The following is a 112,424-nucleotide window of genomic DNA, read 5'->3' as shown; positions in this document are numbered from 1 at the left end:
GCCACGCGATCACCTCACGCGCGCGGGCAGATTGTCGGGAGTGGCTAGGGCTGCCGGCGCAAACATCGGAAGCTGCTGAATAGCCAAGTCTCAGAGTCCTAACGCGATTGACGTTTACGTCAACTCGCTGGCCAACCCCGCGTTGCGCGCCTGAGCAACAGCCAATGCCGGCGCAGAGCCGAAAGCCGGGCTGCGCCACCAAGCGGCGAGCGGCCATTGGCCATCTTGCCGAGATAGGCGCTGGTCAGCGCCAGCGGCAGGAACGCCGGACGCAGCGTTTCCGGAAGTGCGGACGCCCCTTGCTCGAAAGCGCGGAGATGCTCCTGCGCCAATGCAATCATCGCAGCCACCGCGCGCTGAGCGCCGGGGCCGCCGTCGCCGCTGACGAACTCCTCCGGCGACGAGCCGGCCGCTGCAAGGATATCCGCCGGCACGAAGCATTGCCCGCGTCGGCGATGCAGCGGCAACAGCAGCAACAGGCCGGTCATCGCCTGGGCGCAGCCGGCCCTGCCCGCCAGTTCGGCAAAGCGCGGCGCCTGATTGGGATCGAGCACCATCGCCGCCAGCTGGATCAGCGCGGCCGCCGTCTCGCCGCAATATCCCTCGAGATCGGTGCGCGACGGCATCGGATCGTCATAGAGGTCGAAGATGCGGGCCTCGAGCATGTTGTCGAAGGCAGTTTTGGGCAGGCCATGGGCAGAAATCGTCGCCTTCAGCGCATCGGCGAGCGGGTTGCCTGTGGCTGCGGCTTCAGCAGCGATGACATCGCGCCACCATTGCAGCCTCACTTCGCCCGGCAATGCCTCGTGGATGCGGTCTCGGACAGACGCAATCTCGGCATTGAAGGCGTAAAGCGAAAACAGCGCCGCGCGCTTGTTGGCCGGTGCATAGAGTGCGCTGACATAGCGGTCATGGTCGCCGGCGCGCACCGTCTCCATGACGATGTCAGCTGTATCGGTCACGTCAGTCGACGGCGATGAGCGCCGCGGCCACGGCGCGGTCTTCGGCAAGCAGAACATTGTAGGTCCGCACCGCTGCCCCCGTAGACATCGGGTCGGAGCCAATGCCAGCCGCTTTCAGCGCCGCCCGAAGTGCTGTCGGCAAGGGCCGCAAATCCTTGCCTGTACCGACCAGCAGGATCTCGACCTTGCCGGCCTCAGCCAGCAGCAGGTCGAAATCCGCCGCCGTCAGGGCCAGCGGATCGGCCGGCTCCCAGCCATGGATGCCGGAGGGCAGGCAAAGAAGCGAGCCGCGATGCGACATGTCGGCGAAGCGGAAGCCGCCATTGCCGTAGGCTTCGATCGGCGCCCGTCCGGGGAAATGCGCCTCGCGGATGACGATGCCTTTTGCCACCAGCGCAGCCGTCAGGTCGCCATGGCCTTGCCGCCACCAACCGGCTTCTCCTCATCGGCGCTCGCTCCCTGCGGCCTGAGCCTGAACAGGATCAGCAAGGGCGCTGCGATGAAGATCGACGAATAGGTGCCGAAGACGACGCCGAACAGCATCGCCATGGTGAACGAGCGGATCACCTCGCCGCCGAACAACACGAGCGCCAGCAGCGCCAGGATGGTCGTCACCGAAGTCAGCGTCGTTCTCGACAGCGTCTCGTTGATGGCGTTGTTCAACAATTGTGGGAGCGGCATTCGTTTGTATTTTCGCAAATCTTCTCGAACACGGTCATAGACGACGATCGTGTCGTTGAGCGAATAGCCGATAATGGTCAGGATCGCCGCCAGCGAAGACTGGTTGAACTCGAGCCCGGTGATGACGAAGAAGCCCAGCGTCATCACCACATCGTGCACCGTCGCCACGATTGCGCCGACCGCGAACTGCCATTCGAAGCGGAACCAGACATAGACCAGGATGCCGATCAGCGCGATGATCATCGCAATCGTGCCTTGCTTGGCCAGTTCGCCCGAAACGGTGGGACCCACCACCTCGACGCGGCGGAAATCGTAATTGTCCTGCAGCTCGCCGCGCACCTTGTCGATGACGGTCTGCTCGGCGTTCTCACCGCCATCCTGGGTGCCAACGCGGATCAGCACGTCATTCGGCGCGCCGAATTGCTGGACCTGCACTTCACCGATATTGAGCTCCGACAGCCGGCTTCTGATATCGCCAATATCGGCGTCGCCTTGCTTGGACTGCACCTCGATGATCGAGCCGCCCTTGAAGTCGATGCCGTAGTTGATGTCGATGGTCAGGAATCCGATAACCGACGCGATCGACAGCAGGCTGGACAGTGCGAACGTCCAGCGGCGGATGCCCATGAACGGGATTTTCGTGCCGGCCGGAACGAAGGTCACCGGCGCACGCGGCAATTCCTTCGGACGCGCACGGCGCAGCCAGATCGACACCAGCAGACGGGTGAAGGTGAAGGCGGTGAACACCGTGGTCAAAATGCCGATGGCATAGGTGATGGCGAAGCCCTTGACCGGTCCGGTGCCGAGATAGAACAGCACGACCGTGGCAATCAGCGACGTCACGTTGGAATCCACGATGGTCGCCAACGCCTTGGTGAAGCCTGTGTCGATCGACTGGATGACCGAACGGCCGGCCCGTCGCTCCTCTCGGATACGCTCATAGATCAGCACGTTGGAATCGACCGCCATGCCGATGGTCAGCACGATACCGGCAATGCCGGGCAAGGTCAGTGTCGCGCCAAGCAGCGACAAGACCCCGACGATCATCGCCACGTGCACGGCGAGCGCAATGTTGGCGAGGAAGCCGAGAAGTCCGTAGGCGACGAACATGAAGGCGACGACGAGAATGGAGCCGATGATGCCGGCGACCTTGCCGGCATGGATCGAATCCTGGCCGAGGCCCGGGCCGACGGTGCGTTCTTCGATCACGGTCAGCTTTGCCGGCAGCGCGCCGGCGCGCAGCAGCACGGCGAGGTCGTTGGCGCTTTCGGCGGTGAAATTGCCTGAGATCTGGCCGCTGCCGCCGAGGATCGGTTCGCGGATCACCGGCGCCGAAATCACCTGATTGTCGAGGATGATGGCGAACGGCTTGCCGACATTCTGCTGCGTCGCCTGGCCGAATCGTGTCGCACCGCGCGAGTTGAAGACGAACGAAACCACCGGCTCGTTGTTTCGGGAATCATAGGTTGCCGTCGCCTTGGCAAGATCTTCACCGGACACGATGACGCGATTTTCCACCAGATACGGAACCGGCGGATCGTCCTGCGAATAAAGCACCGAGGAGCCTGCCGGCGGGCGGCCGTTCAGCGCATCCTGCACCGACATCGAGGTATCGACCATCTGGAAGGTCATCTTGGCGGTCTGGCCGATGATCTCCTTCAGCCTTTGCGGATCCTGCAGGCCCGGCACCTGGACGAGTACACGGTCGTCGCCCTGCCGCTGCACGATCGGCTCGGTGGTGCCGAGTTCGTTGACGCGACGCTCGACGACTTCGATCGACTGCGCCAATGCGGCCGAGGTGCGGTATTTGATGCCGGCGTCGGTGACGGTGAATTTGAGCAGCCCGGCTTCGGAATCATCCAGGGACATCTCCTGGATGGAGCCACCGGTGAACAGGCCGGCGGCGACCGGATCGGTCAGCGGCTTAAGCGCCGCCTTGGCGGCATCGATCTGGGTTGGATCGGTGATGCGCACTTGTACGGTCCTGCCGGTGCCGCCAAGGCCGGTATAGCCCACCTTGGCATCGCGCAGCAGCGTGCGGATCTCGTCGCGCGTCGTTTCCAGCTGCGCCTTGACCAGGTCGTTCTGGTCCATCTGCAAGAGGATGTGCGAACCGCCCTGCAGATCGAGACCAAGCGTCATCTGCCGCTTCGGCACCCAGTTGGGCAATTGCGCCAATGTGCTGGCCGGGAAGAGATTTGGCGCGGCAAGGATGAATGTGACGGCCACGGCGATCCAGATCAGGATCATCTTCAGGCGCGAAAAATACAGCATATGGCGTTGTCCGTCAGGGCGTACTGGCGGATCGTTCCGCCGACAATTCGGTTATTTCTTGGCGTTCTTATTTGCCACCGGCTCGCCCTTAACCCGCACTTCGCCGATTGTCGAGCGCGCTGAGGTCAATTTGGCGCTGCCGCCGGCAGCGGTTTCGGCGTCAATCGCCTCTGTCGGTTCCATTCTAATTCTGATCACCGCCGGGCGCTATCGTGCGCTACTCGACTATTTTCAATTGTGCAGGCATCGGTCCGGAACGCAAAAGCAAGGCCAGATCATCGGCGTTCTCCTTTGTAAGGTTGCCCGATATCTGGCCGCGGCCGTTAAGAATTGGCTCGCGGACGACTGGCACCGAAAGCACTTGGTTGTCGAGGATCATCGCAAATAGCTTGCCGACATTCTGCGAGGTCGCCTGCGCAACGCGTGCCGTTGCCCTGGAATCGAAGGTGAACGAAACCGCCGGCTCATTTGTGACGGAGTTGGGAGTCGCCTGAGCATTGACAATGTCGTCACTGGAAACGATCGTTCGGCTCTCAACCAGATAGGGAACCGGTGGATCGTCCTTCGAATAAACCACCACCGAGCCAGCGGGCGTCCGGCCATTGATCGCATCAGCGACCGGCATCGACTCATCAACCCACTGAAAAGTCAGCATTCCGGTTCGGGTGAGAATTCTCCTCAGCCTTTGCAAATCCGCAACGCCCGAGGTCCGGACCAGCATACCGTCTTCGCCCTCTGGCCGCACTACTGGGTCGGCTACACCTAGATCACGCAGGCGATTCTTAATGACCACGATCGACTGCGCAAGCGCGATCGACATCCGATACTTGATACCTGTGTCTGTTACCGTGAACTTGAGCAACGCTGCTCCGGTATCATCCAGGATCACTTCCTGGACCGGACCAGCGCTGCCAAGGACAGGATCAGTCACCGCCTCCAATGCCATCTTGGCCGCGCCGACCTGAGCGGCGTCGGTGATATGCACCTGAACGGCCCGACCCGACTTAGCAAGACCAGTATAGCCGATCCTTGCATCGCGCAGCAGCGTCCTGATTTCGTCACGCGTCGCCTCCAACCGGCGATCGATCACATCGGTCGCGTCCAATCGAAGCAGCACGTCCGCGCCGGCAGCGTGAAGACTGGGCGCGTCGACGAGCATTGTGGCCATAGCAAGCCAGATCAGGATCATTTTCAGGCGCGAAAAATGGACCATACGCCGTCTTTGTCAGAGCTCTGCCCGCGGATCGCTCCGCTTGGGAAACTGGCTTACTTCTTGGCGTTCTGGTTGGCCACCGGCTCGCCCTTGACCCGAACATCGGCGATCGTCGAGCGCAGCGCCGTCACCTTGGTGCCGCCGCCGAGGTCGATCTCAAGCTCATTGTCGTCGATCACCTTGGTCACCTTGCCGACGAAGCCGCCGCCGGTGATGACCGTGTCGCCACGGCGCACGGCCGAGATCATCTCCTGGCGCTTCTTCAACTGGGCGCGCTGCGGCCGGATGATGAGGAAATACATGATCACGAAGATCAGAACGAACGGGAGTATCATGCCGATATCCCCGAACGGACCAAGCGGAGTTCCGGTAGCTTGGGCGTATGCCGGTGTGACGAACATCAAGAACTCCTGGTTACGAAGAAGGCCGTAGGGCGGCCTCGCCAAATTTGGCCGGAATATAGTGGGTAAAGTTACCAATGCAACTGCGCGGCCGGGCTTTCAGCTGCTTTTCCGGCCGGTTGACCCGTGTTAGAGCATGCTCCCGGAATACGGGCGTGGTTTTCGCAAAAGATCATGCCCAAACAAAAGCTTGGAACCAGTTTCTATCTCGCCCGGATCAAGACGATTTCGGCCCCTACGCACGTTCGTGCGGAAACATAAAAGACGAGACATGACCGACAGCACCATCGAGGCCCTGAACCAAAAGCTCGACCGCCTGATCGAGGCGGTCACCCGCCTCGCCCCGCCGCCGGTGCCGCAAACCGATCTTGCGGTTGCCGATTGCTTCGTCTGGCAGGCCGACCCCGGCTATCTCGAGCCGGTGCGCAAGGTCAACCGCGTCGACATCGGCCTGATCCGCGGCGTCGACCGCGTGCGCGACATTCTGGTCGAAAACACGGAACGCTTCGCCGCCGGCCATGCCGCCAACAATGTGTTGTTGTGGGGTGCGCGCGGCATGGGCAAATCCTCGCTGGTCAAGGCCGTGCATGCGCAGATCAACGCCCAGGCCAAATCCGACCTGCCGCTCAAGCTGATCGAGATCCATCGCGAGGATATCGACACGCTGCCCAGGCTGATGGGCCTGCTGAAGGCGGCGCCGTTTCGCTTCATCCTGTTTTGCGACGACCTCTCCTTCGACCATGACGACACCTCCTACAAGTCGCTGAAGGCAGCCCTTGAAGGCGGCGTCGAGGGCCGCCCGGCCAATGTCATCTTCTACGCCACGTCGAACCGCCGGCACCTGTTGCCGCGCGACATGATCGACAATGAGCGCTCGACCGCCATCAACCCGTCCGAGGCGGTCGAGGAAAAGGTTTCGCTGTCCGACCGTTTCGGCCTGTGGCTCGGCTTCCACAAATGTTCGCAGGACGAATATCTCGACATGGTCAACAGCTATGCCAGCCATCACGGGCTCACTATCGACCCGGAGCAGCTGCGCGCCGAGGCGCTGGAATGGGCAACGACGCGCGGCAGCCGCTCGGGCCGCGTCGCCTGGCAGTTCACCCAGGATCTGGCCGGCCGGCTCGGCAAGCCGCTGAACGACTGATTGATTTCCGTCAGGTCACTGAAAAAGCCCGCCCCTTGCGGAGCGGGCTGAGCCGGCGGGCCGGACTGGAGGTCAGACGGCCTGCAAAACGTTTATTGTTCTATTCGAGATAGCCAGAGGGGTCGACCGGGGCCGAGTTCTTGCGCACTTCGAAGTGCAGTTTCGGCGAGTCGGTGGTCCCGCTCATGCCCGACAGCGCGATTTCCTGGCCGCGCTTGACCTTCTGGCCGCGCTGCACCTCGATCGACCTGGCGTGACCATAGACGGTGACCAGCCCGTTTTCGTGGCGCACCAGAACCGTATTGCCGAATTCCTTGAGGCCGTCGCCGGCATAGATGACCACGCCGTTTTCGGCCGCCTTGACCGGCGTCCCCTCAGGCACGGCGATGTCGACACCATCCTTGCCGCCACCAAAATTGGAGATGACGCGGCCACGCACCGGCCAACGCATCTTGCCGATGCCGGTGGCATCGGGCGCAACAGCATCGTCGTCCTCGGCCTGCTGGATAACCTTGGCGTCCTTCTTCGGCGGCGTGTAGGTGGCGAGTGTCTCCGTCGGCTTTGCCGCCGGTTGGGTGGTCGCGGTCGTCACCGGATCAACTTTGGCCGGCTTGGCGCTGGCGACCGTTGCGGTGCCACCTGCCGGAACCTTCAGCGTCTGGCCGATCTTGAGCAGGCCGTCCTGCATGCCGTTCGCCTGCTTCAGCACCACGACGCCAACGCCGGTCTTCCTGGCGATGGAGGACATGGTGTCGCCTGACTGGACCGTGTAGGTGCCCGCGCCGGCCTTTGGCGCGGCCGAGGCCGTCTGCGCCGGCTTGTCGGTCTTCGGCTTGTTCGCTGCCGAAGCGTCAACCTGCGCGGCGGACTTGCCGTCCTTGAGTTTCGGCTGCTGCGGCAGCACGGCGACCTTTTCCGGCGCCGGCGCCTTGGGGCTGTTTGCCGGCTTGCCGTCGGCAAGTTTCGGCTCTGTCCCCTTGCTTGAATAGGCATAGGCCGGGATGACCAGTTTCTGACCGGTCTTCAGCCCCTTGGTGGCGCTCAAGCCGTTGACCTTCATGATCACGTCGGCGGGCACATGATAGCGATGAGCGATGCCGGAAATGGTCTCGCCGTCGCTGACCACGATCTCGGTCGCATGCGGCGTACCAGCCGCAACTGGTTTCGGATCGGAGTCACCGGCATTCTTGAACGGCCTCGCCGGCTGGACGGTGCCGGTAGTCGTTCTGTCGACATGCGGTGCCGGTGCAAGCGCCGGCGCGGAAGCGGTACGCATCGGAGCAGCTTTGGGCGCGCTCGGCGGCGGCAGCTGCTGGACGGTGACCGGCTCCAGGCTGGAGCGGCTGACCGACTGGTTATGGCTGCCATCGACAGGTGCCGCAGCGATCGGCTCGGCCGCCACATCGCCCGGATAGGGCTGAGCGGTGCTCTGCTTGTCGATGATGGCGCGCTGATTGTTGGTCGAGGAGGTGAAGACGTCGTCGACACCATTGAACCGCGAGACTTGGGAGCTACACCCCGCCGCCACTCCGGCTAGCATGAGGACAGCGCAGCCCCGCGACAGAGTACGCCCGTTTGCCTTCAAAACACTGAATTGCATCGCACTAACCCGCACAGACCCGGTACACACTGGTCATGATTAAAGCGCGTTAATGTTACTGGCGGGTTAACCCCATAGAATCAGACGCAAATTTTCTTAAAACATTTTCGAACGCGCCGAAGGTGCGTTGAGATTCAGGTCAGGCCGAGTCGAAAATGACAGGTTCTGAGAACCGGCCTACGCCGGCCGTAGCCTTCATAGAGCGGAGGCATTTATGACGGCTTCGACCGGCGAAGGCCGGAGCGGAGCGTACTCAAACATGTGAGCACCGGAAGCGCAGGAACCTGCCATTTGCAGGCCGGCCTCACATGAATATCAGCGCACCTAAATAACCGCCGCGACGCTGCGCAGGATCGGCTGCAGGCGCACGGTGCCGATATCCTCGCGCTCGAAGCGGCTGCCGACCTTGGTCAGCTTGGCCAGCACCTGCTCGCCCTCCTCCGGCCCGATCGGGGCAATGACGATGCCGCCGCTCGACAATTGGTCGAGCAGGAAGCGCGGCAGGCTGTCGAAAGCCGCCCAGGCTACGATGCGGTCGAACGGCGCTTCATTGGCAAGCCCGTTGGAACCGTCGGCCTGGCGCACGATGACATTGCCGATGCCGAGCGCCTCGAAGCGTTGCCTGGCCTGCTCGGCCAGCGTTTTGTAGCGGTCGACGCTGACGATGCGCGCCGCGAGCCGCGACATCACCGCTGCCGTGTAGCCCGAGCCGGTGCCGATCTCCAGCACCCGGTTGCCGGGCTCTATTGCCAGGGCCGCAATCACCGCCGCCTGCAGATCGGCGCCCTCGATCGCCTCGCCGCATTCGATCGGCAGCATGCCGTCCGACCAGGCGATGGAATGGAACTGGCCGTTGAGGAAGCCGCGCCGCGGCGTCGCCTCGAAGGCTGCGATCAGCGCCTTCGGCACCGCGCCTTGGCCGCGCAGGCGCAGCAGGAAAGCGGCAAAACCCTCGCGATCGTCGAGCGGCAAGTTCATGCCAGAACCTTCTTCATGCGAACACCTTATTCAGACAGCGCCTTGGTCAGTTGGTCACGGATTTCATGCGCGGTGAGGTCAAGCTGCAGCGGCGTCACAGACACGAGCCGGTTGCGCAGAGCATGGAGATCGGTGCCCTGCTTGCCCTCGACCGGCTCGCGGCCGAAGCGCAGCCAGTAATAAGGCAGGCCGCGCCCGTCGCGGCGCTCGTCGACCCAAAGGCTGTGCACCAGCTTGCCCTGCGACGTCACGACGGTGCCGGCAACCTCGTCAGGGAGGCAGTTGGGAAAGTTGACGTTGAGCAGCACGCCGTCCGGCAGCGGCATGGCGACGAGCTTTTTCAGCAACGCCGGCGCCAGCGCCTCGGTGGTCTCATAGGGAACGACGCGGTCCTCGCCGACATAGGAATAACCCTGGCTGAGTGCGATCGAGCGGATGCCGAGCAGCGCGCCTTCCATGGCGCCGGCGACGGTGCCGGAATAGGTGACGTCGTCGGCGATGTTGGCGCCGGAATTGACACCGGACAGGATCAGGTCCGGCGCGCCAGGCAGGATCTTCTTGACGCCCATGATGACGCAGTCGGTCGGCGTGCCGCGCACGGCGTAGTGTTTCTCGCCGATCTTGCGCAGCCGGAGCGGCTCCGAGATCGACAGCGAGTGCGCGTAGCCGGACTGGTCCTGCTCCGGCGCCACGACCCAGACATCGTCCGACAGCGTGCGGGCGATGCGTTCGAGCGACGCCAGGCCCTCGGCATGGATGCCGTCATCATTGGTCAGAAGGATGCGCATTACTTCGATTCGATCTTCGCCAGACCGCCCATATAAGGCCGCAGCACTTCAGGAATGGTTACGCTGCCATCCTCATTCTGGTAGTTTTCGATGACGGCAATCAGCGCACGGCCGACAGCGGTGCCCGAACCGTTCAGCGTGTGCACAAAGCGGTTGCCCTTGCCATCCCGGTCCTTGTAGCGGGCATCCATGCGCCTGGCCTGGAAGTCGCCGCAGACCGAGCAGGACGAGATTTCGCGATAGGCGTTCTGGCCGGGCAGCCAGACCTCGATGTCGTAGGTCTTGCGCGCGCCAAACCCCATGTCGCCCGTGCACAGGACCATGGTGCGGAACGGCAGCTCCAGTCGCTTCAGCACCTCTTCCGCGCACTGCGTCATCCGCTCGTGCTCGGCGAGCGAAGACTCCTGGTCGGTGACCGAGACCAGCTCGACCTTATAGAACTGGTGCTGGCGCAACATGCCGCGCGTGTCGCGGCCGGCGGAGCCCGCTTCCGAGCGAAAGCACGGCGTCAGCGCCGTATAGCGCAGCGGCAGCTTTTCATGGGCCGTGATTTCTTCGCGCACCAGGTTGGTGAGCGGGACCTCGGCGGTTGGAATCAACCCGAGCCGGCCATCGCCATGCTGCACGAAGAACAGATCGTCCTCGAATTTCGGCAGCTGGTTGGTCCCGAAAAGCACTTCGTCGCGCACCATCAGTGGCGGGATGACTTCTTCATAGCCATGCTCGGTCGTGTGCAGATCGAGCATGAACTGGCCGATGGCGCGCTCCATCCGCGCCAGCCCGCTCTTCAGCACGGTGAAGCGTGATCCCGACAGCTTTGCCGCCCGCTCGAAATCCATCATGCCGAGCGCTTCGCCGATCTCGAAATGCTCCTTCACCCAGTTCGGCCGGGTCGGCACCTCGCCGACGATATGCTTGACGACATTGTCGTGCTCGTCCTTGCCGACCGGCACGTCGTCGAGCGGCACATTCGGCAGCACCGCCAGCGCATCGTTCAGCGTCTTGTCGAGCTCGCGCTCGCGCGCCTCGCCATTCTGGATGAAGGTCTTGATATCGCCGACTTCGGCCTTGAGCTTTTCGGCAAGTGCCGTGTCGCCCGAACGCATGGCGTTGCCGATCTCCTTCGAGGCGGCGTTGCGGCGTTCCTGCTTGGTCTGCAGCTCGGTGACGTGCTCGCGCCGCGCTTCGTCCTTCTTGATTAGCTCATCGACCGTGGACTGCGCCTCGTCAGCCGACCACGAGCGCTTGGCCAGCGCCTCGACAAGGGCCTTCGGGTTGTCGCGAATCCATTTGATATCAAGCATGGTTGGTCGTCCTCGAGCTAAGGCCTGAGGGCGTAAACCGCATCCTTCATCGATGCAAGATGGCGGCTGTCGCGTTTTTCCGCTAACGCGGATACCCGAACGCGACGGCCTATGAAGGAGCCTGCTTTGAGGACGCGTCCGCCGCCTTTTCGGCCACGGCTTCGGCGGCTTCCTGCTTCTCGCGCGCCAGCTTCTGCTTGACCTGATCGCGCTCGATCAGCCGGGCCGCCCAGATCGACACCTCGTAGAGCAGGATGGTCGGGATGGCCAAACCGATCTGGCTCATCGGATCAGGCGGCGTCAGCACCGCCGCGACGACGAAGGCGATGACGATCGCCCATTTGCGCTTCTCGGCCAGCGCCTTCGACGACAGCATGCCGACGCGCGTCATCAGGCTGGTCACCACCGGCAGCTGGAACACCAGGCCGAAGGAGAAGATCAGCGTCATGATCAGGCTGAGATATTCCGACACTTTCGGCAGCAGCGAAATCTGCACCTGGTCGTCGGTGCCGGCCTGCTGCATGGCGAGGAAGAACCACATCACCATCGGCGTGAAGAAGAAATAGACCAGCGACGCTCCCATCAGGAACAGGATCGGCGATGCGATAAGGAACGGCAGGAAGGCGTTGCGTTCGTTCTTGTAGAGGCCTGGCGCGATGAATTTGTAGATCTGCGTGGCGATCAGCGGAAAGGCGATGACCATGCCGCCGAACATGGCGAGCTTGACCTGGGTGAAGAAGAATTCCTGCGGCGCCGTATAGATCAGCTCGACCTTGTGCGGATCGAGCCCGGCCCACTGCGTGGCCCACTTGAACGGAACGACCAAAAGATTGAACAGCTTCTTGGCAAAGAAGAAGCAGACGAGGAAGGCGACGAAGAAACCGCCGATCGACCAGATCAGCCGCCGGCGCAGTTCGATCAGATGCTCCATCAGCGGAGCCGACGACTTCTCGATCTCGTCCTTTTCGCTATCCGTAATGCTCACTTGGCGGCCCCCGCCGTCTTCTTGGACGCGGGCTTCGTGGCCGGCGCAAGCTTCGGCTCAGCCTTTGCGACTGCCTTCGGTGCAGCAGCGGGCTTGGTGGCGGCTTTTCCAGGTGCAGCCTTGGCGGGCGCCGCTGACGGCTTGGCCGCAACCTTCGCCGCAGGCGCCGGCTTTGCCGGTGCTGCCTTGGCTGCCGCTGTTTTGGTTGCCGGGGCCTTTGATATCGCAGCCCCCTTGGCGCGCGCGTTTCGTGGCGCTGCTGTTGCTGCACCCGGTGTCACCACCGCCTGATCGGTCATCGCCGGAAGGATCGGCGCCGCCGGCGCTGTTTCCGGTCCGTTGACACCCGGCATCACCGTCGCGCCGTTCTTGAGCGGCTCGGCCGGCTGTGGTGTTTCTGCCGCGGGCGTTGAGGGGTCGACGGCGGGCTTCGGCTTCATCACCGCATCGACGCCGGAGCGAACCTCGGCTGCCGCCTGTTCGAACGGATTGAGCTGCTTGCGAATCTCGGCCGCCGGATTGAGGCCGCGCAGCGTATCGACAGACTTCTTGACGTCGTCGAGCTCGGCTTCCTTCAACGCCTCGTTGAACTGCTTCTGGAAGTCGGAGGCCATGGCACGCAGCTTCGCCGTCGTGCGGCCGAAGGTGCGCAGCATATTGGGCAAATCCTTGGGTCCGACGACCACGATCATGACGATCGCGATCACCAGCATTTCGGTCCAGCCGACTTCAAACATGGCAATCAGTTCCGACTAGTGCTTGTCGCCCAAAAGTGCGAAGCGGTTTTGGGACAACGACTTGCACAAAAGCAACAACCTTCGGCTCAGCTCTTGCTGGCCTTTTCCTTCACTGCCGAAACGGTCTCGTCCGGGCGGTGCTCGACGGTGCGCTTGTCTTCGGCGGTATCGTCGTCGGCCATGCCCTTCTTGAAGCTCTTGATGCCCTTGGCCATGTCGCCCATCAACTCGGGTATCTTGCCGCGGCCGAACACCAGCAGCACGATCACCAGCACGATCATCCAGTGCCAAATCGAAAATGAACCCATTGTAACTCTCTCTCGAATGTTTTCCCTGGCGATGATCTATGCGTTTTCGCGTTGGGATTCAAACACAACAGCGACAAAGTTTATGAAGGCGCGGCTTATGTCACGCATTTTCGGCAAAGCTGCCCGCTACCAATCGGCGCATCTACCGCAGCAATGCAGCTTTTTGACAGCCGCTTGCGGTCAATCTTCCGTGACGCGCGGCGTCAGCAGGCCGAGTTCCTCGAGATCGATGTCGGTCAACGCATCCTCGTCCTCGGTCAGGGCGTCCGGATCGGCCGGCGGCAACGGGATGGCGAAATTCGACGGCATTCGGCCGGAAAGCAGCCCTGCCCCCTTCAGTTCGTCCATGCCGGGAAGATCGCGGATATCCTCCAGTGCGAAATGGTCGAGGAAAGTGTCTGTCGTGCCGTAGGTGACGGGACGGCCGGGCGTGCGGCGGCGGCCGCGCATGCGCACCCATTCCGTTTCGAGCAGCGTATCCAGCGTGCCCTTCGAGGTCTCGACGCCTCTGATGTCCTCGATCTCGGCGCGCGTCACCGGCTGGTGGTAGGCGATGATCGCCAGCACTTCGAGCGCCGCGCGCGACAGCTTGCGCTGCTGCACCGTGTCGCGGCTCATCAGGAAGGCGAGATCGCCGGCGGTACGGAAAGCCCAGGCATCGCCGACCCGGACCAGATTGACGCCGCGCCGCGCATAGATCTGCTGCAGCTCAGCCATGGCAGCGGCTATGCTGATGCCGTCGGGCAATCTGGCTGCGAGCTGCTTTTCGCTGACCGGCTCGGCGCTGGCGAACACAATCGCCTCGGCCATGCGTATGGCTTCGGCCATATGCAGCCGTTCGCCAGGATTCAGAAGCAGGGTATCAGTCGGGTCCTGGGCGATAATGCCCTCCTCGGTCTCTTCTTCGACCTTGAACGGAATGACCGAAGCGTTGGCGCGTTCGCTCATGATGCCACCTCGACTGCCTTGATTGGCTGCGCGCGGCCGCGCAGATAGAGCGGCGCGAACACCTGGTCCTGCCGCATCTCGATGCTGCCTTCGCGCACCAGTTCCAGCGACGCCGCAAACGAGCTGGCAATCGCGGTACGCCGTTCGTCCGGGCTGGTCAGGTAATTGATCAGATAGCTGTCCAGCGCCGTCCAGTCGCGCAGCGAGCCGATCAGCCGGGTCAGGATATCGCGCGCATCCTTGAGCGACCACACGCCACGCCGGGCAATTGTCACATTGGTGATCGCCTGTTTCTGGCGCTGCTGCGCATAGGCGGTGAGCAAATCGTAGAGCGAGGCCGAATAGGCGTTACGCTTCTCGACGATGACCATTTCAGGCATGCCGCGTGCAAACACGTCGCGGCCGAGCCGGTTGCGGTTGACCAGCCTTGCCGAGGCGTCGCGCATGGCCTCCAGACGCTTCAGCCGGAACTGCAGCACCGCGGCCAGTTCCTCGCCGCTTTCGCCTTCCTCGCCGGGCTGCTTGGGGATGAGGAGCTTCGACTTGAGGAAGGCCAGCCACGCCGCCATCACCAGGTAGTCGGCGGCAAGCTCAAGCCTTAGCGCCCTCGCCGTCTCGACGAAGGTCAGATACTGCTCGACCAGCGCCAAGATGGAAATCCGCGACAGATCGACCTTTTGGTTGCGGGCGAGATGCAGCAAGAGGTCGAGCGGACCTTCGAACCCGGCGACGTCGACGACAAGCGACGGGTCGCCGGTGACCCGTGAATCGTCGTTCTCGGCCCACAGACGGTCCATCGGTGCGGCCTTCGCAGCCTTGCTGTCCAATGTCTCCGCCACTTGTTCCTTTACCTCTGGTTAGAGCATGATGCCGAAAAGTGTGAAGCGGTTTTCGGACGACATCATGCTCTCTCTATCTAATTTAGAGACGGATTCAGATTTCAGGTCGAACAGACCTGAAATCATCCGTCTCTAGGCCACCGCATCGAAATAGGTGGCAAACTCGGCGCGTATCTCGGTTTCGTCGGCCCGGTCGCGATCCCTTATATAGGTCAGCGCCCGCTTGGCGCGCTCCAGCGATGTCCCTTCAAGTCCCGTGGTTCGCGATGCGATGCCCGCCATCTCCTCGAAAACGCCATTGCAGTGAAGGACCAGATCGCAGCCCGCCGCAAGGATCGAGGCCGCCTTTGTCGGGAAATCCCCAGAAAGTGCCTTCATCGAGGTGTCGTCGCTCATCAACAGCCCGTCGAAGCCGATCTCGCGGCGGATGATCTCGTCGATGACCTTACCTGACGTGGTCGCCGGGTTGTTCGGATCGATGGCGCTATAGACGACATGCGCCGTCATCGCCATCGGCAGATGGCTAAGCTCGCGGAAAGGGGCGAAATCATGCCGCTGCAGGTCGCTCAGCGAGGCATCGACCACAGGCAGTTCGAAATGCGTGTCGGCAAAGGCGCGCCCGTGACCCGGAATGTGCTTCATGACCGGCAGCACGCCGCCCGACATCAGCCCTTCCGCCGCCGCGCGGCCGAGTTCGATGACCGGGCGCGGCTCCTTGCCATAGGCGCGCGCGCCGATGACGTCGCTGGCGCCCTCGATCGGCACGTCCAGCACCGGCAGGCAATCGGCAGAGATACCGTAGCGTAACAGGTCGAAGGCGTGCAGCCGCGCCATCAGCCAGGCAGCGCGGGTGCCGGCATCATGGTCCTTGCGCCACAATGCACCGAGCGCGCCGCCGGCGGGATAGTTCGGCGCCAGCGGCGGCCGCAGGCGCTGCACCCGGCCACCTTCCTGGTCGATGAACACCAGCGCATCGGGGCGCCCGATACAGTCGCGCATTTCGGCGACCAGATCGCGGATCTGCTCGGTTTCGCCGATGTTGCGCGCAAACAGGATGAAGCCCCACGGGCATTCATTGCGATAGAAACGGATTTCTTCGCGGGTCAGCGATTTCCCGGCACAGCCGAGGATCATGGATTTTGATTCGGTCATTCCACCAGTTTAGGGCTTCGCGCCGGCAAAGGGAATCTCCCCGGACGGCAAGCGCCTCAACCTCTCGCCCATCCACATGAAAAAGCCGGCGCGACCCTTGGGAACGCACCGGCTCTGATAATTGGATCCGGCCTTACCGAGACACGAAGCAGTTGCCGCCGGCAGCCTTGTAGCTGGTGCACAGATTGATCGCATCGTTGCGCGATTGCGCAGGCACCCGGACACGGTAGAAGGTGCCCTTGCCGGCGATCTCCGCCTTGACGATGTTGGCGGTGCGACCGGCGAGCACATTTCCATAGCGGCGCTGCAGGTCGGCGTAGTTGGCCTGGGCGCTTTCGACCGTCGGCTGCGAAGCGATCTGCATCGACCACGAACCGCCCGATGTCGAAGCCGTCGCCGGGATGGAGGCAACCTGGTCGGGCTTGACCTCGCCGACCACGTCGACCGGCTGGTCGGACGGGCGCTGCGGCGCCACGGCAACCGTCTGCGGCGTGTTGGCGGACTGGGTCTCAGCCTTCGGCGCAGCCGCCGGCTTCACCGGCTTGACCGGCTTGGCGGTCTCGGCACTTGCCTGGTCGCTATTTGCCTGATCGGCAGGCGCCACGGTGCCGGTCTGCTCGGCATCGGCCGAAGGGGCGACGTGCTGCGGCGCCGGGTCAAGCGGCTCAGTCGCCGCAACCTGCGGCGCGGCCGGCGTCGAGTCCTCGCGTGCCACCAACGAGCCGTCGGGCTTGACCACCATGGTCCGCACCTTGCGCGGGGCAACGGCGACCGTATCGGGGTTCTTCTCGGCTTCCTGCAGCACCTGCGCAATGCGGTCCTCGGATTTTGGCGCCGGCGCGACAGCCGCGTCGGGGTTGCCGGCAGCGTCGGGGTTGACGGCAGCTTCGGGGTTGCCGGCAGCGTCGGGGCCTGGGGCAGTATCGTCGGGCGACAGATCGACGACGCGGCTTTCAGGCTCCTGCGCCTTCACATCGACCGGCTCTTCGGTGTTGGTGACCAGCTTCTCCTGAACCGGCTCGGCCGGCTTGGTGCCCTTGGCGACCGCATCATAAACCTTGTTGTCCTGGTTCGGCACCACGGCGCCGCCCGGATTTTCGGGCTTGACCTTGATCGGCCTGTTGTCGGCTTTGACAATGACCGGCGCATCGCTGCCGCCCTTGCCGCCGAACGACAAGGCGAAGGCGCCAAGGCCGCCGGCAATCGCAACCGCAGCAACGACCCCCGCGAACAGCAGCCCGCTCCTGCGCGGCCGTGCGGCTTCCTGCTCGGCGAGGCCCGGCACCGCCATTGCCTCGTCCAGATCCGGATCGTAGTCGAGTTCGTCGACCGCGAAATCGTCGGCCTGCGAAACCGGCTGGCTGCCGGGCAGATCGTCCATGTCGAAGCCGCCGGCGGCATCGGCGTGGTGAGCTTGCGTGGCTGCAAGCACTTCGGCTGGCCGCGCCGCATAGGCGCGCTGGTCGAGCTCGTGGCCCGAACTGAAGCTGGAACTGTAGGAATCGTCATCATAGCCGGCACTGCGTGCGGCAGTGGGCGGCGCCACTTCCACCGCGTTCATGTCGTTGAGCATGCCGGCGAATTCGGCGTCGATGTCGTCATAGGCGGCCGGCTCGTCTTGCTCGAAGCTGAGTTCTGGAATGTCGAGGTCGTCGGCAATCGCCACCACACGCTCCGGCACATCGACCGTCTCGACATCCGGCATCTCGTCATAGGCCTGAGGCGGCGCCTGGCGCGATGGCGTCGGCGCCACATAGGCAGCAGCGGCAACCGGCTGGTCGCGATAGCTTGGCGCTGCCGCCGGCGGCATGGACGGCTTTTCTGCAAAAGAAGCTTGCGGCTGCGCTGCAAAGGAAGGCTGGGCCGGGGTGGGAGTCACGCGGCTCCACGAACGCGCCGGCTCCGGCGGCGTCGAGCGCCAATCGCCAGCGACCGGTGCTGCCGTATCGTCATGACCGAGATCGATGCCCTTGGCCAGCGCCGCGTCGAAGGCGTGATCATCGAACTCGATCTCGGGCACATGGCCTTCAAGTTCGCCGGCAAGCAGATCGTCGAAATCGGCATCGTCCGCCTGGGCCTCCTGAGGAGCAGGCGCGTGTTCGTCTAGGTCCCAGTCGAGATTATCGACCGGAGCGACCGGCGTCGCGACGGACCGCTGCACCGGGGCAACCGGCTCATAAGTCCTGGTGGGCTCGATGGCGGCAGCCCTGGTGGGCTCGGTGACCACCGGAATCGGGGCGACTGGCGCCGGGCGTGGTGTGGTCATGGCGCCAAGCAGCGCGTTGAGTTCATCTTCCAACGTCCGTTCGTCAGCGACCGGAGCGGCCGGGGTCGCCATATTGGTAGGCGCCACATAGGTTGGTGCGACCGGAGTTGGCTGAACCGGAGCGGGTGCGGTCTCGGCCACCGGCTCGTGATCGGCAAGCGCATCATCGATGCTCAGATCGAAATCGTCGAATGCTTCGTGCGCAGTCTCATGAGAGGGGCTGGCCTCCACGGTCCAGGCCGGCGTCTCGTCCACTTCCGGCGCATCCATCTCAACCGGCGCGCTGGCCTGCAGATCGCTGACATCCAGATCGCGCTCTTCCGGATCCTCGGCCTCAACAGGCTGAGCCTCGAAAGCCTGAGGCTCGAAATGCTCGGCCGCAAAATCCTGGGCTGCAAAATCCTGGGCTGCAAAATCCTGGGCCGCAAAGTCCATGTCGACATCGGCCATCGCGCCATCGAAATGACCCGCAAAATCCTCGTCGGCAACAGCGTGGTCGGCGGAGCCGACGGCGTCGAAGGTATGGATCGGCGCCTCGGCTACTGGCGCGGCATACTGGTCCTGCGCCGGCGCAGGACCGTCCAGCGTCAGCTCGTCTTCCAGCGACATCGAGACGGCATTGTCGAAATCATCGTCGAACGCGAGATCGTCGGCAGGCGCAGCAGCAACCTGCGCGACATCTGCGGCATGGGCGACGGTCGCATCGTCATCGAGCAGCAACCCCTGCTCGAGCGAAGCGGCAAGCTCGTCATCCATCGGCAGGTCGTCTTCGAGCGGCGATACGTTTTCCAGTGAACTGGCCACGGCATTGTCGAAATCGTCATCGAATGCAGCTTCGTCGAATGCGGGCTCGGCAAACCAAGGTTCGGCAACCGAGGGTTCAACGGGAGCAGCCGCAGCCTGCGGGGCAGCGCCGAAATCCAGATCGGCGGCATCGTCGAAGACGAAATCATATTCCAGCGAAGCAGCCAGCGCATCGTCCATCGCGGCATCGGTGGTTTCGAAAGCCGGCTCGCGAATCTCGGCAGCAGGTTCGTAGGGCTCAGCGGCAGGCTGGTGAACCTCGGGAGCTGGCTGGCTGGCCTCCATGGAACCGACTTCATCGCCGAATTCGCCCATCAACTCCTTCTCGAGGTCGATGTCGAAATCGCCCTCGTCCGCAGCCGTCTCGACGGCTGGCGCCTGCGGCTTGACCGGCTGGCGCGGATCGAAACCCATGATCCTGGTCAGTTCAGCGAACGGATCATCTTCGGCGATGTCGTTGTTGTCGGCTACTCTCAGCTGGGTTCTGTCTGCCATTATTGTTCCCGAACTCGCACTCATTCGGACGCCATGGACGTCGCGTAGGGTTGGCCCTTACCAGCGCAATGTGGGCAAATGGTGACAGGTGTTTTAGTTAAACCTAACGCATCTCAGTGGGCGCATCAGCCCCAATCAGCGTCAGGCCGGAGGTCAAAACATCCGAAACAGCCTGCACCAGCCCTAGTCTGGCATGAGTCAATTGTCGGTCGTTAACCTTAACAAAACGTAAGTCGGCATTCTCGGTGCCCCGATTCCAGTGTCCATGGAAGCTGGAAGCCAGATCGTAGAGGTAGAATGCCAGCCGGTGCGGCTCCAGCGCAAGGGCCGCAGATTCGACCAGCCGGGGATATTCAGCCAGCTTCCGGATCAGGCCGATCTCGCCCTCATCGGTGAGCGACGCCGAGGCCGCGGCCAGGCTGTTGCGGTCGAAATTGGCCTCGCCCAGTTGCTCGCTCGCCTGCCGGAACACCGAATGACAGCGCGCCGAAGCGTACTGCACGTAGAACACGGGATTGTCCTTGGACTGTTCGGTGACCTTGGCGAAATCGAAGTCGAGCGGCGCGTCGCTCTTGCGGTAGAGCATCATGAAGCGGATCGCATCGCGGCCCACCTCCTCCACCGCTTCGCGCAAGGTCACGAAGTCGCCCGACCGCTTCGACATCCGAACCGGTTCGCCATCGCGAAACAGCTTCACCAGATTGCACAGGAGCACCGTGAGTTGCAGCTTCAGATCATCGCCTGCAATCGCCCGCGCCAGCGCTTCCAGCCGCTTGACGTAGCCGCCATGGTCGGCGCCCAGCACATAGATCAGGCCGACGAAACCGCGGTCGACCTTGTCCTTGAGATAGGCGACGTCGGCGGCGAAATAGGTGAACGAGCCGTCGGACTTGACCAGCGCCCGGTCCATGTCGTCGCCGACCGCCGTCGAGCGGAACAGCGTCTGCTCGCGGTCTTCCCAGTCGTCCGGCTTCTCGCCCTTGGGCGGCGGCAGCTTGCCCTTGTAGATATGGCCCTTCAGCGTCAGATCGTTGATCGCCGAGCGGATCCTCCTGGCATTGTCGGCATGCAGCGTGCGCTCGGAGAAGAAAACGTCGTGATGGACATTGAGCAACGCCAGATCCTCGCGGATCATCACCATCATGGCGTCGATCGTGCGGTCCTTGACGATTACCAGCGACTCATCGTCGGGCATCTGCAAGAGCTTGCGGCCAAATTCGGCAGCCAGCGCCTGACCGACCGGCACAAGGTAATCGCCGGGATAGAGACCGGCCGGTATCTCGCCAATGTCGTCGCCCAGCGCTTCGCGGTAGCGCAGGAAGGCCGAACGCCCGAGCACGTCGATCTGCGCGCCGGCGTCGTTGATGATGTATTCCTTGGTGACGTCATAGCCGGCGAAGGCCATCAGATTTGCAAGCGTGTCGCCGACAACCGCGCCCCGGCAATGGCCGACATGCATCGGCCCGGTCGGATTGGCCGAGACATATTCGACATTGGTCTTCTTGCCGCCACCAATGGTCGAGCGGCCGTAGTTTTGCCCCTCGCCGAGCAGCGCAGTCAGATGTGCCTGCCAGAAAGCGTCCTTGAGCCGGAGATTGACGAAGCCGGGACCGGCGACGTCGGCTTCGGCAACATCGGCGTCGCTGCGCAGCACTTCCACCAGCCGCTCGGCCAGCGCCCGCGGGTTGTGCCCTGTCGGCTTGGCCAGTACCATCGCCGCATTGGTGGCGAGATCGCCATGGCTGGCGTCGCGCGGCGGCTCGACGGCGATGCGCGACAGGTCGAGCGAAACGCCATTACTGTCTTTCAAATCAAGCGCTTCGACGGCTTTTGTGATTCGCGCGCTGAAATCGGCGAAGATGTTCATGGGTCTTGCTCTGGCGGACTGTGCAGGGGAACCGGCTCATTGGCCGGCAAATCGCGCCCGCCCTAGCTTAAATCGGGCGTATGGTCAAACAGACGGCGGTGTTCCTTCAAGGAGTAGGTATCCGTCATCCCCGCGAGGAAATCGGCGACGCTGCGCGCCTTGATGCGGTCCTCCGCCCGGTCGAGCCCCTCCCGCCAGCCGTCCGGCATGGCGCGCGGATCGGCGTAATAGACATCGAACAGGTCGCGCACGATCTGCTCGGCCTGAGTGCGCACGCGCATCACCTCGTCATGCCGGTAGAGATGCTTGTAGAGAAAGGTCTTCAATTCCTTCTCGGTCGCCGCCACGTCAGCGGAAAAGGTCACCATCGTTTCGCCCGCCGCCCGCACCGCTTCGGCGCTGTCAGGCTTGATGCGCTCAAGATTGGCGGTGGTGGAAACAATGACATCCTCGACCATCATCGTGATCTGCCGGCGCATCAGCTCATGGCCGGTGCGCACATCGTCCAGGCCCGGATAGCGCGCGCGCACGCTTGCCAGGATCGATCCCGGCAGCGCCACCGTTTCCAGCATGTCCAAGGTCAGGAAGCCGGAGCGCAGGCCGTCGTCGATGTCATGGGTGTTGTAGGCGATATCGTCGGCGATCGCAGCACATTGCGCCTCGATGCCGGCGAAATGGTCGAGTTCGAGGTCGTGCAACTCGGAATAGTCGCGGATCGCCTGCGGCACCGGGCCTTTGAGCCCTTTTCCCTTGGCGTCGGTCAGCGGGCCATTGTGCTTCACCAGGCCTTCCAGCGTTTCCCAGGTCAGGTTCAGCCCGTCGAACTCGGCATAACGCCGCTCCAGCCGCGTCACCACGCGCAGCGACTGCGCATTGTGGTCGAAGCCGCCCCATTGGGCCATCCGCTCGTTCAGCGCGTCCTCGCCGGTATGGCCGAACGGCGTGTGACCGAAATCGTGCACCAAGGCGACCGCCTCGGCCAGATCCTCGTCGCCGCGCAACGCTCGCGCCAGAGCCCGCGCAATCTGCGCCACCTCGATCGAATGCGTCAGCCGGGTGCGATAGTGGTCGCCTTCATGGGCGACGAACACCTGCGTCTTGTGCTTCAGGCGGCGGAAGGCAGTCGAATGAATGATACGGTCGCGGTCGCGCTGGAATGGCGTGCGAGTCGGGCTCTCGACCTCGTCATAGAGCCGCCCGCGCGACCTGGCTGGGTCGCTGGCATAGGCCGCGCGCGGCCGATAGCCGAACCCAATGTCGCCAAGCTCATTTGTCATGGCTGATGCCGCCGCAGTTGACTTGCCCCTTCCCGCTTCATACCTATCATGTGAAACCGAAAGCAAGGTGACGCCCATGGGCGCTGATGCCAAGACTGCCATGAAAGTCGAGATGACCGAGTCCGCCGCCAGGCGGATCGCGAAAATCGTCTCTGGCGAGGCCGGCAAGACGGCGCTGCGCGTCTCCGTAGAGGGCGGCGGCTGCTCCGGCTTTTCCTACAAGTTCGACCTGGTCGATACGCGCAATGACGATGACGTCGCCATCGAAAAGGACGGCGCCACCGTGCTGATCGACGATTTGTCACTGGTCTATATGGGCGGCTCGGTGATCGACTTCGTCGACGATCTGATGGGCCAGTCGTTCCAGATCCGCAACCCCAATGCAGTCGCCTCCTGCGGCTGCGGCACCAGTTTCTCCATCTAGGCAGATGTCCGGCGTCGGCGCGGTCCGTCAGGTCGCACTGTCGGCCGGGCGCGACCTCGACGTCACGCTAGCCTTCTGGCACGATGTGCTCGGCCTCAGCGTTCATGCCCGCTACGATCCGCCGGGCATCGCCTTCATCATGGCCGGTGATATCAGGTTGCTGTTCACCGATGGCGTTCCGGCCGGCACCGTCTATCTCGATATAGCCGGGCTCGAAGCCTTCCACGCCGAGGCGAAAGCGTCCGGCGTTCCCTTCACCGCACCGCCGGCGCTCGTCCACAACGACACCGAAGGCACGTTCGGAACGGCAGGGGAAAGCGAGTGGATGGCCTTTCTAAAGGACCCGGCAGGCAATACGATCGGGCTTGTCGAACGTCTTTCGCCCGAACATCCCTGAGGCCGCCCATGAAAATCGTTACCTGGAACATAAACGGCATTCGCGCCCGCATAGGCAACCTCACCCACTGGCTGAGCGAAAGCCAGCCCGACATCGTCTGCCTGCAGGAGATCAAGTCGGTCGACGAGCAGTTCCCGCGCGCCGAGATCGAGGCGCTTGGCTACAACGTGGAAACCCATGGCCAGAAGGGCTTTAACGGCGTCGCCCTACTGTCGAAACTTCCGTTCGACGAGGTTATCAGAGGCCTGCCCGGTGATGACGCCGACGAGCAGGCGCGCTTCATCGAGGGCGTGTTCTCGACCGACCAGGGCGCGCTGCGCGTCGCCTCGCTCTATCTGCCCAACGGCAATCCCATCGATGACGAGAAGAAATTTCCTTACAAGCTGGCCTGGATGGAGCGGCTGCATCGCTGGGCCGAGCAGCGGCTGCTTCTGGAGGAGGCGCTGGTGCTGGCCGGCGACTACAATGTCATCCCCGAGCCGGTCGATGCGCGCTTCCCCGAGAACTGGCTTGGCGATGCGCTGTTCCAGCCGCAGACGCGGCAGGCCTTCCGACGGCTGAAGAATCTCGGCTTCACCGAGGCAGTCCGCGCCGTCACCGATGCGGCCGATGTCTATACCTTCTGGGATTACCAGGCCGGTGCCTGGCAGAAGAACAACGGCATCCGCATCGACCATCTGCTGTTGTCGCCCGAAGCCGCCAACCGCTTTTCCTCGGCCTCGATTGAAAAGCACGTGCGCGCCTGGGAAAAGCCTTCCGACCATGTGCCGGTGGCGATCGATCTGGCGCTGCTGCCGGCCTGATATCAGCCGAAACCCTGATGTCGCCACAATCGCGCCATTCAGTCAGAGATCAGCATGGCGGCTGGGGTTCCATGGCACTACGATTCCTCCTTTGCCCGATCGGTCTGGCATTTGCCATGGCCTCTCCTGCAGCGGCACTTGCCGATCAGCAGTGCCTGGCCAATGGCAAGTCCTACCAGGTCGGCCAGGTCACCTGCCTGACGGTTTCAGACAAGAGCCATATGGCCCGCTGCGACCTGGTGCTCAACAACACCTCATGGACCAAGATCGGCGACAGCTGCCCCGACAGCACGATGAAGCCGCATCTGCACGTCACGCCGATCTCGATGCCGGTACACAGAGCGGCGCCGGCGGAACTCACCGAGAACTGATGGATGTGAGCTAATTTCCCCCTTGAGGGGGAGATGGCCGGCAAGCCAGAGGGGGGCGCGAAGAAACGCGACCTTTCGGTCAAACAAGCTCACCCTCTCAGTCCAACCCGGGCAAACTTTAGTCAACTGAAATGCCAGCGGGACAGCGCCCCCCTCTGCCCTGCCGGGCATCTCCCCCTCAAGGGGGGAGATTGGCAATTTCACTGGTCGCCGCCGCCCTTGGTCAGGATGTCGTCGGCAAGCGAAATGGCAGTGCGACGGTCGGCTTCGCCGGCGGCGGCAAATGCCTCTTCCTGCATGCCGCGGATCCACGGCTGGTCGCTCGGCGAGGCGCGTTCGAGCGCGGCGGTCATCATGGCCAGCCCGCGCACGATCTTGCCGCTCTGGAACAGAAGATTGCCAAGAGTCGCCTGGGCGCCGGCATGGCCTTTTTCGGCGGCGAGCTGGAACCAGCGGCCGGCCTGCTTGACGCTGGCCTTGACGCCGCCCTCGCCCTTCAGGAACATCTGGCCCATCTCGAACTGGGCGTTCGGGTTGCGGTAATTGGCGGCCGCACGCATGTAATATTCCTGCGCCGCGACCTCGTTTTCCTCGACCGGGCTGCCGGGGATGCCTGTCCGGAGATAGTCGCCCAGCGCCACCAGCGCGTCGGAGACATAGCTTTCCTCCGGCGAACCCGGCTCGACATCCTGATCGACGATCTCGGAGAAGAATTTGAACGCCGCGTAGTCGTCGCGCGTCACGCCGTCGCCTTCGGCATACATGCGGGCGAGCTTCCAGGTGGCGCCGATCTGGCCGTTTTCGGCGGCGTATTTATAGGCCTCGACCGCCTGTTCCTTGTGGCCGCTCTTGTAGGCGGAGAAGCCGAACTGGAACACGGCCCACGGGCTCGATTGCGGCTTCACGCCGGTCTTGTCGTCGAACACCTTGTCGTCGAAGGCCATGGCCTGGCCCACGGCGCCAAAGATCGCAACAGCGACCAGTGCCGGAAGGACAGACGACCTCAACAACTCAGATATCCGCATAGCAATGTGTTTCTTTGGCACCACCCGGATGGGTGACCGCGCCGTCGCGGGCAGGCCCTACCGTCTGTGCGTATTTCCAGATCGCGCCCGACTGATAGTCGGTCGTGCGCGCCTTCCAGGCCTTCGCCCGCGTTGCCAGTTCGGCCTCGGACAGGTCGACCTCGATCGTGCCTTTGGTTGCATCGATCGAGATCACGTCGCCGTCTTTCAAGAGCCCGATCGGGCCGCCCACGGCAGCTTCGGGCCCGACATGGCCGATGCAGAAACCGCGCGTTGCGCCCGAGAAACGACCGTCGGTGATGAGAGCGACCTTGCCGCCCATGCCCTGGCCGTAGAGCGCCGCCGTCGTCGACAGCATCTCGCGCATGCCCGGGCCGCCGCGCGGACCTTCGTAACGGATGACGAGAACCTCGCCTTCCCGGTAGTTGCGGTGCGTGACCGCCTCGAAACATTCCTCTTCCGAATCGAAACACCGTGCCGGACCTGAGAATTTCAGCTCCGTCATGCCCGCGACCTTCACGATCGCGCCTTCGGGGGCAAGGTTGCCCTTCAAGCCCACGACACCGCCGGTTTGGGTGATTGGTCGGTTGGCGGGACGGACCACATCCTGGCTATCATTCCAGGCAACATGCTCCATGTTTTCGGCCAAAGTACGGCCAGTCACGGTCATGCAGTCGCCATGGAGATAGCCGTGGTCGAGCAGCGTCTTCATCAACAGCGGAATGCCGCCGGCCTCGAACATGTCCTTGGCGACATATTTGCCGCCCGGCTTGAGGTCGGCGATGTAGGGCGTCTTCTCGAAAATCGCGGCAACGTCGAACAGGTCGAACTTGATGCCTGCCTCATGCGCGATCGCCGGCAGGTGCAAAGCCGCATTGGTCGAGCCGCCGGTGGCCGAAACCACGGTCGCCGCATTCTCCAGCGCCTTCAGCGTGACGACGTCGCGCGGCCGGATGTTCTTGGCGATCAGCTCCATGATCTTTTCGCCGGAGGCGAAATTGAAGCGGTCGCGCATCTCGTAAGGCGCCGGCGCGCCGCAGGAGTACGGCAGCGCCAGGCCGATCGCCTCGGCGACGGTGGCCATGGTGTTGGCTGTGAACTGGGCCCCGCAGGAGCCGGCAGACGGACACGCCGCCTGCTCGATCTCGAGCAGTTCGGCATCGCTGACCGTGCCGACCGAATGCTGGCCGACTGCTTCGAACACGTCCTGCACAGTGATCTGGCGGCCGCGATAGGAGCCCGGCAGGATCGAGCCGCCATAGATGAAGATGGACGGCACGTTGAGCCGCACCATGGCCATCATCATGCCGGGCAGCGACTTGTCGCAGCCGGCAAGGCCGACCAGCGCATCGTAGCAATGGCCCCGCATGGTGAGTTCGACCGAATCGGCAATGACATCGCGCGACACCAGCGACGACTTCATGCCCTGGTGCCCCATGGCGATGCCGTCGGTGACGGTGATGGTGCAGAATTCGCGCGGCGTGCCGTTTGCGGCCGCCACACCTTTCTTGACCACCTGCGCCTGGCGCATCAGCGAGATGTTGCAAGGCGCCGCCTCGTTCCAGCAGGAGGCAACGCCGACCAGCGGCTGCGCGATCTCGGCCGCAGACAGGCCCATGGCATAGAGATACGAACGGTGCGGCGCACGCGCCGGACCGACGGTCACATGGCGGCTAGGGAGCTTGGCCTTGGAGATGACTTTGGCGTCCATTCTCTTCCTTGCCGCGGGCGGTGCGGCCTGCCCATTGCCGAGCCTTCTGGCGCGTGTCCCGAGACGAATTCGAGGTGCGCCGGGTTTATGGCGGGAAATGGGCAATTTGGTCGAGCGGGACCGTAGCGCGGGGGTTGGTCCGGAACTGTTGCCAAAACGTCACAATTACGAGAGGCGACATAGGTGCGGCGGATTTGAACGCCGGCGCTTGACGGCACGGCTCGACGCTGTGCCGCAAACTGAAAAAGGCCGGGCACTGCCCGGCCTTTTCTCTTTTAATTTGAAAAGCTTACCACTTCACCTTGAACGAAGTCGAAACGGCTGAAACCAGATCGTTGCCGAAATCGGCGGTGTAGTCCGTACCATATGTGACGCCATCCTTGCCTACGACGGGATGGATCGATCCGCTTGTGAGCACACCCAACGCGCCGCCAAGACGAAGCTCGACGTTCGCGGTCGGGGTGTAGGATACACCACCGCTGACCGTCCATGTATCGGTCTGGGCGCTGAGGCCCGTGCTGGTTCCACGATCCCAGGTCAGACCCGCGGCGCCGCTCCACTGGTCATTGAACTTGTGGCCAATGCCGCCGGAAACCGTCCAGCCATCACGATAGAGCAGATCAAGCGACGTGAGCCTCAAAGCACTGGTCGTCGTGCAAGACGGAACGCCTGTCGGACAGAAAGGAATGCTCTGCAGCACGCTCCAATTGACCCATTTGATGGACCCGAACGCCAGCCAACCGGGAGCTATGCCCGACTGAAGTTTGAGTTCCAGCGACTCCGGAACCTCCGACGAGCCGCTGACATTGGTAACATTGCCCAGGAACGGGTTGGCCGGACCGACGGCGGGAAGCTGCGTCAGGTCGAGCGTTCCGTCCAAATGGTCCAGCTTGACCGCCGAGTTGTAAACGAGGCTGGCGCGCAGCGCGATATCCGGAATCTCATAGGCTACGCCGGCGCGCCATCCCCAACCGTCACCTTCGAGATCAAGACGGCCAATTCCCGACAACCCAAGGGGGCCAACAAAAGGCGAAACCAGCTGTTCCTTGAAACCCGAAACATCCTCGTGAAACACGCCGCCGATAAAGCGCACCTGTCCTTTTCCGAGATCCATCTTATACGAACAGGTCCCGCCTACGGCCTCGCTCTTGACCTTGGTTATGATGTTACCGTTCGCGCCGGCCCAGTTGGCGCCGGGATTGCTGTACGCACCGATCGGCTGGCCGTAGTCGATAAGACAATCGACGGGCCCCATACCAGCCTTGATACCGACACTCGGCACCCAATAGCTTTCGGTATCACGGGCACTGTTGGAGAAGCCCAGAGCGTTAAGATTGCCGCCACCCGTAACCGGGTTGGGATCAATATCCACCACGTTCTTCAGGTCGCGTTGCGGCATTACATAAGTGCCGGTCACCTCGCCTGTGACCTGCGCCGGATCGAAAAGCAGGTCGATGTCGTAGCCACCGCGCTCCAGACCGCCGGCATGCACGGAACCAATCAAAGCCAGCGAAAAACACCCCGCCCCCAGCAGTGTTTTCAAACGCAAATTGTTCATGGATGTCCTCCCCGAAATACAGTGCATCAAGCTAGAACCAATTCGGGTTAACGGTGCAACAATGAATTCACATAGCGTACATGTACACTCTTGCGGACCGCATTTCGAACACAGTGGCGGCTTGGCCGGTAGGTTCGAAAATGACCATTTGGGCGGCAGACTGGGGAACAAATCAGAAAAAACCGCTCAAAACGGCACCAAAACCGGCTATTTTGCCGGCATTCGGCCCCATTGTTACATTATGGCAACAATGGGGTCGAAACTTTCCGTTTACGTCAATATTAACGCAACGGAACGCCTATTTTTCAAGCAAAAGAACCTTCGCTAAGCGCTGCAAGCGTCTCGCGAATCCGGCGCTCAACCGGCGTCGCGCACCCTGGTCAGCGCCACCGAAAGCTTCTCCTGCTGATCACGGTATTCCGCGAGTTTTTCGCGCTCGGCTGCGACGATCTCTTCCGGCGCGCTGGCGACGAATCTCTCGTTGGACAGCTTCTTGTGCAACCGCGCGATCTCCTCGGTCACCTTGGCCAGTTCCTTCTGCAGCCGCGCCGCCTCGGCGGAGAGATCGATCAGGCTGCCGAGCGGCAGGCAGATCGTCGCCTCGTTGAGCACGATCTGGGCCGAGCCCTTGGGTGCGGCGTCCTGCAGCGAGATGTCGCCGGCCCGCGCCAGCCGCTGGATGGCGGAAGAATGGCGTTCCAGCCTCTGGTGGGTCTCGGCGCTGGCGCCGACCACCACCAGCGGCGCGATCGCCGCCGGCGGCACGTTCATTTCCGAGCGCACCGAGCGGATGCCGGAGACCAGATCGACCAGCCAATTGATGTCGGCGGCGGCGTCTGCGTCCTCGAAATCGGGTGATGGCCAGGCGGCGTGGCAAAGCAGCGTACCACGCGTCCTGCCCTCGCCTGCCGTCTGCGCCCACAATTCCTCGGTCATGAACGGCATCATCGGGTGCAGCAGCTTGTAGATCTCGTCGAGCACGAAAGCGACGCAGGCGCGGCTTTCGGCCTTGGCCGCTTCGTCGGAGCCCATGAACACCGGCTTCAAGAGTTCCAGATACCAGTCGCAGAAGAGGTTCCAGACGAAACGGTAGGCAGCGCCCGCCGCTTCGTTGAAGCGGTAAGAGGTGATGCCCTCGGTGATCGCGTGCGACGCCCTGGTCAGCTCGGTCAGGATCCAGCGGTTGACCGGCAGCCTGGCGTCGTTCAGCCAGAAATCATCGTTGCGCGCGACCTCGTTCATCTCGGCAAAGCGTGTCGCGTTCCACAGCTTGGTGCCGAAATTGCGGTAGCCGGCGATGCGCGCCGGATCGAGTTTCACGTCGCGCCCCTGCGCCGCCATCACCGTCAGCGTGAAGCGCAGTGCATCGGCGCCAAACTCGTCGATTAGGTCGAGCGGATCGATGACGTTGCCTTTCGACTTCGACATCTTCTGCCCGTTCTTGTCGCGCACCAGCGCATGCACATAGACGGTGTGGAACGGCTCCTCGTGCATGAAATGCAGGCCCATCATCATCATCCGGGCGACCCAGAAGAAGATGATGTCGAAACCGGTCACCAGCACGTCGGTCTGGTAATAGGTCTTCAGCTCCGGCGTGTGATCCGGCCAGCCCAGTGTCGAGAACGGCCACAGTGCGGACGAGAACCAGGTGTCGAGCACATCCTCGTCGCGGCTCAGGATTTCGCCCGGCTTGAAGGTCTCGAGCTTGTCCTCGACCCAGGCCTTCCACGGGCCTTCCAGCGCCAGATAATATTCAATCGCGGCGCCCAGCGCCTCTTCCTCGGTCTTCTCGACGAAGACGCGGCCGTCCGGCCCGTACCAGGCCGGGATCTGATGACCCCACCACAGCTGGCGTGAAATACACCAGGGCTGGATGTTCTCCATCCAGTCGAAATAGGTCTTTTCCCAGTTCTTCGGCACGAAGTTGGTACGGCCTTCACGCACCGATGCGATCGCCGGCTTGGCGAGCTCGGCGGCGTTTGCATACCACTGCTCGGTCAGAAACGGCTCGATCGGCACGCCGCCGCGGTCGCCATGCGGCACGGCGTGGCGGTGCGGCTCGATCTTGTCGAGGAAGCCGCCGGTCTCCATCAGCTCGACGATTTTCTTGCGCGCGACGAAACGGTCGAGACCGTCGAGCTCGTCCCAGACGGCCTGACGCTCCGGCGTCACGTCGAGCCCGGCGAGAAAATCCTCATTATTCCTGAGCGTTATTGCCGCCTCGATGGTCAGGATGTTGATCGCCGGCAGCTTGTGGCGCTTGCCGACCTCGAAATCGTTGAAGTCGTGCGCCGGCGTGATCTTGACCGCGCCGGAACCCTTTTCCGGGTCGGAATACTCGTCAGCCACAACCGGGATTTTCCGGCCGACGATCGGCAGCACGACATTTTTCCCGACCAGATGCCGGTAGCGCTCGTCGTCCGGGTGCACGGCGACCGCCGTATCGCCAAGCATCGTCTCGGGCCGTGTCGTCGCCACGGTAATGAAGGTCGCCGAATTTTCCGGATCGAAAGTCTCGCCTTCGATTGGATAGCGGAAGTGCCAGAGATTGCCGTTGATCTCCTGGGGCTCGACCTCCAGGTCGGAGATCGCCGTCAACAGCTTCGGGTCCCAGTTCACAAGGCGCTTGTCCTTGTAGATCAGCCCTTCCTTGTAGAGGCTGACGAATACTTCGAGCACGGCCTTGGACAGGCCTTCATCCATGGTAAAACGTTCACGCGACCAGTCGGCCGAGGCGCCGAGCCGCTTCAGCTGGTTGAAGATGGCGCCGCCGGACTCGGCCTTCCACTCCCAGACCTTCTCGATGAACTGCTCGCGGGTGAGATCGCGGCGATGGATCTGTTTCTCCATCAGCTGGCGCTCGACCACCATCTGCGTGGCGATGCCGGCATGGTCCATGCCCGGCTGCCACAGCACGTTCTTGCCGCGCATGCGCTCAAAGCGCACGAGTATGTCCTGCAGCGTGTTGTTGAGTGCGTGGCCCATATGCAGCGAGCCGGTGACGTTGGGCGGCGGGATGACGATGGTAAAGGCCTCGGCCCCCTCTTCCGCACCTGCGCCGGCGCGAAATGCGTCCGCCTCTTCCCATATTTTGGCGATCTTGGGTTCGACGGTCTTGGCGTCGTAGGTCTTTTCAAGCATGGGAAAGTGGTCCGCGCGGTCGGGAGTTTTGCTGACCCGGTGTAAATCGGAAGGTTTTGGCCAAGTCAACCGCGAGGGCTGCCTCAGTCCTTCAACGCAGATAGGCGGGGCCCTGGTCATTTCAACGGGAAGGCCATGCCCGCACCTTCATCGTCAGCGATCCCGACGGTAACCTGATCGTGTTCGCGACATCGGCCGGAAGCTGACCTGCAGCGAAAGCTCCGCCCGAAGGCGGCGCTTTAATCCGGAACGGGCTGTGGTAATGCCTACTGCGCGCCGCGCGCGACGCGCTCGATTTCTTCGCGTACCAGGCGCTCGACCAGCGTCGGAAGGTTGTTGTCCAGCCAGTCCTGCAACATCGGCCGCAGCATCTCCTCGGCCATCTCGTCGAAGGTCTTCTTGCTGCGGCTGGCAAAGGCGTCGGAGAGCTCGCCGAAGGCCGCAGCGACCTGCCGTCCCGTATGTTCCGAAACGATCGCCGGCCGAACCGGAGTTGTATCGGCCGGGCGCGCGTGCTCGCTGCGCGAAGGATGAGGCTCGAAAGCCGGCTCGGCAGCGAGATCGTCTTCGAAAGCCTCGACCTCCGCGATTGCTGCCTGCCGATTTTCAGTCTCTGGCTGCCTGATCTCCGGCTGCCGTACTGTCTCAGCCGGTTTTGTCTGATTGCCAACGGCCGCGATTTCGCGGCGCCAATCGGTGACGATCGAGTCGGTGGTTTCCGCCTTTGCCCGCACTGCAGCTTCTGCCCTGACGGCGGGAGCTGGCTCACTGGCTATCTTGGCGCTTACTTCCGCCAATGTCATCGGAGCATGCGCGGGTGGCGCGGCGGTCGTGGCATTTGCCGCAATGGCAGGCTTCACTGGCGACGGCTCGGAGCGCGGCTCCAGCCGCGCAACCACCGGCTCGGCCAGTTGGGCCTGCACCTCGGCCAGCGTCACCGGCTTCTTGCTTTCGGTCGAGCTGTGCAATTCGCTGCGGAAGGCCTCGACATCCAAAACAGGCCCGGCGGCCGGCACAAGGTCCTGGCGCAACTCATCGGCGTCGCCCGGCAGCTTGCGGCCGGTGTCGCTGTCTTCGATGATCCTCCTGATGGAAGCCAGTATTTCTTCCATGGAAGGTTCGCGCTGTGCGCTGCTTGCCGTCGCCATCGTCACACCCGCCGCCGCCGCGCATGATCCCGAAAATCGATCTTCGATTTTCGAAGAGGATCAGGCGCAAAATCAAAGTTCTACAGCCTCCTTTGCGCATCCATCGGACGCGTGGCGCTGTAGTGACCCGTTCCTGGATTCCTGTCCGGCAAAGCCGGATACGAATCATGGCGACAGCGTAGCCGACGGATCGCCATCCGAGAATCCCCAATCTCGGAAGACGCCGGATTTCAACAATTTAGGCTACAAAAGACAAACGCCGCGCATCCTTGGGAAGCGCGGCGCTACGATACTTTCAACCTTGGCGGGATTTGAACCGCTCGGGGGGTTCAACGGCCGTCCGGCGTACGCAGCCCGATCCATTTGTCCTTGACGGCTCTGTAGTGCTCTTCAGGCTTGTACTTCACCACATTCAACGCCAGGCGATCGGCCGACAGGCGGCCCATTGCCGAAAGGATGGCGTAGCTCGCTACAACCACATCGCGCTCGGAGCTGGCGAGGTCGATCTTTGCCGAGATGACGGCGTTCTGGGCGTTCAACACGTCGAGCGTGGTGCGCTGTCCGACATTGCGCTCCTCGATGACGCCGTTGAGCGCCAACTGTGCGGCCGCGATCACCTGCCGATTAGCGTCGACGCTTTCCCGCGCTGCGATGTATTGCGTCCATGCCGAGGTCACGGCCTGGCGCACCGAGTCACGGCTGACATCCACCTCGATGCGAGCCTGGCTGAGCGATTCCTTCGACTGACGAACGAGTGCGGAGGTACGGCCGCCCGAATAGATCGGAACGGTCAGCGTCGCGCCGACGGTTGCGGCATTGGAATCGCCGTCCGAATTCCCCGCGCCAGGTACAGTATTTTGATAGGCATGGGAAAGGCCGGCACTGGCAGTCAACTGCGGCAGCAACGCACCTTCCTGCGTCTTTACATCAAATCCCGCTGCATCGACGGAATGTAGGGCGGCCAGGATGGCCGGATGCTCGTTCGATGCAATACCGATCGCCGCCTCGAGACTCCTCGGCAACAGCTTCGCCAACGGCGACGCGGCCTTGAGCTTGCCCGGCTCGTCACCGACGATCTGATGATAGGTTGCCGCACTGGCCAGAGCCTGCGCACGGGCGGCACTCAATTGCGCCACCGCGGCCGAACGCGACGCGTCGGCCTGCGCCACATCGGTGCGCGTGCCCTCGCCGACCTCGAAGCGCGAGCGCGCCGCGCGCGCTTGCTCGGTCAGAAACTGCAGGTTCTGTTCGGTCAGCACCGCCACCTGGCGGTCGCGAATCACGTCCATATAGGCGCTCGCCGCGTTGAACAGCGTGTTCTCTTCGGTGTTGCGCAGGCCCTCGACCGAGGCCCTCACCTGTGCAGCGGCCGACGCGACCCTGTTCTTGGTCTGGAAGCCGTCGAACAGCGTCTGATCAATCCGAACGCCGAAGCTGCCGGTGGTCAATGCCAGGCTCGCGTTCCTGCCGTTCAGGTGCCTGGAGGTGTAATCGATATCAGCCGAACCAGTGATCACCGGGCGATAGCCCGACTTGGCGATCGCCACGCCCTCATCGGTGACGCGCACGCCGGCACGGGCCGAATTCAGCGAGGAATTGTTCTGGTAGGCCTTGGAAAGCGCGCCGAGAATGGTTTCCGCCGAGGCGGCTATCGGCGAAAGCGCTGTCGCGGAAATGAGGACAGTAACAAACAAACTCTTGGCTAAGGACGGCACTTTATATCCCTCATTCGTTTTGCACGGGAACCACGCCACGCCAGCCCATCCCTAGGGATCGGCCAGCGCCGCGTCGATGTATCGTTCCCCCGCTGACAGCCTCCCGAAACCCCGGTTAACCAATCAGCAACGATTGTTCAATCGCAAGCCAACATGACAGAGTCTTTGCTGCAAGGCAAAATCACTTAGAACTCGAAGGCATGAATGCGTTCAAATCCGGGTAGTGGCTTAATTGCCGCATTAAATGCCCGTCTTCCGGTTACAACCCCCCCTGCATTGAAAAAGAGCCGGGCTACGCCCGCATTGCCCTGCCCTTCCACAGCCACCAGCCGGCCGCCTTCGGCAAGCTGGTCAAGCAGCGCCGCAGGCACTTTCTCGACGCTGCCGCCGATGAGAATCACATTGTAGGGCGCCTTGGCGGCATGACCTTGCGGCAGTGGGCCGGTGACCACGGTGACGTTATCGCAGCCCTGCGCCGAAAGCGCCGCTTTGGCTGCTTCCGCCAGTGTGGTATCGCTTTCCAGCGCCACGACGGATTTGGCCAGCCTGGACAGCAGCGCCGCGGAATAACCGGTGCCGCAGCCGACATCGAGCACCGAATCGCCGGCGTCGATCTCGGCCAACTGCAAAAGCTTGGCCAGTGGCGACGGCTCCATGAGGTAGCGCGCACCGCTGCCATCGGCGCCGTCGGAGATGCGGATATCCTCGTCAATATAGGCGAGAGCCTGTTGGCCGGCCCCGACAAAGGCCTCGCGCGGCACGGCAAGCATGGCGTCGAGCAATGCTGCGTCGGTCACATCGGTGGTGCGTACCTGGCCGTCGACCATCTTGACGCGAAGTTCGGAGAAATCAGCGCTCATGTCCCAACCAATCCGTCAAAAGCCAATGCGCTGAAATGCGCTTGTCGCGCCGACACTGCGGCGCATTCGACCGGAACTCAAGCCCCCGGCATGCGGGAGTTGAAGCGATTGGAGGCCTCGCCCGGAATCGAACCGGGGTGCAAGGATTTGCAGTCCTCTGCGTAACCACTCCGCCACGAGGCCTCATCGCTCCCGGCGAGCGAACTCAATATGGTGGCAGCGGAAGGTCGTCAAGCGTCCGCGCGGCATTCCGGCGCGCTTTCCTCATCAGTCGCCGCAACGTGGTTCCCGAGCGGTTTCAGCGCTTGGCGCACCGGCATATTGGCCGCTCGTCAAGCGTGCTGCGCGACCGGCGAAAATCGAACCCGCAGCTTTACGCAGCGGGAGCAAGCCGGCTTTCGCCGCATAATCGCGCGGCTGGCACAGCGGCTGCCGTTATCGAGAGATCTTCGAGGGGAAATCTGCGAGAGGCTGGAAGCGAAGCGGCCGCTGAACCGGAACCCCGCACCATCGCTTTCAATTTGGCCGACGACGGCGTTCCCACCAGACGACGAACCGGCGCCGCAGGCGGCGCACCGCGGCAAATTCGTAGGAAAGCACCAAAAGGCCGAGCGGAATCATCCAGAAGCCGAGAATCGGCAGGAAACCGAGAAGGCCGAAAAACACCAGCACGATACCGATGGCGATCCTCAGCCCGCGCGAGCGCGGCATGGTGAACTCGCGCCCGAACACCGAGATTTTCCGCGCCGGTGCCTGGTTTTCGTCTGCTGCAGTCATGTCGAAAGTCGATCCGGTTGCCTTCGATAAAGCCATATGCGCTAAAGGCTGCAATCGCCTTTCAGGTTCCGCCGACCAAGGTCCGACGGCGCCCAAGACGGCTCATATGTGGTGTCATCCGGCGATTGCCAGAAACCATTGGGTGAAAATGCGCTAAAAAATGCGAAATGCTTCTTTGCAAAGCTGAAAAGGGTTTGCTATAGGCTGCGCCACTCACATGAGAGCCTCTATTCCCCGGTAGCTCAGTGGTAGAGCAACCGGCTGTTAACCGGTTGGTCGCTGGTTCGAATCCGGCCCGGGGAGCCAACATTTCCAAACATTTAGCCCGCTTTCCCTTTCCTGACCGTTTGCTTGAGTTCCGGACAGGGCAACATCTGGGGCAACGATGACCTTCGCCCTTGCAAATGGTTACTGCTCGCGTGGCGTTCGTCGGCGCAGACCGTCTATACAGCGGCGTGGACAGCATGAAGTCGTTCGCGGCCACCAAGATGGCCAGGCTGGAAACCGTCGACGGTCACGGCTTCATCACCTATGCTGGCGCCGGCGCGAGATCAGGTAGCAAGCCTTTCGAAGTCAGCGAGTGGATCGAGGGCGTTCTGCGCGGAGCGAACCGGACGCTCGATCAGACCTTGCGGGAAATTGCCGCTGCTGCCGAAGAGCAAGGCTTCGATAAACACGCCCCCGGCCACACGTTCGGGTATGTGGGCTTCATCGACGGGAAGGCCCGAGTTGCGGCTATTACGTCGCTGGACCAGATGCAAATGAGGCTGGAGACGGGTGCCTCGACAATCGATACGAAAGGCCAAACCAAATTTCGGGTGATGGACTTCAAGCTCGGGCCGCGTGCTTATAGCTTTGGCATCGCTCTCGGCTCAGGCGCTCCCCACTTCCTGCCCGTGACGATTATGCAAACAATGACGAGACAGGCCGCTCGTGCCAGAACCAAGGAGCGTGCAGCCGACCGTCTCTGCGCATGGTTCGTGCGAATGAACAGGGAGATCAGCGCGAAGGAGCCGGCGACCGTGGACCGCAAGCACTTTGCGCATGGGCTTACCGCGAAGGCGGCGGGGCGCATTCAGCTTATGATGCCGATGGCCGTCGAATCAACAATACAGGCATGCTGCCATTGATCTCGAAAGGCTTCCCGATGAACCAAGTGCTCGGGCCACTCTGGGAACATGTTCAACGGCAGATGGCGACGGGGTGGAAGACCGGTGAAGCTCCCCCTGTGCCATCGCAGGAAGAACTGAATGCAATTACTCGGTCCATTGACGATCGACCGCAGCGGAAATTCTTAAAAGCAGCCCGCCATAGCAAGACAGGGGGCTGGTTGTTTCGGCACGGAATGATCTAGCGCGCCCAGCCCGGCACCGCGGGGCCGCGGGCCATTTATCGCCAATTGGCGAAAGGTCAGTCGCGAAGGATGCGCGTCACCCCCGGTATGATCTTCAGCAGAGGTAAGTCGCCGATCTCGCCGCTTCGCCAGCGCCCCCAATCGCGCACGACGTCTTCACATAGGCCTGCGTCACATCAGGGCGGCGCTGCGCAAACTCTCGTAGGATTGCCTTCCCGATCGCATAGCCCGTGCCTGAGAAGAGCGCGGGCCCGCCGAGGCCGCTGATGTCGCAGGCATCCTCAAGGCTCCAGGCTTCCAGCCCGACGCCGCTTTGCCCCGTACGGTTGCCCCAGCCAAGGCTCGGCTCGTAGTCCCCTTCGTCCTGCGAATCGTGTCGTCTTGGACGTCGCCACCGTGCTCGTTCTCCTCCTCGCGCTCGCCGTCCTGGGCGTGCAATTCCAATTGGCTGCCATATCCCCATCCGACGCTTTCCTCGAGATCAGGATCCGGGCTCATTGCGTCGAGCAGGTTGCTATCCCCAGGCGGTCGTTTTCCGCCACGGTGAGGAAGATTGCCCCGTCTTCACGGCGCATTTCAGGTTGATGGATGGTCATGATGTAGGCTCTCTGGTTTCGGCTTCTCACGGCCGGTTGCCAGTGGACAGCACTGGCGCCGGGAGGGTGAGAACATGGCCAGAGACCATGCGCGAACGGCCTTTCCCTTTCGGGTCTTGTATAGCCGCCGCTCTCCCGGCATAGTGCTGCCGTTCGCTCCGACGGCTAAGTCGGCTCGTTCTACCCGTTGGCAATATCGATCCTTGGAGGGATCGCCCCGCTAACGCTCTGGGTGCAGATGGCCCGGCAGGGCCATCTGCGGGAGTTCTCACGCTCCGCCGGTGATGATGCGCCGACACCTTTAAAAACTCAAGCACGCCCTTGCGGGGGCGAAGCTTGCGCGCGCAACATAGGCGGAAGAACAACCAACGGGGGAGGCTTCCAGTGGAATGGCGCACAGGCCCGGCACAGCCGTCTGGCTGACATCTATTAGCTCCCGCTCACCTTGACGCCAGCGCCGGCTGCTCCAGAATCTGGGACATGGCTCGGGGCAATATCAAAGTTGGCGATGAGGTCGCCGTCACGGCGGTTGTGCGCGGCCGGGTGACACCCGATCGCATCAGCGTGACGATCCCCTCCTATGACTTCCCGCATTCTGTTGTCGATTCGACTTCGAAGGCTGTGATTGGCCAGCATATGGAGCTCACCGGCAAGGTCACGCGCGTTGACGGCGACACCGGTGACCGTCAGCCTCCGGCCATTGGTGACTGTCGACGTCGAGCATGTTCGCCTGGTCGAGAGCTACGTCGCGCCAAAGCGGAAGAATCCACTTGTCGATAAGGCCTAGCTACTACCCTTGGCTGCTGGCTGCAGGCGTTTCTCTGTGGTATCGGCAAAAGATGGGAGGCAACAACAAAGAGCAACGTTACACCGGTCTGCAGGCTTTACGAGCTATCGCTGCCCTATTGGTTGTGATTCAACATGCGGGCTATTTTTCCGGCCTTGTGACAGGATCTGATACGCTCGGCTTTCGGCATCTCCAGCTTGGCACCACTGGTGTTTTCATCTTCTTCGTCATTTCCGGCGCAGTCATGGCACTGGAGTCCAAGGAAGGGCCGACGGCCTTTGCTCTTGCGCGCCTGACACGAATATACCCTGCCTTCTTCCTCGCCCTCGTCTTCGCCTATGTCGTACTGTGGATCGCAGGGACACGCCCCCACGTCGGACCGGATGCTTCCCTGCTTCTGCTTCCGACCGGTGATCTCAATTCCACGTTCAATATCCCCTATTGGACGCTGATTTACGAGATGCAGTTCTATTTCCTGCTTTGGCTGGCCATGCTTTGCCGGACTTCTCACCAGCAGAGGATGTGGCTGGCTGTCGGTTGGGCTGTAGTCATCTTGGCTGCAGGCGCTGCGAGAGTGGCGGTGCCCGTTGCAAACCCAACTGCCACACAGATACCGCTTGTCGGAGTGAATTTATTTTTCGTCATCGGCTATGTGATGGCGTCGGGCATGATGACAAAGGACTGGCGACCGTTTTTTATCCTGCTGGTGCTGACTTCGATCATGAGTGTGTACGCAAATGCCTGGAGCGGAACTTACCTCGGGCTCGCTGTCCTGAGTGCTTCGGCGGTATTCGTCGCCCTCAAAATCGAAGCCGGCTTAGTGCCGAAATGGTTGGCAAAGGCAGGGGACTATTCCTACGGGCTCTATCTCGCCCATCTGTCGATCATCTCCGCGATCTATACCTTGGCGCCAGGCTGGCCGCTTTGGGCGATGGTGGTCACTATGCTGTGCGCAGGGCTGGGAGGCGGCTTGATGTTTGGCCGCCTGGAGCAATGGCTCTATGTGAGATACTGGCGGCCAATCGCCAAATGGGCATATTTGGTTAGTCCCGTAGCTCAGGCTCAAGCCAGTTAATGGCGGCGCAGCGAAATTACGATCTGGACGCGCTTCGCGGGCTGGCAGCGCTCAGCGTGGCGGTCGGGCATTGCGCTACCGCTATCGGTGGCGTTGGCCCTGCGTTGCGTATGACCATCGAAACAGCACCGGACGCGACGCTGCAGGATGGCGTTTTTCGGCTCCTGCACATCGTCTTTCATGCCGACGCTGCGGTTATCGTGTTCTTTGTTCTGTCGGGTCTGGTGCTTTCCCGGTCGCTTAGGAGCCGAGACGATGGCATTGTGGCCTACATCGTCCAAAGAACTTTCCGCCTTTTCCCGGTGGCGGCCGCCTCAGCACTCATCATTGGCTATCTGACGCCGGCAAGCACCTGGTCGCAGATCCTAGGCGCTTCGATCTTGTACGACACCTCTCTAAACGGGGTGCTGTGGACACTGCAGATCGAGGTCTGGGGAAGCCTTTGGGTCTACGCCGCAGCGACAGGCAGGCGAATACACCCGGCAATCTTCTATGCCTTTGTAGCCGCCACAATCGCAGTTTCCTACTTCGACCATCGCCCGGTTCCGCTGTTCATGAGCGCCTTCGCCCTTGGCGCGATCATCGACGATCTGCCGGCCACCGTGATCACCCGCGTTGCCGCTGTGCTCGGGCTTGTCGCCCTAATGACGGCTGACTTCATGCTCGGCCAGGGCTTTGCAATGCGTTGTTGGCAGATGGCGGGAGCGGTTTGTGTAGTTGCCTACATTTCACGCAATTCGACCTGGCTGACGGCGAATCGCTTCGCCCATTTCCTCGGGCGGATAAGCTACCCGTTTTACCTACTTCACCTTGCGGGCGCGCTGATCGTCGCAAAGCTTGGGGTAAGGTCGCTAGACCTCGACCCCTTTTCGCTCTTTGCAGTCTACAGCGTCACGTCGATCGCCATAGCCATCGCCCTCGCGTGGATCACTCACCTTGCTGTCGAAGTCCCCGGCATGGCCCTAGGCGAGAGGATCCGGCGCCTGCTTGCAGCGCCGAGGCCCGTGCCCACAGTGGCCTAGTCCACTATCTCAACCGTCTGGCCCTGGCAGGTGATATCGCCAGCGCTCGCCACTCCGTTCTGCCCTTGGAACTTGACGACGATCGCTCCTCTGGTGGCCTCGGCACCTGTGCCTCATACGACCTGCGAGATGCTGCTTCCTCCGACTGTCGTGCGCCTGTAGGTCTCTGCCGAAGCGCCAGTCACGAGCAGCTCGGCGCTCACCTCCCACCCGATGGCGTTGAGCCGCCCATGTTGGTCGCGCCGAACCATAGCCGGCCGGTCTTGGTGTTCGCATTGGCGGCAGTCGTGCCCCAGGACCTGATGCGAACGCGCTGACCAACCTTAAGCGCAGCAGCGGGGATGCTGTAGGTCATCAGGTCTTCAGCGGTCGTGACGGCTGTCGTGGAAGCCGGCGTGACGTTAGCCGACACCATGTCCGAGCTAACGCCATTCACCAGGCGCTGGCCGGTTGCATTGACGCCCGCCGTGCCGAGCACGTTCTTACCGAAAAGCCGAACGTCGGCGTAGGGTGACGCGCCAACGTCGACGTCGTAGAACGCGCCCGCCGCCTGATTACTATGAAGCGCACTCGGGTGAGTTCAGCGGCCACGGAAAGCTCGGCCGCGGTCTGGACCTTGGAGAGCGTCACAGGGGTCAGCGTGTCGGCACCGCCGAGCGCTTGGGCGAACATGTCGACAAGCTCCTGCCGGCGGCGCCACTCGCGCGTGCGGCGGTCCAGCATGCCTTGAGCAAGGCCGCCATACTTGCGGGCGATGTCAGGCGCTTGAGCGGGGTTGATGGCTAGCACTTTCGTTGCCCTTGCGTTGCCCCAGATAAATTATCGACGCAGACGATGCGGCAAGAATGGCTGATTTGCAAGGGTTCGACGGGTGAGAACAACCGGTTTGAAGCCGGATGGGCGCTAGTGTGCGCTCTTTTTTGACGCTTAGCAGCGGGTGAGAAAAAGTCGCGTTCCGAGCACGAGCATTGGGCGATTTTCTCAGAACTCAGTTTCAATGCAAACAGGGGCAATGAGGAGCCTCGCGCGCGCGGCGTTTAGCGCTGACAGGAAGACGCGGGGCCTGAGGCCCCACACCCCCACTCGTTCCGCTTCGCGGACATTATGCTGCCGTTGGCGGCGGCGCTCCATGATTGGGCATGGAATGGTCGATAGTGCTGGCAACGGCTGCCGAGTATCGACGGATTTCCATATCGACTTGGCGGCAGGGAATACCGACGGCGCGAAGCTGGGCTCGGAGGCCTTTGACGTGCTCGCTCCAGAACTTGCGGCCGGCGTATAGTCGAGGGTGCAGAGTTCGTGTGCGATGGCGCGGATAAGGACGACGCGGCGATCGGCGGGGAATGCCACTATCTGGCCGGTCTTCCTTGCTCGCTGCTTGAAAAGGTCGAGTTGTGTCATGCGTCACCCGAGCAAGAGATGGCTGTATTAGCGGGACCACTGTGGTCTCGCCTGCGGAGGGGTGCGGGAAAGGTCCATGCGGGACCACTGTGGTCCAGGAGACCAGCGCCGGCATGCGGGACCATTGTGGTCCTCATGGCTCCTCACCTCTCGCTGTAAATTTTGGATTGAAGGGCGTCGGCAGCGCCAACCGAAGCGTCCGCACTTCGTTGATGCCACCACCCGGGATTTTGTGCCGACACCGGCTCACGATGAACAGGCCGAGCCGCTCGTACAGGCCTATCTCGCGGGATATCGTTTTGATTGAGCAGCCTCCTCCCATCTTGGCAAATTCGAAATTCGTGCCGCTGATGGTCCCGGCCTTCATGTTGAGGTGCTGTCGGACGAAGGCCAGCAACCGGAAGCTGATGTTCTCGGCGTGAACGATTTGCAGGGCGCAGTGGTGCCAGTCGGCGAAAGCCTCCTCGCATTCCTTGAACGTGGATCCCCACCTCATGTGGATGGCAGCGCTGCGCTGGATCTTCTTCCGCTTGCCGCTCCACCGCGGATTGCTGGCGTCGGCGCCGGGGATGAATGGGCTGGGCTGGACGGTCACGCATCCCCCCTCGGGGCCGGCAAGGCTGCAGTGATCAACTGCCGCTCGCGTGCCTGTATATCGCGGTCTTCATGGAACTGGTGAACGTCGAACAGGTCGATGATATGTGACCGCAAGATATGAGCGATGTTGTCGGGCGACAGCGCCTCGAGTTGGCATGTCTCACCCTCCCATCGCGCGGTGCGGCTGTCGGTCTTCTTGGGCGGCACGGTAGGCAGCGAATAGCGAAACACCTGGTCGGCGGTCAGGGCGATGCGTTTGAAGTCGACTGTCACCGAACTCCATGGGCGATCGGCGATGACGAAGGCAGAGACGTCCTCGGCGATGACATCGAACATCGATTTGCCGCTCGGGTCATAGTCGCCCAGGTGCAAGATCACCGTCGGCTTTGCGATCTCGCATATTCGATCGGCCAGATCCTTCTTCGCAGTGAGACTGTCGAAGCCGCCTGAGGAATAGGCTTGCACCGAGAATTCTCGGCTGACCTTGAAGAGCTGCGACAGCATGCCGGCGGCGTCGCACCAGACCTCGACGTGCAGGTTTTGATTGGCGAGCATGTTCCGATGGTAGTTTTCGCCGAGCACCCGCACATGGCGCAGGAAATGGTTCTGGTCGTCAAAATGGTCCATGCGGAGCGTGACCACGCCATCGTCGCGGATCGCATTGAACGGGATCACCCGGCCGCGGCGCGCGTTGCCGATATGGTCGATCAGCTTCGAGTAAAACGACTCATCCTTCGGATAACCGTAGGCGCCGACCAGCCGATAAAAGACATGGCGGATCGTGAGCGGCCAGTGTTCCCGGTATTCGGTGAGAACCATGTCGACCGCATCGAGCAGCGTCTTGGTCTGCGGCTGGTAGTTGGCGATGTAGCCCTTCGGTCGGCCAGTTTTACGGCTAGGCGTAATTTCGCTCATGTGGCGCGGGCCCGCCGCAGGTTCGCTTCCCTGATCGCTTCGATCGCTTCAGCAGCGGTCAGGCCGAACGCCTGCTTCAGGTGGGGGATAATTGGCCGGCTGATGCGCTCCCGGCTGTCAGATCGCAGCCAGGCTGCAGCCTCATCGATAGCGGCGCTATGTTCGTGATCAGTGGTCATTAGGCCACCGCGTCTCGCTGGTCGACGCGGGCCTTCACCCAAGCATCTAACTCAGCCTCGACAAAGGCGCGCCGACGGGGCGAAAGGAACACCGGCTTAAACCGGTGCTCCTTGATCATGCGGTCGATGTAATTTCGAGAGTACACGATCCCTTTGAGGGGCGTTCACTGAAGGCGACAAGAGTTTGCATTGGAGTGCCTTACGTTGCTATCGAAGGCCTCATAGCGTAGTCATTTCAGCGTCGGGAAATACACTTCTTTGAAGAAATTTTGTGCGAACAAACCCGCGTGCTGGTTTAGAGCGCAATCAGCACTGGCAAATCAGGATAGCTTGCTTTTCTCTTCATCCCTATAAGCGATGATGCGAGTGACGATCGACTTGCGAGGCGGCGCGGCGCCAAGGAATAGCTTGGCACCGGTCTCAATGAAATTGGCAGTAGGGCTGCCGGCGCTCTCCGATATCTTTATATGAGCAATCGGCACTTTAAACGCCGCGCACCAGAGCCGAGCAAGGCCACGTATGAGCCCATCGATCTCGGGCTGCTCGTTTTTCGTCGGTCGACCTTCAACCATTTTTCCATGCCGTCAGCCATAGCGGTCACGCTCGCAAGCAGGCGGTGAAGCACCCGTTTAGCGATCTCGACGTCACCCTCGGTGAACTCAGCCGGAACGAGGCATGCGTTTAGTTCTTCTTCCGACATGGGGACCGGAGCTGCGTCGTCCCAACTATCAGGCACGCGCACACCCGCCCCAAACTCGGTAGCCGTCGACAACTCGAGCTTTTGGCTATCCGAATACTGCACGGTGGACGACACCGCCTCCTGGAGCCTTTTCCATTCATCGACGGTCCCTTGATGTGTGTCCTTTTTCCGCCGCTCAGCCGACCAATGAAACGTATTTGCAATGTCGTGCAGCTTCGTTCTCAGCCAATCGCCATGAGGCATGGAAAACCCTTGGGATTCCAGCATTGAAAGGATCTCTCGTTCGGCTCGCTCCGAGAAATCGTGCTGATAGTTGAAATTGAGGGTCATTGACCGGCCGCCTTTATCTGGATGACATTGTTGGCCGTCTTGCGGCCTGTCAGCGCCACAAGCGCGCCCTCCCAGCGCGTCAGGGCGTCTCGCTTCACCTTGAGGCGGTCAGACTGGTTGTACGTCCTGACTAGCGCCGTAGGCACATGCCCGATGACAGCCTCGGCAACCTCGTCCATCACGTCGAGCTCGGACAGCCGGGTGCGAACCGTCCGGCGGATGTCATGATTGACCCACGCCGGCAGCTTGGCCTCTTGATCGTCTTTCCGAAGCGCTGCGAGCATGGCGGCGTCAATCCGCAGCTTGACCTTATGGCCGATCGTCACCGGTCCCGCGCCGTCGAGCGAGCAAAGCCAGTTGCATTTCTTTAACCGCGGCAACTTGGCGATGATGCCGAGCGCTTCGTCAGTGAGAGGCACAACGTGATCGCGGCCGGACTTGAAGCGCGCCGCCGGCACAGTCAGCGTCTAGCGGTCAACGTCGACTTCGGTCCATGACGCCTGGGCGATATCGTTGAGGCGCTGGCCGGTCAGCAGCAGCAGCCGATAGACGGCGCTGTAGACGTCGCCAGCGGCCGTGGCAGTCCAGAGCGCCCAATCTCAGCATCGGTCAGGACGCGGTCCCTTGATCCCTTCTCGCCGATGGTGGTGCGCACCTTCTTTGCCCGGAAGGGTGAGGCGGTGATCAGGTCGTCATCGACACACCAGCCGAAGAACGTCCCGATCTTCTGGGCGATGTTGAGCGCCTGCCGCTGCGCGCCGCGCGCATAGATCGGTTCGACCACTTCCATGATGTCGGCATTGGTGAGGGTGGCGACGTCCCTGCCCTTCCACTTCGGCAGGCATTCCCGGTTGAGGTCGCGCTCGTCCTCGTCGGCCTTGCGGATGCCATCGCGGCGCCGGGCTTTGATGAACCGTTCAAGGATGGTTTCGAAAGACCGGTCACGGCTCTCTGTCGCTGCCCTCGCCGCCGCCTGCCGCTCCTCGTCAGCCTGGACCTTCGGGTCAATGCCGCGATCAATGAGCGCTGCCCACTGCCTCGCCTTGGTGCGTGCCGCTTCAAGCGACATGACGTCGTACTCTCCCAGCGCGCGGCGGGCTGGCTGAGTTGCAACACCGAAACGGGCGATGTAGACAAAGCTGACTTGTCCGGCCTTAAGCTTTGAACCGTTGGACGGCTCCTTGTCGGTTACGCGGACGCCCATGCTCGGGACTTGGGCATCCATGATCACGTATCGCTTGCCAGGAGCAGCCGGCTTCAAAGCCTTCAGGCGGTTGTCGGTCAGGTTCTCGCGGGGCATTAGGGCTCTCCGGGGCAACGTCGGGGCAACAGGATGCAACTGCTGCCTATGTTGCCCTGTGTGCTCTAATGTGCAACAGGAAAGCTGAAATCGTTATGAAACAAGGGGTTTTTCAGGAGTGGAACAACCGGTATATGGCGCTGGTGGGCTATCCCGAGAGCGGCTGTTAACCGGTTGGTCTCTGGTTCGAATCCGGCCCCGGGGAGCCACCGCCTTTTCTAAGCCGTGGTGCGATCTTGTACACTACAGCGCCATTGTCCGCGCACTTCGGTCCGCTTAGCTTCTGCCCGAACGGCTGGTAACAGCTACGAAGCCGATCGAGGCAGTTTGGCGGGCATCGCGCCCCTGCCCTCGCCCGAAGGCAGCCTGATAACGCCCGGTATCATCTATGAAAATACCAAATCGGGAGGACGTTGGTGCAAACCAAGAAGATCATCAATGACGGCAATCGCGCCGTCGACGAGATGCTGGAAGGCATCCTGGCTGCGCATCCCCGCCATCTCAAAGCCGTTGACGGAAGCCCGCGCTCGATCATCGCCCGCGATGGACCGCGCCAAGGCAAGGTAGGCCTCGTCATTGGTGGCGGCTCGGGCCACGAGCCGAGTTTTCTCGGCTTCGTCGGCAAGGGGCTGGCCGACGCGGCGGCGATCGGCAATGTCTTCGCCTCTCCGCCGCCCGACCCGATCCTCGAATGCGCCAAGGCGGCGAGCGGCGGCGCCGGTGTGCTGTTCATGTACGGCAACTATGCCGGCGACGTCATGAATTTCGACATGGCGGCCGAGATGGCCGCGATGGACGACATCGAGGTGCGTACGGTGCTGAGCACCGACGACGTCGCTTCCGCGCCCGTTGGCGACAGGCACAAGCGGCGCGGTGTCGCAGGGAACTTCTTCATCTTCAAGGCGACAGGCGCCGCCTGCGACCGCATGTTGTCTTTCGATGAATGCGAACGCATTGCCGGGAAAGCCAACGACCACACCTTTACCATGGGCGTCGCATTGGCGCCCTGTTCGTTGCCGCAAACCCGCCGGCCGAATTTCGAGATCGGACCCGACGAGATGGAGATCGGCATGGGCATCCATGGCGAACCCGGCATCGCACGCGGAAAACTCAAAACAGCCGACGAGATCACCGACGAAATGCTGGACAGGATTCTCTCCGAGATGGCGCCGGCACGCGGCGAGAAAGTCGCCGTGCTGGTCAATTCGCTGGGTTCGACACCGCTGATGGAACTCTACATCATGAACCGGCGGGTGAAGCAGAGGCTTGACGATATCGGTGTATCCATTCACGCAAGCTGGGTCGGCAATTACTGCACCTCGCTCGAAATGGCCGGCGCTTCGATCACGCTGCACCACCTCGACGACGAGTTGCAGACGATGCTCGACCACCCTTGCGACTGCGCCATGTTTCGCGCCGGGTAAACTGGGGACGGCAAGGAGCAAGAGATGACGACAATCGACACCACGCGGCTTGCCGCGATGTTCGCGGCAATCGCCGACGCCATGTCGGCCGACCGGGACCGGTTGTGCGCGCTTGACGGGGTGATCGGCGATGCCGACCACGGCATTGCGATGGAGCTTGGATTTGCCGCGGCACGCGATGCAGTCGGGGCATTGGATACCGGCGCCACCGATCCGACCATCTTGCTGAACACCGCGGCGAAGTCGTTCCTGAACGCAGTCGGCGCATCCTCGGGTCCGCTCTATGCCACCGCGTTCATGCGCGGCGCGGCCGCCGTCAAGGGCAAGGCGACGCTCGACGACGCCCACGCGGTCGCTATGTTCCAAGCGATGGCCAGAGGCATTCAGGATCGCGGCAAGGCCGAGCCTGGCGAAAAGACGATGATCGATGCGTGGGCGCCGGCCGCAACGGCTGCGGGCGAGGCACTGGCCGCCGGCAAGGGGCTGGCCGGAAGCCTTGCGGCCGCAGCCGAGGCGGCAAAGGCCGGCGCGGAGGCGACCAAGACGATGATCGCCACCAAGGGCCGGGCCTCCCGCCTCGGTGAACGCTCGCTTGGCCATATGGATCCAGGCGCGGCGTCCGCCGTAACTGTGATCGAGGCGATGCGGATCGCCTTGACCGGCTAGGTCGGGAGCGGATCCTCAGCGCTTCGCGTCGAGCTTGTCGACAGCCTGCACATTGGCGGCAGAAGGTCCGTTCGGATCGAATTCGGAAGCCAGCCAGGCGTCAGCGATCGATTTCGCCAGTTCGGGGCCGATGACGCGCGCACCCATCGTGATGATCTGGGCGTTGTTGGATTTCGCAGCGCGCTCCGCCGAATAGGTGTCGTGGGTCAACGCGGCGCGGATTCCGGGCACCTTGTTGGCCGAGATGCTGACGCCGATGCCGGTGCCGCAAAACAGGATGGCGCGGTCGTAATTGCCGTCGACAATTTCGTGGCCGACCGCCGCGGCAATATCGGCGTAGAATCCGGCCTGGCTGAGATCGACGACCTGCAGTTCTGGCTTGGTGGCGAGATGCTTGGCGATGACATCGAGCAGCGGCTTGCCGGCGCTGTCGGCTCCGAGTGCGATCTTCATGGCAATCAACTCCTTCGTTTTCGTGGTCAGCGCGCGATGGCGGCCGACGCCTTTTTGAGAATGTCGATATAGCCTTCCGCTTGCCATGCCGAGCGGCCGATGAACAGCCCATCGATATGCGGCTGGCCGATCAGTTCGGCCGCGTTGCCGGGATTGACGCTGCCGCCGTAGAGCACAAGCGGGGCGGTCGGCAACCGGGTTGCTGCGACCTGCTTGATCAGCGCCTGCTGCTTGTCGGCATAGTCGGCGCTGGCCGGAATGCCTTTCTCGCCGATCGCCCACACCGGTTCATAGGCAAAGAGTATCTCTGCCGACAACTCATTGTTTGCGAGACCCTGCAGCGCGCCCAAAACCTGCGCGGTCAGAATTGTGTCGGCGCGGCCGCCCTCGCGCTCGGCCAGCGTCTCGCCGACACAAATCAAGGGTACGAAGCCGTGCTTGACTGCCGCTGCGGTTTTCAGTCCCACGGTCTTGTCCGTTTCGCCAAAATGCTCACGACGCTCGCTATGGCCGAGTTCGATCAGGTCGAGCCCGCAATCCCTCAGCATCACCGGCGAAATCTCGCCCGTCCAGGCACCGGCATCGGCCCAATGCATGTTCTGGGCGCCAACCTTGACGCGGGTGTTGGCGAGCGCCGCCTTGACCTGCCGCACCGCGGTGAAGGGCGGAATGACGAAAGGCTGTATCGCCGGATCGAAGCCCGGCACGAACGCCGCCAATGCCTCGGCGAACTGCAGCGCCTCCGCCAGCGTCTTGTTCATCTTCCAGCTCGTGCCGACCCAATACGGGGCCATTCTTCTCTCCTTCGATCCGAAATTCGGATGATGCGTGTTTCCGGGTCTACGCGCCGGCCTTCGGGCCGACGCTTTCCCTCAAGCGCGAGGCGTGAGACTTTCGCGGCCGCTGTCGATGTAAGGCGCCCAGAAATCCACCGACTCGCGGATCATTGCAATAACCTGATGATCGACCGGCTCCCTCTCCCGGAAGGAAAGTTCGAGGCAAATCTCATTGTCGGTTCCGCCACCCGCCCGCACTGCATCGAGCAGCTTCTGCGGGATGATGCGGCCATCCTTGTTGTATGCGGCCGTGAACGGCCAGTGCCCGCCCTTGTTCATCGACGACTGCTTGATGTGGATGATCGGCGATCGCAACGGGAACGCTTTCGCCCAGGCATAGGGATCGGTGTCGTCAGGATTGGGCGAGGTCACGTCGCCATGGTCGATGTCGACCATCATCTGCATCGGGATCGGCAGCTTGGCCGTATCGATGGCGCCCTGCAATTCGACGCAGCTTTCGATCGTGTGGCCGAACTCCCGCCCCACCGACATCGGTTCCCAGAACAAATAGGTCAGGCCCGCCGCCTTGGCGTGCTCGGCCACTTCGCGCCAGCATTCGAGCGCGATGTCGAGAAGCGCCGCGCGCCGCTGCGGATCGTCAAAATCCTTGTAGGTGAATATGGCGAACTGCGTGCCCATGCCCGACGCGCCAAGCTCGGCGGAAATGTCGGCAAAGGTCTTGAACCAGTCGACATAATAGCGGCGCACATCCGCGTCCGGATGGCCGAAATGGTTGAGCCGGCCATAGGGACCGGTCATGCCGGAGGTGATCCGCACGCCAGTCCGCGCCAGCGCGCTGTTGAACAGGCGAACGAACTTGACGATCGTTGCCGCCGGCCAACCCGGATTGACGAATTCATGCGTCAGCTGCACGTCGCGGATGCCGATGCCATAGGCAATGGCGTCGATCAGATCGTCGGGATCGGCGAAGCGATTGACCAGCGGGTTGGTGTTCAGCGAAAGCGTGAAGGCCATCAGTTCACCGCCGCCATGGTCTTTGTGCACCAGTCTTCGAATGTCTTCCGCTCGGCCGCATTGATATGCAGCCCGTGTTTGGTCCGGCGTTCGAGAACGTCGGCGGCGGTCATCGCCCATTCGGTCTCGAACAGGAAGACAACTTCCCGCTCATAGAAATCCGGGCCGAAACGCCGGCCGAGATCGGCTTCGCCTTTTACCCCTTTCAGCAGAGCGCGCGTGCGCGTGCCGTAGCTTCGAGCATAGTGCTTCACCAGCGACGGGCTAAGCCACGAGAACTCGGCATGCAGATCGCCCAGGAACTGCTCGAAATCCGCGTTGGGCAGGTCGCCTCCCGGCAGGGGAATTTTGGCCGTCCAGGCCTTCTTCATGGTCGGAAAGAAGGGCTGGATCTTTTCCAGCGCATGTTCGGACAGTTTGCGGAAGGTGGTGATCTTGCCGCCGAACACAGAAAGCAGCGGCGCGCCACCGTTCGGGGCGTCGAGTTCGAAGATGTAGTCGCGCGTCACCGCGCTCGGGTTGTCGGCATTGTCGTCATAGAGCGGCCGCACGCCCGAGAAACTGTAGACCACGTCCTGCGCGGTGAGTTGGCGCTTGAAGTAGCGGTTGACCACCTTGATCAGATAATCGATCTCGCTGGCCTCGGCGGCTACTTCCTCGGGCCGTCCCTCGTAGGGAATGTCGGTGGTGCCGATCAGCGCCAGATCGTTCTCATACGGGTTGACGAAGATCACCCGCTTGTCATTGTTCTGGATCAGATAGGCTTGCCGTCCATCCCAGAATTTCGGCACGACGATATGGCTGCCTTTCACCAGGCGAACGTTGCGGGCGGAATTCTGCCCGGCCACGCGGCTGACGATGTCATTCACCCACGGCCCGGCCGCGTTGACCAGCCCGCGTGCGCGGACCCTCGTCACAGCACCGGTGCGGCCGTCCTGCATGTCGATCGACCACAGGCCGCCTTCACGCCTGGCAGCAATACAGGCGGTGCGGGTGAACACCTTTGCGCCGCGCTGTTTGGCATCCAGCGCGTTGAGCAACACCAGCCGTGCATCATCGACCCAGCAGTCCGAATATTCGAAGCCGCGCTTGAATTCGTCCTTGATCGGCGCCCCTTCCGGCGCTGTTCTCAAATTCAGTGTCCTCGTTCCCGGCAACCGCCTGCGGCCGCCAAGATGGTCGTAGAGAAACAGCCCGAGCCGCACCAGCCATGCCGGCCGGTCCTCGGGGCTGTGCGGCAGCACGAAGCGCATTGGCCAGATGATGTGCGGCGCCGCCTCCAGCAGCACCTCGCGTTCGATCAGCGCTTCGCGCACCAACCGGAACTCGTAATATTCGAGGTAGCGCAGGCCGCCATGCACTAGCTTGCCGGAACGCGAACTGGTGCCTTGCGCCAGATCGTCCTTCTCGCACAGGATAACCGACAGCCCGCGACCGGCCGCATCGCGCGCGATGCCGGCGCCGTTGACGCCGCCGCCGATGACGAAGAGATCGACAATATCCGACGTATCACTCAAGGCTTTGCTCCTCTGCGGTGCGCCATGCCCTTCCATACCGGCCGCAGCGCATGGCGCGCCGCGACGAAGGATGGAAACAGCGCATCGTAGGTTTGGGAAAGCGCCTCGTCATAGGCATCGCATTCGCCCAGAAGCGGTGTCACCCATTCGGCGCAGCAATCATCCATCGAGCGATAGACGCCGAGCCCGACCGCGGCCATCATCGCCGCACCCGCGGCGCCGGCCTCCTGGCGGCTGCTGGTCCTGACTTGCGCGCGGGCCGCCGCGGCGATGATGCGGCGCAGCGACGAACTGCGGGCGGCGCCACCCGACAGGCGGATTTCGCCGGGCATACTGCCCATTGCCTGGTAGCAATCGCGGGCCGCGAAGGCCAATCCCTCAAGAACCGCGCGAGCCAGATCGCCAAAACCGTGCTTGACCGAGAGGCCGATAAAGCCTGCACGTGCGTCTGGATCGACAAACGGTCCGCGTTCGCCGGCGAGCGAGATATAGGGCTGATAGACCAGCGATCCCGGCTCCGATCCTTCGACCCAGACATCGAGCGCTTTCAGCAGCTCGTCGCGCGAAGGTTTTGCGCCGCTGGCGGTCAGCACGTCGCGCGCCAGGCCAAGCAGCCAGTCGATGTTGAGCGTCGCCGCCATATTGGATTGCAGTTGCGCATAGGCGCCGGGAACCGGCATGGCGATCGTGTAGCCTGACGCATCGTCGTTGAGGACGACGTCGTCGGCAGTGCGCGCCAAGCGTGTGTGGATGCCGGTCGATCCGATGACCGTGCAGCCGACATTGCCGCTTGGATCATAGAGGCCGGCGCCGAGCGCGGTGCTGACCATGTCGACGTAGCCCAGTACCACCGGCGTGCCCTCAAGCAGGCCGGTCTCGTTTGCTGCCGACGCAGAAAGCGGATGATGGTCGGTCGTGCCTTCGAGCATGGGGGGCAGCAGGCGGCGGTGCGACGTCAGACCCAGAATGTCGAGCACCTCGTCGGAATAGCTGCGCGCGCGGAAATCGCCGAAGGTGAATGTTCCCTCCGAAGGATCGGTGGCGCGCTCGCCGGTCATCTTGAAATAGAGCCAATCCTTGCAGTGAAAGGCAGTGGCGGCGCGCTCCAGGATTTCCGGGTTGTTTTTCTTCAGCCAGCTGAGCTGAGACCCCTGCTGGCAGGCGTTGAGCCCGGTGCCGGTGATCTCGAACCGTGTGCGATCCCGGGGATCGCCGCGCATCTCGTCCACCAGATGTCCGGCGCGCGCATCGAGCCAGAGCCAGGCGCGCCCGACCGGCATGCCGTCGCCATCGATCAGCCAGGTACCGTCGCCCTGCCCGGTGATCGCGACGGCCGCGGTTCGCCGCGCGAGGTCGGGAACTTTCGTCGTCAGCTCGACAACGGTCAGCACCATGTCGCGCCAGGTTTGACCGAGGTCCTGTTCGGCTCCGCCGCCTTCCAGTGTGACGAAGCTGTTGGTCACCGACGCCATTGCAAGCTGCCGCCCCGACAGATCGAAAGCGACCGATTTGATCACGGACGTTCCCGCGTCGATCCCGATCAGCAGGTCTTTCATGCCGCAAGTTCCGGATGTTTATGAAGGCAATTCACAAGGAGCAGTCTTTGTTGTCTCGAACCCATGGAAGAGCCAGGGAGTGTCCGCGAAGGACACCCCCTGAGCAGGTTTTACTCCGACAGCACGAAGGGTGCGGTGTACTTGTCCACATTGTCCTTGGTGATGAGCAGGCAATCGAACAGCTGCTTCTCGCTGGTGGCGCCGGTAGCGCCCGTCTTGATGAACGAGTCGGCCTGCTGCACGGCCTTGGCCGAGAAGATGGCCACCGGCTGAAGCACGGTGTACTGCAGTTCGCCGGACTTGATGGCCGCAACCGCATCCGGGGAACCGTCAAAGCCGCCGACCTTGATGCCGGCGAGCTTGCCAGCTTCCTTCAGCGCCGCAACCGCGCCAAGCGCCATTTCATCGTTGCCGCTAATCACGGCGATGATGTCGGGATTGGCTTGCAGCATGCTCTGCATCTTGTCGTGTCCCTGGGTACGATCCCAGTTGGCGACCTGCGAAGCGGCCTTTTCGAGATCCGGATACTGGCTCAGCACGGTCGCGTAGCCGTTCGAGCGCGTGGCCGCGTTGTTGTCCGACGGGGCGCCGAGCAGTTCGACATACTTGCCCTTTTCACCGACCGCCTGCACCCACTGCTGGGCACCGAGAGCCGCACCCTGGGCGTTGTTGGAGACGAGCTGTCCCTTGGCAAGACCTTCCTGGTTGATCTCGGCATTGACGAGGAAAACCGGGATGTTGGCGGCAATCGCCTTCTTCACCGCGCCGACCGAACCATCGGCATTGGCCGGGTCAAGGATGATCGCCACCGACTTGTTGGTGATGGCGGTGTCGATCAGATTGCTTTCGGTATTGGTGTCGCCCTTGTGGGCGGCGACGTTGGCTGTATAGCCAAGCTTTTCGGCTTCGGCCTTGGCGACGTTGCCTTCGGTCAGCCAGTAGGGGTTGGCCGGATCGTTGACGATGATCGAGATCAGGCCTGCGGCCGATGCGGCTGCGCTAAACCCGACCACCATCGCGGCGGCAAGCAAACTTCTAAGCACGATTTTCATGTACATTCCTCCAATGATTTTACGCGGTCTTGCTGCCAGTCAGCTGGCAGTCTTCCCTTGGGCAGGATTGGCCGGTTCGGCCTTCCCCCGTTTCTGAGAAGTCGGTTGGCCGCCCGGCGAAGCTGGAAGCTTGCTACGGCGGCGATACTGAACGGCATTGAGGAGCACGGCGAGCACGATGACGGCGCCGGTGAACACTGTCTGCCAGTAGGATGAGATGCCGATGATCACCAGACCGTCGGACAGGAAGCCGATGACGAAGGCCCCGAGCAGAGTGCCACGAATATTGCCGCGGCCGCCAGTCAGTGCGGCGCCGCCGATAACGACGGCGGCGATGGCCGTCAATTCGTAGGTGGTGCCCGCGGTCGGCCCGGCCGAGGTCAACTGCGAGGACAGGATCAGGCCGGCAATGGCGGCACAGATGCCTGAAAGCACATAGACCGAAATCTGCACGGTCTTGACCGGAACGCCGGACAGTTCGGCGGCGCGCTCATTGCCGCCCGAGGCGTAGAGCCAGCGCCCGAACGCGGTGCGGTTCAGGACGATGCTGCCGATCAGCGCGATGACCGCCAGCACCACCACGCCGGTCGGCACGCCGAACAGACGGTTAAAGCCGAGCGCGTCGAAACCGGTGTTGCCCAACTCCGGCTTGCCGCCGAGATTGTTGTAGGTCAGGCCGCTGGTCATCAGCAGCGCCAGGCCGCGCGCCATGTACATGACGCCGAGCGTGGCGACGAAGGCCGGAACCTTGAACCGCGCGATCAGCACGCCGTTGATAAGCCCGACGGCCGCACCCAGCATGCAGGCCAGCACCGCGACCACCCAGACCGGCGGGTAGAGAACGACGCCCAGCCAGGTCAGCGTCACGCCCTGCATCAGAAACCCAGCGACGACGCCGGCAAGCCCGAGCGTCGACCCCACCGACAGATCGATGCCGCCATTGAGGATGACGAGCAGCATGCCGACGGCGAGAATCCCGAAGATGGCGACATGCGAGGCCATGGTCAGGAAATTCGCCACCGAAAGGTAGTAGGGCGACAGGATCGAGAAGACGACGATGATGACGATCAGGGCAAAGAAGGCCCGGCCTTCGAGCAGCAGCTTGGCCACGTCGAAGCCCTCGCCGCCCGCATTGGGGCTGGACTGTTTGCTGGCCTGGCTGACATCGCTCATGGGTCGGGGCTCCGAAATTCTATGGTCAGGCGACCACGGCTTCGCCGGAGGCGGCCATGATCTGCTCTTTGGTGGCGTTGGCGCCGAATTCGGCTGAAATCTTGCCGCGCCGCATCACGACGATGCGGTGGGCGATGCTGAGGCACTCATTGACCTCCGAGGTCGAGAAGACGACCGCCAGGCCTTGCGCGGCGCGCTCGCTGAGCAAGCGAAAGACTTCGGCCTTGGCGCCGACATCGATGCCGCGGCTCGGCTCGTCGAGAAGGATGACCTTGGGATCTGTCGTCAGCATCTTGCCGATGACGACCTTCTGCTGGTTGCCGCCCGACAGCGATCCGATCATGGCATTGCCGCCCGCGGTCTTGATGGTCACCTTGCGGATCGAATTGTCGATCAGTGCGCGCTCCCTCGGCCGGGAGAGGAAGAGCCCCTTGGCGAATGCCTCGATACTGGCAAGCGACAGATTGCGGCCGACGGTCATGGTCTGAACCAGGCCATCGCGCTGGCGATCCTCGGGGACCAGAACCAGACCTCGGGCGATGCGCTGGGCAATGGTCAGCCCCGAAACGTCCTCACCCTCCAGCAGCGCCCGCCCGCCCGCCATGGGCACACGGCCGGCGACGGCCTCCAGCAATTCCGTGCGGCCCGCGCCCATCAGCCCATAGATGCAGACGATCTCGCCCGCTTTGACATCCAGCGACAGATGATCGACGACGTAGCCTGAACCCGAAGCGTCGGTGACGCTGACATCCTCGATCGACAGCGCCACCGCGCCGAACTCGTGGCCGGTCGGCGGCGAGCCGAGATCGAAATTCTCGCCCACCATGTTGCGGACGATCCATTCGAGGTCGATGTCCTTGGCCTCGGCCGTCGCCGTGATCGCCCCGTCACGCAGCACGACGGCGTAGTCGGTGATCTGCAGCGCCTCTTCGAGGTGATGCGAGATGTAGACGATGGAGACGCCGCGGCTGGTCAGATCGCGGATCACCTTGAACAGCACTTCGACCTCCGTGGCGCTCAGCGCGGAGGTCGGCTCGTCCATGATCAGGATGCGGGAATCGACTGACAGCGCGCGTGCGATCTCGACGATCTGCTGCTGCCCCAGGCGCAGGTCCTCGACCAGGGTCATCGGATCAATGTCCTCTTCGAGGTCGGCCATCAGCGCCCGCGCCTGGCGCGCCTCCTCGGCGAAGTCGAGGCCGGTTCTGGTGCGCAGTTCGCGGCCCATGAAGATGTTGTCGCGAACGCTCAGATTCGGCGCCAGGCTGAGCTCCTGGTGGATGATCGAAATGCCGCGATCGCGCGCGTCCGAAGACGAGGCAAAGCTGACGAGATTGCCGTCGAGCACGATGTCGCCGGATGTCGGCGTCACCACGCCGGACAGGATCTTCATCAGCGTCGATTTGCCGGCGCCATTCTCTCCGAACAGGGTGGTGACCTTGCCGCGATGGATGTCGAAGTTGACGCCCTTGAGCGCGTGGACGCCGCCATACGACATGACGACATTGCGCGCCGAAAGCACGGCATCGCCAGTCGCGGGTTCTGTGCCGGCAGCCATTGTCATTTGACGTCCAGCCTCACCGGTGTGACCAGCCAGCTCTTCGGATTGACCAGCTTGAAGACGCCGACCACCGCTATTGTCTTGCCGCTCAAGGCACTGGTATCGACTTTCGCCAGCACCTCCTTCTTCATCTCGTTGTTCAGCGCCGAGCCGGCGTCCTGATACTCGATCTGGTTGGTGAACTGACCAAAGGTGATCTTGCCGGTGGCGTCGCGAAGCTCGGTTCCGTTGATCGCCGGCCCAGTCTGCACGCGGACCGTCAAAGTGTCGGGCAAACCGTCGACGGCGACCTTGTAGATGCCCGATTTTCCCTCGCCGACGACGCCGGTGAACTTGACCGAGATGACCGGTCCGACACCCGCCGGCACGCCATATTCCTTTTCGGCCGTCGCCCTGTCCTTGGCGATCGCCGTCGCCACCGTCGCGGCGTCGGCGGCACGCGCTTCGACATCGGCTTGCACCTTGGGGAATTCAGATTTGCCGTAGTCGGCTGCCGAAAACACGGCGTTGCGAACATCGCCGGCAGAGCCGATCTTGATCACCTTGGTGTCGAGCGCCATGGCGCCGAGCAGAACCAGAGCCGCGGCGCCGGCAAGCACCCGGCGCAGGCCGGGCGAAGCTTGCCGGGCGGTGGCCTTCGCGCTCATGATGCAACCACCAGCGGTGCGGATTGTCCGTTGTCACGCATTCGAAGTTCCTCCGTTCACGCGGCGCTTCGCGGCCCCGGCTGCATCGTCGAGCTCGACCAGGGCGCGGGCCGTGCATTCGTCGGTGATCAGGCCGCTGAGATAACGGCTTTCGAGTACTGCCTTGATGGCGCGCACCTTCACCTTGCCGCCGGCAACGGCAACGATCCTGCGGCCCTTCAACTGATCGCGCGGAAGCGCCAGTATTCTTTCCGACAGGGCCGTTTCGACCGGACGCCCCTTGTCGTCGAAGAAATGCGCCAGCAATTCACCGACGCCGCCGTCCCGCTTGACCTCATCGATTTCGGAAGGCTCGATCATGCCGGTGGCGACCAGCGACGCCTCCCGCTCGGCCGTGCCTATTCCGACGAACATCAGGTCGGACCGGCTGGCGAGAGCGAACACATCGCTGATGCCGCGTTGGCCAAGCAGCACTTCACGGTCCTCGGCGGTATTGGCGACAAAAGGCACCGGCATGACAAAGGCCTGCGCGCCTGTCCGCTCTGCCAGGCGATGCATGACGTCGTGCGGGTTGGCGGCGAATTTGCGCGTCACGCCGCCAAGCAGCGAGACGAAACGGATGTGAGCAGCAGTTGCCCGCGTCAGATATTCGACGCTGGCGGCAAGCGTGCGGCCATGGCCGACGCCGATCAGCATGTCTTCGCCGCGATCGATTTCGCGCTTCAGGAACTGGGCGCCTGCAATGCCCAGCCCCTTCAGCGGCAGGTCGTCCTGATCGAGATCGGGAACCACCTCGCAATAGTGGAGCCCATAGGCGGCGATCAGGCGCTGTTCCAGGTCGACGCATTCGGCGACGTCGCCGTCGATGAAGACCCTGACCAGACCTTCCTGGTTGGCCTTGGTGATCAGCCTATGCGCCTTGAGGCTGGTCAGGCCAAGCCGCTTGGCCACCTGGGCCTGGGTCAGACCACCGGCATAGTGCAGCCAGGCCGCGCGCGTGGCGAGGCTGGATTCATGGTCGCGGTTTGCGCTTCCGCCGGAATTCAAGCCATCCCCTCCCCAGGGTGATAATATTATCTTTGTGTGCAAAAATTTTCATACCTTTGCACCGCTGTCAATCCCTCCGCAGATGGGTTGCCTCAGCCGACGTTCGGCAGCCAACGCGAGCCTATTAGAAGGTAAGCATATAATATGACCATACGGTACTGTTAACTTAACGTCAATTTGTGTTACCGATCCAGTGACGGCATGAGCCCGTAGGCGCCGGCAAATCCCAATCCGGGTGCAAAATGGGAAGGTTGATGCACACGGCGGAACAAGGGCAAATCGATCGGATTGCCTCAGGAAAAGCTAGGCGTCGGCGATCAAGCGATCAGTCCAGCCGCATCAGGTTCCTGCCCTCGAGCTCGACAACAGCGGCTTCGACCTCCCGCGTGAGGCGCTCGGTGCTCCACCCCAACGCCCGCCCGGCGATCGCGGCAATCTCCTGCAGGTCGCGGCTCGTCAGCGAGCCGCCTATCGCCAACGTGCTGCGGCGCATGACGACATCGGCCAGATGTTCGACGAACTCGTTGCGCGCGATGTAGTCGATTTCCGCCTTGCCGTAGCCGCCGGAGTCCGGCAGGCAACCCTCATCATCCGACCCGTGCCTGGCGATCTCAACGGCTCTGGTCCCGTAGCGCGACAGCAATTGATCAAGGCGCCCTTCCCCGGCGCCCGTTGCCTGCTGTGCCTCAGCCAGCCAGTCCGCGCGCGCGGCGGCATTGGCCGGAAAATCCCGCCCACCGCCGATCGGCATCGACTGAGTCGACATCTTGCGGCTGCGCTGCAAGCGCTTGAGTACGGTATCAGTGACTTCCTCGGCAAAGCCGCGGAACGTCGTCCATTTGCCGCCGACCAGCGAAATGACTGCAAAGGGCCTGTTGCCGTCCGGCTCGGCAACGGGCGCCGAATGATCGCGGCTGATCAGTCCGGGCGTCGCTGCTTCAGACGTCGGCAGCGGCCGGATGCCGCTATAGGCGTAGACGATCTGGTCGTGCTCGAACGCCATGCCCGGCAAAAGCGTTCCCACGCTGTCGAGCAGATAGTCGACTTCTTCGGGTTCGCAGCGCACCGCGTCGGGATTGTCGGCTTTGATGTCGGTCGAACCGACCAGCGCCAGGCCGAGATAGTCGTAGACCAGGCAGATGCGGCCGTCATCGGCCTCGAAATAGAGCATGCGCCCATTTAGGCTTTTGACCAGTTCGTCATGCTTTAACAGGATATGCGAGCCCTTGGTGCCGCCGATCATCTTCGATGGAGCACCAAGCAACGCATTGACGTCGTCGATCCACGGACCGCCGGCGTTCACCACCAGCTTCGGCCGCACCGAAAAGGCCGCGCCGTTTTCCGGCTGGAAGGTGAGCACGCCATTGGCTGAAGCCGCCAGTGTCGTGTAGTTGGCACCGGCAGACGCCGCGTGAGCCTGCAAGCCGTCGAGGATCAGTTCCAGCACCAGCCTTTCCGGGTGACTTATCTTGGCGTCGTAGTAGGTCCCGGTGGCGACGATCGCCGGATTGAGCGCCGGCATCTCGCCAAGCGCCTGCCGCCGCGCGACCATGCGGTGGCGCGGCATGACCTGGTTTCGCGAACCATAGAAGTCGTAGATCATCAGCCCGATCTTGATCAGTATGGCGCCGCGGCTGCGCGGCGCGCTGGTCGAGCCGAACAGCGTTCGCAACGCCGCCAGCATGCCCTTGCCCCACGAGAAGATCGGGATGACGGTCGGCAGCGGGCTGACATAGTGCGGCGCGTTTTGCAGAAGCAGATTGCGTTCGAGCGTCGACTGCGCCACCAGCCCGAACTCGCCGGTCTCGAGATATTTCAGGCCGCCGTGGATGAGCCGCGACGGCGCGGCACTGGTGCCCGAGCCGAAATCCGCCTTGTCGACGATCAGGCAGTTGACACCTTGCGCGCACAGATCGCGAAACAACCCTGCCCCGTTGATGCCGGCGCCAAGAATGACGACGTCGACCTCGCCGGTCGCAGCCATAGCTGCGAGACGTCCGGCGCGATTGTCCGCCCCTGCTCCGTCTGTTCGGCTCATGGCGCTTTCGTCTTGACGATGCGCAGTTTCACGCCGGCCCGCTCGAGGCTCTGCGCCTGCGCATCGCCGAGGCCCTCGGTCACCAGCACGGCGTCGAAACTGGTCAAATCGTCGAAGACATGCAGCGCGATCCGGTCGAATTTTGCGTGGTCGACCAAAAGGATGCGCTTCACGGAGGCGGTCATCATCGCCTGCTTGACCCGCACGACATTCGGATCCTGGATGAAAGCCGTGGTTCCGGTGACGGCCGAAGCCGAACAGATCAGCACATTGGCGCGCAATTGCGCCACGGCGTTCTCGCAGACGATGCCGATATAGGCATTGTAGGTGCCGTGATACTGGCCGCCGAGACAGATGAAGTCGAGGTCGTCGACATTGATCAGCAACGCAGCCGTCGACACGCTGTTGGTGACAACCGTCAGCGGCTTGACGTCGAGCAGCAGCGTCGCAACCGCGTTTGCCGTCGATGAATCGTCCAGCATCACCACCTGGCCGGCCTCGATATAATCCAGTGCTGCCCGCGCCAGCGCATCCTTCTCGGCTCGGTTGACCGTCACCCGGTAGCGGAAGGCGCTCTCATAGAGACCGGACGGCTGAACCGTCACGGCACCATGCAGCTTGCGCAGCACGCCCTGCTGCGCCAGCCGGTCGATGTGCCGGTGGATGGTCATGCGCGATACGCCGAAATGCTCGACCAGATCGTCGATGCGCACCTGGCCCAGCTTGATCACATAATCGGCGATCTCTTCGCGTCGTTCGTCGGCCTTGATCATGCGTCTCCCCTTGGCCGCGCCAGCCTTTCGATGTCCGGCCAATGCGACTTCAGCTGCTCGGCTATGCGGCAGTAGAGCGAAAACCGCTCATTGAACACAGCACTGGAGGCGGGCACCGGTTGATACGTCCGCTCCGTCATCCCAACCTGCCTTGCCCCCTCTTGCGGCGTCTTGAACAAGCCGACCGCGGCACCCGCGCAAAGCGCGGCACCGAAGGCCGCGGTCTCATCCGTCGAGGTGACGGTGACCGGGGCGTTCAGCACGTCGGCAAACATCTGCACGAAGGCAGGATTACGCGAGCCGCCACCGGTCAGGCGGATCTCGCTGACCGCAAAGCCGTCGCGCAAGGCCTCGACATGGGTGCGGTGATTGAAGGCGATGCCTTCCAGAACCGCCTTCAGCATGTCGCCGCGATTGTGCCAGCCATGCAGGCCGATAAAGCTGCCGCTGGCGATGTCGCCATAGGGCGAGCCGAACAGATAGGGATGAAACAGGATGGTCGAAGGCTTCTTCAACGCCGCGTCGATCTCTCCCGCCAGCAATTCGTGGAGGGAGCCGCCATCCGTCCTGTCTTGCTCCAAGCGACAGAAGGTGTCGAGAAACCAGTCGTAGTTCGCGGTCGAGGCCGGCGAGATCGACATGTTGTTCCAACGGCCCGCATCGATGGCGTTGCGGCAGAACCAACGTCGGTCGACGCGCGGTTGCGAAGAGACGACTTCGTTGATGGAATAGGTGCCGGCGACGATGGCGAGCACGCCCTCCTCATGGCCGCCCATGCCAAGCGCCGAGGCGGCCACGTCGTGCAGGCCGCAGGCGACCGGTGTTCCCTTGCGAAGGCCGGTCCTTTCGGCGGCATCGGCGGTGACTTGACCGGCGATGTCAGCGGAATGCGCCACCGGCGGCAGCGCGTCGAACAGATCCTCCAACCCGAAGATGCGCAGCGCTTCAGGCGCATAGGCTTGCGTGCGAAAATCCATGAATGAAGTGCTGGCCTCCGTGCGGTCGGTCCCGATCGTGCCGGTCAGGCAAAAGCGCAGCCAGTCCTTGCAGGCCAGCACATGGCCGATGCGGCCATAGCGATCAGGATCGTTCTGCTTGAGCCACGCCAGCAGCGCCGACGGCGCCGAAACATGCGGCGTCTGGCCTGTCGTCGCCAGCGCATCGGTGAAAACGGTACCGGCGGACCACCTGTCGACAATGTCGCCGGCGCGGCTGTCGAGCGACAGGATGCCTGGTCCCAAAGGCTGACGATCATGATCGAGCAGATAGAGACCATCGCCATGCGCGGTCGCCGCCACCGCCTGGATGTCTTCCGCCGGCCTGCCGGAGAGCGCGATCGCCTCCTTGATGGCGTCGGCGGTTGCTTGCCACAGGCCTGACATGTCGCGCTCCACCCAGCGCGCGTGGGGCATCGATTGCGGCACCCGGCGGCGCGCCACTGACAATTGCGTGCCGTCGGCATCGAAGATGACCGCCTTGGTGACCGTGAGGCCGTTATCGATTCCGAGCAGGCTGGGCATGATCACCGCCTCTTCAGCAATTGGCGATTGCTACAGGGCGATCCTGTAGTCTGATGCAAGGGCGAAACACATGGCGACAACCCCGATTGAGCAACGGGGACAAACGGCAAAACCACCTTGCCGCAACAAAGAACTCATATCTTTATGTGAATTTAACGTCAACATACGCGACAAAAGGCTTCGGCGCCAGTGGAGGCACGGATGGATCTCGCGGTGCTGGGGCGACGCGTTGTCAGCTGCTAAGGCCGTCGCGGATGGCGCTGAAATAGCGGTCGGTTCCGACCTGCCCGCCCTTGAGCGCAACCTCCAGCCCATCGATCGCCTTGACGCGCGAGTGAGCTACGCAAAGCGGCGAGCCCGGCGATGCCGGCAGCGGCATTCGCACCGTCAGCGCATCGACACCCATCTCGCCGAGCGCGTGGCTCGACGTATCGCCGCCGGCGATGACCACGCGCTGCAACTTCTGCTCGATGGTCAGCGCGCGAAGCAGTTCGCCGAGGCCGCGACCAAGCTTGTGGCGGGCGCCTTCCTCGCGGTCGATTTCGCCCCCCCTGTCGGCCGTGGGTCCAAGGGCCGTGTAGAGAACGACGCTGCGCCCGGCTTCCAGACTGGCGCGACCGGCTGCCGCCGCGCGTGCAATCGCATCTCCGGAAACTTCGGAGACCAGTTCGACGGGATCAACCTCGATGCCGTCGAAGCCGTCGGTCAAAGCGTGCCGGATCTGTCGTTCGGTCGTCGGCGAACAACTGCCCGAGACGACCGCGATCCGGTCGGCGGCACCTGGCGGCGAAAATCCTGGCTCAGCTCTGACTGTCCCATTCGACGCCCATTCCGCCAGCAGCGCATATTCGATCCCGGACGAACCGACGACGAACAAACCGCCCGGTTTACGGACGCGCCATATCTCCTTGCCGGCAAGCGCCTGCGTCTCGCGGCTGTCGACATCTACAAGTACGATGTCGGTGCCCTCGGCGAGCAAGCGATCGAAGGCTTCCGAGCGCGACACCGACTGCAACGTCGCGAGATCGACCAGCCCCGATGTGAGCTCCGTCTGCCGCGACAGATGGATCAGCAGGTCGGATTCATCCATCGGCGTCGTCGGGTGGCGGCTCATTACCGGATGGCGGTCGATGCGGAAATACTTTTCACGATAGGCGGCGAACAGATGGCCGAAGGCAGTGTAACGCTTGAGCTGCGGCGCCCCGACCAGCAGCGGCACGCTGTCCTGCGCGAAGACCGAGCGGCCGATCTCGATCGCCCGGCCGATGCTGCCGATCGCCGGGCTGGAATCGAAGGTCGAGCAGACCTTGTAGTGGCAGATTTGGGCATTCAGCGCCTTCAGCCAGGCGAAAGCGTCGGTGAGATGCGTGTCCATCCATTGCGGGGTTTCGCTGCGGCTGGTGCCGGCCAGGCCAATGGCTCGGCAATGTGCGAACTGCGCAAGCATGGCCGCGTCCGGCTGGCGCATGAACAGCACGGTCGGCACGCCGCCGAGTTCGAGCGCTTCCATGACGTCGGTCGAGCCGGTGAGGTCGTCGCCATAATAGCTGAGAAGCAGGTCTTGCATTGCTTCAGGCCGCTTTGCCGTCGCCGAATTTTTCGATCGACCGCGCCAGCTCCGGATGGCTCAAGGCGAAATTCGCCAGCGGAATGCCGTCGACCGCCGCCTGCCAGGCTTGCTGCACGGCACGCACCCCGGCGCCCGGTCCATCCGGATGGCTGACGATGCCGCCGCCGCACAGATAGAGCAGATCGACCGTGCGGCCGGTCCGTTCATAGGTCTCGGGCGCTTGCCCGCCCCATTGGCCGGAGCCCGCCACAGGCAAGGCGCAATCCTCAGGCGCAAAAATCGGCGTCGTCACCGCCTTGAAGGACTCGACGAAAGACGCGTCCGGCTCCCAGTATTTCGATTGGATGCCGTTGATCTGGAACTGGTCGACGCCGAGCAGCCGCCAGAACTGTTGCCAGACCTTGAAGTCCATGCCGAGGCCGGGATGGCGAGTAAGAATGTCCCAGCCGTTGCGATGGGCATGCAGCACCAGGCTGGAGCGTTTTCTCAAGAAGGCCAGGCCACCGAAACCGACGGAGTTGATGTTGACCACCGCGCAATTTCCGCCGGCCTTGGCCACCAGATCGTGATTGCGCATCATCTCGTCCGGGTCGGCATGCGAGATGCCGAAGGCATACATCACCTTCTTGCCGGTCCTCTGCTCGTGGTCGAGGATCAGCGGCATGATTGCCTTTACCCGCTCCGCCAGCGGCGAATAGGCTGGGCTCATCAGCTTCTCATCGTCCTTGATGAAATCGACACCGGCGGCGATCAGCTCGCCCACCATCGCGGCGGTCTCGGGGGGCCGCAGCCCCAGCGCCGGCTTGACGATGGTGCCGATGATCGGCCGATCCGTGACACCTGTCAGCCTGCGGCTGCCGGCGACGCCGAATTGCGGACCTGGATGCGCGCCGCGGAATTGCTCCGGCAGCTTCATGTCGACAACGCGAATGCCGGTTAGGCCCTTGATCGAATAGGCGCCGCCGATGGCAATGGTCATCAGAGCCGACAGGTCGTGGCCGATGGCATCGAATGGAAAGGCGATGTCGACATCCGCGCGCTTGAACGGCCCGTTACCGGCCTCGGGAATGGAGGGGCGAAGTGCGTCCGGCAGGTGCCGAATGGCCAGGACACGCGCGGCCACCCGGGCTTTCAGTTCCTCGGTCTCGCCGGGCAGCGCGACGAAGGTTCCAGTCGACTGGTCGCTGGCGATCTTGGCTGCCAGCGTCTCGATGCTGCCTGATGTCTCGATGCGGTAGGTGAGCGTGATCATGGTTCGTGTCTGAGGCCGCAGGGGGTTCGAAAAGAGTTCCTTGATCGTTGAAATCTGGTATAATGAGTACATAAGCTTTGCAAGTGATATCCTGTCTGGCGGGGTACGGTCGAGCGGTCAGACAGGCGTTCCGAAAATCGCGGTGGCAGTGCTAGATAGACACAGGTCAAGGGAGTGATTCGCGACGATGAACCGTTCGGAGCCGATCGTCCGGCGCAAACTTTCCGACGAAGTGTTTTTGCGGCTGAAGCGCCTGATCACCAGCGGAGAATTGACGCCGGGCGACGATATGCCGTCGGAGCGCGAGTTGATGGAGCGCTTCGAGGTCGGCCGTCCCGCGATCCGCGAGGCGATGCAGGCGCTGAGCAATATGGGCCTCGTCGCGATCTCGCATGGGGAACGCGCCAAGGTGCTGCAGCTGACCGCCAAGTCGATCATCAAGCAGGTCGATGGCGCAGCCAAGATCATCCTGTCGTCGTCGAAGGACACGTTGGAACACCTGAAAACGGCGCGCATCTTCTTCGAGCGCGGTATGGTCAGGGAAGCCGCCGAAAACGCCACTGCCGAGGACGTTGAGCAGCTGCGGGCCACAATTGCCGAACAGCGTGGCTTTCGCGGCGATTCCGAGGCTTTCATTTCAGCCGACATGAAGTTTCACACCCAGATCGCGGCCATTTCAGGCAACCCGATCTATATCGCCGTCAGCGAGGCGATGCTCGGTTGGCTGAAGGAATATCACACCGAAATGCTGATCTGGACCGGCAAGGAACAGTTCACGCTGACCGAGCATGAAGAGATCATCGGCCGCATTGAGAAGAAGGATGCCGACGGCGCCGAGAAGGCGATGATCAAGCACCTCGAGCGCTCGCGCGCGCTTTATGTGATGAACTCCGGCAACTGATTTCAGCTGATCCGCGTGATCGCGTAAGGGGTCATCACCAGTTGGCCTCGGCCAAACGCTGAGATGTCGACCGTCACGTCGTCCGCCGTCAGGTTCGCCAGCCACGCCACGGTCTTGCCCGAAGCGGAGCGGCCGGCCAGCGCCAGCACCTTGGTCTCGTCGCTCGTTTTCGTCGCCACATACGTAAGGCCGGCCAGTTCGCAAAGCCCCTTGATGGCATCGAAGATCGGCCGAGGCGATCCTTCCGCGACGGGTTCGCCGGATGCTGCAAGCACGCCGAAGGGCCCGGCGAAGCCGGACAGCGTGAGCAGTTCCAGCCCGGCCGGCGCGACACGCGCGGCATAGCCGATCGTCCATGCGGCTGCGAACAGGCCGGCATGGCGAGGGTCGCGATCGGCCATGGCGATGCGCTGTCCCCCGGGATTGCCCTTGGTCGCGCCGCCATAGGGGTTCTGGCGCATGGCGATCGTCGATGGACCGATGCGGTAAGGCTTTTCCCCAAAGATCGCCCGCGCCGACGCGGTTATGGAGGGCAGCGCCTCCAGCGACTGCATGACGCTGAGATCGTCGGCGGCGTGCACGATCGGGCACGTGCAGTGAGTGACGAAATCGAGCGGGCCCCCCGGCACGCGCTTGCGGTTGAGCTCGGTGAAATAGCTGAACATGCCGCCACCAAGCCGGATATCGGGAAAGGCGCGCCGCGCCGCGTCATAGACGTCTTCGAGCGGCGGACAGTCCGGCCACGCACTGCCCGGCGGTGTCGACTGCCGGTCAACCGAAGGCGAGACGGCAATGGCCGAAAGCTTCAACCCGGCTTGATGCACCATGTCGGCAACGCCTGACAGCTCGGCATCGAGGTCGCCCGCGCAGGCAACGACGCATTCCAGCGTCGTCTGCACCGGATAGGCGGCGGTGAGCCTTGCATAAGACTGCAATGCTTCGAGACCGTGGCCGCGCGTCGGATCGTAGTGGAAGACAAGTTGCTGCGGGCCGAGCTCGGTCAATGTCGAAAGATTTGCGAGCGCTGCTTCGACCTCATCCGGGTAGATGATCACGCCGAGATCCGGCAGCCTCTGCCCGGTCTCGCCGAGTTCGACGCTGACCGGTTCGGCGGCAGATGCTGCGGCCGGCATTCCCCCCTCGCCGGTGATGCGCAGGCTGACCGTCTGGCTTACAGTTTGGCCGGCCGGCAGCACATAGGGCCAAGGCAGCGCCAGTGGCCGCACATAGGTCTTGTAGGACGCGTCCGACCAGTTACGCTGGTCCTCCATCTCGAAAGTGTCGCCCTCCATCCGGCATTCGGCAGTGATGCCCGGCCGGACCTCATGGGTGATCGCGCGCAAATCCCTGAAAGGCTGCCAGGGATCGATCAACAGCGGCAGTTTCGTCGCCACCACGCTGCCGTCGGTATGCTCGACCGTGACCGGGCTGCCGGCGAGGCCGGCGATCGGATGCAGGACGCAAAAACCGCAGCGATTGGTCTCGAAATCGCTTTCGGGCAGAGCAGCTACGTCGAAGACAAGACGACCGTCGGCTGAGCCTTTGATCATGGCGTGGAAGCCGAGCCGGCTATCGCCCGGCCCGGTGCACTTTGCCGTGTAGCTGACCGAGAAAGTGTCGGCTCCCTCTTTGATGACAAGGTCGGTCAGCTCAGGCTCGTAAGTGCCCCAGTCGCGGTCGCGCACGATGTAGGCGATGGCGCGCAGCACTTCGATGCCGCCGTAACGGATGGTGCGCAGATTGCCGTTGACAAAGTCGGTGCTGAGCAGGCCCGCACTCAGCCTGACGGGCTCCGCCTCGACAGCATGCGTGCCATAGAGGAGGAAGGCGTCGGCTGTCATGTCAGCAAGGCATCCAGGTGGACAGGTTCGTGGCTCGCGGCGCCCAGATAGGCCGCCTCGACCAGCGCGAAGGTCTTGAGATTGTCGGCGCCCGAGGTCGCGGGCTCGGTTCCCTCTGCCAGGCAGTCGACCCAGTGTTGCTGGATGGCGACGACGCTCTCCTGGATGTTGTGCCAGGGTCGCGATGCCCAGGGCAGCAGCGGCGGCGAGACATCGCTGACCACTGTTCCGCTCTTGCCGGTGACGGTGAGCCGATATCCCTGCGCCAAGCGGATCGTGCCGTCGCTGCCGTCGATCTCGATCAGCGTTTCGGGAAACGGTTCGGTGGCGAGCTTCGTCGCGTAGCTACAGTCGACCACTGACGTCGCCCCGCTCTTGTGGTCCATCAGCATCGTCGCGACATCTTCGCCCGCGATGCCGGGGTTGATGCGCGCGGTTCGCGTCGTGATCGTCGACACGTCGCCCAGTAGAAAACGGGCGATGTCGAGACTGTGGATACCGAGGTCCTCGATGATGAAGCGCTTTCCCTTGGCGAGATAGGGCTGGCCGGAAAACACGTCATAGGCAGAGCGGAAGGAGATGCGCCCGAAGAACGGCGTGCCGATCTCGCCGCTGTCGAGCACGGCACGCACCGCCTGGATCGCCGACTGCCAGCGAAAATTCTCATGCACCATCAGCGGTACGCCGGCTTCCACGCAGGCCCTCACCATCGCCTTGGCGTCGGCCAGCGTCGGCGCGAACGGCTTTTGACAGATCACCGGCACACGGTGCAGCGCCGCCATCTCGACCAGCGGGCGATGGCTGGGCGCGGTGGTGGCGATATCGAGGAAGTCGAGGCTTTCGCTTGCCAACATCTCTGCCGCGTCGGTGTAGCGCTTCGCAATGCCGAACTGCTCGCCGATGATGCGCAGCCGCTCCGGGTCGCGGTCGCAAATGGCGACCATCGCGGCGCCTTCAATGTCGCGCCAGGCATGCATCTGGTTGACGGCAAAGAAGCCGCAGCCGATGAGCCCTCCCCGCAACTCCGCCATGTTCAGCCTGCCTTTGCCATCTGCATCAGCGTCACCCGGCTCTGCAGCCGGCGCTGCGCCTGGTCGACGACGACGGCGACGATGATGACGAGGCCCTTGATCACCATCTGCCAGAACGAACTCACGCCCATCATCACCAACCCGTCCGAAAGAATGCCGATGACGAAGGCGCCGACAATGGTGCCGCCGATCGTGCCGCGCCCACCTGACATCGAGGTGCCGCCGAGCACTGCCGCCGCGATGGCGTTGAGCTCGAAACTTTCGCCCGTTGCCGGGTGCGAGGCCATCAGTTCCGACGAGATGATCAGGCCGACGATCGCCGCGCAAAAGCCGGAGAACATGTAGACGAACATTTTCACCATGTTGACACGAACTCCCGAAATTCGCGACGCCCGTTCATTGCCGCCGACGGCGAAGATGTGGCGGCCGAGCGGCGTGTATTTGGCGAGATATGCCGCAGCCAGCGCAACGACAATCAGGATCCAGATCGCCACCGGCAGGCCGAGCAGCCGCCCGGCGCCGAGGAAACCAAACCCGGTGGTGCCAAGCTCCGGCTTGCCGACCAGGTTGGGGAAGGTGCGGCCGTCCGACGACAGCAACGCCAGGCCGCGCGCGACATAGAGCACGCCGAGCGTGGCGATGAACGGCGCGACGTTCAGCCTGGTGATCAGCAGTCCGTTGACGGCGCCGATCAGGATGCCAACCGCCAGCGTGATCAGCGCGATCTCGACGACGTTGAAATAGACGGTGTAGCCGAATTGCAGGTCGATGCCGTTGAGCACGAGGTAGCCGGCAACCATTCCGCACAGGCCGACGATCGAGCCGACCGACAGGTCGATGCCGCCGGTGATGATGACGAAGGTCATGCCCATGGCGAGGAAGGCGTTCAGCGCCACATGTTTCGACATCAGGATCAGGTTGGCGGTCGACAGGAAATTAGGCGCCGCGATCGAAAAGAAGATCAAGACGGCGATCAGCGCGATGAACGTCCTCGCCTTCATCAGCGTCAGCAGCAGCGAGCCGCTCGAAACGGAGGAGACAGCCGCCTTGGCCGGGATGTCAGTCATGGGTTCTCCGTGTGCGGGGCCGGTCCGTGGCCAAGTGCGGAGGCGGCGACAAGGGCTGCCTCCGTCGCCTCGGCGCGATCGAACATGCCCGTCAGTTTTCCATTGCTCATCACCGCGATGCGGTCGGACAGCGCCATCACCTCATCGAGATCCGAGGTGGCGAACAGAATGCCCAGCCCGTCGCGCGACAGCTTGCGCATGGTGCCGAAGACGTCGGCCTTGGCGCCGACATCGATACCGCGGCTGGGCTCGTCCATCAGCAGCACCTTAGGCCCGGTGAGCAGCGCCTTGCCGATCACCACCTTTTGCTGGTTGCCGCCCGACAGCGATGAGACCTCCTGCGCCGGGTCGGCGACTTTGATCGCCAGTTCCCGCACCATCTGCGTCACCGCATGCTTCTCCTGGCCGCTGCGAATGTGGAACAGGCGGACAAACCGCGACAGGCTGGCCAGCGTCAGATTGCTGGCGACGGACAGGATCGACACCAGCCCTTCGCGTTGGCGGTCTTCGGGGATCAGCGCCAGCCCGCGCCGGATGCGCCGCGTCGTGTCGCGCTCCTTGACCTTTTTGCCGGCGATGAAGATCGCGCCGGTCGCCTGGCCATGGCGGCCCATGATGCAGTCGAACAGCTCGCTTCGCCCGGCGCCCATCAGGCCGTATATGCCGAGTATCTCGCCGGCGCGCAGCGACAGCGAGACGTGATCGACCGCCAGCCCGCCGGTCGCGCGCGGCAGGCAGATGTCCTCGGCGCGGAATATCTCTTCGCCGGGAACATGGCCGTCGGCCTTGGCGAAATCCTTGGCGTCGGAGCCGATCATCTGCCGCACGATCCACCGGGTGTCGACGTTTTTCATCTCTTCCTGGCCGGTGATGTGTCCATCGCGCAGCACGGTGATGTAGTCGCCGATGCGGATCAGCTCTTCCAGCCGGTGCGAGATATAGACGATGGCCACGCCGCGCGCCTTGAGGTCGGCGATCACCTTGAACAGGATCTCGACTTCCGCCGCACTCAGCGCCGAGGTCGGCTCGTCCATGATCAGGATGCGTGCATCGAGCGAAACCGCCTTGGCGATCTCGACCAGCTGCTGCTGGCCGATGCGCAGATCCTCGACCAGCATGTCGGGCCTTATCCCGGCCTGCAGGCGTTCGAGAAATTGGGCCGCACGGCGCTCCTGCTCCTTGCGGTCGATCTTGCGAAACCGGTTGGTGATCTCGCGCGTGGCGAAGATGTTCTCGGCGACGGTCATATTGCCAAACAGGTTCAGCTCTTGGAACACCATGCCGATGCCGCGGTTCACCGCGTCGCCCGATGACGAGAAGGAGACCTCCTCCCCTTCCAGGAGGATCCGGCCGAGCGTCGGCTGTTCGACGCCGGCGATAATCTTCATCAGCGTCGATTTGCCGGCGCCGTTTTCGCCGACCAGCACATTGACGGCGCCCTTGCGCACCTCGAAATTCGCGCGCTTGACCGCGACGGTGCCGGAATAGACCTTGGAGACGTCCTCCAGCTTCAAGACGACATCGTGAGCAACCGCAGCGCTCATGGCTTCGGCCCGATTTCTGCCTCCGCCGGCGTCACCAGCGGCAGGTCCTGGCCGTTTTCGAGCGTATAGGCGCCGAGGACCTTGGCGGTCCGGCCTTCCAGCGCGTCACGCGGCAGTTTGGCAAGCACGGCCTTGACGGCATAGGCGTTGAACGCCTTGCCGAACTGGGCGAAGTCGATCTGGTTGGTAAAGTCGTTGAACTGGATGAAATCGAGACTGTCGCGCAGCGCGGTTCCCCGCATCGCCGGTCCGATTTGCACACGCGCATCGGCCTTGCCGTCGCCGTCGACATCGATATCCATCGTTGCCGCGCGTGACGCCGTGTTGGCTGCGATGATCTTGCCCTCGACGCGAACCGCGAAGGTCCACGGCGAATTCGCCTGCTTGTTCGGATTGCCATATTTGGCGCCAGCGGAAGCAGGATCGGTTTTCGCCAGAGCGTGGACCTCGGCAAACGGCCCGGCCTTCTGCTGGAGGTAAGGCACGACCTTCGCGGCCCAGATCTCCTCGACCATCTTGTCCGGATTGAAGACGGCGGCATTGCCGCTGCCCCCCGAAGGGGTCGGGAGGATCTTGCAGGCGGTCAAGCTGATGCCGAGTATCACGGCAAGGATCGGCCAGGTCGGCTTGTTGTTCAGCATGATGGCTTGTTGAGCATGTGATCAATACCCACGGAAAATGCCGACGAGGGACGACCCTTGGGTCGCCCCTCGCTGTTCATGTCACGCCGGCTCAGTTGGTCAGCGCAAACGTTTCCAGCTTGGCAGCATTGTCACCATTGACCAGAACGCAGTCCATCAGCTGCTTTTCCTTGGCCGGCGACTTCTTGTTCTTGATGAAGTCGTTGGCCTGCTCGACCGCCATCTGCGCCTGCGCATAGGCCGGCTGCAGGACGGTTGCCTTGATGCCGCCCGCGGTGATCGAATCGCGCACGTCGTTGGATCCGTCGAAACCGACGACGATGACGTCCTTGCGGTTCGCCGCAACCAGCGCCGCATACGCGCCCATGGCCATCGTGTCGTTGCCGGAGATGACGCCCTTGATATCCGGGTTGGCCTGCAGGATCGATTCCATCTTGGAATAGGCTTCCGTCTGGCTCCAGTTGGCCGATTGCTGGGCGACCATCTTCAGGTCCGGATAATCGTCGATGACGTCATGATAGCCCTTCGAGCGAATGCCGGCATTGGTATCGGATTCCTTGCCGACCAGCTCGACGAAATTGCCCTTCTCGCCCATCAGCTTGACGAACTCCTGCGCGCCGAGCTGGGCGCCCTGGTAGTTGTTGGAGACGATCTGAGCCACGGCGACGCCGGTGGCGTTGATCTCGCGATCGATCAGGAACGACGGCACGCCTGCGTCCTTGGCCTTCTGCACGGCAGCGACGGTGGCGTCGGCGCCGGCATTGTCGAGGATGATCGCCTTGGCGCCGCGACCGATCGCCGTATCGATCAATTCGGATTGCTTGTTGGCGTCGTCGTCATGGACGAGCACAAGCGCTTCGTAGCCGAGTTCCTTGGCCTTGGCTTCGGCGCCGACGGCTTCCGCCTTGAAGAACGGATTGTCATGCGAGGGCGTGATGATGGCAATGAGGTCGGCCGCATAGGCGGGCGCCGCCGTGCCAAGCGCCAGCATGCCGGCGAACGCCGCAAGTGTCATTCTGCGTGTGAGTTTCATGATGTCCTCCCGTTTGAAAAATTGCCTTGATCAATCAAGGCCCCTGCATTCGAATTCGTCGCGCAGCGCGGGCCGCTGATCGGTTCGGGCTGAAATGCCGTTGCCGGCTTCCCACCTGACGGATCGTTGCGCCCCCGCCGTCCCTCCACTCGTCCAGGCTTCGTACTTCCCGCGAACCCTTGCCCAAGCCATCAACAGCTAAGCCAACTGGTATGATGAGTCAATCACCAATCGAGGTGACATGTGCCCACTGAGCAACACAGTTGGGTGTCATGGCGGGTGTGTCGAGCCACCGAGGCACTCCGGCAAGCGCCCGACTCGGCCTTTCTCAGGTAATGCGCCGAATGCTCGCGGCGATCTCTTCCGGTTCGAACACCCGCTTCCAGTCGTCGCGCATCAGCACCGGCTTGCCGAATTCGATCGCCTTGTTGCAGGCATCCGAGAATACGCCCTTGGTCTCGCCGAAAATCACGGCGCCGAGCACGTTCATGTGGCCGAGCAGGAAGTCGAGCGCCGCCTGTTGGTCGACGCCTCGCGCGACGACCTCGTCGACGGCTTCCTTCATGACGACAAGCAGTGACGCGCACACCGTCTCCGATAGACCGGGCTCCAGCAGCGCCATCTGTTCGACGGTGACACGGTGCGAGCGCATGACCGGCGCCCAGATGATTTTTGCGACCGCCTCGCCCTTGGCGTAGTCCGCTTCCGGCCCCTGCATCAGCGCGCTGACCATATGCTGCTTGGCCTTGACGCCGCCAAAATAATCCTTCTTGGCCGCCATGTCGGTCTCGTCGTTGAAGATCGGCGGATGACAGGGATGGGTGACGAAATAGGTCAGGTCCGGCCGGTTGGGCAGATGGCCGGCGAAGGGTGCGGCCGCATCGAGCACTATCACCATTGTGCCTGGCGCCAGTTTGCTCTCGATATCAGCCGCCACCTTGCCGATATGCGTGTCGGGAACGGCCAGGATGACGATATCCGCCCCGTCGAGCGCCGCATCGGCACTGACCGCGTCTAAGCCCAGTCCGGTCTTCAGCCGCTCGCGGCCGGCCTCGCTGACCTCGACATGGCGTACCGTGTAGGGCGATCCGCGAAAATTGGTCGACAGTCGGTAGCCCATTTTGCCGCCGGCACCGAGCAGCGCAATCGTCGTCATCTATCCCTACTCCCGCTTTAAACGACGGCCGCGCCGATCGTCATGTTATTGACTGGTATAATCACCTTACCACGGATTGAGGAGTTGAACAGGGCTTTGATGCGGCCATGCGGTCGTCTGTTTGGCATTCCGCTCGCACGTGGCGGGCCTGCCTGGGTCCCTGGTCTTCCTTCCCAGCCCGAAAACTATCCCTGCGCCGCGAGTTCTCGTAGCGCCTTCAGGATCCAGTCACGCGCCGGCGTCCTTCTTCAACCAGGTGAAACCGGTAGCGATCGCGTATGAACTCGTTGAAAAATTGCCCTTTCGAGAAGGCGGCGCGGAACGCCGCATAGGTCTCGGGCTCGACCTCTTCATAGTCGTAGCGGGCTCCGCTCGGGACGAACCAGACCGAGAGGATTTTCGTCGACGGGTCGTAGTGGGTGTTGCGAATGGCAGTGGACGGCATGTCGAAAATCCTGCTTCGTCCCCAAATCTTTCGCCCCAAATCCTGCTTCGAACATGCGTAATGCCGCAACGATGCGGAGGTTCCGTCAGGGAGGCGCACCACAACGCCGAAAATCTTGCCCGGGCCGCGAGGCTTCCTATCTCTCCGTCAGATGTCACAGACGAAATCCAGTACAACAGCGTATGCCAGCCAGGGCGATCTCTTCGGCGCGGCCGACACGCTGCCGGAAGGATTTTCTTACCGGCCTAGCCTGATCACAACGGACGAAGAGGCGGAACTGGTCCGTCACCTCAATGAACTGTCCTTCAGGCCGTTCGATTTCCATGGCCATATTGCCAACCGGCTGGTCGCCGGCTTCGGCTGGCGCTACGACTATGACCGGCGACAGGTCGTCGAAGCGCCGCCCATCCCGAAATTCCTGCTGCCGCTTCGCGACAAGGTCGCGGATTTTGCCGGCAGGCAGGCCACGGAATTCGCGCAAGTGCTCATCAACGAGTATCGGCCGGGCGCGGGCATAGGTTGGCATCGCGACAAGCCGCATTTCGATCTCGTCGCCGGCGTCTCGCTGCTGGCGCCCTGCAGCTTTCGGCTGCGCCGCAAAAAAGGCTCGAAATGGGATCGCGAGACGATCGAGGTCGAACCGAGGTCCCTCTATCTCATGGACGGTCCGGCGCGCCACGAGTGGGAGCACAGCATTCCGCCGGTCGCCGGGCACCGCTATTCGATCACGCTGCGCACTCTGAAATAGGCGATACTCCAAGCCACGCAGCAGCCGCTCTGGAAGGCAGCACGCAGTTGTGCTTCGATTGCATATGAGCGTTGATCGCAGCAAAATCCCGGCCATCCGCGTGGCGCTCTTTCTGTGGGCATGCCTGTCCTGCGTTCTGGCTCTGCAGTGGCTCGTCGACCTCGGCATGGTCGGCTTTCCCGACGGATACATAACGCCCTATGCCCGAGCAACGAGCACGCTGTTGCATGTCCTTGTCTGGGCATGCCTGGCTCAAAGTCTCTACTTCGCTTGCCGAGCCTTGCTTGGCAAACGCTTCGAGCCTGCTCCTCTCTTCCTGCAAATCCTGATCGCCGCCGCACTGACTGTCGTGCCGGCATTCATCGTAAAACACTGTCCGCGGTCTCAGGTATGCAGCAACATCTATGAAGCGCTCACGAATACGATGATGGACGACGGCACCGGCGGATGACGTTGTGTCTCCAGTAACTGACGAGAGTTCGAACTTTGGCGTCGCGCCGCGCGGTGGCGGTAAAACCTGGAGGAACCATGCGAAAGATCCTGGCATCGATGCTGCTGTTCGCGGCAGCGCTATCTGCAAACCCCGCTCGGGCGCTGGACAGTACCATCCCGCCGGTTGTCGTCACACCGCTTGCCGATCGCAGCCAGACGGCGTCCGGTCAGCCGATCGTGCTGCCGCAGAAAAATGTCCAGGTCCTGGTTTCAACCTATGACATTGCGGTCGGCGCCACTCTGCCGGTGCACAAGCACCCGTTTGCCCGCTACGCCTATGTCGAGGCCGGGACACTCAAAGTGACGAATGTCGAGACCGGCAACAGCAACACCTACAAGACGGGCGATTTCATCATCGAGATGATCGGCCAATGGCACCAGGCCACCAACATCGGCGACGCCCCGGTCAAGCTGCTGGTCATCGACCAGGTCGAACAAGGCGCCAAGAACACGGTGCTGCAGAAACAATAGATCTCTCGCTACGGACCTAGGCAGGGTTGCCGGGCTGGCCCAAGCAGCGACTGGCTGTTCCGGCTTCCCCACCAACCGAGCCGATGCTAGGGCTGGCCGTCATGCAATCATGAAGGATCGCCCCTTGGCAGGAAATGCTCGCCCCCTGATCGAAATCTGCGTCGAAGGCATCGATGGACTGCTGGCCGCGCAGGCCGCCGGCGCCGACCGGGTCGAGCTCTGCGCCAGCCTGGTCGAAGGCGGCATCACGCCCAGCCTCGGCACGGTGCGCGCCGCACTCGAGAGCGCGACCATTCCCTTCCATGTCATCGTGCGGCCGCGCGGCGGCGATTTCCTCTACAGCGAGGCCGAATACAGCTCGATGCTCGCCGATGTCGCAGCGCTTCGTGACCTCGGCGTCGCCGGTGTCGTCGTCGGTTGCCTCAATGCCGACGGCACCATCGATGAAACCCGCATGGGCGCGCTGGTCCATGCCGCCGGTCCGCTCGCCGTCACCTGCCACCGCGCCTTCGACATGACCCGCGACCCGGCCGAGGCGCTGGAAGCGCTGATCCGCTGCAAGGTCGGCCGCGTGCTGACCAGCGGCCAGAGGGACACCGCGGTGGAAGGCGCCGGCCTGTTGGCGGATCTCGTCCGCCAGGCCGACGGCCGCATCATCATCCTCGGCTGCGGCGCGCTGGACCCCGAAAACATCGCCGGGGTGCTGGCATCAACCGGGCTGACGGAAATGCACTTCGCCGCGCTCAAGGATGTACCGAGCGCCATGGCCTACCGCAACCCGCAAGTCGGCATGGGCGGCGGCGATCTCGACCGCGAATACCGCACCACAGTCACCGATGGGGCGCTGGTTGCCGCGACGATTGCGGCGGCCAGAGCATGATGAGCGAAGCCGTGACTGGGCCGTCGCCGATCAGCCGTGTCTCGCCTCAGGACGAAGCGGCCATCCTCGCACTCAACAATGAGCACGCCGCCGAACTGTCATGGCTCGAGCCCGAACGGCTGTCCTTCCTGCTTGGCGAAGCGTTTTACGTCAGGCGCATCGGCACGCTCGAAGCCTTCATCATGACCTTCGACCAGAATGCGGCCTACGACAGCCCGAATTTCCTCTGGTTCCGCGAGCGCTATCCACGCTTCGTCTATGTCGACCGCGTCGTCGTCGCGGCGCAAGCGCGCGGCCGCGGCCATGCCCGCCGGCTCTACGAGGATCTGTTCGGGGAAGTCGCCCGCGCGGGCCACAGCATCGTCACCTGCGAGGTGAATGCCGAACCTCCCAATCCGGCTTCGGACGCCTTCCATGCCGCGCTTGGCTTCGCCGAGGTCGGCGACGCGGTGATCCATGGCGGCAAGAAGGCGGTGCGCTACTACCTCAAGGAGATCGCCGGCTGATGGGTCGCTGGCTGATGATCGGCAAGCAGATCGTCGCGGCAGCATAAGATTAGGAGTCCGTAGCCCTCACCAATTCCGGTTCAGCCAGGCCCGCGCGGGCTTCTCGACCAGATAGTAGCTGCATAGTGCACAGGCGAAGACAGCCGCCAGCATCGGGATCGGCGCACTGCCCTGCTCGGCGACGAATTTGTAGAAGGGCTGTTGCCAGAGATAGAGCGAGTACGACCATAGCCCGATCATCACCATCGGCCTGGATGAAAGCAGGCCGGTAAGATGCCAGTTGCTGGTGTCCAGCGTATTCACGGCAAGCGCCAGCAACGGCACCGCCAGTAGGTAATGGATCGGCGTCGGCACCGGATCGAGGAACAGCAATATAGCCGCCGCCGCCGACACGAGGCTGACATAGGGGCTCTTCAGGAATGCCGGCAGCCGATCATCGTGCTTGAGCAGGCAGATCGATGCCGACAGCAGGATCGAGGCGATATGCACATCGGTGCGCCAATAGCTGTGCTCGTAATCCATGCCGAGTACCCAGTACGAAATGGCGCCATTGGCCATCGCCAGCAGCGACAGCGTCACCAGCAGCCGAACGACATTACCCCGCCCGGTCACCACCACGCTGATCAGCGCCAGGATGATGTAGGCATGCTCTTCCACGCATAGCGACCAGATGTGGTCGAGCGCGCCGGCGCGGGTGATGAGAATTCCGGCATAGTTGTAGGTGAATGTCAGCGCCGTCAGCGCCGCCTTCCATTTGAAGCCGATAAAGGTGCCGGAGAGCCCGATCATGGCTGATGTCACGAACACCAAAAGCGCGGGATAGATGCGCGAAAAGCGGCGCTTGAAGAATTTTTTCAGCGGAAAGCGTTCGATGAACAGTATCTCGCCCATCAGCCGGCCTGAGAGCACGAAGAAGAACTCGACGCCGAGCACGCCGAGATTGATCCCGGGAACGGGGAAGAAATGGCCGATCAGCACCAGTGCGATCGAAAGCCCGCGCCAACCATCGAGATAGGCCAGTCTTGCTCTGGCTGCTTTGTCGGCTGTGGCCCGCGGCAGGGCAACAGACGCTGCGGAGATGTCGGCCATGCCGATCCTCTACGACGCAAGATCTTGGCGCAGCTCACACCGCCGCGCGCAGAATCCACCCCGTGTTCCGCCAAGCTATACATATTGCAGTGCAATATCAGATTGTGCAAGTGCGAGAATGGGGCTGGGCAGTCCCTTGGGAAGTATGCGCCTGTTCTTGCACGGGAATTACCTGAAACAACGGATTTGCGCGTGGCAGCGAACCCGCAAGGACTGGGCAGTTACAGCCCGCCACAGACGAACAAAGGGGCCGCGATGGCCCCTTTCCTTGTCAGTAGCTTTATGATGTCAGGCGTTGGCTGCCGCCACCGCACGCTTGGCCATCACGGCGATCAAATTGGCACGGTATTCGGCCGAAGCGTGGAGGTCGGTCATCAAATTCTTCGCCGGCACTTTCACGCCGTCGAGCGCCGATGCGGCAAAATTCTTCGCCAGTGCTGCTTCGATCTCCTTCGAGCGGAACACACCGTCATCGCCGGCGCCGGTAACGGCAACGCTGACCCCGTCCTTGCCCTTTGCCACGAACACGCCGACGATCGCATAGCGCGAGGCCGGGTTGCGGAATTTTTCGTAAGCAGCCTTGGCCGGGGCGGTAAAACTCACCGCGGTGATGATCTCGCCTTCTTTCAGCGCCGTTTCGAACAGGCCGGTGAAGAATTTCGCGGCTGAAATCTCGCGCTTGTTGGTGACGATGGTGGCGCCCAGCGCCAAGAGCGCCGCCGGATAATCGGCGGCTGGGTCGTTGTTGGCGACCGAGCCGCCGATCGTGCCCTTGTGGCGCACCGCCGGATCGCCAATCAGCGACGCAAGGTGGGCAAGCGCCGGACAGGCTTTCCGCAGCTTCTCGTCATTGGCGACGTCGTAATGGGTTGTGGCGGCGCCGATGGTGACGGTCTTGCCCGACACCTTGACGCCTTGCAGCTCCTTGATCCGCGACAGGTCGATCAGGTCGGACGGTGCGGCGAGCCGCGTCTTCATCGCCGGGATCAGCGTCATGCCGCCTGACAAAAGCCTGGCGTCGCCGCTCTTCACCAGCTTGGCGGCGTCGGCGACCGAGGCGGCGCGGTGGTAGTTGACTGCGTACATGGGATCCTCCCCTGAAGTGGTTAGGCAGTAGTGAGTAGTGAGTAGGGAATAGGGACGCTGTCATCTCCGGTAATGCCCATTCCCTACTCACTACTCCCTACTCACTCATTTCTTCGCCCTAATCGCCGCCCACACCGTCGACGGCGAGGCCGGCATGGCGATGTCCACAATCCCCAAAGCGTCGGTGATGGCGTTGATGACCGCCGGCGGCGAGCCGATGGCGCCGGCCTCGCCACAGCCCTTGATGCCGAGCGGATTGCTCGGACACGGCGTGTTCGAGGTCGACACCTTGAATGACGGCAGGTCGTCCGCGCGCGGCATGGTGTAGTCCATGTAGCTCGCCGTCAGCAGCTGCCCGCTATCGTCATAGTGCGCGCCTTCCAGCAGCGCCTGGCCGATGCCCTGGGCGATGCCGCCATGCACCTGACCCTCGACGATCATCGGGTTGATGATGTTGCCGAAATCGTCCGCCGCGACGAACTGGACGATCTCGGTCGTGCCGGTTTCCGGATCGATCTCGACCTCGCAGATGTAGCAGCCCGCCGGGAAAGTGAAGTTCGCCGGATCGTAGAAGGCTGTTTCCTTCAGTCCCGGCTCCATGCCTGCCGGCAGATTGTGAGCGGTGTAGGCGGCAAGCGCCACCTGGAACCAGGGCAGGCTCTTGTCGGTGCCGGCAACCTTGACCTCGCCATTCTCGATGACGATGTCGCCCTCGTCGGCCTCGAGCAGATGGGCGGCGATTTTCTTGGCCTTGGCCTCGACCTTGTCGAGCGCCTTGGCAATTGCCGACATGCCGACCGCGCCCGAGCGCGAGCCGTAGGTGCCCATGCCCATCTGCACCTTGTCGGTGTCGCCATGGACGATCGACACCGAGTCGAGCGGCACGCCGAAGCGCTGGGTGACCAGTTGCGCGAAGGTCGTCTCATGGCCCTGGCCGTGGCTGTGCGAGCCGGTCAGCACCTCGATCGTGCCGACGGCATTGACCCGCACCTCGGCCGATTCCCACAGACCGACGCCGGCGCCGAGCGAACCGACCGCCGCCGACGGCGCGATGCCGCAGGCCTCGATATAGCAGCTCATGCCGATGCCGCGCAGCCTGCCCTGGCTGGCGGCCGCCGCTTTGCGCTTGGCAAAGCCGGCATAGTCGGACGCCTGTGTCGCCGCATCGAGTGAAGCTCCATAGTCGCCGGCGTCATAGTTCATGATGACCGGCGTCTGATGCGGAAACTCGGTGATGAAATTGGCGCGCCGAAGCTCCGCCGGAGACACGCCGAGTTCGCGTGCGGCGGTCTCCATTGTGCGTTCGAGCAAATAGGTCGCTTCCGGCCGCCCTGCCCCACGATAGGCATCGACGGGTGCCGTGTTGGTGTAGACGGTGCGCACATTGGCGTGGATCGTCGGGATGTTGTACTGGCCCGACAGCAGCGTCGCGTAGAGATAGGTCGGCACGCAAGACGAGAACAGCGACATGTAGGCGCCGAGATTGGCGATGGTGTCGACTTTGAAGCCGGTGATCTTGTTGTTCTTGTCGAACGCCATTTCGACCGTCGAGACATGGTCGCGGCCATGTGCGTCGGTGAGGAAGCTTTCGGTGCGGTCGGCGACCCATTTGACCGGGACGCCGGTTTTCTTGGACGCCCACAGGCAGACGATCTCTTCGGGATAGATGTAGATCTTCGAGCCGAAGCCGCCGCCGACATCGGGCGCAATGACGCGCAGCTTGTTTTCCGGCGCGACATTGTAGAAGGCGCTCATCACTAGCCGCGCGACATGCGGGTTCTGCGACGTCGTCCAGCAGGTAAAATGGTCCTCGGCCTTGTCGTAATGGCCAAGCGCAGCGCGCGGCTCCATGGCGTTGGGAACCAGCCGGTTGTTGACGATCTTCATGCGGGTGACATGGGCCGCCGCCTGGATCGCCGCGTCGGTCGCCTTGGCATCGCCGATCTCCCAGTCGAAGATAAGATTGTCCTCGGCTTCGGCATGGACCTGCGGCGCACCTTTTTGCAGCGCCTTAGTGGCATCGACCACCGCCTTCAATTCCTTGTAGGTGATCTCGACCGCTTCGGCCGCGTCGCGGGCCTGGCCCTTGGTTTCCGCCACCACGATGACGACCGCGTCGCCGACATAGCGCACCTTGTCGACGGCCAGCGGCGACCACGCGCCCATCTTCATCGGCGAGCCGTCCTTGGAATGGATCATCCAGCCGCAGATCAGGTTGCCGATGCCGTCGGCCTTGAGCTCCTTGCCGGTCAAGACGCCGATGACGCCGGGCATCGCCTGCGCTCGTCTGACGTCGATCTTCTTGATCTGAGCATGCGCGTGCGGGCTGCGCACGAAAGCGGCATGCTTCATGCCGGGAACCACCATGTCGTCGACATAGCGGCCGGCGCCGGTGATGAACCGTTTGTCTTCCTTGCGCACGACCCGAGCGCCGATGCCTTCAATGCCCATAGGAATTCCTCCGGAATAGCGAATAGTGAGTAGCGAATAGTGAACAGTGAGTAGGGAATTGTGCTCGGAGCGGTTCGGCTAAACCGACTACTCGCTATTCACTATTCACTACTCGCTTCTTTCTTACGCTGCCTGTTTCGCCCTGCCCTTCGGCACCTTCGCCATCGTCTGCGATGCGGCGAGGATCGCCTTGACGATGTTGTGGTAGCCGGTGCAGCGGCAGATGTTGCCTTCGAGCTCGGCGCGCACCGTCGCCTCGTCAAGGCCTTCGGGATGGCGCGCGATCATGTCGGTCGCCGTCATGATCATGCCCGGCGTGCAGAAGCCGCATTGCAGCCCATGATGTTCCTTGAACGCGGCCTGCATCGGATGCAGGTCGCCGCCATTGGCAAGCCCTTCGATCGTCACCACGGTCGACCCGGAGGCCTGCACGGCCAGCATCGAACAGGACTTCACCGCCTTGCCGTCGACATGCACGACGCAGGCGCCGCATTGAGAGGTGTCACAACCGACATGCGTTCCGGTGAGACCAAGATTTTCGCGCAGGAAATGAACCAGAAGCGTTCGGTCCTCGGCAGCGCCGCTGATCCGTTTTCCGTTCACGACAAACGAAACGTCCGACATGCATCCTCCCTGGGTATCGACCTTGGTAGTCATGCTGCCGATGCGGCTTTGGCGCTCGGCCATGCGCTATTGGTACACTGCAAAAAGCGCAAAAAACACACGGCGCTCATTGTACTTTCGGTCATGGAGAAAACGAAAATCATGGGCCTGTCCGCCCCATTGCCAAAGAGCGAATAGGGGGCAACAATGCCCTCGACGCCAACGCGCCGAGAGACATAAAACGGGCGCGCGCAGGAAGCGTCGGAGGATATCGGGAGGAAGCCTCTGGCCAGTTCACGGACGAGCTATGCATCCGGTCTGTCGGCGCTCACCACCGACGAGCCCGACGCCGATGCATTCGCCCTGGCGGTCGCCGTCGAGGCCGCAGCCATCGATGCCGGCTTTGCCCTGCTGTTCTTTTCCCAGAGCCTGCTTGATGCGAGCGTCCTTTCGCAAGCGCTGAAGACCCACGCGCCGACGCTGGCCTACGCCGCCTGCTCGACCGCCGGCGAGATTACCCCCCAGGGCCTGGAGGAAGGCCATGTGCTGGCGCTGCTCTTTCCCTCCGCGTCGTTTTCGGCGGTCAGCACCATGGTCGACAATCTCTCCTCGTCGGGCATGGACAGGATCACTGATGAAGTCGAGGCCCTGCGGCGCCTACTGCGCGGACGCACCGGCAGTTGCCATGCCAAAAGCACCTTCGCGCTCTGCTTCATCGACGGCCTGTCCTTTGCCGAGGAAGCTGTAACCTCGGCCATCCATTGGGGGCTCGACGACATCCCGCTGATCGGCGGTTCGGCGGGCGACGATTTGAAATTCGAAACCACAAGGCTGATTTCAAACGGCAAGGTTGCGTCCGACAGCGCCATCATTGTGCTGGTCGCCACCGAGATACCGTTCCATGTCTTCAAGACCGACAATTTCATCCCAACCGACGAGAAGCTGGTGGTGACGGCATCCGATCCGGACCACCGCACCGTGCGCGAATTCAACGCCACCAACGCGGCTGAGGAATATGCAGCCTCGGTCGGCATCGTTGCGCAGAACCTGACGCCGATGAGCTTCGCCTCGCACCCGGTGGTGGTGAAAGTGGGCGGCGAATATTACTGCCGCTCGATCCAGAAGATGCATGCCGACGGTTCCCTGTCTTTCTTTTGCGCCATAGACGACGGCGTCGTGCTGTCCATCGCCCAGCCCAAGGACATGGTGGAATCGACGCGCGCCGCACTGCGCGACGTCGAGCAACGGCTCGGCGGCATCGACATGATCCTCGGCTTCGATTGCGTGCTGCGCCGGCTCGATGCGCGCAACCGCCAGGTGTTCCGCGACATTTCGGAGCTCTACCGGGTCAACAATGTCATCGGCTTCGGCACCTATGGCGAACAGTACCGTTCGATGCATCTGAACCAAACCTTCACCGGCATCGCCTTCGGCGAACGCCAGGCGGCGGAATAGCCCATGCCGCTCAGGGATATCGACGACGTCGACAGGCTGAAGAAGATCAACGCCGCTCTGGTCAGCCGCGTCGAGCGCTCGATGGACCAGCAGGGCAACGCCTTCTCGCTGTTCCAGACCGCAATTTCACTGGAAAACCGCGTGCGCATGCGCACCGAGGAACTGCACTCGACCTTGCGCCGGCTGGAACAGTCGAACATCGACCTCAGCGCCGCCAAGGAAAACGCCGAGCTGGCAAACCTGTCCAAGACCAGGTTCCTGGCCGCCGCCAGCCATGACGTGCTGCAGCCGCTGAACGCCGCCCACCTCTCCGTCTCGGCGCTGGCCGAAGTGCAGACCAGCGACGAGGGCAAGAAACTTGTCCGCCAGGTCGAGCGCTCGCTGGAGACCATGGAAGACCTGTTGCGCACGCTGCTCGACATTTCCAAGCTCGATGCCGGCGTGGTCCAGCCCGACATCGGCGATGTCAATCTGGAGACGCTGTTTTCCTCGCTTCGGTCGGATTTCCTGCCGGTGGCCGAGATGAAGGGGCTGGCGCTGAAGTTCCGCCCGGTCAGCGCCGTGGTGCGTTCGGACCGCACGCTCTTGCGCCGCATCCTGCAGAACATCCTGTCCAATGCGCTGCGCTATACCCCTTCGGGCGGCGTGCTTGTCGGCACAAGGCATCGCGGCGATACCATCCGCATCGATGTCGCCGACACCGGCTGCGGCATTCCCGACGACCAGCGCGAGGCGGTGTTCGAGGAGTTCCATCGCGGCTCCGCCATTCCAGCCGACACCGGGATCTCCGGCGGCGGGCTGGGCCTGGGCCTTGCCATCGTGCGGCGCATGGCCGCCGCGCTCGGTCATCCCGTGACGTTCTCCTCGAGGGTTGGGCGCGGCACCATCTTCCACATCGACGTGCCGGTCGGCATCGGCGCCAGCGCCGACGCCATCGCCAGCCTTGCCGAAATGGAGCGGCCGCGCGGCTACGGCCTGTTCGGCACCAAGGTGCTGCTGGTCGAAAACGACGCCGACGTGCTGCAGGCGATGACTTTCCTGCTCGAGCGCTGGCAGTGCCTGGTGCGCGCCGCGACCTCGACCGAGGCTGCGGTCAGCCTGCTTGGCGACACCGACTGGGTGCCCGACATCGTCATTGCCGACCAGCATCTCGACGACGGCGACCTCGGCACCGCCACCATCGCCGAAGTCCGCGATTATCTCGGCCGCGCCGTGCCGGCGCTGATCGTCACCGCCGACGGATCGGAGGCCGTCGCCAAGGCAGCCCGCGCCGCAGGCATAGAGCTGATGCGGAAGCCGCTAAAGCCGGCGCAACTAAGGGCGCTGCTGGCGCATCTGCTGGCTTGAGCCCCATACCCTCCCCTCGATGGGGAGGGTCGGCGCGCAGCGCCGGGGCGGGGTGCAGCGCCAAGCTCCCCCACCCCGCTCCGCTTCGCGGATCGACCCTCCCCACAAGGGGGAGGGTAAAGATCAAAACCCGGCCTGATCGCGAAACAACTCCGCATTGTCGAGCTTCGACACCTCGATCACCGCCTGCGTGCGGCTATACACATTGAGTTTGCGCAATATCTCCGAGACGTGCGCCTTCACCGTGGTCTCGCCGACCTGCAGCTCGTAGGCGATCTGCTTGTTGAGCAGGCCTTGGCGCAGCATCTGCAGCACGCGCAGCTGCTGCGGCGTCAGTTTGGCCAGCCGCTGCACCATGTCGGCGCGGTCGGCGCTGTCGGCGTCCGGCGGCTGTCCCTCATAGTTTTCCGGCACATAGATCGCGCCTTCCATCACCGAGCGGATGGCGGCGGCGAGATCGCTCTTGCGCGCCGATTTCGGGATGAAGCCGGCAGCGCCATAGGACAGTGCCTCGGAAATGATCTTCGGCTCCTCATAACCCGAGACGACGACCACCGGCAGCCGCGGATGGCGGGTCCTGAGCTGCAGCAACCCCTCAAAGCCATGGACATCGGGCATGTTGAGATCGAGCAGCGCCAGATCGAACGGTTTTATCCCACCCAGGAGATCGAGCGCCTCGGCGATCGAGCGTGCCTCCACCGTGTCGACTTCCGGGTACGCCATCTGCACGGCGCTGTGCAGCGCCTCGCGAAACAACGGATGGTCGTCGATGATCAGAAACCGGGCGCGATCGTTCACTGCGGTCATGGTGTTCGTTTCAGTCCTCCCTGGGCAGGATACTCCCGCTGGTATGGGCAGCTTATTGGCAAATAGTCTATCGCCATCTTAACCCCCGGAGGCGAAGCCGACTTTATCAGACAATCAAGGCGCAGCCGATGCTTTTGCGGACGCTGATGCCTTGCCCGGCGGTTCAAATCGGTCAAATGTGCCGTCAAGATCCCAAGCAGAGACCCGCGCATGACAGACTTCGTCCTTCCCCTGCCCGCAACACCATCGGTCGCCGTCGCCGGCTCGGCCGAGCGTTTTGCGGTGCGCCGCATCTTCTGCGTCGGCCGCAACTACGCCGCGCACGCCCGCGAACTCGGCAATGACGAACGCGACCCGCCCTTCTTCTTCACCAAGCCGGCCGACGCGGTGACCGATTCCGGCACCACGATCCCCTACCCGCCCTTGACCAAGAACCTGCATCACGAGATCGAGCTGGTCGCGGCGGTCGGCAAGGCCGGCTTCCGCATTCCTCGCGCGCAGGCGCTCGACCATGTCTGGGGCTACGGCGTCGGCATCGACCTCACTCGCCGCGACCTGCAGGACGAAGCCAAGAAGGCGGCGCGGCCCTGGGATTGGTCGAAGGCCTTCGACCGCTCGGCGCCCTGCGGTCCGCTGGTGCCGGCCGCCAAATCCGGCCATCCGCAAAAGGGCCGCATTTGGCTCGCCGTCGACGGCGCGGTGAAGCAGGAGGGCGACCTCGCCGAACTGATCTGGCCGGTCGCCGATATCGTTTCGATCTGCAGCGGTGCGGTTGTACTACAACCGGGCGACCTGATCTTCACCGGCACGCCGGCCGGTGTCGGTGCGGTGGCGCCGGGACAGACGATGACCGGCGGCGTCGACGGCATCGGCACCATCGAGATCACTGTCGGCCAAGATTCGATCGGCCAAAATTCCACCGGCAAGCCGTGATCCGATGAGCGACCTCGTCCTCCACAACTACTACCGCTCCTCCACTTCCTACCGCGTCCGCATTGCGCTCGAGATGAAGGGGCTGGGCTACGATTACGTGCCGCATCATCTGCGTCATGGCGACCATCTGGAGCCGGCTTACCTGTCGGTCAATCCGCAGGGGCTGGTGCCGGCGCTGATCCTGGGCGACGGCACGCTTTTGACGCAGTCGCTGGCGATCATCGAATATCTCGACGAGACCCACCCCGAACCGCCGCTGCTGCCGAAGGACGCGCTCGGCCGGGCGCGCGTGCGAATGCTGGCGCAGATGATCGCCTGCGACATCCACCCGGTGAACAATCTGCGCGTGCTGACCTCGCTGCGCACTTTGTTCGGCGCCGGCGACCAGGATGTCATCCACTGGTTCCGCCACTGGGTGAACGAGGGTTTCCAGCCGCTTGAAAAGATTCTGGCTTCGTCTGCCGAGACCGGCACCTTCTGCCACGGCGACGCACCGGGACTGGCCGACATCTGCCTGGTCGCCCAGATCGCCAGCAACGCCCGCTTCGGCGTCGACCTGACACCCTACCCCGAGATATCGCGCATCCACGCCGCCTGCATGGCGCTGCCGGCCTTTCAGAAGGCGGCGCCGGAGAATCAGATAGATGCCGAATAGGCTCACAATGCCGGAGCAGAGCACGGAGAGTTGCCGATGAAAGCCGTCGTCTTCGAAAAATTCGGTGAGACGCCGAGAATCCTGACCGTGCCGGATCCGAAACCGGCTGCCGACGGCGTCGTCATCAAGGTCGAGGCGACCGGGCTCTGCCGCAGCGACTGGCATGGCTGGATGGGTCATGATGACGGCATCACGCTGCCGCATGTGCCGGGCCATGAACTGGCCGGCATCGTCGTCGCCGTCGGCAAGCGGGTGACCCGCTGGAAGGCCGGCGAGCGCGTCACCGTGCCGTTCTGCGTCGGCTGCGGCCGCTGCTTCGAATGCAATTCGGGCAATCATCAGGTCTGCGAACACCAGACGCAGCCCGGCTTCACCGCCTGGGGATCGTTTGCCGAATATGTCGCCATCGAGCATGCCGACACCAATCTCGTGCGCCTGCCCGAGGAGATGGAGTTCGCCACCGCCGCCAGCCTCGGATGCCGCTTCGTCACCTCGTTTCGCGCCATTGTCGACCAGGGCCGGGTGACGCCGGGCGAATGGGTGGCGGTGCATGGCTGCGGCGGCGTCGGCCTGTCGGCGATCATGATCGCCAGTTCCATGGGCGCCAATGTCATCGCCATCGACCTCACCGACGAGAAACTGGAATTGGCCAAAAAGATCGGCGCGGTAGCGACCATCAACGCCTCGACGACGCCGAACGTGGTCAAGGCGGTCAAGCAGATCACCAATGGCGGCGCGCATATGTCGATGGACGCGCTCGGCCACCCCACGACATCGTTCAACTCGATTGCCAATCTGCGCCGGCGCGGCCGCCATGTGCAGGTCGGCCTGATGCTGGGCGAACACGCCCGCCCGCAAGTGCCGATGGACAAGGTGATCGCCTTCGAGCTGGAAATCCTCGGCAGCCACGGCATGCAGGCCTACCGCTACCCCGCCATGATGGAGATGATCCGCACCGACAAGCTCAAGCCCGAACTGCTGGTCGGCAACAAGATCAGCCTTGATGAGGCGCCGGCGGCGCTGATGGCGATGGGCGGTTTCGAGGGGATTGGCATTGGGGTGGTGACGAAGTTCTAGGGCGGAGTCGCCCTCCACCACCAAACTCCTAGCGCGCAAATTTCTTCGCCCCGAACACGCAGGCCACCACGCCGAGCGTGACGACAATCATCAGCGGGCTGACCTGTTCGTGCAGCAGCGTCGCTGCCAGCGCCAGGCCGAAAAAGGGCTGCAGCAGCTGCAACTGTCCGACCGCGGCGATGCCGCCTTGGGCGAGGCCGCGATACCAGAAGACGAAGCCGATCAGCATGCTGAACAGCGAGACATAGGCGAGACCCGCCCAGGCGCCGGAGCCGACGCCGGCGAAGGACGACGGCAGCGTCGCGAACGTCAGCACCAGCATGATCGGAAGCGAGATCGCCAGCGCCCAGCAGATCACCTGCCAGCCGCCCAGCCTGCGCGACAACGCGGCCCCCTCGGCATAGCCCAGGCCACAGACGATGATGGCGGCCAGCATCAGACCGTCGCCGATCGGTGATGCTGTTACGCCTTGAGAGAAGGCAAAACCGGCGACCAGCGCACTGCCGATGCAGGAGAACAGCCAGAAGGCCGGGCGGGGACGCTCGCCACCGCGCAGCACGCCGAAGATCGCTGTGGCCAGCGGCAGCAGGCCGACGAAGATGATGGAATGCGCGGAGGTGACGTGCTTGAGCGCCAGCGCGGTGAGCAAGGGAAAGCCGACGACCACGCCAAGGGCGACGATCACCAGCGACAGAAAATCGCCGTGCTCCGGGCGTTTCTGCCGAAACAGCATCAGCATGGCGAGACTGAGAAGTCCGGCAATCGCGGCGCGGGCCGAGGTCAGGAATATCGGATCGAAATCGGCCACGGCCACGCGCGTTGCCGGCAGCGAGCCTGAGAAGATCAACACGCCGATGAATCCGTTCATCCAGCCGCTCGCGGTCTTGTCCATTCCAGGCTCCATTGCTTTCGCCCTCTATTGGGCAAGTGCCTATGGTGCAGCCAGAGACAATGCAGTACAATTCCGCAAAACTGTAATGGCTGATTGAGCAATACAGATGACTGGTCTCGTTCTGGAAGTCGACACCGCACGCACTGTTGCCGCGGCCACTCTGGTCGAAACTGTCATGGCGACCATCCGCCAGCGGATTGCCGCGCGCAGCCTGACGCCGGGCGCGCGGCTGCCTTCGATCCGCGCCTTCGCCAAAGCCATGCAGGTGTCCAAATCCACCGTCGTCGAAGCCTATGAGCGGCTTGCTGCCGAAGGCGCGATCCGCTCGCGGCCGGGCTCGGGTTTCTATGCCGCCGGATCGCTGGCGCCGCTATCGCTGGCCGAGATCGGCCCTCGGCTCGACCGCGCTGTCGATCCGCTTTGGGTTTCGCGCCAGTCACTGGAAGCCGGCGACGAGATGCTGAAACCCGGCTGCGGCTGGATGCCGGCCTCATGGATGCCGCAGGCGGCCTTGCGCCGGGCGCTGCGCACCGTGGCGCGCGCCGACGATGTCGACCTGGCCGATTACGGCACGCCGCTCGGCCTGCCGCCGCTCAGGCAATTGCTCGCGCGGCGCATGGCTGGCCACGGCATCGAGGTCTCGCCCGAACAGATCATGCTGACCGAATCGGGCACGCAGGCCATCGATCTTCTGTGCCGCTTCCTGATCGAACCCGGCGATACCGTGCTGGTCGACGACCCCTGCTATTTCAATTTTCACGCGCTGCTGCGCGCCCATCGCGCCAAGGTCGTCAGCGTGCCCTACACGCCATCGGGGCCGGATATCGAGCTGTTCGCGCAGGCGCTCGCCGAGCACAGGCCGCGCCTCTACATCACCAATTCCGCTATCCACAACCCGACCGGCGCGATCCTGTCGCCGGTCACCTCGCACCGGCTGCTGAAACTCGCCGACCAGTCGGACCTGACCATCATCGAGGACGATATCTTCGCCGATTTCGAGCACAGCCCAGCGCCCCGGCTGGCGGCGTTCGATGGCCTCAACCGCGTCGTCCATATCGGCAGCTTCTCCAAGACGCTATCGGCATCGGTTCGCTGCGGCTTCATCGCGGCACCGCGCGACTGGATCGAGCAACTCACCGACCTCAAGATTGCCACCACCTTCGGCGGCGGCCGGCTGGCGGCCGAACTGGTGCTGGCGCTGCTTAGGGACGGCAGCTACCGAAAGCACATGGAATTGCTGCGCGCGCGGCTTTCCCGCGCCATGGGCGAGACGGGCGCGCGCCTGAAGGCGATCGGCATCGCGCCCTGGATCGACCAGCCCGCCGGACTGTTCCTGTGGTGCGGCCTGCCCGATGGCGTGGACGCAGCCGAAATCGCCCGCCGCGCGCTGGCCGACAACATCGTATTGGCGCCCGGCAACGCATTCAGCCTGTCGGGAACCGCCAGCCGCTTCCTGCGCTTCAACGTTGCCCAGTGCCACGACGAGCGGATTTTCAGGGTGCTCAAGGCGGCAATGGCGCGCTGAGCGCTCAGCGGGAGCCCGCGCAGACCTCCCGAACGCAATCTCGCAGCCAGCGTTGCGCCGGATCGGCATCGAGCCGTGGATGCCAGAGCATCGAGATGGTGACCTCCACCGTGGCGACCGGCAGCGGAAAGCTGACCATGCCCGCGCGTGCGCCTTGCGTGTGCCGTTCGGGCACGCTGGCGATAAGGTCCGAAGCGCGCGCCATGGCGAGTGCAGCCGAAAAGCCGGAGACCATGCACACCACGGTTCGCTGCAGGCCTAGCTGCGCCAAAGTCTGATCGATCGGCCCTCTTTCCCGACCCCGCCGTGAAACGCTGATGTGGCGGCCGGCCGCGTAGCGTTCAGGCGTTACCGCGCCTTCACTCAAAGGGTGGCCGGCTCGCACAGCACCGACGAAGCGGTCGCGAAACAGCGCCTGTATCAGCACTTCAGGTCCGGCCTCGCCGGCAACGCCGATTTCTAGATCGATCGCTGCGTCGCGCAACGAGGCGACATCCTTGTCGGCTTTCGGCGCAAAGCGCAGCCGCACGCCCGGCGCCTCGGCCTGTATGCGAGCGACGAGACGCGGCCCGAACTCCTCGACGAACCCCTCATTGGTGCGCAGCGTGAAGATCTGGTTCAGCTTCGCGAGATCGAGAGGCCTGGCAGGGCGCAGCAACGTTTCTGCTTCCTGGACGACATGGCCGGCCTGCTGCCGCAATGCCTCCGCGCGCGGCGTCGGGACCAGGCCGCGGCCGGCGCGGACCAGCAGCGGATCGCCGGTCGCTTCCCGCAGCCGCGCCAGCGTGCGGCTCATCGCCGACGGGCTGAGCCGTAGCCGGCTGGCGGCGCGCGCCACGCTGCCTTCGGCGAGCAAAACGTCGAGCGCGAACAGCAGATTGAGATCGGGCGATGCCATCGGCGGATTGTAGCACATGCCATGGCGTTTGGCGCACGAATAAGATGCAAATGCTGCGCCTTCCGCCATTCCGCCCCGACGACTAGATCTCGGTTGCGGGACTGACAAGGAGGAAATCGCCATGGCAACTGCCGAGCAGAACGAGCGCGCATCGGCGCCGCAGAACACCCGGTCCGCAGGCCTGGCCCACTCTCCTGTCTTGGCATTGGCCAGCCTGTCGTTCGCCACGCTGCTGTCGTCGCTTGGAACCAGCATTGCCAGCGTCGGACTGCCTACCCTGATGCAGGCGTTCGGTGCGTCGTTCCAGTCCGTGCAATGGGTGGTTCTCGCCTATCTGCTCGCCATCACGGCCCTGATCGTCAGCGCTGGCCGACTGGCCGATATGGTCGGCCGCCGGCCGTTGCTGCTCGGCGGCATCGCGCTGTTCACGCTGGCTTCGGTGCTCTGCGGCCTGGCGCCCACGCTCTGGCTGCTGGTCGCGGCGCGCGCCGTGCAAGGGCTGGGTGCCGCGCTGATGATGGCGCTGACGCTGGCCTTTGTCGCGGAGACCGTGACCAAGGAGAGAACCGGCAGCGCCATGGGCCTGCTCGGCGCCATGTCGGCAATCGGCACCACGCTCGGCCCCTCGCTCGGCGGCTTTCTGATTGCCGGCTTTGGCTGGCGGGCGATCTTCCTCGTCAATGTGCCGCTCGGCCTCCTGACCTTTGCCCTCGCCTGGCTGGCCCTGCCTGCCCGCGACAAGACTGCGGAAGCAGCTCAAAACAGCTTCGATGCGATCGGGACGGTCTTGCTGGCCCTGACGCTGGCCGCCTATGCATTGGCCATGACGCTCGGCCGCGGCCATTTCGGCGCCCTCAACACCGGCCTGCTGGTTGCCGCCGGCATCGGCGTCGTTCTGTTCGGCGTCGCGCAGAAGAGGGCGAAGAATCCCTTGATCCGGCTTGCCCGGTTGTACGACATCCGGCTCAGCGCCAGCCTCGCCACGAACCTCGTTGTCGCCACAGTGATGATGGCGACCCTGGTGGTCGCTCCATTCTATCTGTCGCGAGCGCTGGGGCTCAATGCTGCGATGGTCGGCGTGGTCCTGTCGACAGGTCCGCTGGTCTCCGCGCTCTCGGCGCTCGTCGCCGGCCGCCTCACCGATCGCTTCGGCGCGCACAGGATGATGGCCGTCGGACTGTTCAGTCTTGCCGTCGGAACCTCATTGTTGTCGCTCGCCGCAACAAAACTCGGCATTGCCAGCTATATCGTGCCGATCGCCGTCACCTGCTTCGGGTACGCCCTGTTCCAGACATCCAACAATGCCGCCGTCATGAGCGGTGTCGCTGCCGGCGAGCGCGGCGTGGTGTCCGGCCTGCTCAATCTGTCGCGCAATCTCGGCCTGATCACCGGCGCATCGTTTATGGGCGCCATTTTTGCGGCTGCCTCGACGGGAGAACGGCAAAGCCAGGACATGCTGACCTCAGCGGCAGCCGCGCACGGCATGCAGGTTACCTTTCAGACGGCAACGGTCCTGGCGGTGGCTGCGCTGTTGCTGGCACTGCTCTCGACCCGCGCCGGCGGCAGGCTGTCGGTGCGGCAACAGCCATCATGACCGAAGATAGGGAGCTTACGCTCCCGCCCGCTTGCGCCGCTCATAAAGCATGACCAACGTTTCGGCGGTCAGCGCCGGCCTCTGTTCGCCCTCGATCTCGACCGTATTGGCGGCCTTCATCAGATACTGGCCCGGCCCCTTGTCCTCCACCGACAACAGCGTCGTGCGCAGCCGGATGCGTGCGCCGACCCTGACGGGCGCCAGGAACCGCACCTTGTCGAAGCCGTAATTGAAGGCGGCTTGCGTGTTTTCGGGTACGATGCCCATGCCCAGCGCCAGCGCGCCGATGATCGACAGCGTCAGATAGCCATGCGCGATCGTGGTGCGAAATGGGCTCTGCCGCTTCGCCCGCTCCGGATCGACGTGGATCCACTGATGGTCGCCTGTGCATTCGGCAAACTGGTTGATGCGGTTCTGGTCGACGGTCGTCCATTCCGACACGCCGAGCTCCTGCCCGGCCATCGCCCTTAACTGCTCGAAGGTCGGCGGCGTTTTCGGCCGTAGTTCCGTCATTCCTGCTTTCCCGATGGCTCCCAGTGCCTCGGACCACGAACGGACGGCCCCTGTCAATTCGCCCGTTGCGATTCCGTCCCGCCATTTTCCGCCAAACAGCGTCCCTCGTCCATGCTCATGCGCCGCAAGCGGTCCACTCCTCTCGAGATGGTTGCGTTGAGAGTCACTTCTTCTCATAGCCCGAGCGGATTTCCTCCATCGCTTCCTTGATGCGGCTGCGCAGGATTTCGACCGATTCGGTGCCGGATTTCTTGACCAACTCGGCCACTTCGCCGGCATTTTTCAGGGCGGCTTCGAAGGATTTCCTGGCGAACTCCGCCTGTTTTGTCATCAGTTCCTGGGGATTGCCCGGCGCCTTGTAGCTCTGCGCCATGTCGCTGACTTCACGCAGCGTGTCCTGCAGCATCTCGCGCTGTCTGGACAACAATGAGGTCGCGCCGGCAGCTCCCGCCCGCGTCGATCTTTCCAGGGCCTCGAGGTTCTTGCGATGATGCGCGAGGATCGCCTCGACATTCGGCACCTTCAGGTCACGGCCGAACCGGCTGAACATGTCAAGGAACGAATCGGAGTCGGGTTGTTTGGCCATTGCTCGTGCTCCCCAGTGCCGCAAATGCTGAACCCTGTTCTGGACAATAGCACTCGCGCGCCGTGTGTCCATTCGGACGCCCAAGCAATTCAGCGGCAAATGCAGCATCAGCCAGCGAGAAACAGCCTCTCCGCCGTGTAGAGCACGAGACCGGCCAGGCCGCCAATAATCATGCCATTGAAGCGGATATATTGCAGGTCCCTGCCGATGTTCATCTCGATCAGCCTCGTCAGCTGGGCAAGGTCCCAGCGCTTGACCTGATCGGCGATGAACGTCGACACACCGCTCTTCTGGCTCTCCACGAACGACGACAGCGCCACGACAAAGCCCTGGTTCATGTCGGCCCTGATCTGCGGATCGCCTGAGAGATGGCGGCCGACCTCGACGAACATGTTGGCGAGATGCGCGCGAACAATCGAATTCTCCGCCTTGGCGTCCTGTTCGATGAACACGCTGAGGCTCTGCCACATGTCGCCGGCGAGCGACTTCACTTCCGGCCGCGCCAGGAAATCGCGCTTCAGCTTCTCGGCCCGTTTGGCGTATTGCTTCGAGGTTCTGAGCCGCTCGATGAAGCTGTGCGCGAAACGGTCGAATTCGGCGCGCATCGGATGGTCGGGATCGGCCCGCACCTCGTCAAGCAGCGAACCGGCGGAAGCGACGATCTTTTTCAGCAGATAGGCGTCGGCTCTGAACAGGTTGAACAGCGACGGCAATTCCTCGCGGATTTTCTCGCGCATGGTCGCCAGCGCCTCTTCATCGTTCAGGAACCGGCCGATCACCCTGGTGAATTCGTCGAAGAGTTTCTGGTGGCGGCGGTCGTCGGTCAGTGCCGACAGCAATTCGGCCGCGAGCGGCGCCAGCGGCACCTTGTCGATCTGCTCCAGCATGCGGCTGGTGACGAAGCTCCGCAGGCCGGATTGCTCGATCGCCGCAAGCGTCTGCGGGACCAGCCGTACGACGAAGCGCGACAGGCCGGCAGAGCGTTCGGCGTCAGTCAGCCAGTCGGCGACGAGTGCTGCAAAATCGACCTCGGCCAGCTTTTCCCGCACCGGCCCGGGCGCCAGAAAATTGACCTCGATGAAGCGGCCCAGATTATCGGCGATGCGGTTCTGGTTCGCTGGGATGATGGCGGTGTGCGGGATCGGCAGGCCCAGCGGCCGCTTGAACAGCGCCACCACCGCGTACCAGTCGGCCAGGCCGCCAATGGTCGCCGCCTCGGCGAAGGCCGCCACGAAGCCCAGCCACGGATACTTGGCCTCGGACGATTTGGCCACGGCAAAAACCACGACGCAAAGCACCAGCGCAGCCGTGGCGAGGAACTTTGTCCGCCGCAACGCGAAAAGCTTGGCGCCCGTCTCGGCATCAAAACCGCCAGGCGCCAGGGACGAAGCCGATTGGGACATGATACGCCGCTCCTCATCGATCTCTTGGCTATCTGGCATGGGCTATTTAGGGGGTGTTTGGGCCCGTAGCATGATCGGATGGGCCGATTTCGTCCGGGAATTGCCGGTTTCGCACGCAAAGTTGACAAGAATGTTCATCTATCATGCAATCCCAGTCTGGAATTGTTCCAAGGTATAGGCCATATTCCGATCAGGCCAGTGTGGGCGAATCCGAAACTCCGGGTGAGAAAGCCGCACCAGCACAATCTAAAATCTGGTGCAGTTCCAACGCGCCAGCACTCGGGTGAGGAATGAAATGCGGCTGACGCGCCAGACCAACTACGCCATGCGCATCCTGATGTATTGCGCCGCCAACAACGATCGCCTGAGCCGCATCCCCGAGATTGCGGCCGCCTATTCGGTGTCGGAGCTTTTCCTGTTCAAGATCCTGCAGCCGCTGGTCGAGCATGGCCTGGTCGAGACAGTACGCGGCAGGAATGGCGGCGTGAGGATCGGCCGCCCCGCCGAGCAGATCAGCCTGTTCGACGTCGTACGGGTGACCGAAGAGAGCTTTGCCATGGCCGAATGCTTCGAGAACGACGCCGCCGAATGCCCGCTGGTCGACAGCTGCCAGCTGAATTCGGCGCTGCGCGAGGCGCTCAACGCCTTCTTTGCCGTACTCTCCCGCTACACTATCGCCGATATGGTGGCGGCGCGCCCGAATGTGCGTCATTTGCTCGGCATCGACATGCTGGTCCAGCGAGCACCGGCCGCCTGAGTTTTCTAGTGCATGTCGCTCAAAATTGGCCCCGGTTTTGAGACAACGACATGCATAAAGACAATGACCTAAAGCGCGTCGCCTGAGTCCGTTCAAACGCGATGCGCTTTAGGCGGCTGACTGCGGCAGCACAAACGGCATGTTCGCCGCCGGCAACACACCGACCCTTAGCCGACAATCGAACACCTTTTCGATCAGATCGTCGCTCAGCACCTCCTGCGGTGAACCGTCGGCGGCGAGCCGACCGCGATGCATGACGAAAATCCGGTCGGCATACATGGCCGTCAGATTGAGGTCGTGCAGGATGGCGATCACACCGCCGCCGCGCCGGGCGAAATCGCGGGCGATGTTCATGATGATCAGCTGGTGCTTGATATCGAGGCTGGAAACCGGCTCGTCGAGATAAAGATAGCGCGGCTTGCCGTCCAGCACCGGCGCCCAGACCTGGCACAGCACGCGCGCCAGCTGCACACGCTGTTGTTCGCCGCCCGAAAGCTCCTGATAGAAGCGGCCGGCAAAGCCGTCGAGGTCGACCCGCGCCAGCGCCCGCTCGGGCAGACGATCATCTTCGCCCGGCAGAACGCCGGAACGGCCGCCGATAAGGCCGAGCCTGACCACTTCGTGCACGGTAAAGGGAAAGGACAGGGTCGTCGCCTGCGGCAGCACGGCACGCACGGTCGCGGCCTCCACCGGCCTCATCGCGGAGAGGTCGCGCCCGTTGACGGCCACTGTCCCCGTAAACGCCAGATCGCCCGACAACGCCTTCAAGAAAGTCGTCTTGCCCGAGCCGTTCGGTCCGACGATGGCGGCGATCTCGCCCGGCCGTGCGACAAAATCGACATTAGCGACGATGCGTTTGCCGCCCATCGCCACTGAGACATCGCGTGCTTCGATCATGCCGCCTCACAAGTCGATTACGCCGCGCTTGCGCAGCAGGATCCAGAGGAAGAACGGCGCGCCGGCGATCGCCGTGACGATGCCGATTGGCAATTCGGCCGGCGCCACGATGACGCGGGCAACTGCGTCGGCAAGAAGCAGCATCGAGGCGCCGAGCAGCGCCGATGCCGGCAAGAGATAGCGATTGTCCGGACCGATCAGCAGCCGCAAGAGATGCGGCACGACGATGCCGACAAAACCGATGCCTCCGCTGACTGCGACAGAGGCGCCGACCGCTGCCGAGACGCCGACGATCGCGGTGTGTTTCAGCCGCTGTACCGGGATGCCGAGATGTCCGGCCGTCGCCTCGCCGAGCGCCAGGGCGTTGAGGCCTTTGGCCAGGAACGGCATTGCCGCAAGCGCCAGCACGATGATCGGCCCGACGGAAGCGATCTTCGGCCAGGTCGCGCCGCCAAGCGAGCCCAGCTGCCAGAAGGTCAGGTCGCGCAACTGCCGGTCGTCGGCCATGAAAATCAGGATACCGGTCAGCGCCATGGCAAGGGCTGCGAGCGCAATGCCGGCAAGCAGCATGGTGGCGACCGATGTGCGCCCCTGCCGCGTGGCGACACGGTAGAGCACCAGCGTCACCGCAAGGCCACCGCAAAAGGCGGCCAACGGCAAGGCCAAACTGCCGAGTGCCAAAGTGAGCGGCGCCAGCCATGTTGTGCCGAGCACAATGACGGCGACGGCGCCGAGGCTGGAACCGGCTGAAACGCCGATCAGGCCGGGATCGGCGAGCGGATTGCGAAACAGGCCCTGCATGACCGCGCCCGATACGGCCAGCGCCGCCCCGATGAGCACACCGAGCAGTACGCGCGGCATGCGGATATCGTAGACGATCAGCCGGTCGCGGGCACCAAGCGCGGCGTCGTCCGGCATGGTGCCGGTCAGCCAGTCACGAATGACACCAACGGCCGATGCATCGGAAGCGCCCGACCTCAGCGACAGGAACATCGAAAGGGCAAGCGCCACACACAGGAGCACAATAACCAGGCGAGCGCGCCCGGAACGATCGCCCTCGGCCACCTTGCCCGCCGCGCCGGCGATCGACTGATCCACCATCGGCTCAGTCCGTGACCTGGCTGCCATAGAGCGAGGCGGCCAGATGGTGGATGGCATCGGCCGTGCGCGGCCCGAAGCCGAGGAGATAGCTGCCATCCATCAGGGTCAGTTTGCGGCCTTCACCGGCCGGCGTCGAGGTGATCGACGGGATGGCAAACAGCTCGGCCTCCGCAATCGGCGGTCCGGCATTCTTCATGGCCAGGATCACGTCCGGCCTGGCGGTTACGATGGCCTCGTCGGACATCTGCTTGTAGCCGGAAAAACCTTCGACGGCGTTGACCGCACCGGCGAGCTTGATGATGCCATCACCGGCGGTGTCGGTGCCGGCGGCCAGGATCTTGCCGCCCTGGATCGACAGCACGAACAGGATGCGCTTGCGCTGCTTGATCGACTGCGTCTGTCTTTCGGCCGCCTTCAGCTTGGCGTCGGTCTCAGCCACCAGCGTCTCGGCCTTGGCGTCGACGCCTAGCGCCTTGCCGACGATGCGGATCTTTTCCAGGATGCCGTCATGGCTGTAATGCTCGGGCACGTCGATGAACGGAACGCTCGACTTTTTCAGCACATCGACCGCTTCCTTCGGCCCACTGCCATGCAGCGCCAGAATGCCCGAAGGATTGACCGACAACACGCCTTCCGGCGACAGCTGGCGCATATAGCCGACGTCGGGCAGCGCGACCGCGGCGGCGGGGTAGCGGCTGGTCGAATCGCGGGCGACGAGATGACCTTCCTCGCCAAGCGCGTAGACGATCTCGGTGATCGAACCGCCGATCGCCACGATCCGCGACGTGTCGGCAAACACGGCCACGTTCTCGCTGGCCGGCACTGGGGCGGCAATAAACAGCGACAGGCCCATGGCCGCGGCAAGCATCCTGAACAGTGAAATCATCGTCGTTTCCTCAGGCTGCGGTCGGGCTTGGAATGCGCGGCAGGTTCTCGGCAAGGAACCGCCAGTCGTCGCGCTCGCCCTCGCCTTCATGGCGCTTGCCGAAGAACTGGATGATCATCTTGCCGTCGGCGCCATAGGCTTCGAGCGAGGTGACATGACCGTCCTTGGTCGGTTTGCGCACCGCCCACACCTCCTGGATGTGGTCGGTGCGCAGATGCAGGTGGAACGTCTCGTCCATCACGTTGATCCACGGCCCCATCGGCCTGATCGACTTGACGGGACCGGAATGGATCTGGATGCAGCCTCGGTTTCCGACAAAACACATGATCGGCATGCCGTCGGCGGCGGCATGGTGGAACATGGCGCCGATGGCGTCATTGTCGAGCAGCCAGGCATAGTCCTGGCCGACCATGCGCACGGCCTGGCGGCGGGTGAGCTTCAGCGTTTTCAACATGCCAAAGAACTGATGCACGTCGGTCAGCCGGCTCCAGCGGTCGCGCAGATCATCGATGTCTGCGGCAATGCCCGACGTCTCCGCGTCGTCGTCGGCCAGGCCTGCGATAGACACGGTCGCCTCCTGGTTCGGCGATTCGAGTGCGGCCACGAGCTTCTGGTAGGCATAGAGATTGGAAGCCGGCCGCAGATGCACCTTGTGCACCGCATCGCCGGCCGCGTCGAAGAATTGCAGGCTGCGGCGGATATCGCCGCCGTCGCGCTTTTCCACGGCAAAGCCATGCGCCCAGACTTTGGGAAAAATGCGCAGGTCGATGTTTTCGCCCAGCACCATGGCGTTGTGCGTGCCTGTGACAACCTTGTCGTAGACGCCGATCTTCTCGTGCACCGCGCTTTCGTTGCGGGTCAGCGCCATCACTTCGCCGACGGCGTCGAGGCCGGTCAGAAGATCGTTGACCCTGGGCTCGACGCGCACGACGCCGTCGCCGCAATGCGCGGCCACCAGCTCGGCCTCGGAAATACCGAGCTCGGCGGCAAGATCGCGCTCGCGCGCTTTCGGATTGTCTGCCCGCGCCCGCCGGATTTCATGCGGGGCGGGTTTTGCGCGCTGGTCCATGTCCTGCTTACCTGTCTGCCGTGTTTGGTCGTTTCGTCACTTGTTGAGGATGAGCTTGCCCTGGCGGGTGATCTTCAGCCGATAGAGCGCGCCATGGTGCTCGATGCCGATCTCGTGCTCGCCCTGGAACAGCGTGTTGGAGGACAGCGTCCGCACCGCCAGCGGCACCCGGTCGAAGCGGGTCGGCGTCTCCTCGGAACGGCGGACGCGGTAACGGAAGTCGTTGGGATTGTGGGTGTTCATCTCTTTCGATCCCTTTCCTGTGCCGGGCAACTGGCTAGGCGTTGCAAAAATGTCGATTAATTCTTGACTCGAATAATCATGTTTATTAGTCAGTGCAATACCGGACCAAATGAGTCAACATTTAAGACGCCGGACACAATGAAAAATGCCAGCGAGCACCAAGCCAGCCAGCATCGAACCTGGAATTTTGGAGTTGGGGCATGGGCTTGGGAAATTGTGGACGACTGGGTCTGGCGAGCACCGGTCCGGTGCATCGGTCTATGGCAAAGGTGGCCTTGCTTGCGGGGGCAGCGACGATCGCGCTGCTGACATCGCCGGCCAGCGCTCAGCAGGCTGCTCAGCCGGCCGCTGACCAGGCCGACCAGACCAGGAAAACCGAAGACACCAAGCCGGCGCCCGCCGGCGCGACGCTGCTGGACAAGATCCTCGTCATCACCCGCACCGGCGAGACGGCAATCGAATCGCTGGCCTCGGCCAGCCATGTCGACCAGGAACAGCTCGACCGCCGCATGGCGACGACGCCGAACGAAATGCTGCTCGGTGTGCCTGGTGTCGCCGTGCAGGCCGATGCGCGACGCGTCAGCTCCAGCATCAACATCCGCGGCCTGCAGGATTTCGGTCGCGTCGCCGTCATCGTCGACGGCGCCAGGCAGAATTTCCAGCGCTCCGACCACGGCACGCAGTCGACCTTCTATGTCGATCCCGAGCTCATCAAATCCGTTGACGTCATTCGCGGACCGACCGCCAACACCTACGGCTCCGGCGCCATTGGCGGCGTCGTCTTCTTCGACACCAAGGATGCGGTGGATTTCCTCAGACCGGGCGAAACCTGGGCCGGCTCCGTCACCGGGCGCTATGAAAGCAACGGCAAGGGCTGGACCGCCAGCGCCAGCGGCGCCTACAAATTCAACGACGATTTGGATGTGCTGGGCAACATCGTCTACCGCGACTACGGCGACTACAAGAATGGCAGCGGCGACACCGTCGCCGGTACCGGTTTCGACGTGCTGAGCGGCCTGCTCAAGACCAGAATCCGCCCGAGCGAGAACAGCGAATTGAAGCTCGGCTGGGTCGGCTCGAGCGACGGCTGGACGGAAACCAGCGGCGGCGTGCCGGCCAACGACGTCGACCTGAAGTCGAACACCTTCACCGCCCGCTACAACATCACTGACGACGCCAGGAGCTGGCTCGATCTCCACATCAACGCCTCCTACAACAAGACCAATCTCGACCTCACCACGCTGGTCCCGCAGAACCGCTTCGATCCGTCGACCGGCCTTCCCGTGCTGCTGCCCGTCGGTTCGACCTCGACCTTCGACGTTGGCACGGCCGGCGTCGACATCTGGAACACGTCGCGCTTCGAAACAGCCGGTGTTGCGCACGAATTGACCTATGGCGGCGACTGGGTGGGTGACGATGTCGAGACCGGCGGCACCGCCGGCGGCGACAGCTTCTACACCCCATCGGGCAAGCGTAGTGTTTCGGGCGCCTACATCCAGGACAAGCTCACCTGGGACTGGCTCGAGGTCATTGCCGGGCTGCGTTACGACAATTACAGCCTCGAAGACAGCACCCACGAAACGTCAGGTGATCGTCTGTCGCCGCGCATCACCGTTGGTGTCACGCCCTTCGAAAGCGCCAGCCTGGCGGGCCTGCAGTTCTATGGCACCTACGCGGAAGGCTACCGCTCGCCGTCGCTGACCGAAACGCTGATCAGCGGCAACCATCCGGCGGGCGTCACCTTCCCGTTCCTGCCCAATCCGAACCTGCGGCCAGAAACCGGCAAGACCACTGAATTCGGCGTCAACTACAAGCTGAACGACCTTATCGAGGCCGGCGACGCGTTCCGGCTCAAGGCCGGCTACTTCCACAACGATGTCGACGACTACATCGAAGGCGTCACGTTGTCGGCACTCGACCCGACCAGCGGTTGCCCGTTCGGCCCCGGCATCCCGATCTGCTTCCAGTACCAGAACGTCGCCCAGGCCAAGATCAACGGCTTCGAACTGGAAAGCGTCTACGATGCCGGCTGGGGCTATGCTGGCCTCTCAGCCTCGATCATCAACGGCCACACCATCTCCGATGAAGGCGAGCGGGCCGACCTTGCCACCATCCCGTCCTCCCAGGTCACCGGGCAGCTCGGCTTCCGCTTCCTTCAGGACAAGCTGACCGTCGGCGGCGAGGTGCAGTACAACGGCAAGCCGAAGGGCAACCCCGTGGCCAAGGATTATACTCTGGTCAACGCCTTCGCCAGTTACCAGGCCACCGACAATCTGAAGGTGGACTTCCGCGCCGACAATTTGTTCGACGTCAAATACACCAACCCGCTGAACGGCGGCACCACCGCCGTCATCTATGAACCCGGCATCACGCTGAAGCTGGCCGCAACCATGCGCTTTGGAGGCTGACACCGATGACAAGTTTGACGGCATCGCTTCGCCTCCTGACCTCGACGCTGGCGATGTCGCTTGGCTTGATGCCGGCGTGGGCTCAGTCCGCGCCGGCTCCGCAACTCAGCCTCGAGCTCAATGCCGTGCAGCCCTCGGACAAGGGTTGCCGGCTGACCTTCGTGGTCAACAATGCGCTCGGCGCCGATCTTTCCAAGGCGGCATTCGAAATCGCGCTGTTCAACGAGGCCGGCATTGTCGACCGCCTGAGCGTGCTCGACTTCAAGGACCTGCCGACCGGCAAGACCAAGGTGATCCGCTTCGACCTCGCCGGCACCGAGTGCACCAAACTCAGCCGCGTGCTGATCAACAGCGCCACCGAATGCGCCGGCGTCAAACCGGGCGCCTGCATGCGCGGCCTGAAGACGCAGACCAAGACCGGTATCGCATTCGGCGTCTGAGGTGGGCCTGCATCCCGCCTTCCTGCACGACAATGCGACACGACCCGTCGCAGCTCCGCCGTCATGGCCGGCAACCGATCTTGATTTGACAATCCCACCCCGCTCGCGGCAGGTCTCGCCGCGAACCATGCAGGACATCACCCCCCTCCCCGACGCCGGCAACGAACCGGCGATTACGATGGACGAGCTCGCACAGCCGGCAGCCGCGGACCGCAAATGGACTGTGGCGATCGTCGCGTCCTGCCTGCTCCATGCCGCTGCCGCAGCGGCGTTCTTCATCGGACCCGCAGGGACATTCGATTCCAGTAACGCGATACAATCCGAAGGCACCGAGCAATCGGGCGCCGAGGTGGTCGGCAGCGCCTTGGACAGCCAGGCTCCCGACGCGGTCGATGTTACCCTGGTAACCGATCCGCGGCCGGCCAAGCCCGAGGCCGTTCGACCCGTGCCGCCGACCGAGGCGCCTCAACCGGTAAAGGAGCCGGCGGCGCCCAAGCCTGCGCCGGAAGCCGCCGAACAGGCGACCGCCGCGCCAGATACACTGACGGCCGCCATCCCGAATGATCAAACTGTCGCCCCAAGCGCTGAGACGTCGACTCCGCCAGGGGTTCAAACGCAAAGTTCAGAGGCACCGCCCGCCGACGAGCCCGCCGTTGATTTGCCTGCTGCCAAACCACCAGTCCCGAGCCCGCGGCCGACCCCTCCAGCCGGATCTGGAGATACCCGCGGTGCGGCAGATGGCGAAGAACGCGACGCACCGGCGGTTGCCAGCAAGGGTAAAAACCAGGACGCGGCTGGCAATGCGATGGAATCTCGTTACGGCGGTGAAATTCAAAAGAAGCTTGCCCGCGCTAACCGGCGCGTTTCGAAGGAAATTCAAGCCAAGGCTCGCAACAATGCCAGGGTCTATTTCGTCGTCATGGCTGACGGCAGCGTCAGCGACTTGCAGCTTGTCGAAAGTTCAGGGTCTGCCGAACTAGACCAATTCGCTTTGAAACTGGTGCGCCAGCAAGCCCCGTTCCCGCCCATTCCACCCGAGACCGGATTATCAAGTTGGGTGTTCAGGGCGCGGATCGGTCCGTTTTAACCAGCTCGCAGACCTTCGCCAAATCGTCCATCAATTCAAGAGGAAGCCCAATGTACATCGCCATGAACCGCTTCAAGGTCCAGAACGGCTCGGAGACCGCTTTCGAGGATGTCTGGAAGAACCGCGATTCGAGCCTCTCGGAGATGAAAGGCTTCAGGGAATTCCACTTGCTGCGCGGCCCGGTCAACGAGGCCGAGGGTTACACGCTGTTTGCCTCGCACACGGTGTGGGCAAGCCATGAGGATTTCGTCGCCTGGACCAAATCCGAGAATTTTCGCGCCGCCCACCGCAACGCCGGCACGTCGAAGGTGCACTATCTCGGCCATCCGCAGTTCGAAGGCTTTTCGGTCGTCGAAGGCGCCTGATTGAGATTTCACCCGTCGACGAGATCTGACGACGGGCAGATGCCGTCAGGTTCCGGTTGAATTCCGGCCTGCCAGTCGCCGAAGCCACTGGGCAATGTGCAGGCGCAGCCGCCGCCAGGGCTGTCCGCGTGTCAGGTAGCGCGCCAACCGCGGATCACCGGCCAGCTCCGGGAACTGGCGCACATGCTGCGTCAGGAATGCAGCTATGAAATTGCGCCCGTTGAGATCGCTGAGCCAGGCAGAATTCGCCAGCAAATAGTCTGCGGCATCCGCCGCCAACACGCTCCTGTAGCTCCTGTATGCAGGCGTTTGCCGCACATTGCCGCCGGCAAAGGTAGTTCCGGTGGACAGGTTGGAGCCATGCAGGCGATAGAGGCCGAGACCTTCTGACAGGATGAGGCTACCGCCGGCCTGATGCGCGAGTGTCGCCGTCAGATAATCGGTCCCGACCTTGGCCTTGAACGGGAAGGACAATACCGGTTCCAGCGCGCCACGCCGGTACATGATCGCCGAGCATGGCGACCACAGCCAGCCCGTCACCGCAGGTGCGAAATAGGTTACCGGATGCTCCGATGCATAGGCGATCCCGGGCGCCATGCCGGCAAGCCGGCCACCGGGCGCGATGGCGACGCCACTGCGATCCGGTCCGGACCGCGGTTTGCGCAAGGCAAGGAAGGTGCCGCCCAGCAAGGTGCCGCCGCCATCGACAAGGAACACATCGGAACTCGACAGAGCGGCCGAATGCGTCGTGTTGAGGTGGGCGGACAGATGCGCCAGGAGAAAATCCGGCAGCCACACGTCATCGGAATCCAGAAACGCGACGAAAGGCGCGTCGGTTGCGGCAAAGCCGTCGCGGAATCCTGCGATCTGCCCGCCATTCTCCTCGCGTGCCAGCAGGCGCAGGCGCGGGTCGTCTATATCCCTAAGAAGCTGGCGGACAAAGCCGGCCGAGCCGTCCGTCGAGGCATCGTCGACAATGACGCATTCCCAATTCCGGTAGGTCTGCGCAAGCACCGAGCGGATCGCCTGTTCGACGTACGGCCGATAGTTGAAGCAGGTGATGACCACCGCCACGCGCGGCAGCTCAAACGGTCCGGCCGTGTCTCCCATCTGTTCAGCTGCCCGCTCGAGTTGCTGTCTGTCCCTTGCGCATATCCTTGCAACTCGTTGCAGGCAAGCGAGCCGCGAAAAGTCCCCTAGGCCGCCGCGAGCAGGCTGGCATTGCCGCCGGCAGCCGTGGTGTCGACGCAGACAGCGCGTTCATGCGCATAGGCCGCCGGGTTGAGCACCTCGCTGACCAGCGGCACGATCGGCCCGCTGCGGTCGGCAATGACCTTGCGCACGATACGGGCCGCCTCGGGCCTGCCCGAGAAGGCGACGACATCGACGCGCAGCGAACGCGCTTCGACTGGGTCTGGCCGACCGTCTATGGCCGCCAGCGGCAACCCCTTGCCGGTCAGCGCCGACAGTGCTGCCGGCGCGCCCGGCGCCACGGCCAGCACCGCATTGCCGGCGGCCAGCGCCTGGATCGTCTGGGCAAGCAGCGTGTCGGCGTCCGGACCGAGGCACAGCACCCGGCCACGCGGCGACAGCGACAGCGTGTTGGCCTCGCCGGTCGGTCCGGGCAGGTCGACCTGGCCGAAATCGATGGCGGCTGCAGCGCCGATGGCTGCAGCGCCCTTGCCGCGCAGATGTTTTCTCAAAATGGCGATGCGGTCCGGCCTCGTCGACCAGCCGCCAAGCGTCGGATCGGGCAGATTGTCGGCCAGTTCGGTCGCCGTCACCTTGTGGCCCTCGGCAATCTCCGTGCCCGCCTCCGGCCCCTTGCGGAACCGCCGGAGATAATGCGGCCCGCCGGCCTTCGGCCCGGTGCCCGAAAGCCCCTCGCCGCCAAAGGGCTGCGAGCCGACGACGGCGCCGATCTGGTTGCGGTTGACATAGATGTTGCCGGCATGGATGCCGTCGACGAAATGCTGGACGCGGCCTTCGATACGGGTGTGCAGGCCGAAGGTCAGGCCATAGCCTTTGCGGTTGATGGCGGCGATGACGGCGTCGATCCCGTCGGCGTCGAAGCTGGCGACATGCAGCACCGGACCGAACACTTCGCGCTCCATCTCCTCGATGCCTTTGACCCGGAACACATGCGGCGCAACGAAGCGGCCATCTTTGGGTGCTTCGAGCTTGGCGATCAGCCGGCCCTGCAGCCCCATTTTGGTGCAATACTCGCGGATCGATTCCTGCGCCTCGTCATCGATGACCGGCCCGACATCGGTCGAAATCTGCCAGGGATCGCCGATGGTGAGCGCTTCCATGGCGCCCTTCAGCATCTCCAGCATCTTCTTCTCGACATCCTTTTGCACGTAGAGCACGCGAAGCGCCGAACAGCGCTGGCCTGCACTCTGGAAAGCCGATGCCAGTATGTCGCGCACCGCCTGTTCGGGCAGTGCTGTGGAATCGACGATCATGGCATTGAGACCGCCGGTCTCGGCGATCCACATGGCGTCCGGCGCAGCCGTCTCGGCCAGTTGCTTCTCGATCAGCTTTGCAACCTCGGTCGAGCCGGTGAAGCAGACGCCGGCAATGCGCGGATCCGCAGTTAGCGGTCCGCCGACCGCCGGACCGTCGCCCGGCAGAAGCTGGATGACATCTTCCGGAACGCCGGCCTCGCGCAGCAGCTCGACGGCGCGGAAGGCGATCAGCGGCGTCTGTTCGGCTGGCTTGGCGATGACCGAATTGCCGGTGACGAGCGCTGCCGCGATCTGGCCGGTGAAGATGGCGAGCGGGAAATTCCACGGCGAAATGCACACGATCGCGCCGCGCGCCTCGGTGCCCGCTTCGTTGTTGGCCGCTTCGGCAGCGTAGTAGCGCAGGAAGTCGACGGCTTCGCGCACTTCAGCCACGCCGTCGGCCAGCGACTTGCCGGCTTCCCTTGTAGCCAGCGCGAAAAACTCGACCGCATTGGCCTCATAGAGGTCGGCGGCGCGGTTGAGGATGGCGGCGCGCTCGGCAACGGGACGCTTCGCCCAGGCCGGCTGCGCTTCCACAGCAAAGCGCACCGCGGTCGCGACCTGCTTGGCAGCGGCTTCGGCGACCGTGCCGACGATCTCGGCAGGCTTTGTCGGATTGACCACCGGGCGCTGCTTGCCGTAGCCGGCGGCGCGCGTGATCGGCTTGGCATGCCAGCGCTCGGGCCCGGCAAAGGCCGCCTTGGCCTTGTCGATCGCCGCCAGCGTCACCGGATCGGTGATGTCGAACCCCTTCGAGTTGCGCCGACCAGCGCCGAAGATCGTCGCAGGACGAGCGATTGCCGGATTGGCGGCGGGGCCCTGGCTCTCGACCGTCTCGAGCGGATCGCGCGCAATATCCTCCGGCTCGACGTCCTCGTCGGTGAGCTGATGGACGAAGGAGGAGTTGGCGCCATTCTCCAGCAGGCGGCGAACCAGATAGGCCAAGAGGTCGGAGTGCGCGCCGACCGGCGCATAGATGCGGCAGCGCGTGCCTTCGGCCCGGCGCACCGTCTCATGCAGCGCTTCGCCCATGCCGTGCAGGCGCTGGAATTCGAAAGCGTCACGGTTGTCAGCCATCGACAGGATGGCGGCGACGGTATGGGCATTGTGCGTGGCGAATTGCGGATAGATGCGGTCGGTCATCGACAGCAACTTTTTGGCGCAGGCCATGTAGGAAACATCGGTGTTGGCCTTGCGGGTGAAGACGGGGTAGCCGGAAAGCCCGAGCGTCTGTGCCCGCTTGATCTCGGTGTCCCAATAGGCGCCCTTGACCAGCCGCACCATGATGTTGCGGTCGTACTTTTCCGCCAGCGCATAGAGCCAGTCGACGGTGAAGGCCGCGCGCGGGCCGTAGGCCTGGACGACGACGCCAAAGCCATTCCAGCCGGCAAGCTCCGGCTCGGACAACACACGCTCGATCACATCGAGCGACAGGTCGAGCCGGTCGGCCTCCTCGGCGTCGATGTTGAGGCCCATGCGCGAATGGCGTGCGGCCAGCGCCAGCGACAGCAGCCGCTCGGCCATCACCGGCAGCATCTTTTCCTTCTGTGCCTCTTCATAGCGCGGATGCAGCGCCGACAGTTTGACCGAGATGCCGTGGTTCTGGCGGATATCGGGACCGTTGGAGCCTGAATCGAGCGAGGAGATCGCATCGGCATAGGCCTTGAGGTAGCGCAGCGCGTCGGCCTCGGTGCGGGCCGCCTCGCCCAGCATGTCGAAGGA

General features: G+C 63.0%; 107 protein-coding genes and 2 tRNA genes (2 of these 109 cut by a window edge). 32 read left to right on the top strand and 77 right to left on the bottom strand.

Annotated features, from left to right (window positions below; translation table 11 throughout):
* Nucleotides 1-83, top strand: partial view of a methylenetetrahydrofolate--tRNA-(uracil(54)-C(5))-methyltransferase (FADH(2)-oxidizing) TrmFO gene (trmFO, locus tag NKI32_RS06390; protein WP_353002285.1) — the end only. The gene continues 1,330 nt to the left of window position 1, outside the view; the window shows 83 of its 1,413 coding nt (coding positions 1,331-1,413); its start codon lies beyond the left edge, outside the window; the stop codon is at nucleotides 81-83.
* Between the two features lie 36 nt (nucleotides 84-119).
* Here the strand turns inward: trmFO and NKI32_RS06385 are convergent, their stop codons facing one another.
* From NKI32_RS06385 to yajC, 5 genes are all read right to left on the bottom strand, one after another.
* The gene (locus NKI32_RS06385) at nucleotides 120-938 is read right to left on the bottom strand and encodes a phytoene/squalene synthase family protein (protein WP_023751547.1); all 819 of its coding nucleotides are present in this window, start codon (nucleotides 936-938) and stop codon (nucleotides 120-122) included.
* Between the two features lie 25 nt (nucleotides 939-963).
* A complete protein-coding gene (locus NKI32_RS06380) occupies nucleotides 964-1,353 on the bottom strand; it encodes an Mth938-like domain-containing protein (protein ID WP_023688226.1) in 390 nt (129 codons plus the stop codon).
* 11 nt (nucleotides 1,354-1,364) lie between these two features.
* Complete coding sequence (gene secDF / locus NKI32_RS06375; protein ID WP_023667677.1) at nucleotides 1,365-3,917, bottom strand: protein translocase subunit SecDF; 2,553 nt, start codon at nucleotides 3,915-3,917, stop codon at nucleotides 1,365-1,367.
* A 217-nt stretch (nucleotides 3,918-4,134) separates the two neighbouring features.
* Nucleotides 4,135-5,130, bottom strand: a complete 996-nt coding sequence (locus NKI32_RS06370; protein WP_023688225.1) for a SecDF P1 head subdomain-containing protein — start codon at nucleotides 5,128-5,130, stop codon at nucleotides 4,135-4,137.
* A gap of 53 nt (nucleotides 5,131-5,183) precedes the next feature.
* The gene (gene yajC, locus NKI32_RS06365) at nucleotides 5,184-5,531 is read right to left on the bottom strand and encodes a preprotein translocase subunit YajC (RefSeq protein ID WP_023667680.1); all 348 of its coding nucleotides are present in this window, start codon (nucleotides 5,529-5,531) and stop codon (nucleotides 5,184-5,186) included.
* 271 nt (nucleotides 5,532-5,802) lie between these two features.
* On the opposite strand from yajC, the gene NKI32_RS06360 reads away from it, so the two are divergent.
* Complete coding sequence (locus NKI32_RS06360; protein ID WP_023688224.1) at nucleotides 5,803-6,678, top strand: ATP-binding protein; 876 nt, start codon at nucleotides 5,803-5,805, stop codon at nucleotides 6,676-6,678.
* 100 nt (nucleotides 6,679-6,778) lie between these two features.
* Here NKI32_RS06360 and NKI32_RS06355 read toward each other — a convergent pair whose 3' ends face one another.
* The 13 genes from NKI32_RS06355 to NKI32_RS06295 form a co-directional block, all read right to left on the bottom strand.
* A complete protein-coding gene (locus tag NKI32_RS06355; RefSeq protein ID WP_023688223.1) occupies nucleotides 6,779-8,278 on the bottom strand; it encodes a peptidoglycan DD-metalloendopeptidase family protein in 1,500 nt (499 codons plus the stop codon).
* 324 nt (nucleotides 8,279-8,602) lie between these two features.
* Nucleotides 8,603-9,256, bottom strand: a complete 654-nt coding sequence (locus NKI32_RS06350) for a protein-L-isoaspartate(D-aspartate) O-methyltransferase (protein ID WP_023667683.1) — start codon at nucleotides 9,254-9,256, stop codon at nucleotides 8,603-8,605.
* A gap of 26 nt (nucleotides 9,257-9,282) precedes the next feature.
* A complete protein-coding gene (surE, locus tag NKI32_RS06345; RefSeq protein ID WP_023710683.1) occupies nucleotides 9,283-10,044 on the bottom strand; it encodes a 5'/3'-nucleotidase SurE in 762 nt (253 codons plus the stop codon).
* A complete protein-coding gene (serS, locus tag NKI32_RS06340) occupies nucleotides 10,044-11,348 on the bottom strand; it encodes a serine--tRNA ligase (protein WP_023667685.1) in 1,305 nt (434 codons plus the stop codon). The genes surE and serS overlap by 1 nt, the downstream gene beginning before the upstream one ends.
* A 109-nt stretch (nucleotides 11,349-11,457) precedes the next feature.
* Nucleotides 11,458-12,333 (bottom strand): twin-arginine translocase subunit TatC, encoded by an 876-nt coding sequence (gene tatC / locus NKI32_RS06335; protein WP_023688219.1) that lies wholly within the window; start codon nucleotides 12,331-12,333, stop codon nucleotides 11,458-11,460.
* Nucleotides 12,330-13,070 (bottom strand): Sec-independent protein translocase protein TatB, encoded by a 741-nt coding sequence (tatB, locus tag NKI32_RS06330; protein ID WP_023739014.1) that lies wholly within the window; start codon nucleotides 13,068-13,070, stop codon nucleotides 12,330-12,332. Before tatB ends, tatC begins: the two co-directional genes overlap by 4 nt.
* 86 nt (nucleotides 13,071-13,156) lie before the next feature.
* Nucleotides 13,157-13,378: a twin-arginine translocase TatA/TatE family subunit gene (locus NKI32_RS06325; protein ID WP_023681650.1), complete on the bottom strand. Its 222-nt coding sequence runs from the start codon at nucleotides 13,376-13,378 to the stop codon at nucleotides 13,157-13,159.
* A 180-nt stretch (nucleotides 13,379-13,558) separates the two neighbouring features.
* The gene (scpB, locus tag NKI32_RS06320) at nucleotides 13,559-14,326 is read right to left on the bottom strand and encodes an SMC-Scp complex subunit ScpB (RefSeq protein WP_023735290.1); all 768 of its coding nucleotides are present in this window, start codon (nucleotides 14,324-14,326) and stop codon (nucleotides 13,559-13,561) included.
* Complete coding sequence (locus NKI32_RS06315; RefSeq protein ID WP_023667690.1) at nucleotides 14,323-15,123, bottom strand: segregation and condensation protein A; 801 nt, start codon at nucleotides 15,121-15,123, stop codon at nucleotides 14,323-14,325. Before NKI32_RS06315 ends, scpB begins: the two co-directional genes overlap by 4 nt.
* A 174-nt stretch (nucleotides 15,124-15,297) precedes the next feature.
* Nucleotides 15,298-16,317 carry a beta-N-acetylhexosaminidase gene (nagZ, locus tag NKI32_RS06310; RefSeq protein ID WP_023681654.1) on the bottom strand — a complete coding sequence of 340 codons (1,020 nt, stop codon included), beginning with the start codon at nucleotides 16,315-16,317 and terminating at the stop codon, nucleotides 15,298-15,300.
* Nucleotides 16,318-16,450: 133 nt separating this feature from the next.
* A complete protein-coding gene (locus tag NKI32_RS06305; protein ID WP_353002282.1) occupies nucleotides 16,451-19,882 on the bottom strand; it encodes an SPOR domain-containing protein in 3,432 nt (1,143 codons plus the stop codon).
* Between the two features lie 103 nt (nucleotides 19,883-19,985).
* Entirely contained in the window at nucleotides 19,986-21,749 is a 1,764-nt protein-coding gene (argS, locus tag NKI32_RS06300) for an arginine--tRNA ligase (protein WP_353002280.1), read from the bottom strand.
* 62 nt (nucleotides 21,750-21,811) lie between these two features.
* Nucleotides 21,812-23,026 (bottom strand): deoxyguanosinetriphosphate triphosphohydrolase, encoded by a 1,215-nt coding sequence (locus NKI32_RS06295; RefSeq protein ID WP_353002278.1) that lies wholly within the window; start codon nucleotides 23,024-23,026, stop codon nucleotides 21,812-21,814.
* A gap of 76 nt (nucleotides 23,027-23,102) precedes the next feature.
* On the opposite strand from NKI32_RS06295, the gene erpA reads away from it, so the two are divergent.
* The 4 genes from erpA (at nucleotide 23,103) to NKI32_RS06275 (ending at nucleotide 25,021) form a co-directional block, all read left to right on the top strand.
* Entirely contained in the window at nucleotides 23,103-23,450 is a 348-nt protein-coding gene (erpA, locus tag NKI32_RS06290; RefSeq protein ID WP_027050337.1) for an iron-sulfur cluster insertion protein ErpA, read from the top strand.
* A 4-nt stretch (nucleotides 23,451-23,454) separates the two neighbouring features.
* Complete coding sequence (locus NKI32_RS06285) at nucleotides 23,455-23,847, top strand: VOC family protein (RefSeq protein ID WP_023681658.1); 393 nt, start codon at nucleotides 23,455-23,457, stop codon at nucleotides 23,845-23,847.
* An 8-nt stretch (nucleotides 23,848-23,855) separates the two neighbouring features.
* Complete coding sequence (gene xth, locus NKI32_RS06280; protein ID WP_023667698.1) at nucleotides 23,856-24,650, top strand: exodeoxyribonuclease III; 795 nt, start codon at nucleotides 23,856-23,858, stop codon at nucleotides 24,648-24,650.
* 116 nt (nucleotides 24,651-24,766) lie between these two features.
* Nucleotides 24,767-25,021, top strand: a complete 255-nt coding sequence (locus NKI32_RS06275; protein ID WP_245260192.1) for a hypothetical protein — start codon at nucleotides 24,767-24,769, stop codon at nucleotides 25,019-25,021.
* Between the two features lie 200 nt (nucleotides 25,022-25,221).
* On the opposite strand, the gene NKI32_RS06270 is transcribed toward NKI32_RS06275, so the two are convergent.
* The 5 genes from NKI32_RS06270 to NKI32_RS06250 form a co-directional block, all read right to left on the bottom strand.
* Nucleotides 25,222-26,046: a tetratricopeptide repeat protein gene (locus NKI32_RS06270; protein WP_023667701.1), complete on the bottom strand. Its 825-nt coding sequence runs from the start codon at nucleotides 26,044-26,046 to the stop codon at nucleotides 25,222-25,224.
* Nucleotides 26,033-27,757: a dihydroxy-acid dehydratase gene (ilvD, locus tag NKI32_RS06265; protein ID WP_023706010.1), complete on the bottom strand. Its 1,725-nt coding sequence runs from the start codon at nucleotides 27,755-27,757 to the stop codon at nucleotides 26,033-26,035. The genes NKI32_RS06270 and ilvD overlap by 14 nt, the downstream gene beginning before the upstream one ends.
* Nucleotides 27,758-28,046: 289 nt before the next feature.
* A complete protein-coding gene (locus NKI32_RS06260) occupies nucleotides 28,047-29,315 on the bottom strand; it encodes an OmpP1/FadL family transporter (protein WP_353002275.1) in 1,269 nt (422 codons plus the stop codon).
* 357 nt (nucleotides 29,316-29,672) lie between these two features.
* Nucleotides 29,673-32,456, bottom strand: coding sequence for a valine--tRNA ligase (locus tag NKI32_RS06255; protein WP_023697627.1), 2,784 nt, complete (start codon nucleotides 32,454-32,456; stop codon nucleotides 29,673-29,675).
* Between the two features lie 266 nt (nucleotides 32,457-32,722).
* Entirely contained in the window at nucleotides 32,723-33,604 is an 882-nt protein-coding gene (locus NKI32_RS06250; protein WP_353002273.1) for a PopZ family protein, read from the bottom strand.
* Between NKI32_RS06250 and NKI32_RS06245 the strand changes: the two genes are divergently transcribed.
* Nucleotides 33,546-33,977 carry a hypothetical protein gene (locus tag NKI32_RS06245; protein WP_353002429.1) on the top strand — a complete coding sequence of 144 codons (432 nt, stop codon included), beginning with the start codon at nucleotides 33,546-33,548 and terminating at the stop codon, nucleotides 33,975-33,977. The genes NKI32_RS06250 and NKI32_RS06245 overlap by 59 nt on opposite strands.
* Here NKI32_RS06245 and NKI32_RS06240 read toward each other — a convergent pair.
* The 4 genes from NKI32_RS06240 to NKI32_RS06225 all read right to left on the bottom strand — a co-directional run bounded on the left by NKI32_RS06240 (nucleotide 33,934) and on the right by NKI32_RS06225 (nucleotide 36,956).
* On the bottom strand, nucleotides 33,934-35,319 hold the full coding sequence (locus NKI32_RS06240) for a TolC family outer membrane protein (RefSeq protein ID WP_023667706.1): 1,386 nt from the start codon (nucleotides 35,317-35,319) through the stop codon (nucleotides 33,934-33,936). The genes NKI32_RS06245 and NKI32_RS06240 overlap by 44 nt on opposite strands.
* A 185-nt stretch (nucleotides 35,320-35,504) precedes the next feature.
* On the bottom strand, nucleotides 35,505-36,179 hold the full coding sequence (locus NKI32_RS06235) for a protein-L-isoaspartate O-methyltransferase family protein (RefSeq protein WP_023667707.1): 675 nt from the start codon (nucleotides 36,177-36,179) through the stop codon (nucleotides 35,505-35,507).
* Nucleotides 36,180-36,288: 109 nt separating this feature from the next.
* A tRNA-Cys gene (locus NKI32_RS06230) sits at nucleotides 36,289-36,362 on the bottom strand.
* A gap of 333 nt (nucleotides 36,363-36,695) precedes the next feature.
* Entirely contained in the window at nucleotides 36,696-36,956 is a 261-nt protein-coding gene (locus tag NKI32_RS06225; protein WP_027050334.1) for a PGPGW domain-containing protein, read from the bottom strand.
* Between the two features lie 231 nt (nucleotides 36,957-37,187).
* Here NKI32_RS06225 and NKI32_RS06220 point away from each other — a divergent pair.
* From NKI32_RS06220 to NKI32_RS06200, 5 genes are all read left to right on the top strand, one after another.
* A tRNA-Asn gene (locus NKI32_RS06220) sits at nucleotides 37,188-37,262 on the top strand.
* 113 nt (nucleotides 37,263-37,375) lie between these two features.
* Nucleotides 37,376-38,086, top strand: coding sequence for a hypothetical protein (locus tag NKI32_RS06215; RefSeq protein WP_353002271.1), 711 nt, complete (start codon nucleotides 37,376-37,378; stop codon nucleotides 38,084-38,086).
* Between the two features lie 1,300 nt (nucleotides 38,087-39,386).
* Nucleotides 39,387-39,686, top strand: coding sequence for a hypothetical protein (locus NKI32_RS06210; protein ID WP_352511713.1), 300 nt, complete (start codon nucleotides 39,387-39,389; stop codon nucleotides 39,684-39,686).
* Complete coding sequence (locus tag NKI32_RS06205; RefSeq protein ID WP_352511715.1) at nucleotides 39,677-40,768, top strand: acyltransferase family protein; 1,092 nt, start codon at nucleotides 39,677-39,679, stop codon at nucleotides 40,766-40,768. The genes NKI32_RS06210 and NKI32_RS06205 overlap by 10 nt, the downstream gene beginning before the upstream one ends.
* Nucleotides 40,768-41,790 carry an acyltransferase family protein gene (locus NKI32_RS06200; protein WP_352511716.1) on the top strand — a complete coding sequence of 341 codons (1,023 nt, stop codon included), beginning with the start codon at nucleotides 40,768-40,770 and terminating at the stop codon, nucleotides 41,788-41,790. Before NKI32_RS06205 ends, NKI32_RS06200 begins: the two co-directional genes overlap by 1 nt.
* 199 nt (nucleotides 41,791-41,989) lie before the next feature.
* Here the strand turns inward: NKI32_RS06200 and NKI32_RS06195 are convergent, their stop codons facing one another.
* From NKI32_RS06195 to NKI32_RS06150, 10 genes are all read right to left on the bottom strand, one after another.
* Complete coding sequence (locus tag NKI32_RS06195; protein ID WP_352511717.1) at nucleotides 41,990-42,145, bottom strand: hypothetical protein; 156 nt, start codon at nucleotides 42,143-42,145, stop codon at nucleotides 41,990-41,992.
* Nucleotides 42,146-42,222: 77 nt separating this feature from the next.
* Nucleotides 42,223-42,579 (bottom strand): hypothetical protein, encoded by a 357-nt coding sequence (locus tag NKI32_RS06190; protein ID WP_352511718.1) that lies wholly within the window; start codon nucleotides 42,577-42,579, stop codon nucleotides 42,223-42,225.
* A 313-nt stretch (nucleotides 42,580-42,892) separates the two neighbouring features.
* A complete protein-coding gene (locus NKI32_RS06185) occupies nucleotides 42,893-43,306 on the bottom strand; it encodes a DUF6074 family protein (protein WP_352511720.1) in 414 nt (137 codons plus the stop codon).
* Between the two features lie 18 nt (nucleotides 43,307-43,324).
* Nucleotides 43,325-43,786, bottom strand: a complete 462-nt coding sequence (locus tag NKI32_RS06180) for a hypothetical protein (RefSeq protein ID WP_352511721.1) — start codon at nucleotides 43,784-43,786, stop codon at nucleotides 43,325-43,327.
* Nucleotides 43,783-44,703 (bottom strand): hypothetical protein, encoded by a 921-nt coding sequence (locus tag NKI32_RS06175; protein ID WP_352511723.1) that lies wholly within the window; start codon nucleotides 44,701-44,703, stop codon nucleotides 43,783-43,785. Before NKI32_RS06175 ends, NKI32_RS06180 begins: the two co-directional genes overlap by 4 nt.
* Nucleotides 44,700-44,882 carry a hypothetical protein gene (locus NKI32_RS06170; RefSeq protein ID WP_031197728.1) on the bottom strand — a complete coding sequence of 61 codons (183 nt, stop codon included), beginning with the start codon at nucleotides 44,880-44,882 and terminating at the stop codon, nucleotides 44,700-44,702. Before NKI32_RS06170 ends, NKI32_RS06175 begins: the two co-directional genes overlap by 4 nt.
* Nucleotides 44,882-45,028: a helix-turn-helix transcriptional regulator gene (locus NKI32_RS06165; RefSeq protein ID WP_352511724.1), complete on the bottom strand. Its 147-nt coding sequence runs from the start codon at nucleotides 45,026-45,028 to the stop codon at nucleotides 44,882-44,884. Before NKI32_RS06165 ends, NKI32_RS06170 begins: the two co-directional genes overlap by 1 nt.
* Nucleotides 45,029-45,345: 317 nt before the next feature.
* Nucleotides 45,346-45,912 (bottom strand): hypothetical protein, encoded by a 567-nt coding sequence (locus tag NKI32_RS06160; protein ID WP_352511725.1) that lies wholly within the window; start codon nucleotides 45,910-45,912, stop codon nucleotides 45,346-45,348.
* Nucleotides 45,909-46,370, bottom strand: coding sequence for a site-specific integrase (locus NKI32_RS06155; RefSeq protein WP_353002266.1), 462 nt, complete (start codon nucleotides 46,368-46,370; stop codon nucleotides 45,909-45,911). Before NKI32_RS06155 ends, NKI32_RS06160 begins: the two co-directional genes overlap by 4 nt.
* Nucleotides 46,371-46,441: 71 nt before the next feature.
* Nucleotides 46,442-47,212 carry an integrase arm-type DNA-binding domain-containing protein gene (locus NKI32_RS06150; protein WP_352511726.1) on the bottom strand — a complete coding sequence of 257 codons (771 nt, stop codon included), beginning with the start codon at nucleotides 47,210-47,212 and terminating at the stop codon, nucleotides 46,442-46,444.
* Between the two features lie 416 nt (nucleotides 47,213-47,628).
* Here NKI32_RS06150 and NKI32_RS06145 point away from each other — a divergent pair, with 416 nt between their 5' ends.
* Nucleotides 47,629-48,636, top strand: coding sequence for a dihydroxyacetone kinase subunit DhaK (locus NKI32_RS06145; protein ID WP_352652040.1), 1,008 nt, complete (start codon nucleotides 47,629-47,631; stop codon nucleotides 48,634-48,636).
* Nucleotides 48,637-48,660: 24 nt separating this feature from the next.
* Entirely contained in the window at nucleotides 48,661-49,302 is a 642-nt protein-coding gene (dhaL, locus tag NKI32_RS06140; protein WP_353002263.1) for a dihydroxyacetone kinase subunit DhaL, read from the top strand.
* A 15-nt stretch (nucleotides 49,303-49,317) separates the two neighbouring features.
* On the opposite strand, the gene derI is transcribed toward dhaL, so the two are convergent.
* The 15 genes from derI to oiaX form a co-directional block, all read right to left on the bottom strand.
* Nucleotides 49,318-49,755, bottom strand: a complete 438-nt coding sequence (gene derI / locus NKI32_RS06135) for a D-erythrulose-4-phosphate isomerase (protein WP_023672592.1) — start codon at nucleotides 49,753-49,755, stop codon at nucleotides 49,318-49,320.
* A 26-nt stretch (nucleotides 49,756-49,781) separates the two neighbouring features.
* The gene (locus tag NKI32_RS06130; protein WP_352763580.1) at nucleotides 49,782-50,549 is read right to left on the bottom strand and encodes a triose-phosphate isomerase; all 768 of its coding nucleotides are present in this window, start codon (nucleotides 50,547-50,549) and stop codon (nucleotides 49,782-49,784) included.
* A gap of 78 nt (nucleotides 50,550-50,627) precedes the next feature.
* Nucleotides 50,628-51,566 (bottom strand): sugar phosphate isomerase/epimerase family protein, encoded by a 939-nt coding sequence (locus NKI32_RS06125; RefSeq protein WP_023744770.1) that lies wholly within the window; start codon nucleotides 51,564-51,566, stop codon nucleotides 50,628-50,630.
* Entirely contained in the window at nucleotides 51,566-53,119 is a 1,554-nt protein-coding gene (locus NKI32_RS06120; RefSeq protein ID WP_502897912.1) for a glycerol-3-phosphate dehydrogenase, read from the bottom strand. The genes NKI32_RS06125 and NKI32_RS06120 overlap by 1 nt, the downstream gene beginning before the upstream one ends.
* Nucleotides 53,080-54,639, bottom strand: coding sequence for an FGGY-family carbohydrate kinase (locus NKI32_RS06115; RefSeq protein WP_353002258.1), 1,560 nt, complete (start codon nucleotides 54,637-54,639; stop codon nucleotides 53,080-53,082). Before NKI32_RS06115 ends, NKI32_RS06120 begins: the two co-directional genes overlap by 40 nt.
* Before the next feature lie 110 nt (nucleotides 54,640-54,749).
* Nucleotides 54,750-55,691: a D-ribose ABC transporter substrate-binding protein gene (locus NKI32_RS06110; RefSeq protein ID WP_081726801.1), complete on the bottom strand. Its 942-nt coding sequence runs from the start codon at nucleotides 55,689-55,691 to the stop codon at nucleotides 54,750-54,752.
* A 39-nt stretch (nucleotides 55,692-55,730) separates the two neighbouring features.
* Nucleotides 55,731-56,864, bottom strand: coding sequence for an ABC transporter permease (locus NKI32_RS06105; protein ID WP_352511733.1), 1,134 nt, complete (start codon nucleotides 56,862-56,864; stop codon nucleotides 55,731-55,733).
* 25 nt (nucleotides 56,865-56,889) lie between these two features.
* Nucleotides 56,890-58,428: a sugar ABC transporter ATP-binding protein gene (locus NKI32_RS06100; RefSeq protein WP_352769418.1), complete on the bottom strand. Its 1,539-nt coding sequence runs from the start codon at nucleotides 58,426-58,428 to the stop codon at nucleotides 56,890-56,892.
* Nucleotides 58,425-59,072, bottom strand: a complete 648-nt coding sequence (locus NKI32_RS06095; protein ID WP_502895748.1) for a DUF2291 family protein — start codon at nucleotides 59,070-59,072, stop codon at nucleotides 58,425-58,427. Before NKI32_RS06095 ends, NKI32_RS06100 begins: the two co-directional genes overlap by 4 nt.
* Before the next feature lie 33 nt (nucleotides 59,073-59,105).
* Nucleotides 59,106-60,119, bottom strand: coding sequence for a sugar-binding transcriptional regulator (locus NKI32_RS06090; RefSeq protein ID WP_352769421.1), 1,014 nt, complete (start codon nucleotides 60,117-60,119; stop codon nucleotides 59,106-59,108).
* Between the two features lie 325 nt (nucleotides 60,120-60,444).
* Nucleotides 60,445-62,103, bottom strand: coding sequence for a glycerol-3-phosphate dehydrogenase/oxidase (locus NKI32_RS06085; protein ID WP_352769454.1), 1,659 nt, complete (start codon nucleotides 62,101-62,103; stop codon nucleotides 60,445-60,447).
* A 50-nt stretch (nucleotides 62,104-62,153) separates the two neighbouring features.
* Nucleotides 62,154-62,930, bottom strand: coding sequence for a DeoR/GlpR family DNA-binding transcription regulator (locus NKI32_RS06080; protein WP_352769424.1), 777 nt, complete (start codon nucleotides 62,928-62,930; stop codon nucleotides 62,154-62,156).
* On the bottom strand, nucleotides 62,927-64,450 hold the full coding sequence (locus NKI32_RS06075; RefSeq protein ID WP_352769427.1) for an FGGY-family carbohydrate kinase: 1,524 nt from the start codon (nucleotides 64,448-64,450) through the stop codon (nucleotides 62,927-62,929). The genes NKI32_RS06080 and NKI32_RS06075 overlap by 4 nt, the downstream gene beginning before the upstream one ends.
* 232 nt (nucleotides 64,451-64,682) lie before the next feature.
* Nucleotides 64,683-66,017 (bottom strand): four-carbon acid sugar kinase family protein, encoded by a 1,335-nt coding sequence (locus NKI32_RS06070; RefSeq protein ID WP_353002255.1) that lies wholly within the window; start codon nucleotides 66,015-66,017, stop codon nucleotides 64,683-64,685.
* A gap of 4 nt (nucleotides 66,018-66,021) precedes the next feature.
* Nucleotides 66,022-67,293, bottom strand: a complete 1,272-nt coding sequence (gene oiaX, locus NKI32_RS06065; protein WP_502897920.1) for a 3-oxo-isoapionate-4-phosphate decarboxylase OiaX — start codon at nucleotides 67,291-67,293, stop codon at nucleotides 66,022-66,024.
* Between the two features lie 166 nt (nucleotides 67,294-67,459).
* Between oiaX and NKI32_RS06060 the strand changes: the two genes are divergently transcribed.
* Nucleotides 67,460-68,173, top strand: a complete 714-nt coding sequence (locus NKI32_RS06060; RefSeq protein WP_023672607.1) for a transcriptional regulator NanR — start codon at nucleotides 67,460-67,462, stop codon at nucleotides 68,171-68,173.
* Between the two features lie 2 nt (nucleotides 68,174-68,175).
* On the opposite strand, the gene apnL is transcribed toward NKI32_RS06060, so the two are convergent.
* The 8 genes from apnL to NKI32_RS06020 form a co-directional block, all read right to left on the bottom strand.
* A complete protein-coding gene (gene apnL, locus NKI32_RS06055; protein WP_353002251.1) occupies nucleotides 68,176-70,014 on the bottom strand; it encodes a D-apionate lactonase in 1,839 nt (612 codons plus the stop codon).
* Complete coding sequence (locus NKI32_RS06050; protein WP_353002249.1) at nucleotides 70,011-71,045, bottom strand: Gfo/Idh/MocA family protein; 1,035 nt, start codon at nucleotides 71,043-71,045, stop codon at nucleotides 70,011-70,013. Before NKI32_RS06050 ends, apnL begins: the two co-directional genes overlap by 4 nt.
* Nucleotides 71,046-71,047: 2 nt before the next feature.
* The gene (locus NKI32_RS06045; protein WP_023688190.1) at nucleotides 71,048-72,112 is read right to left on the bottom strand and encodes an ABC transporter permease; all 1,065 of its coding nucleotides are present in this window, start codon (nucleotides 72,110-72,112) and stop codon (nucleotides 71,048-71,050) included.
* Nucleotides 72,109-73,656 carry a sugar ABC transporter ATP-binding protein gene (locus NKI32_RS06040; protein WP_353002247.1) on the bottom strand — a complete coding sequence of 516 codons (1,548 nt, stop codon included), beginning with the start codon at nucleotides 73,654-73,656 and terminating at the stop codon, nucleotides 72,109-72,111. Before NKI32_RS06040 ends, NKI32_RS06045 begins: the two co-directional genes overlap by 4 nt.
* On the bottom strand, nucleotides 73,653-74,297 hold the full coding sequence (locus NKI32_RS06035; protein ID WP_352511743.1) for a DUF2291 family protein: 645 nt from the start codon (nucleotides 74,295-74,297) through the stop codon (nucleotides 73,653-73,655). Before NKI32_RS06035 ends, NKI32_RS06040 begins: the two co-directional genes overlap by 4 nt.
* Before the next feature lie 91 nt (nucleotides 74,298-74,388).
* Nucleotides 74,389-75,330, bottom strand: coding sequence for a D-ribose ABC transporter substrate-binding protein (locus NKI32_RS06030; protein ID WP_023691074.1), 942 nt, complete (start codon nucleotides 75,328-75,330; stop codon nucleotides 74,389-74,391).
* A 328-nt stretch (nucleotides 75,331-75,658) separates the two neighbouring features.
* On the bottom strand, nucleotides 75,659-76,486 hold the full coding sequence (locus tag NKI32_RS06025) for a phosphogluconate dehydrogenase C-terminal domain-containing protein (protein ID WP_353002245.1): 828 nt from the start codon (nucleotides 76,484-76,486) through the stop codon (nucleotides 75,659-75,661).
* 217 nt (nucleotides 76,487-76,703) lie between these two features.
* Complete coding sequence (locus NKI32_RS06020; RefSeq protein WP_023681706.1) at nucleotides 76,704-76,931, bottom strand: KTSC domain-containing protein; 228 nt, start codon at nucleotides 76,929-76,931, stop codon at nucleotides 76,704-76,706.
* 151 nt (nucleotides 76,932-77,082) lie between these two features.
* Between NKI32_RS06020 and NKI32_RS06015 the strand changes: the two genes are divergently transcribed.
* The 5 genes from NKI32_RS06015 to NKI32_RS05995 all read left to right on the top strand — a co-directional run bounded on the left by NKI32_RS06015 (nucleotide 77,083) and on the right by NKI32_RS05995 (nucleotide 80,028).
* Nucleotides 77,083-77,679 (top strand): alpha-ketoglutarate-dependent dioxygenase AlkB, encoded by a 597-nt coding sequence (locus tag NKI32_RS06015; protein ID WP_353002243.1) that lies wholly within the window; start codon nucleotides 77,083-77,085, stop codon nucleotides 77,677-77,679.
* A gap of 64 nt (nucleotides 77,680-77,743) precedes the next feature.
* Nucleotides 77,744-78,130 (top strand): hypothetical protein, encoded by a 387-nt coding sequence (locus NKI32_RS06010; RefSeq protein WP_352499604.1) that lies wholly within the window; start codon nucleotides 77,744-77,746, stop codon nucleotides 78,128-78,130.
* 77 nt (nucleotides 78,131-78,207) lie between these two features.
* On the top strand, nucleotides 78,208-78,642 hold the full coding sequence (locus NKI32_RS06005) for a cupin domain-containing protein (protein WP_352499603.1): 435 nt from the start codon (nucleotides 78,208-78,210) through the stop codon (nucleotides 78,640-78,642).
* A 109-nt stretch (nucleotides 78,643-78,751) separates the two neighbouring features.
* Nucleotides 78,752-79,522 carry a copper homeostasis protein CutC gene (locus NKI32_RS06000; RefSeq protein ID WP_502897911.1) on the top strand — a complete coding sequence of 257 codons (771 nt, stop codon included), beginning with the start codon at nucleotides 78,752-78,754 and terminating at the stop codon, nucleotides 79,520-79,522.
* Nucleotides 79,522-80,028: a GNAT family N-acetyltransferase gene (locus NKI32_RS05995; protein WP_023701701.1), complete on the top strand. Its 507-nt coding sequence runs from the start codon at nucleotides 79,522-79,524 to the stop codon at nucleotides 80,026-80,028. The genes NKI32_RS06000 and NKI32_RS05995 overlap by 1 nt, the downstream gene beginning before the upstream one ends.
* A gap of 66 nt (nucleotides 80,029-80,094) precedes the next feature.
* On the opposite strand, the gene NKI32_RS05990 is transcribed toward NKI32_RS05995, so the two are convergent.
* The 4 genes from NKI32_RS05990 to NKI32_RS05975 form a co-directional block, all read right to left on the bottom strand.
* A complete protein-coding gene (locus tag NKI32_RS05990) occupies nucleotides 80,095-81,117 on the bottom strand; it encodes an acyltransferase family protein (RefSeq protein WP_353002239.1) in 1,023 nt (340 codons plus the stop codon).
* Between the two features lie 288 nt (nucleotides 81,118-81,405).
* Entirely contained in the window at nucleotides 81,406-82,203 is a 798-nt protein-coding gene (locus NKI32_RS05985; protein ID WP_023672622.1) for an FAD binding domain-containing protein, read from the bottom strand.
* A gap of 105 nt (nucleotides 82,204-82,308) precedes the next feature.
* On the bottom strand, nucleotides 82,309-84,654 hold the full coding sequence (locus tag NKI32_RS05980; RefSeq protein WP_023756366.1) for a xanthine dehydrogenase family protein molybdopterin-binding subunit: 2,346 nt from the start codon (nucleotides 84,652-84,654) through the stop codon (nucleotides 82,309-82,311).
* 123 nt (nucleotides 84,655-84,777) lie between these two features.
* The gene (locus NKI32_RS05975) at nucleotides 84,778-85,278 is read right to left on the bottom strand and encodes a (2Fe-2S)-binding protein (RefSeq protein WP_023681712.1); all 501 of its coding nucleotides are present in this window, start codon (nucleotides 85,276-85,278) and stop codon (nucleotides 84,778-84,780) included.
* A gap of 249 nt (nucleotides 85,279-85,527) precedes the next feature.
* On the opposite strand from NKI32_RS05975, the gene NKI32_RS05970 reads away from it, so the two are divergent.
* Together NKI32_RS05970 and NKI32_RS05965 are read left to right on the top strand one after the other, a co-directional pair.
* Nucleotides 85,528-86,712, top strand: a complete 1,185-nt coding sequence (locus tag NKI32_RS05970; RefSeq protein WP_352839306.1) for an FIST N-terminal domain-containing protein — start codon at nucleotides 85,528-85,530, stop codon at nucleotides 86,710-86,712.
* A gap of 3 nt (nucleotides 86,713-86,715) precedes the next feature.
* Entirely contained in the window at nucleotides 86,716-88,059 is a 1,344-nt protein-coding gene (locus NKI32_RS05965) for an ATP-binding response regulator (protein WP_023710729.1), read from the top strand.
* 123 nt (nucleotides 88,060-88,182) lie between these two features.
* Here NKI32_RS05965 and NKI32_RS05960 read toward each other — a convergent pair whose 3' ends face one another.
* The gene (locus tag NKI32_RS05960) at nucleotides 88,183-88,866 is read right to left on the bottom strand and encodes a response regulator (protein WP_353002237.1); all 684 of its coding nucleotides are present in this window, start codon (nucleotides 88,864-88,866) and stop codon (nucleotides 88,183-88,185) included.
* A gap of 210 nt (nucleotides 88,867-89,076) precedes the next feature.
* Here NKI32_RS05960 and NKI32_RS05955 point away from each other — a divergent pair, with 210 nt between their 5' ends.
* From NKI32_RS05955 to NKI32_RS05945, 3 genes are read left to right on the top strand one after another with little or no spacing between them, the layout of a single operon-like run.
* On the top strand, nucleotides 89,077-89,799 hold the full coding sequence (locus tag NKI32_RS05955; RefSeq protein ID WP_353002235.1) for a fumarylacetoacetate hydrolase family protein: 723 nt from the start codon (nucleotides 89,077-89,079) through the stop codon (nucleotides 89,797-89,799).
* A 4-nt stretch (nucleotides 89,800-89,803) separates the two neighbouring features.
* Nucleotides 89,804-90,454 (top strand): maleylacetoacetate isomerase, encoded by a 651-nt coding sequence (gene maiA, locus NKI32_RS05950; protein ID WP_353002233.1) that lies wholly within the window; start codon nucleotides 89,804-89,806, stop codon nucleotides 90,452-90,454.
* A gap of 36 nt (nucleotides 90,455-90,490) precedes the next feature.
* On the top strand, nucleotides 90,491-91,531 hold the full coding sequence (locus NKI32_RS05945) for a zinc-dependent alcohol dehydrogenase family protein (protein WP_353002232.1): 1,041 nt from the start codon (nucleotides 90,491-90,493) through the stop codon (nucleotides 91,529-91,531).
* 28 nt (nucleotides 91,532-91,559) lie between these two features.
* Here NKI32_RS05945 and NKI32_RS05940 read toward each other — a convergent pair whose 3' ends face one another.
* Nucleotides 91,560-92,423: a DMT family transporter gene (locus NKI32_RS05940; protein WP_353002230.1), complete on the bottom strand. Its 864-nt coding sequence runs from the start codon at nucleotides 92,421-92,423 to the stop codon at nucleotides 91,560-91,562.
* A 106-nt stretch (nucleotides 92,424-92,529) separates the two neighbouring features.
* On the opposite strand from NKI32_RS05940, the gene NKI32_RS05935 reads away from it, so the two are divergent.
* Complete coding sequence (locus NKI32_RS05935; protein WP_353002228.1) at nucleotides 92,530-93,948, top strand: aminotransferase-like domain-containing protein; 1,419 nt, start codon at nucleotides 92,530-92,532, stop codon at nucleotides 93,946-93,948.
* A gap of 4 nt (nucleotides 93,949-93,952) precedes the next feature.
* Here the strand turns inward: NKI32_RS05935 and NKI32_RS05930 are convergent, their stop codons facing one another.
* Nucleotides 93,953-94,846, bottom strand: a complete 894-nt coding sequence (locus NKI32_RS05930; RefSeq protein ID WP_353002227.1) for a LysR family transcriptional regulator — start codon at nucleotides 94,844-94,846, stop codon at nucleotides 93,953-93,955.
* Between the two features lie 121 nt (nucleotides 94,847-94,967).
* Between NKI32_RS05930 and NKI32_RS05925 the strand changes: the two genes are divergently transcribed.
* Entirely contained in the window at nucleotides 94,968-96,440 is a 1,473-nt protein-coding gene (locus tag NKI32_RS05925; protein WP_353002225.1) for an MFS transporter, read from the top strand.
* A 15-nt stretch (nucleotides 96,441-96,455) separates the two neighbouring features.
* Here the strand turns inward: NKI32_RS05925 and NKI32_RS05920 are convergent, their stop codons facing one another.
* From NKI32_RS05920 to NKI32_RS05910, 3 genes are all read right to left on the bottom strand, one after another.
* Nucleotides 96,456-96,953, bottom strand: coding sequence for a MaoC family dehydratase (locus tag NKI32_RS05920; RefSeq protein WP_023681725.1), 498 nt, complete (start codon nucleotides 96,951-96,953; stop codon nucleotides 96,456-96,458).
* Nucleotides 96,954-97,116: 163 nt separating this feature from the next.
* Nucleotides 97,117-97,539, bottom strand: a complete 423-nt coding sequence (locus tag NKI32_RS05915; protein ID WP_353002223.1) for a phasin family protein — start codon at nucleotides 97,537-97,539, stop codon at nucleotides 97,117-97,119.
* A 107-nt stretch (nucleotides 97,540-97,646) separates the two neighbouring features.
* A complete protein-coding gene (locus tag NKI32_RS05910) occupies nucleotides 97,647-98,942 on the bottom strand; it encodes a DUF445 domain-containing protein (RefSeq protein WP_353002221.1) in 1,296 nt (431 codons plus the stop codon).
* A 295-nt stretch (nucleotides 98,943-99,237) separates the two neighbouring features.
* Here NKI32_RS05910 and rirA point away from each other — a divergent pair, with 295 nt between their 5' ends.
* Complete coding sequence (gene rirA, locus NKI32_RS05905) at nucleotides 99,238-99,699, top strand: iron-responsive transcriptional regulator RirA (RefSeq protein ID WP_023672640.1); 462 nt, start codon at nucleotides 99,238-99,240, stop codon at nucleotides 99,697-99,699.
* A 108-nt stretch (nucleotides 99,700-99,807) separates the two neighbouring features.
* Here rirA and NKI32_RS05900 read toward each other — a convergent pair whose 3' ends face one another.
* The 5 genes from NKI32_RS05900 to hemP are packed head-to-tail and all read right to left on the bottom strand — an operon-like array spanning nucleotide 99,808 to nucleotide 103,895.
* The gene (locus NKI32_RS05900) at nucleotides 99,808-100,596 is read right to left on the bottom strand and encodes a heme ABC transporter ATP-binding protein (protein WP_352445950.1); all 789 of its coding nucleotides are present in this window, start codon (nucleotides 100,594-100,596) and stop codon (nucleotides 99,808-99,810) included.
* A gap of 6 nt (nucleotides 100,597-100,602) precedes the next feature.
* Nucleotides 100,603-101,697 (bottom strand): FecCD family ABC transporter permease, encoded by a 1,095-nt coding sequence (locus tag NKI32_RS05895; RefSeq protein ID WP_353002219.1) that lies wholly within the window; start codon nucleotides 101,695-101,697, stop codon nucleotides 100,603-100,605.
* Nucleotides 101,698-101,701: 4 nt separating this feature from the next.
* Nucleotides 101,702-102,583 carry a heme/hemin ABC transporter substrate-binding protein gene (locus NKI32_RS05890; protein ID WP_353002218.1) on the bottom strand — a complete coding sequence of 294 codons (882 nt, stop codon included), beginning with the start codon at nucleotides 102,581-102,583 and terminating at the stop codon, nucleotides 101,702-101,704.
* A gap of 10 nt (nucleotides 102,584-102,593) precedes the next feature.
* On the bottom strand, nucleotides 102,594-103,652 hold the full coding sequence (locus NKI32_RS05885) for a hemin-degrading factor (protein WP_352740570.1): 1,059 nt from the start codon (nucleotides 103,650-103,652) through the stop codon (nucleotides 102,594-102,596).
* Between the two features lie 36 nt (nucleotides 103,653-103,688).
* Entirely contained in the window at nucleotides 103,689-103,895 is a 207-nt protein-coding gene (gene hemP, locus NKI32_RS05880) for a hemin uptake protein HemP (RefSeq protein WP_023673860.1), read from the bottom strand.
* Between the two features lie 260 nt (nucleotides 103,896-104,155).
* Here hemP and NKI32_RS05875 point away from each other — a divergent pair, with 260 nt between their 5' ends.
* From NKI32_RS05875 to hmuQ, 4 genes are all read left to right on the top strand, one after another.
* Entirely contained in the window at nucleotides 104,156-106,303 is a 2,148-nt protein-coding gene (locus NKI32_RS05875) for a TonB-dependent hemoglobin/transferrin/lactoferrin family receptor (protein WP_353002216.1), read from the top strand.
* A gap of 5 nt (nucleotides 106,304-106,308) precedes the next feature.
* Nucleotides 106,309-106,743: a hypothetical protein gene (locus tag NKI32_RS05870; RefSeq protein WP_353002214.1), complete on the top strand. Its 435-nt coding sequence runs from the start codon at nucleotides 106,309-106,311 to the stop codon at nucleotides 106,741-106,743.
* A 127-nt stretch (nucleotides 106,744-106,870) separates the two neighbouring features.
* Nucleotides 106,871-107,830 (top strand): energy transducer TonB family protein, encoded by a 960-nt coding sequence (locus NKI32_RS05865; protein ID WP_023706052.1) that lies wholly within the window; start codon nucleotides 106,871-106,873, stop codon nucleotides 107,828-107,830.
* Between the two features lie 50 nt (nucleotides 107,831-107,880).
* A complete protein-coding gene (hmuQ, locus tag NKI32_RS05860; RefSeq protein WP_023706053.1) occupies nucleotides 107,881-108,195 on the top strand; it encodes a heme-degrading protein HmuQ in 315 nt (104 codons plus the stop codon).
* 45 nt (nucleotides 108,196-108,240) lie between these two features.
* Here the strand turns inward: hmuQ and NKI32_RS05855 are convergent, their stop codons facing one another.
* Together NKI32_RS05855 and putA are read right to left on the bottom strand one after the other, a co-directional pair.
* A complete protein-coding gene (locus NKI32_RS05855) occupies nucleotides 108,241-109,305 on the bottom strand; it encodes a glycosyltransferase (protein ID WP_353002212.1) in 1,065 nt (354 codons plus the stop codon).
* A gap of 86 nt (nucleotides 109,306-109,391) precedes the next feature.
* A protein-coding gene (gene putA / locus NKI32_RS05850) for a bifunctional proline dehydrogenase/L-glutamate gamma-semialdehyde dehydrogenase PutA (protein WP_353002210.1) crosses the window boundary here: on the bottom strand, nucleotides 109,392-112,424 show its 3' portion. 576 nt of this gene lie beyond the right edge of the window; 3,033 of the gene's 3,609 nt are visible here — the last part of the coding sequence; its start codon lies off the right edge, out of view; it ends in the stop codon at nucleotides 109,392-109,394.

It is taken from the genome of Mesorhizobium sp. M0761 (genome assembly GCF_040320205.1).
Lineage (GTDB): Bacteria > Pseudomonadota > Alphaproteobacteria > Rhizobiales > Rhizobiaceae > Mesorhizobium.
The sequence above is the reverse complement of the archived record's forward strand: the minus strand, read 5'-3'. Positions and strand labels throughout refer to the sequence as shown.

Excerpts from the sequence above, each read along its gene's own strand:
- NKI32_RS06385 (WP_023751547.1), bottom strand. The coding sequence starts at position 938 with ATGGAGACGGTGCGCGCCGGCGACCATGACCGCTATGTCAGCGCACTC.
- secDF (WP_023667677.1), bottom strand. The coding sequence starts at position 3,917 with ATGCTGTATTTTTCGCGCCTGAAGATGATCCTGATCTGGATCGCCGTG.
- NKI32_RS06370 (WP_023688225.1), bottom strand. The coding sequence starts at position 5,130 with ATGGTCCATTTTTCGCGCCTGAAAATGATCCTGATCTGGCTTGCTATG.
- yajC (WP_023667680.1), bottom strand. The coding sequence starts at position 5,531 with ATGTTCGTCACACCGGCATACGCCCAAGCTACCGGAACTCCGCTTGGT.
- NKI32_RS06360 (WP_023688224.1), top strand. The coding sequence starts at position 5,803 with ATGACCGACAGCACCATCGAGGCCCTGAACCAAAAGCTCGACCGCCTG.
- NKI32_RS06355 (WP_023688223.1), bottom strand. The coding sequence starts at position 8,278 with ATGCAATTCAGTGTTTTGAAGGCAAACGGGCGTACTCTGTCGCGGGGC.
- NKI32_RS06350 (WP_023667683.1), bottom strand. The coding sequence starts at position 9,256 with ATGAACTTGCCGCTCGACGATCGCGAGGGTTTTGCCGCTTTCCTGCTG.
- surE (WP_023710683.1), bottom strand. The coding sequence starts at position 10,044 with ATGCGCATCCTTCTGACCAATGATGACGGCATCCATGCCGAGGGCCTG.
- serS (WP_023667685.1), bottom strand. The coding sequence starts at position 11,348 with ATGCTTGATATCAAATGGATTCGCGACAACCCGAAGGCCCTTGTCGAG.
- tatB (WP_023739014.1), bottom strand. The coding sequence starts at position 13,070 with ATGTTTGAAGTCGGCTGGACCGAAATGCTGGTGATCGCGATCGTCATG.
- NKI32_RS06325 (WP_023681650.1), bottom strand. The coding sequence starts at position 13,378 with ATGGGTTCATTTTCGATTTGGCACTGGATGATCGTGCTGGTGATCGTG.
- scpB (WP_023735290.1), bottom strand. The coding sequence starts at position 14,326 with ATGAGCGAACGCGCCAACGCTTCGGTCATTCCGTTCAAGGTCGAAGAA.
- NKI32_RS06315 (WP_023667690.1), bottom strand. The coding sequence starts at position 15,123 with ATGGACCGTCTGTGGGCCGAGAACGACGATTCACGGGTCACCGGCGAC.
- nagZ (WP_023681654.1), bottom strand. The coding sequence starts at position 16,317 with ATGACCGAATCAAAATCCATGATCCTCGGCTGTGCCGGGAAATCGCTG.
- NKI32_RS06305 (WP_353002282.1), bottom strand. The coding sequence starts at position 19,882 with ATGGCAGACAGAACCCAGCTGAGAGTAGCCGACAACAACGACATCGCC.
- argS (WP_353002280.1), bottom strand. The coding sequence starts at position 21,749 with ATGAACATCTTCGCCGATTTCAGCGCGCGAATCACAAAAGCCGTCGAA.
- NKI32_RS06295 (WP_353002278.1), bottom strand. The coding sequence starts at position 23,026 with ATGACAAATGAGCTTGGCGACATTGGGTTCGGCTATCGGCCGCGCGCG.
- erpA (WP_027050337.1), top strand. The coding sequence starts at position 23,103 with ATGGGCGCTGATGCCAAGACTGCCATGAAAGTCGAGATGACCGAGTCC.
- NKI32_RS06285 (WP_023681658.1), top strand. The coding sequence starts at position 23,455 with ATGTCCGGCGTCGGCGCGGTCCGTCAGGTCGCACTGTCGGCCGGGCGC.
- xth (WP_023667698.1), top strand. The coding sequence starts at position 23,856 with ATGAAAATCGTTACCTGGAACATAAACGGCATTCGCGCCCGCATAGGC.
- NKI32_RS06275 (WP_245260192.1), top strand. The coding sequence starts at position 24,767 with ATGGCCTCTCCTGCAGCGGCACTTGCCGATCAGCAGTGCCTGGCCAAT.
- NKI32_RS06270 (WP_023667701.1), bottom strand. The coding sequence starts at position 26,046 with ATGCGGATATCTGAGTTGTTGAGGTCGTCTGTCCTTCCGGCACTGGTC.
- ilvD (WP_023706010.1), bottom strand. The coding sequence starts at position 27,757 with ATGGACGCCAAAGTCATCTCCAAGGCCAAGCTCCCTAGCCGCCATGTG.
- NKI32_RS06260 (WP_353002275.1), bottom strand. The coding sequence starts at position 29,315 with ATGAACAATTTGCGTTTGAAAACACTGCTGGGGGCGGGGTGTTTTTCG.
- NKI32_RS06255 (WP_023697627.1), bottom strand. The coding sequence starts at position 32,456 with ATGCTTGAAAAGACCTACGACGCCAAGACCGTCGAACCCAAGATCGCC.
- NKI32_RS06245 (WP_353002429.1), top strand. The coding sequence starts at position 33,546 with ATGGAAGCCAGTATTTCTTCCATGGAAGGTTCGCGCTGTGCGCTGCTT.
- NKI32_RS06250 (WP_353002273.1), bottom strand. The coding sequence starts at position 33,604 with ATGGCGACGGCAAGCAGCGCACAGCGCGAACCTTCCATGGAAGAAATA.
- NKI32_RS06235 (WP_023667707.1), bottom strand. The coding sequence starts at position 36,179 with ATGAGCGCTGATTTCTCCGAACTTCGCGTCAAGATGGTCGACGGCCAG.
- NKI32_RS06225 (WP_027050334.1), bottom strand. The coding sequence starts at position 36,956 with ATGACTGCAGCAGACGAAAACCAGGCACCGGCGCGGAAAATCTCGGTG.
- NKI32_RS06210 (WP_352511713.1), top strand. The coding sequence starts at position 39,387 with ATGGCTCGGGGCAATATCAAAGTTGGCGATGAGGTCGCCGTCACGGCG.
- NKI32_RS06200 (WP_352511716.1), top strand. The coding sequence starts at position 40,768 with ATGGCGGCGCAGCGAAATTACGATCTGGACGCGCTTCGCGGGCTGGCA.
- NKI32_RS06195 (WP_352511717.1), bottom strand. The coding sequence starts at position 42,145 with ATGACCTACAGCATCCCCGCTGCTGCGCTTAAGGTTGGTCAGCGCGTT.
- NKI32_RS06185 (WP_352511720.1), bottom strand. The coding sequence starts at position 43,306 with ATGCCGGCGCTGGTCTCCTGGACCACAGTGGTCCCGCATGGACCTTTC.
- NKI32_RS06175 (WP_352511723.1), bottom strand. The coding sequence starts at position 44,703 with ATGAGCGAAATTACGCCTAGCCGTAAAACTGGCCGACCGAAGGGCTAC.
- NKI32_RS06170 (WP_031197728.1), bottom strand. The coding sequence starts at position 44,882 with ATGACCACTGATCACGAACATAGCGCCGCTATCGATGAGGCTGCAGCC.
- NKI32_RS06160 (WP_352511725.1), bottom strand. The coding sequence starts at position 45,912 with ATGACCCTCAATTTCAACTATCAGCACGATTTCTCGGAGCGAGCCGAA.
- NKI32_RS06150 (WP_352511726.1), bottom strand. The coding sequence starts at position 47,212 with ATGCCCCGCGAGAACCTGACCGACAACCGCCTGAAGGCTTTGAAGCCG.
- dhaL (WP_353002263.1), top strand. The coding sequence starts at position 48,661 with ATGACGACAATCGACACCACGCGGCTTGCCGCGATGTTCGCGGCAATC.
- derI (WP_023672592.1), bottom strand. The coding sequence starts at position 49,755 with ATGAAGATCGCACTCGGAGCCGACAGCGCCGGCAAGCCGCTGCTCGAT.
- NKI32_RS06130 (WP_352763580.1), bottom strand. The coding sequence starts at position 50,549 with ATGGCCCCGTATTGGGTCGGCACGAGCTGGAAGATGAACAAGACGCTG.
- NKI32_RS06125 (WP_023744770.1), bottom strand. The coding sequence starts at position 51,566 with ATGGCCTTCACGCTTTCGCTGAACACCAACCCGCTGGTCAATCGCTTC.
- NKI32_RS06120 (WP_502897912.1), bottom strand. The coding sequence starts at position 53,119 with ATGGAAGGGCATGGCGCACCGCAGAGGAGCAAAGCCTTGAGTGATACG.
- NKI32_RS06115 (WP_353002258.1), bottom strand. The coding sequence starts at position 54,639 with ATGAAAGACCTGCTGATCGGGATCGACGCGGGAACGTCCGTGATCAAA.
- NKI32_RS06110 (WP_081726801.1), bottom strand. The coding sequence starts at position 55,691 with ATGAAAATCGTGCTTAGAAGTTTGCTTGCCGCCGCGATGGTGGTCGGG.
- NKI32_RS06105 (WP_352511733.1), bottom strand. The coding sequence starts at position 56,864 with ATGAGCGATGTCAGCCAGGCCAGCAAACAGTCCAGCCCCAATGCGGGC.
- NKI32_RS06100 (WP_352769418.1), bottom strand. The coding sequence starts at position 58,428 with ATGACAATGGCTGCCGGCACAGAACCCGCGACTGGCGATGCCGTGCTT.
- NKI32_RS06095 (WP_502895748.1), bottom strand. The coding sequence starts at position 59,072 with ATGAGCGCGAAGGCCACCGCCCGGCAAGCTTCGCCCGGCCTGCGCCGG.
- NKI32_RS06085 (WP_352769454.1), bottom strand. The coding sequence starts at position 62,103 with ATGGCTGCGACCGGCGAGGTCGACGTCGTCATTCTTGGCGCCGGCATC.
- NKI32_RS06080 (WP_352769424.1), bottom strand. The coding sequence starts at position 62,930 with ATGATCAAGGCCGACGAACGACGCGAAGAGATCGCCGATTATGTGATC.
- NKI32_RS06075 (WP_352769427.1), bottom strand. The coding sequence starts at position 64,450 with ATGCCCAGCCTGCTCGGAATCGATAACGGCCTCACGGTCACCAAGGCG.
- NKI32_RS06070 (WP_353002255.1), bottom strand. The coding sequence starts at position 66,017 with ATGCAAGACCTGCTTCTCAGCTATTATGGCGACGACCTCACCGGCTCG.
- NKI32_RS06060 (WP_023672607.1), top strand. The coding sequence starts at position 67,460 with ATGAACCGTTCGGAGCCGATCGTCCGGCGCAAACTTTCCGACGAAGTG.
- apnL (WP_353002251.1), bottom strand. The coding sequence starts at position 70,014 with ATGACAGCCGACGCCTTCCTCCTCTATGGCACGCATGCTGTCGAGGCG.
- NKI32_RS06050 (WP_353002249.1), bottom strand. The coding sequence starts at position 71,045 with ATGGCGGAGTTGCGGGGAGGGCTCATCGGCTGCGGCTTCTTTGCCGTC.
- NKI32_RS06045 (WP_023688190.1), bottom strand. The coding sequence starts at position 72,112 with ATGACTGACATCCCGGCCAAGGCGGCTGTCTCCTCCGTTTCGAGCGGC.
- NKI32_RS06040 (WP_353002247.1), bottom strand. The coding sequence starts at position 73,656 with ATGAGCGCTGCGGTTGCTCACGATGTCGTCTTGAAGCTGGAGGACGTC.
- NKI32_RS06035 (WP_352511743.1), bottom strand. The coding sequence starts at position 74,297 with ATGCTGAACAACAAGCCGACCTGGCCGATCCTTGCCGTGATACTCGGC.
- NKI32_RS06030 (WP_023691074.1), bottom strand. The coding sequence starts at position 75,330 with ATGAAACTCACACGCAGAATGACACTTGCGGCGTTCGCCGGCATGCTG.
- NKI32_RS06025 (WP_353002245.1), bottom strand. The coding sequence starts at position 76,486 with ATGACGACGATTGCGCTGCTCGGTGCCGGCGGCAAAATGGGCTACCGA.
- NKI32_RS06020 (WP_023681706.1), bottom strand. The coding sequence starts at position 76,931 with ATGCCGTCCACTGCCATTCGCAACACCCACTACGACCCGTCGACGAAA.
- NKI32_RS06015 (WP_353002243.1), top strand. The coding sequence starts at position 77,083 with ATGTCACAGACGAAATCCAGTACAACAGCGTATGCCAGCCAGGGCGAT.
- NKI32_RS06010 (WP_352499604.1), top strand. The coding sequence starts at position 77,744 with ATGAGCGTTGATCGCAGCAAAATCCCGGCCATCCGCGTGGCGCTCTTT.
- NKI32_RS06005 (WP_352499603.1), top strand. The coding sequence starts at position 78,208 with ATGCGAAAGATCCTGGCATCGATGCTGCTGTTCGCGGCAGCGCTATCT.
- NKI32_RS06000 (WP_502897911.1), top strand. The coding sequence starts at position 78,752 with ATGAAGGATCGCCCCTTGGCAGGAAATGCTCGCCCCCTGATCGAAATC.
- NKI32_RS05995 (WP_023701701.1), top strand. The coding sequence starts at position 79,522 with ATGAGCGAAGCCGTGACTGGGCCGTCGCCGATCAGCCGTGTCTCGCCT.
- NKI32_RS05990 (WP_353002239.1), bottom strand. The coding sequence starts at position 81,117 with ATGGCCGACATCTCCGCAGCGTCTGTTGCCCTGCCGCGGGCCACAGCC.
- NKI32_RS05985 (WP_023672622.1), bottom strand. The coding sequence starts at position 82,203 with ATGTACGCAGTCAACTACCACCGCGCCGCCTCGGTCGCCGACGCCGCC.
- NKI32_RS05980 (WP_023756366.1), bottom strand. The coding sequence starts at position 84,654 with ATGGGCATTGAAGGCATCGGCGCTCGGGTCGTGCGCAAGGAAGACAAA.
- NKI32_RS05975 (WP_023681712.1), bottom strand. The coding sequence starts at position 85,278 with ATGTCGGACGTTTCGTTTGTCGTGAACGGAAAACGGATCAGCGGCGCT.
- NKI32_RS05965 (WP_023710729.1), top strand. The coding sequence starts at position 86,716 with ATGCCGCTCAGGGATATCGACGACGTCGACAGGCTGAAGAAGATCAAC.
- NKI32_RS05960 (WP_353002237.1), bottom strand. The coding sequence starts at position 88,866 with ATGACCGCAGTGAACGATCGCGCCCGGTTTCTGATCATCGACGACCAT.
- NKI32_RS05955 (WP_353002235.1), top strand. The coding sequence starts at position 89,077 with ATGACAGACTTCGTCCTTCCCCTGCCCGCAACACCATCGGTCGCCGTC.
- maiA (WP_353002233.1), top strand. The coding sequence starts at position 89,804 with ATGAGCGACCTCGTCCTCCACAACTACTACCGCTCCTCCACTTCCTAC.
- NKI32_RS05945 (WP_353002232.1), top strand. The coding sequence starts at position 90,491 with ATGAAAGCCGTCGTCTTCGAAAAATTCGGTGAGACGCCGAGAATCCTG.
- NKI32_RS05940 (WP_353002230.1), bottom strand. The coding sequence starts at position 92,423 with ATGGACAAGACCGCGAGCGGCTGGATGAACGGATTCATCGGCGTGTTG.
- NKI32_RS05935 (WP_353002228.1), top strand. The coding sequence starts at position 92,530 with ATGACTGGTCTCGTTCTGGAAGTCGACACCGCACGCACTGTTGCCGCG.
- NKI32_RS05930 (WP_353002227.1), bottom strand. The coding sequence starts at position 94,846 with ATGGCATCGCCCGATCTCAATCTGCTGTTCGCGCTCGACGTTTTGCTC.
- NKI32_RS05925 (WP_353002225.1), top strand. The coding sequence starts at position 94,968 with ATGGCAACTGCCGAGCAGAACGAGCGCGCATCGGCGCCGCAGAACACC.
- NKI32_RS05920 (WP_023681725.1), bottom strand. The coding sequence starts at position 96,953 with ATGACGGAACTACGGCCGAAAACGCCGCCGACCTTCGAGCAGTTAAGG.
- NKI32_RS05915 (WP_353002223.1), bottom strand. The coding sequence starts at position 97,539 with ATGGCCAAACAACCCGACTCCGATTCGTTCCTTGACATGTTCAGCCGG.
- NKI32_RS05910 (WP_353002221.1), bottom strand. The coding sequence starts at position 98,942 with ATGTCCCAATCGGCTTCGTCCCTGGCGCCTGGCGGTTTTGATGCCGAG.
- rirA (WP_023672640.1), top strand. The coding sequence starts at position 99,238 with ATGCGGCTGACGCGCCAGACCAACTACGCCATGCGCATCCTGATGTAT.
- NKI32_RS05900 (WP_352445950.1), bottom strand. The coding sequence starts at position 100,596 with ATGATCGAAGCACGCGATGTCTCAGTGGCGATGGGCGGCAAACGCATC.
- NKI32_RS05895 (WP_353002219.1), bottom strand. The coding sequence starts at position 101,697 with ATGGTGGATCAGTCGATCGCCGGCGCGGCGGGCAAGGTGGCCGAGGGC.
- NKI32_RS05890 (WP_353002218.1), bottom strand. The coding sequence starts at position 102,583 with ATGATTTCACTGTTCAGGATGCTTGCCGCGGCCATGGGCCTGTCGCTG.
- NKI32_RS05885 (WP_352740570.1), bottom strand. The coding sequence starts at position 103,652 with ATGGACCAGCGCGCAAAACCCGCCCCGCATGAAATCCGGCGGGCGCGG.
- hemP (WP_023673860.1), bottom strand. The coding sequence starts at position 103,895 with ATGAACACCCACAATCCCAACGACTTCCGTTACCGCGTCCGCCGTTCC.
- NKI32_RS05875 (WP_353002216.1), top strand. The coding sequence starts at position 104,156 with ATGGCAAAGGTGGCCTTGCTTGCGGGGGCAGCGACGATCGCGCTGCTG.
- NKI32_RS05870 (WP_353002214.1), top strand. The coding sequence starts at position 106,309 with ATGACAAGTTTGACGGCATCGCTTCGCCTCCTGACCTCGACGCTGGCG.
- NKI32_RS05865 (WP_023706052.1), top strand. The coding sequence starts at position 106,871 with ATGCAGGACATCACCCCCCTCCCCGACGCCGGCAACGAACCGGCGATT.
- hmuQ (WP_023706053.1), top strand. The coding sequence starts at position 107,881 with ATGTACATCGCCATGAACCGCTTCAAGGTCCAGAACGGCTCGGAGACC.
- NKI32_RS05855 (WP_353002212.1), bottom strand. The coding sequence starts at position 109,305 with ATGGGAGACACGGCCGGACCGTTTGAGCTGCCGCGCGTGGCGGTGGTC.